The organism is Bradyrhizobium canariense (assembly GCF_900105125.1).
GTDB classification, from domain to species: Bacteria; Pseudomonadota; Alphaproteobacteria; order Rhizobiales; family Xanthobacteraceae; genus Bradyrhizobium; species Bradyrhizobium canariense_A.
Genome location: NZ_LT629750.1, coordinates 7,282,239 through 7,394,005, shown reverse-complemented (window position 1 = coordinate 7,394,005; position 111,767 = coordinate 7,282,239). Strand labels below are relative to the sequence as shown.

The 111,767-nt window shown below is 58.5% G+C and carries 117 protein-coding genes, 1 tRNA gene and 1 pseudogene (2 of these 119 cut by a window edge); 58 read left to right on the top strand and 61 right to left on the bottom strand.

Annotated elements, in window-relative coordinates:
• From BLV09_RS34900 to BLV09_RS34855, 10 genes are all read right to left on the bottom strand, one after another.
• Window positions 1–184, bottom strand: the 5' end (the start) of a protein-coding gene (locus BLV09_RS34900; protein WP_146690647.1) for a nitrous oxide reductase accessory protein NosL. 356 nt of this gene lie to the left of the window's left edge; only the first 184 of its 540 coding nucleotides appear in the window; the start codon lies at window positions 182–184; its stop codon lies off the left edge, out of view.
• Window positions 181–1,011: an ABC transporter permease gene (locus tag BLV09_RS34895; RefSeq protein ID WP_146691437.1), complete on the bottom strand. Its 831-nt coding sequence runs from the start codon at window positions 1,009–1,011 to the stop codon at window positions 181–183. Before BLV09_RS34895 ends, BLV09_RS34900 begins: the two co-directional genes overlap by 4 nt.
• On the bottom strand, window positions 1,011–1,931 hold the full coding sequence (locus tag BLV09_RS34890) for an ABC transporter ATP-binding protein (protein WP_146690646.1): 921 nt from the start codon (window positions 1,929–1,931) through the stop codon (window positions 1,011–1,013). Before BLV09_RS34890 ends, BLV09_RS34895 begins: the two co-directional genes overlap by 1 nt.
• A gap of 10 nt (window positions 1,932–1,941) precedes the next feature.
• The gene (locus BLV09_RS34885) at window positions 1,942–3,222 is read right to left on the bottom strand and encodes a nitrous oxide reductase family maturation protein NosD (protein ID WP_244548899.1); all 1,281 of its coding nucleotides are present in this window, start codon (window positions 3,220–3,222) and stop codon (window positions 1,942–1,944) included.
• The gene (nosZ, locus tag BLV09_RS34880) at window positions 3,219–5,063 is read right to left on the bottom strand and encodes a TAT-dependent nitrous-oxide reductase (RefSeq protein ID WP_244549235.1); all 1,845 of its coding nucleotides are present in this window, start codon (window positions 5,061–5,063) and stop codon (window positions 3,219–3,221) included. The genes BLV09_RS34885 and nosZ overlap by 4 nt, the downstream gene beginning before the upstream one ends.
• Window positions 5,064–5,289: 226 nt before the next feature.
• Window positions 5,290–7,545: a NosR/NirI family protein gene (locus BLV09_RS34875; RefSeq protein WP_146690645.1), complete on the bottom strand. Its 2,256-nt coding sequence runs from the start codon at window positions 7,543–7,545 to the stop codon at window positions 5,290–5,292.
• Window positions 7,546–7,707: 162 nt separating this feature from the next.
• Window positions 7,708–8,025: a metal-sulfur cluster assembly factor gene (locus BLV09_RS34870; RefSeq protein WP_146690644.1), complete on the bottom strand. Its 318-nt coding sequence runs from the start codon at window positions 8,023–8,025 to the stop codon at window positions 7,708–7,710.
• The gene (locus BLV09_RS34865; RefSeq protein WP_167558990.1) at window positions 8,022–8,552 is read right to left on the bottom strand and encodes a DUF2249 domain-containing protein; all 531 of its coding nucleotides are present in this window, start codon (window positions 8,550–8,552) and stop codon (window positions 8,022–8,024) included. Before BLV09_RS34865 ends, BLV09_RS34870 begins: the two co-directional genes overlap by 4 nt.
• Before the next feature lie 13 nt (window positions 8,553–8,565).
• Window positions 8,566–9,921, bottom strand: coding sequence for a hypothetical protein (locus BLV09_RS34860; RefSeq protein WP_146690642.1), 1,356 nt, complete (start codon window positions 9,919–9,921; stop codon window positions 8,566–8,568).
• Between the two features lie 75 nt (window positions 9,922–9,996).
• Window positions 9,997–10,263 (bottom strand): DUF2249 domain-containing protein, encoded by a 267-nt coding sequence (locus BLV09_RS34855; protein WP_146690641.1) that lies wholly within the window; start codon window positions 10,261–10,263, stop codon window positions 9,997–9,999.
• A gap of 188 nt (window positions 10,264–10,451) precedes the next feature.
• On the opposite strand from BLV09_RS34855, the gene BLV09_RS38360 reads away from it, so the two are divergent.
• Window positions 10,452–10,592 (top strand): helix-turn-helix domain-containing protein, encoded by a 141-nt coding sequence (locus tag BLV09_RS38360; protein WP_433994371.1) that lies wholly within the window; start codon window positions 10,452–10,454, stop codon window positions 10,590–10,592.
• On the opposite strand, the gene BLV09_RS38545 is transcribed toward BLV09_RS38360, so the two are convergent.
• The 4 genes from BLV09_RS38545 to ubiT form a co-directional block, all read right to left on the bottom strand.
• Entirely contained in the window at window positions 10,589–11,596 is a 1,008-nt protein-coding gene (locus tag BLV09_RS38545; RefSeq protein WP_146690639.1) for a putative zinc-binding protein, read from the bottom strand. The genes BLV09_RS38360 and BLV09_RS38545 overlap by 4 nt on opposite strands.
• Before the next feature lie 145 nt (window positions 11,597–11,741).
• Window positions 11,742–12,620 carry a ubiquinone anaerobic biosynthesis protein UbiV gene (ubiV, locus tag BLV09_RS34840; protein ID WP_146690638.1) on the bottom strand — a complete coding sequence of 293 codons (879 nt, stop codon included), beginning with the start codon at window positions 12,618–12,620 and terminating at the stop codon, window positions 11,742–11,744.
• Between the two features lie 86 nt (window positions 12,621–12,706).
• The gene (ubiU, locus tag BLV09_RS34835) at window positions 12,707–13,684 is read right to left on the bottom strand and encodes a ubiquinone anaerobic biosynthesis protein UbiU (protein WP_146690637.1); all 978 of its coding nucleotides are present in this window, start codon (window positions 13,682–13,684) and stop codon (window positions 12,707–12,709) included.
• Window positions 13,675–14,169: a ubiquinone anaerobic biosynthesis accessory factor UbiT gene (ubiT, locus tag BLV09_RS34830; protein WP_244548898.1), complete on the bottom strand. Its 495-nt coding sequence runs from the start codon at window positions 14,167–14,169 to the stop codon at window positions 13,675–13,677. The genes ubiU and ubiT overlap by 10 nt, the downstream gene beginning before the upstream one ends.
• A gap of 242 nt (window positions 14,170–14,411) precedes the next feature.
• Here ubiT and BLV09_RS34825 point away from each other — a divergent pair, with 242 nt between their 5' ends.
• Both BLV09_RS34825 and BLV09_RS34820 read left to right on the top strand, forming a co-directional pair.
• On the top strand, window positions 14,412–15,866 hold the full coding sequence (locus BLV09_RS34825; protein WP_146691436.1) for a UbiD family decarboxylase: 1,455 nt from the start codon (window positions 14,412–14,414) through the stop codon (window positions 15,864–15,866).
• Window positions 15,842–16,462 carry a UbiX family flavin prenyltransferase gene (locus tag BLV09_RS34820; RefSeq protein ID WP_244548897.1) on the top strand — a complete coding sequence of 207 codons (621 nt, stop codon included), beginning with the start codon at window positions 15,842–15,844 and terminating at the stop codon, window positions 16,460–16,462. The genes BLV09_RS34825 and BLV09_RS34820 overlap by 25 nt, the downstream gene beginning before the upstream one ends.
• A 129-nt stretch (window positions 16,463–16,591) precedes the next feature.
• On the opposite strand, the gene BLV09_RS34815 is transcribed toward BLV09_RS34820, so the two are convergent.
• Window positions 16,592–17,767, bottom strand: coding sequence for an NnrS family protein (locus BLV09_RS34815; RefSeq protein ID WP_146690635.1), 1,176 nt, complete (start codon window positions 17,765–17,767; stop codon window positions 16,592–16,594).
• Between the two features lie 179 nt (window positions 17,768–17,946).
• Between BLV09_RS34815 and BLV09_RS34810 the strand changes: the two genes are divergently transcribed.
• The 8 genes from BLV09_RS34810 to BLV09_RS34775 all read left to right on the top strand — a co-directional run bounded on the left by BLV09_RS34810 (window position 17,947) and on the right by BLV09_RS34775 (window position 26,806).
• The gene (locus BLV09_RS34810) at window positions 17,947–18,135 is read left to right on the top strand and encodes a hypothetical protein (RefSeq protein WP_146690634.1); all 189 of its coding nucleotides are present in this window, start codon (window positions 17,947–17,949) and stop codon (window positions 18,133–18,135) included.
• A 514-nt stretch (window positions 18,136–18,649) separates the two neighbouring features.
• Complete coding sequence (locus BLV09_RS34805) at window positions 18,650–19,357, top strand: Crp/Fnr family transcriptional regulator (protein ID WP_146690633.1); 708 nt, start codon at window positions 18,650–18,652, stop codon at window positions 19,355–19,357.
• A gap of 313 nt (window positions 19,358–19,670) precedes the next feature.
• Window positions 19,671–21,173: an ABC transporter substrate-binding protein gene (locus tag BLV09_RS34800; protein WP_146690632.1), complete on the top strand. Its 1,503-nt coding sequence runs from the start codon at window positions 19,671–19,673 to the stop codon at window positions 21,171–21,173.
• A complete protein-coding gene (locus tag BLV09_RS34795; protein ID WP_146690631.1) occupies window positions 21,158–22,147 on the top strand; it encodes an ABC transporter permease in 990 nt (329 codons plus the stop codon). Before BLV09_RS34800 ends, BLV09_RS34795 begins: the two co-directional genes overlap by 16 nt.
• 1 nt (window position 22,148) lies before the next feature.
• Window positions 22,149–22,976 carry an ABC transporter permease gene (locus BLV09_RS34790; RefSeq protein ID WP_146690630.1) on the top strand — a complete coding sequence of 276 codons (828 nt, stop codon included), beginning with the start codon at window positions 22,149–22,151 and terminating at the stop codon, window positions 22,974–22,976.
• Window positions 22,973–24,589, top strand: a complete 1,617-nt coding sequence (locus tag BLV09_RS34785) for an ABC transporter ATP-binding protein (RefSeq protein WP_146690629.1) — start codon at window positions 22,973–22,975, stop codon at window positions 24,587–24,589. Before BLV09_RS34790 ends, BLV09_RS34785 begins: the two co-directional genes overlap by 4 nt.
• Entirely contained in the window at window positions 24,586–25,770 is a 1,185-nt protein-coding gene (locus BLV09_RS34780; protein WP_146690628.1) for an amidase, read from the top strand. Before BLV09_RS34785 ends, BLV09_RS34780 begins: the two co-directional genes overlap by 4 nt.
• Before the next feature lie 22 nt (window positions 25,771–25,792).
• Complete coding sequence (locus BLV09_RS34775; RefSeq protein WP_146690627.1) at window positions 25,793–26,806, top strand: alpha/beta fold hydrolase; 1,014 nt, start codon at window positions 25,793–25,795, stop codon at window positions 26,804–26,806.
• 536 nt (window positions 26,807–27,342) lie between these two features.
• Here the strand turns inward: BLV09_RS34775 and BLV09_RS37630 are convergent.
• The gene (locus tag BLV09_RS37630; protein ID WP_167558989.1) at window positions 27,343–27,780 is read right to left on the bottom strand and encodes a hypothetical protein; all 438 of its coding nucleotides are present in this window, start codon (window positions 27,778–27,780) and stop codon (window positions 27,343–27,345) included.
• 837 nt (window positions 27,781–28,617) lie between these two features.
• Between BLV09_RS37630 and ftsZ the strand changes: the two genes are divergently transcribed.
• Window positions 28,618–29,712 (top strand): cell division protein FtsZ, encoded by a 1,095-nt coding sequence (gene ftsZ / locus BLV09_RS34770; protein ID WP_146690626.1) that lies wholly within the window; start codon window positions 28,618–28,620, stop codon window positions 29,710–29,712.
• A 229-nt stretch (window positions 29,713–29,941) separates the two neighbouring features.
• Here ftsZ and BLV09_RS38890 read toward each other — a convergent pair whose 3' ends face one another.
• Window positions 29,942–30,601, bottom strand: a complete 660-nt coding sequence (locus BLV09_RS38890) for a Crp/Fnr family transcriptional regulator (protein WP_433994458.1) — start codon at window positions 30,599–30,601, stop codon at window positions 29,942–29,944.
• A gap of 597 nt (window positions 30,602–31,198) precedes the next feature.
• Between BLV09_RS38890 and BLV09_RS34755 the strand changes: the two genes are divergently transcribed.
• Both BLV09_RS34755 and BLV09_RS34750 read left to right on the top strand, forming a co-directional pair.
• A complete protein-coding gene (locus BLV09_RS34755) occupies window positions 31,199–31,861 on the top strand; it encodes a hypothetical protein (protein WP_167558987.1) in 663 nt (220 codons plus the stop codon).
• Between the two features lie 281 nt (window positions 31,862–32,142).
• Window positions 32,143–33,507 (top strand): tyrosine-type recombinase/integrase, encoded by a 1,365-nt coding sequence (locus BLV09_RS34750; protein WP_146690623.1) that lies wholly within the window; start codon window positions 32,143–32,145, stop codon window positions 33,505–33,507.
• Between the two features lie 169 nt (window positions 33,508–33,676).
• On the opposite strand, the gene BLV09_RS34745 is transcribed toward BLV09_RS34750, so the two are convergent.
• Complete coding sequence (locus BLV09_RS34745; protein ID WP_146690622.1) at window positions 33,677–33,922, bottom strand: hypothetical protein; 246 nt, start codon at window positions 33,920–33,922, stop codon at window positions 33,677–33,679.
• A gap of 784 nt (window positions 33,923–34,706) precedes the next feature.
• Between BLV09_RS34745 and BLV09_RS34740 the strand changes: the two genes are divergently transcribed.
• From BLV09_RS34740 to BLV09_RS34730, 3 genes are all read left to right on the top strand, one after another.
• Complete coding sequence (locus BLV09_RS34740; RefSeq protein ID WP_146690621.1) at window positions 34,707–34,925, top strand: hypothetical protein; 219 nt, start codon at window positions 34,707–34,709, stop codon at window positions 34,923–34,925.
• Between the two features lie 186 nt (window positions 34,926–35,111).
• Complete coding sequence (locus BLV09_RS34735; protein WP_146690620.1) at window positions 35,112–35,297, top strand: hypothetical protein; 186 nt, start codon at window positions 35,112–35,114, stop codon at window positions 35,295–35,297.
• A gap of 47 nt (window positions 35,298–35,344) precedes the next feature.
• Window positions 35,345–35,557 (top strand): hypothetical protein, encoded by a 213-nt coding sequence (locus BLV09_RS34730; protein WP_146690619.1) that lies wholly within the window; start codon window positions 35,345–35,347, stop codon window positions 35,555–35,557.
• Between the two features lie 313 nt (window positions 35,558–35,870).
• Here the strand turns inward: BLV09_RS34730 and BLV09_RS34725 are convergent, their stop codons facing one another.
• Window positions 35,871–36,227 (bottom strand): hypothetical protein, encoded by a 357-nt coding sequence (locus BLV09_RS34725; RefSeq protein ID WP_146690618.1) that lies wholly within the window; start codon window positions 36,225–36,227, stop codon window positions 35,871–35,873.
• A gap of 599 nt (window positions 36,228–36,826) precedes the next feature.
• Between BLV09_RS34725 and BLV09_RS38540 the strand changes: the two genes are divergently transcribed.
• The 6 genes from BLV09_RS38540 (at window position 36,827) to BLV09_RS34670 (ending at window position 42,363) form a co-directional block, all read left to right on the top strand.
• The gene (locus BLV09_RS38540; RefSeq protein WP_146690617.1) at window positions 36,827–36,988 is read left to right on the top strand and encodes a DUF3096 domain-containing protein; all 162 of its coding nucleotides are present in this window, start codon (window positions 36,827–36,829) and stop codon (window positions 36,986–36,988) included.
• A gap of 766 nt (window positions 36,989–37,754) precedes the next feature.
• Entirely contained in the window at window positions 37,755–38,021 is a 267-nt protein-coding gene (locus tag BLV09_RS34710; protein ID WP_146690615.1) for a hypothetical protein, read from the top strand.
• A 286-nt stretch (window positions 38,022–38,307) separates the two neighbouring features.
• Entirely contained in the window at window positions 38,308–38,658 is a 351-nt protein-coding gene (locus tag BLV09_RS34700; protein ID WP_174556583.1) for a hypothetical protein, read from the top strand.
• Between the two features lie 1,090 nt (window positions 38,659–39,748).
• On the top strand, window positions 39,749–40,018 hold the full coding sequence (locus tag BLV09_RS34690; protein WP_146690613.1) for a hypothetical protein: 270 nt from the start codon (window positions 39,749–39,751) through the stop codon (window positions 40,016–40,018).
• 822 nt (window positions 40,019–40,840) lie between these two features.
• The gene (locus BLV09_RS37625) at window positions 40,841–41,212 is read left to right on the top strand and encodes a hypothetical protein (RefSeq protein ID WP_167558986.1); all 372 of its coding nucleotides are present in this window, start codon (window positions 40,841–40,843) and stop codon (window positions 41,210–41,212) included.
• A 926-nt stretch (window positions 41,213–42,138) separates the two neighbouring features.
• Complete coding sequence (locus BLV09_RS34670; protein WP_146690609.1) at window positions 42,139–42,363, top strand: hypothetical protein; 225 nt, start codon at window positions 42,139–42,141, stop codon at window positions 42,361–42,363.
• A gap of 26 nt (window positions 42,364–42,389) precedes the next feature.
• Here BLV09_RS34670 and BLV09_RS34665 read toward each other — a convergent pair whose 3' ends face one another.
• Window positions 42,390–42,680 (bottom strand): hypothetical protein, encoded by a 291-nt coding sequence (locus tag BLV09_RS34665; protein WP_146690608.1) that lies wholly within the window; start codon window positions 42,678–42,680, stop codon window positions 42,390–42,392.
• Between the two features lie 1,465 nt (window positions 42,681–44,145).
• Between BLV09_RS34665 and BLV09_RS37620 the strand changes: the two genes are divergently transcribed.
• Both BLV09_RS37620 and BLV09_RS34660 read left to right on the top strand, forming a co-directional pair.
• Window positions 44,146–44,667: a hypothetical protein gene (locus BLV09_RS37620; protein WP_167558567.1), complete on the top strand. Its 522-nt coding sequence runs from the start codon at window positions 44,146–44,148 to the stop codon at window positions 44,665–44,667.
• Window positions 44,668–44,861: 194 nt separating this feature from the next.
• Window positions 44,862–45,053 (top strand): hypothetical protein, encoded by a 192-nt coding sequence (locus BLV09_RS34660; protein WP_100386626.1) that lies wholly within the window; start codon window positions 44,862–44,864, stop codon window positions 45,051–45,053.
• 491 nt (window positions 45,054–45,544) lie between these two features.
• On the opposite strand, the gene BLV09_RS34655 is transcribed toward BLV09_RS34660, so the two are convergent.
• The 3 genes from BLV09_RS34655 to BLV09_RS34645 form a co-directional block, all read right to left on the bottom strand.
• On the bottom strand, window positions 45,545–45,964 hold the full coding sequence (locus BLV09_RS34655) for a hypothetical protein (protein ID WP_100386625.1): 420 nt from the start codon (window positions 45,962–45,964) through the stop codon (window positions 45,545–45,547).
• Window positions 45,965–45,980: 16 nt separating this feature from the next.
• Window positions 45,981–46,202, bottom strand: a complete 222-nt coding sequence (locus BLV09_RS34650; RefSeq protein WP_100386624.1) for a hypothetical protein — start codon at window positions 46,200–46,202, stop codon at window positions 45,981–45,983.
• 2,020 nt (window positions 46,203–48,222) lie between these two features.
• Complete coding sequence (locus BLV09_RS34645; RefSeq protein ID WP_157810274.1) at window positions 48,223–48,441, bottom strand: hypothetical protein; 219 nt, start codon at window positions 48,439–48,441, stop codon at window positions 48,223–48,225.
• 510 nt (window positions 48,442–48,951) lie between these two features.
• Here BLV09_RS34645 and BLV09_RS34640 point away from each other — a divergent pair.
• On the top strand, window positions 48,952–49,137 hold the full coding sequence (locus BLV09_RS34640; protein WP_146687892.1) for a hypothetical protein: 186 nt from the start codon (window positions 48,952–48,954) through the stop codon (window positions 49,135–49,137).
• A gap of 76 nt (window positions 49,138–49,213) precedes the next feature.
• Here the strand turns inward: BLV09_RS34640 and BLV09_RS34635 are convergent, their stop codons facing one another.
• Both BLV09_RS34635 and BLV09_RS34630 read right to left on the bottom strand, forming a co-directional pair.
• The gene (locus tag BLV09_RS34635) at window positions 49,214–49,441 is read right to left on the bottom strand and encodes a hypothetical protein (protein WP_146687893.1); all 228 of its coding nucleotides are present in this window, start codon (window positions 49,439–49,441) and stop codon (window positions 49,214–49,216) included.
• A gap of 466 nt (window positions 49,442–49,907) precedes the next feature.
• The gene (locus BLV09_RS34630; protein ID WP_100386620.1) at window positions 49,908–50,111 is read right to left on the bottom strand and encodes a hypothetical protein; all 204 of its coding nucleotides are present in this window, start codon (window positions 50,109–50,111) and stop codon (window positions 49,908–49,910) included.
• Between the two features lie 225 nt (window positions 50,112–50,336).
• Between BLV09_RS34630 and BLV09_RS34625 the strand changes: the two genes are divergently transcribed.
• Window positions 50,337–50,630, top strand: a complete 294-nt coding sequence (locus BLV09_RS34625) for a hypothetical protein (protein ID WP_100386619.1) — start codon at window positions 50,337–50,339, stop codon at window positions 50,628–50,630.
• Window positions 50,631–50,954: 324 nt separating this feature from the next.
• Window positions 50,955–51,155, top strand: coding sequence for a hypothetical protein (locus tag BLV09_RS37615; RefSeq protein ID WP_100386618.1), 201 nt, complete (start codon window positions 50,955–50,957; stop codon window positions 51,153–51,155).
• A 79-nt stretch (window positions 51,156–51,234) separates the two neighbouring features.
• Here BLV09_RS37615 and BLV09_RS34620 read toward each other — a convergent pair whose 3' ends face one another.
• On the bottom strand, window positions 51,235–51,660 hold the full coding sequence (locus BLV09_RS34620; protein ID WP_146687894.1) for a hypothetical protein: 426 nt from the start codon (window positions 51,658–51,660) through the stop codon (window positions 51,235–51,237).
• 119 nt (window positions 51,661–51,779) lie between these two features.
• On the opposite strand from BLV09_RS34620, the gene BLV09_RS34615 reads away from it, so the two are divergent.
• From BLV09_RS34615 to BLV09_RS34600, 4 genes are all read left to right on the top strand, one after another.
• Window positions 51,780–52,328: a hypothetical protein gene (locus BLV09_RS34615; RefSeq protein WP_146687895.1), complete on the top strand. Its 549-nt coding sequence runs from the start codon at window positions 51,780–51,782 to the stop codon at window positions 52,326–52,328.
• Between the two features lie 259 nt (window positions 52,329–52,587).
• Entirely contained in the window at window positions 52,588–52,854 is a 267-nt protein-coding gene (locus BLV09_RS34610) for a hypothetical protein (RefSeq protein ID WP_100386615.1), read from the top strand.
• Window positions 52,855–52,949: 95 nt separating this feature from the next.
• The gene (locus BLV09_RS34605) at window positions 52,950–53,369 is read left to right on the top strand and encodes a GFA family protein (protein ID WP_100387576.1); all 420 of its coding nucleotides are present in this window, start codon (window positions 52,950–52,952) and stop codon (window positions 53,367–53,369) included.
• A gap of 170 nt (window positions 53,370–53,539) precedes the next feature.
• Complete coding sequence (locus BLV09_RS34600) at window positions 53,540–53,722, top strand: hypothetical protein (protein WP_100386614.1); 183 nt, start codon at window positions 53,540–53,542, stop codon at window positions 53,720–53,722.
• Window positions 53,723–53,938: 216 nt separating this feature from the next.
• Here the strand turns inward: BLV09_RS34600 and BLV09_RS37610 are convergent, their stop codons facing one another.
• Window positions 53,939–54,214 (bottom strand): hypothetical protein, encoded by a 276-nt coding sequence (locus BLV09_RS37610; protein WP_167558733.1) that lies wholly within the window; start codon window positions 54,212–54,214, stop codon window positions 53,939–53,941.
• A gap of 240 nt (window positions 54,215–54,454) precedes the next feature.
• Between BLV09_RS37610 and BLV09_RS34590 the strand changes: the two genes are divergently transcribed.
• Both BLV09_RS34590 and BLV09_RS34575 read left to right on the top strand, forming a co-directional pair.
• Window positions 54,455–54,787 carry a hypothetical protein gene (locus BLV09_RS34590; RefSeq protein WP_146687897.1) on the top strand — a complete coding sequence of 111 codons (333 nt, stop codon included), beginning with the start codon at window positions 54,455–54,457 and terminating at the stop codon, window positions 54,785–54,787.
• A gap of 757 nt (window positions 54,788–55,544) precedes the next feature.
• Window positions 55,545–56,600 carry a molybdopterin-dependent oxidoreductase gene (locus tag BLV09_RS34575; protein WP_146690607.1) on the top strand — a complete coding sequence of 352 codons (1,056 nt, stop codon included), beginning with the start codon at window positions 55,545–55,547 and terminating at the stop codon, window positions 56,598–56,600.
• Between the two features lie 239 nt (window positions 56,601–56,839).
• On the opposite strand, the gene BLV09_RS34570 is transcribed toward BLV09_RS34575, so the two are convergent.
• From BLV09_RS34570 to BLV09_RS34465, 22 genes are all read right to left on the bottom strand, one after another.
• The gene (locus BLV09_RS34570) at window positions 56,840–57,025 is read right to left on the bottom strand and encodes a hypothetical protein (RefSeq protein WP_146690606.1); all 186 of its coding nucleotides are present in this window, start codon (window positions 57,023–57,025) and stop codon (window positions 56,840–56,842) included.
• Between the two features lie 59 nt (window positions 57,026–57,084).
• Window positions 57,085–57,867 (bottom strand): ABC transporter permease, encoded by a 783-nt coding sequence (locus BLV09_RS34565; protein WP_100386607.1) that lies wholly within the window; start codon window positions 57,865–57,867, stop codon window positions 57,085–57,087.
• Window positions 57,864–58,658 carry an ABC transporter ATP-binding protein gene (locus BLV09_RS34560; RefSeq protein WP_197685008.1) on the bottom strand — a complete coding sequence of 265 codons (795 nt, stop codon included), beginning with the start codon at window positions 58,656–58,658 and terminating at the stop codon, window positions 57,864–57,866. Before BLV09_RS34560 ends, BLV09_RS34565 begins: the two co-directional genes overlap by 4 nt.
• 68 nt (window positions 58,659–58,726) lie before the next feature.
• Window positions 58,727–59,650 (bottom strand): ABC transporter substrate-binding protein, encoded by a 924-nt coding sequence (locus BLV09_RS34555; RefSeq protein WP_244549231.1) that lies wholly within the window; start codon window positions 59,648–59,650, stop codon window positions 58,727–58,729.
• A 166-nt stretch (window positions 59,651–59,816) separates the two neighbouring features.
• Complete coding sequence (locus tag BLV09_RS34550) at window positions 59,817–61,265, bottom strand: UbiD family decarboxylase (RefSeq protein ID WP_146690605.1); 1,449 nt, start codon at window positions 61,263–61,265, stop codon at window positions 59,817–59,819.
• A 48-nt stretch (window positions 61,266–61,313) separates the two neighbouring features.
• Window positions 61,314–62,084 carry a class II aldolase/adducin family protein gene (locus BLV09_RS34545; protein ID WP_100386603.1) on the bottom strand — a complete coding sequence of 257 codons (771 nt, stop codon included), beginning with the start codon at window positions 62,082–62,084 and terminating at the stop codon, window positions 61,314–61,316.
• A 431-nt stretch (window positions 62,085–62,515) separates the two neighbouring features.
• Window positions 62,516–63,571, bottom strand: coding sequence for a hypothetical protein (locus BLV09_RS34540; RefSeq protein WP_146690604.1), 1,056 nt, complete (start codon window positions 63,569–63,571; stop codon window positions 62,516–62,518).
• Entirely contained in the window at window positions 63,571–63,852 is a 282-nt protein-coding gene (locus tag BLV09_RS34535) for a 4Fe-4S dicluster domain-containing protein (protein ID WP_100386601.1), read from the bottom strand. Before BLV09_RS34535 ends, BLV09_RS34540 begins: the two co-directional genes overlap by 1 nt.
• 12 nt (window positions 63,853–63,864) lie before the next feature.
• Entirely contained in the window at window positions 63,865–64,908 is a 1,044-nt protein-coding gene (locus BLV09_RS34530) for an aromatic ring-hydroxylating oxygenase subunit alpha (RefSeq protein ID WP_146690603.1), read from the bottom strand.
• A 146-nt stretch (window positions 64,909–65,054) separates the two neighbouring features.
• Window positions 65,055–66,695 carry a gamma-glutamyltransferase gene (gene ggt / locus BLV09_RS34525; protein ID WP_244548895.1) on the bottom strand — a complete coding sequence of 547 codons (1,641 nt, stop codon included), beginning with the start codon at window positions 66,693–66,695 and terminating at the stop codon, window positions 65,055–65,057.
• An 18-nt stretch (window positions 66,696–66,713) separates the two neighbouring features.
• Window positions 66,714–67,490 carry a class II aldolase/adducin family protein gene (locus BLV09_RS34520; protein WP_100386599.1) on the bottom strand — a complete coding sequence of 259 codons (777 nt, stop codon included), beginning with the start codon at window positions 67,488–67,490 and terminating at the stop codon, window positions 66,714–66,716.
• Between the two features lie 26 nt (window positions 67,491–67,516).
• Complete coding sequence (locus BLV09_RS34515) at window positions 67,517–68,977, bottom strand: NAD(P)-binding domain-containing protein (RefSeq protein WP_100386598.1); 1,461 nt, start codon at window positions 68,975–68,977, stop codon at window positions 67,517–67,519.
• 80 nt (window positions 68,978–69,057) lie between these two features.
• On the bottom strand, window positions 69,058–70,221 hold the full coding sequence (locus tag BLV09_RS34510; protein ID WP_100386597.1) for an ABC transporter substrate-binding protein: 1,164 nt from the start codon (window positions 70,219–70,221) through the stop codon (window positions 69,058–69,060).
• A 21-nt stretch (window positions 70,222–70,242) separates the two neighbouring features.
• A complete protein-coding gene (locus BLV09_RS34505; RefSeq protein WP_146690602.1) occupies window positions 70,243–70,974 on the bottom strand; it encodes an ABC transporter ATP-binding protein in 732 nt (243 codons plus the stop codon).
• Window positions 70,964–71,791: an ABC transporter ATP-binding protein gene (locus BLV09_RS34500; RefSeq protein WP_146690601.1), complete on the bottom strand. Its 828-nt coding sequence runs from the start codon at window positions 71,789–71,791 to the stop codon at window positions 70,964–70,966. Before BLV09_RS34500 ends, BLV09_RS34505 begins: the two co-directional genes overlap by 11 nt.
• On the bottom strand, window positions 71,788–72,621 hold the full coding sequence (locus BLV09_RS34495; protein WP_100386594.1) for a branched-chain amino acid ABC transporter permease: 834 nt from the start codon (window positions 72,619–72,621) through the stop codon (window positions 71,788–71,790). Before BLV09_RS34495 ends, BLV09_RS34500 begins: the two co-directional genes overlap by 4 nt.
• Window positions 72,621–73,496 carry a branched-chain amino acid ABC transporter permease gene (locus BLV09_RS34490; protein WP_146690600.1) on the bottom strand — a complete coding sequence of 292 codons (876 nt, stop codon included), beginning with the start codon at window positions 73,494–73,496 and terminating at the stop codon, window positions 72,621–72,623. The genes BLV09_RS34495 and BLV09_RS34490 overlap by 1 nt, the downstream gene beginning before the upstream one ends.
• 213 nt (window positions 73,497–73,709) lie before the next feature.
• Window positions 73,710–74,414, bottom strand: coding sequence for a GntR family transcriptional regulator (locus tag BLV09_RS34485; RefSeq protein ID WP_146690599.1), 705 nt, complete (start codon window positions 74,412–74,414; stop codon window positions 73,710–73,712).
• A 128-nt stretch (window positions 74,415–74,542) separates the two neighbouring features.
• Window positions 74,543–75,928 (bottom strand): FAD-dependent oxidoreductase, encoded by a 1,386-nt coding sequence (locus tag BLV09_RS34480; RefSeq protein WP_146690598.1) that lies wholly within the window; start codon window positions 75,926–75,928, stop codon window positions 74,543–74,545.
• 2 nt (window positions 75,929–75,930) lie between these two features.
• Complete coding sequence (locus tag BLV09_RS34475; protein ID WP_100386589.1) at window positions 75,931–76,236, bottom strand: ferredoxin family protein; 306 nt, start codon at window positions 76,234–76,236, stop codon at window positions 75,931–75,933.
• Window positions 76,237–76,277: 41 nt separating this feature from the next.
• Complete coding sequence (locus BLV09_RS34470) at window positions 76,278–76,985, bottom strand: glutamine amidotransferase (RefSeq protein WP_100386588.1); 708 nt, start codon at window positions 76,983–76,985, stop codon at window positions 76,278–76,280.
• On the bottom strand, window positions 76,982–79,024 hold the full coding sequence (locus BLV09_RS34465) for a molybdopterin-containing oxidoreductase family protein (RefSeq protein ID WP_244548894.1): 2,043 nt from the start codon (window positions 79,022–79,024) through the stop codon (window positions 76,982–76,984). Before BLV09_RS34465 ends, BLV09_RS34470 begins: the two co-directional genes overlap by 4 nt.
• Window positions 79,025–79,123: 99 nt before the next feature.
• Between BLV09_RS34465 and BLV09_RS34460 the strand changes: the two genes are divergently transcribed.
• Complete coding sequence (locus BLV09_RS34460) at window positions 79,124–79,594, top strand: tripartite tricarboxylate transporter TctB family protein (RefSeq protein WP_146690597.1); 471 nt, start codon at window positions 79,124–79,126, stop codon at window positions 79,592–79,594.
• 4 nt (window positions 79,595–79,598) lie between these two features.
• On the opposite strand, the gene BLV09_RS34455 is transcribed toward BLV09_RS34460, so the two are convergent.
• Entirely contained in the window at window positions 79,599–81,131 is a 1,533-nt protein-coding gene (locus tag BLV09_RS34455) for a tripartite tricarboxylate transporter permease (RefSeq protein WP_100387573.1), read from the bottom strand.
• Window positions 81,132–81,411: 280 nt separating this feature from the next.
• Here BLV09_RS34455 and BLV09_RS34450 point away from each other — a divergent pair, with 280 nt between their 5' ends.
• The 11 genes from BLV09_RS34450 (at window position 81,412) to BLV09_RS34395 (ending at window position 91,925) form a co-directional block, all read left to right on the top strand.
• The gene (locus tag BLV09_RS34450; RefSeq protein WP_100386586.1) at window positions 81,412–82,851 is read left to right on the top strand and encodes a UbiD family decarboxylase; all 1,440 of its coding nucleotides are present in this window, start codon (window positions 81,412–81,414) and stop codon (window positions 82,849–82,851) included.
• 36 nt (window positions 82,852–82,887) lie between these two features.
• Entirely contained in the window at window positions 82,888–84,060 is a 1,173-nt protein-coding gene (locus BLV09_RS34445) for an FAD-dependent oxidoreductase (RefSeq protein WP_167558984.1), read from the top strand.
• A 188-nt stretch (window positions 84,061–84,248) separates the two neighbouring features.
• Window positions 84,249–85,118, top strand: a complete 870-nt coding sequence (locus BLV09_RS34440; RefSeq protein ID WP_167558983.1) for a tripartite tricarboxylate transporter substrate binding protein — start codon at window positions 84,249–84,251, stop codon at window positions 85,116–85,118.
• A gap of 17 nt (window positions 85,119–85,135) precedes the next feature.
• Window positions 85,136–85,780, top strand: a complete 645-nt coding sequence (locus BLV09_RS34435; protein ID WP_100386583.1) for a UbiX family flavin prenyltransferase — start codon at window positions 85,136–85,138, stop codon at window positions 85,778–85,780.
• Window positions 85,781–85,887: 107 nt separating this feature from the next.
• Entirely contained in the window at window positions 85,888–86,403 is a 516-nt protein-coding gene (locus BLV09_RS34430) for a TIGR02444 family protein (RefSeq protein WP_146690594.1), read from the top strand.
• Window positions 86,404–86,531: 128 nt separating this feature from the next.
• A complete protein-coding gene (locus BLV09_RS34425) occupies window positions 86,532–87,212 on the top strand; it encodes a pyridoxamine 5'-phosphate oxidase family protein (protein ID WP_100386581.1) in 681 nt (226 codons plus the stop codon).
• Window positions 87,213–87,335: 123 nt separating this feature from the next.
• Window positions 87,336–87,818: a hypothetical protein gene (locus BLV09_RS34420; protein ID WP_146690593.1), complete on the top strand. Its 483-nt coding sequence runs from the start codon at window positions 87,336–87,338 to the stop codon at window positions 87,816–87,818.
• A 181-nt stretch (window positions 87,819–87,999) separates the two neighbouring features.
• Window positions 88,000–88,971: a hypothetical protein gene (locus BLV09_RS34415; RefSeq protein ID WP_244548893.1), complete on the top strand. Its 972-nt coding sequence runs from the start codon at window positions 88,000–88,002 to the stop codon at window positions 88,969–88,971.
• A 581-nt stretch (window positions 88,972–89,552) separates the two neighbouring features.
• Entirely contained in the window at window positions 89,553–89,912 is a 360-nt protein-coding gene (locus BLV09_RS34405; protein ID WP_146690592.1) for a DUF3489 domain-containing protein, read from the top strand.
• Complete coding sequence (locus BLV09_RS34400) at window positions 89,909–90,400, top strand: DUF2924 domain-containing protein (protein WP_146690591.1); 492 nt, start codon at window positions 89,909–89,911, stop codon at window positions 90,398–90,400. Before BLV09_RS34405 ends, BLV09_RS34400 begins: the two co-directional genes overlap by 4 nt.
• A complete protein-coding gene (locus BLV09_RS34395) occupies window positions 90,390–91,925 on the top strand; it encodes a recombinase family protein (protein ID WP_146691433.1) in 1,536 nt (511 codons plus the stop codon). The genes BLV09_RS34400 and BLV09_RS34395 overlap by 11 nt, the downstream gene beginning before the upstream one ends.
• Before the next feature lie 168 nt (window positions 91,926–92,093).
• Here BLV09_RS34395 and BLV09_RS34390 read toward each other — a convergent pair whose 3' ends face one another.
• From BLV09_RS34390 to BLV09_RS34375, 3 genes and pseudogenes are all read right to left on the bottom strand, one after another.
• Window positions 92,094–93,725 (bottom strand): GAF domain-containing sensor histidine kinase, encoded by a 1,632-nt coding sequence (locus tag BLV09_RS34390; protein ID WP_146690590.1) that lies wholly within the window; start codon window positions 93,723–93,725, stop codon window positions 92,094–92,096.
• Between the two features lie 250 nt (window positions 93,726–93,975).
• Window positions 93,976–94,831 (bottom strand): annotated as a pseudogene (locus BLV09_RS34385) (ABC transporter substrate-binding protein).
• 367 nt (window positions 94,832–95,198) lie between these two features.
• Window positions 95,199–95,723: an ester cyclase gene (locus tag BLV09_RS34375; protein WP_146690587.1), complete on the bottom strand. Its 525-nt coding sequence runs from the start codon at window positions 95,721–95,723 to the stop codon at window positions 95,199–95,201.
• A gap of 215 nt (window positions 95,724–95,938) precedes the next feature.
• On the opposite strand from BLV09_RS34375, the gene BLV09_RS34370 reads away from it, so the two are divergent.
• Window positions 95,939–96,136, top strand: coding sequence for a hypothetical protein (locus BLV09_RS34370; protein WP_146690586.1), 198 nt, complete (start codon window positions 95,939–95,941; stop codon window positions 96,134–96,136).
• 366 nt (window positions 96,137–96,502) lie between these two features.
• Complete coding sequence (locus BLV09_RS34365; RefSeq protein ID WP_244548892.1) at window positions 96,503–97,891, top strand: trypsin-like serine protease; 1,389 nt, start codon at window positions 96,503–96,505, stop codon at window positions 97,889–97,891.
• Between the two features lie 347 nt (window positions 97,892–98,238).
• Here the strand turns inward: BLV09_RS34365 and BLV09_RS34360 are convergent, their stop codons facing one another.
• Both BLV09_RS34360 and BLV09_RS34355 read right to left on the bottom strand, forming a co-directional pair.
• Window positions 98,239–98,565: a hypothetical protein gene (locus BLV09_RS34360; RefSeq protein ID WP_146690585.1), complete on the bottom strand. Its 327-nt coding sequence runs from the start codon at window positions 98,563–98,565 to the stop codon at window positions 98,239–98,241.
• Between the two features lie 242 nt (window positions 98,566–98,807).
• Window positions 98,808–99,242 (bottom strand): nuclear transport factor 2 family protein, encoded by a 435-nt coding sequence (locus BLV09_RS34355; protein ID WP_146690584.1) that lies wholly within the window; start codon window positions 99,240–99,242, stop codon window positions 98,808–98,810.
• 174 nt (window positions 99,243–99,416) lie between these two features.
• On the opposite strand from BLV09_RS34355, the gene BLV09_RS34350 reads away from it, so the two are divergent.
• Together BLV09_RS34350 and BLV09_RS34345 are read left to right on the top strand one after the other, a co-directional pair.
• Entirely contained in the window at window positions 99,417–99,614 is a 198-nt protein-coding gene (locus tag BLV09_RS34350; protein WP_244548891.1) for a hypothetical protein, read from the top strand.
• A gap of 454 nt (window positions 99,615–100,068) precedes the next feature.
• A complete protein-coding gene (locus BLV09_RS34345; RefSeq protein WP_146690583.1) occupies window positions 100,069–100,338 on the top strand; it encodes a hypothetical protein in 270 nt (89 codons plus the stop codon).
• A 589-nt stretch (window positions 100,339–100,927) separates the two neighbouring features.
• On the opposite strand, the gene BLV09_RS37775 is transcribed toward BLV09_RS34345, so the two are convergent.
• A complete protein-coding gene (locus BLV09_RS37775) occupies window positions 100,928–101,164 on the bottom strand; it encodes a LysR substrate-binding domain-containing protein (protein WP_197685006.1) in 237 nt (78 codons plus the stop codon).
• A gap of 100 nt (window positions 101,165–101,264) precedes the next feature.
• Window positions 101,265–101,687, bottom strand: coding sequence for a winged helix-turn-helix transcriptional regulator (locus BLV09_RS34335; protein ID WP_146690582.1), 423 nt, complete (start codon window positions 101,685–101,687; stop codon window positions 101,265–101,267).
• 116 nt (window positions 101,688–101,803) lie between these two features.
• Here BLV09_RS34335 and BLV09_RS34330 point away from each other — a divergent pair, with 116 nt between their 5' ends.
• The 3 genes from BLV09_RS34330 to BLV09_RS34320 all read left to right on the top strand — a co-directional run bounded on the left by BLV09_RS34330 (window position 101,804) and on the right by BLV09_RS34320 (window position 104,609).
• Window positions 101,804–102,676, top strand: coding sequence for an NmrA family NAD(P)-binding protein (locus BLV09_RS34330; protein WP_146690581.1), 873 nt, complete (start codon window positions 101,804–101,806; stop codon window positions 102,674–102,676).
• Between the two features lie 144 nt (window positions 102,677–102,820).
• The gene (locus tag BLV09_RS34325; protein ID WP_146690580.1) at window positions 102,821–103,180 is read left to right on the top strand and encodes a DoxX family protein; all 360 of its coding nucleotides are present in this window, start codon (window positions 102,821–102,823) and stop codon (window positions 103,178–103,180) included.
• 895 nt (window positions 103,181–104,075) lie between these two features.
• Window positions 104,076–104,609 carry a cupin domain-containing protein gene (locus tag BLV09_RS34320; protein WP_244548890.1) on the top strand — a complete coding sequence of 178 codons (534 nt, stop codon included), beginning with the start codon at window positions 104,076–104,078 and terminating at the stop codon, window positions 104,607–104,609.
• Window positions 104,610–104,745: 136 nt separating this feature from the next.
• On the opposite strand, the gene BLV09_RS34315 is transcribed toward BLV09_RS34320, so the two are convergent.
• The 3 genes from BLV09_RS34315 to BLV09_RS34305 are packed head-to-tail and all read right to left on the bottom strand — an operon-like array spanning window position 104,746 to window position 106,510.
• Window positions 104,746–105,177, bottom strand: coding sequence for a DUF488 domain-containing protein (locus BLV09_RS34315; protein ID WP_146690579.1), 432 nt, complete (start codon window positions 105,175–105,177; stop codon window positions 104,746–104,748).
• Window positions 105,174–105,803: a DUF488 domain-containing protein gene (locus tag BLV09_RS34310; protein WP_146690578.1), complete on the bottom strand. Its 630-nt coding sequence runs from the start codon at window positions 105,801–105,803 to the stop codon at window positions 105,174–105,176. The genes BLV09_RS34315 and BLV09_RS34310 overlap by 4 nt, the downstream gene beginning before the upstream one ends.
• The gene (locus BLV09_RS34305) at window positions 105,800–106,510 is read right to left on the bottom strand and encodes a dual OB domain-containing protein (RefSeq protein WP_146690577.1); all 711 of its coding nucleotides are present in this window, start codon (window positions 106,508–106,510) and stop codon (window positions 105,800–105,802) included. Before BLV09_RS34305 ends, BLV09_RS34310 begins: the two co-directional genes overlap by 4 nt.
• Before the next feature lie 237 nt (window positions 106,511–106,747).
• On the opposite strand from BLV09_RS34305, the gene BLV09_RS37605 reads away from it, so the two are divergent.
• The 4 genes from BLV09_RS37605 (at window position 106,748) to BLV09_RS34290 (ending at window position 110,653) form a co-directional block, all read left to right on the top strand.
• Window positions 106,748–106,930 (top strand): hypothetical protein, encoded by a 183-nt coding sequence (locus BLV09_RS37605; protein WP_167558980.1) that lies wholly within the window; start codon window positions 106,748–106,750, stop codon window positions 106,928–106,930.
• A 110-nt stretch (window positions 106,931–107,040) separates the two neighbouring features.
• Window positions 107,041–108,195 (top strand): dsDNA nuclease domain-containing protein, encoded by a 1,155-nt coding sequence (locus tag BLV09_RS34300; RefSeq protein ID WP_146690576.1) that lies wholly within the window; start codon window positions 107,041–107,043, stop codon window positions 108,193–108,195.
• Window positions 108,192–108,740, top strand: coding sequence for a hypothetical protein (locus BLV09_RS34295; RefSeq protein WP_146690575.1), 549 nt, complete (start codon window positions 108,192–108,194; stop codon window positions 108,738–108,740). Before BLV09_RS34300 ends, BLV09_RS34295 begins: the two co-directional genes overlap by 4 nt.
• A complete protein-coding gene (locus tag BLV09_RS34290) occupies window positions 108,737–110,653 on the top strand; it encodes a hypothetical protein (protein WP_146690574.1) in 1,917 nt (638 codons plus the stop codon). Before BLV09_RS34295 ends, BLV09_RS34290 begins: the two co-directional genes overlap by 4 nt.
• Before the next feature lie 369 nt (window positions 110,654–111,022).
• Here BLV09_RS34290 and BLV09_RS34285 read toward each other — a convergent pair.
• Window positions 111,023–111,097, bottom strand: a tRNA-Gln gene (locus tag BLV09_RS34285).
• A 331-nt stretch (window positions 111,098–111,428) separates the two neighbouring features.
• Between BLV09_RS34285 and BLV09_RS34280 the strand changes: the two genes are divergently transcribed.
• On the top strand, window positions 111,429–111,767 hold the start of the coding sequence (locus BLV09_RS34280) for an acyl-CoA dehydrogenase (RefSeq protein ID WP_146690573.1). 1,440 nt of this gene lie beyond the right edge of the window; 339 of the gene's 1,779 nt are visible here — the first part of the coding sequence; the start codon lies at window positions 111,429–111,431; its stop codon lies off the right edge, out of view.

The window sequence follows — 111,767 nt, the reverse complement described above, 5'->3', positions numbered from 1 at the left end:
AAGGCTCCGCACGGTCCCTGACGAACAACTGAGCTTTTGGCCCGGAATGCTCATGCAGCGACATACCGCAAAACTCGGCGACCGTATCCCGCGACGGCTCCTGCGCGGTCGGAACCGATGCCGATTCATTGCAAGCCGCGAGCATCAGGGTCGATATCAGCACAAGGAAGCGGAAGGTCTTCATACCTGCCTCCGCGAAAATGCCAGGCCGGCTGCGGCCAGCGGTATAACGATCCATACAAGCAAGGCGCCGAGCAACGTCAGGCTGCCGAGCGCCACATCCTTGCTCAACCCCGCCATCCCGCTCAAGCTACCGACATTCGAAAAGCCGGTCAGATTCAGCATTCGATAAATGTCCGCCGGATTTGCCAACAGGAAAACATTCAAAGCACCGACGGTGATCATCCTGCCTTGGTCAGCAACAAGGGCTCCCAGCAGAATCATGTCGTAGAGGAGGACGAAGAACAGCCACAGACCAAGCGCTGCACCGGCAGCCGTGCGTTGATCGCGTGTCAGAACGCTCACCAGATAGCCGAGCGCGATAAAGGCCGCTCCGAGCAACACGCTTGTGGCGAGCATCAAGGCAAAGGCCTCGACGGCCCCCGATTCGGATCCTGAGTCGACAAAACTTACGGCGAGCCCCGCGATACCGTAGCCAACCAATGTCGAGAAGCCGAGAATACCGACGTGACCGATGAATTTACCCGCGATGATCTGCCAGCGATGAACCGGATAAGACAACAGCAAGAGCATGGTACCGCGGTCGAATTCGCCTGCGATGGCGTCATGCGCAATCAGCAACGCGATCAACGGCACGAGAAAAATCGTCAGACTCGACAAGCTGACGACCGTAATCGACAGGGGGTCCACTCCAACCGATCCGATAGGCGTGCTGCCGAGCAGAACGAGAGTCAATGATAGCGTCGACAGCAGAAGGGTGGTCGCAAGGACGCGCCGATTCCGAAGCCCGTCACGCAATTCACGAATTGCTATAATATAAACCTGCCGGATCATGCCACGGCCTCGCGCTGCATCATGACGGCATAAATCTCGCTGAGCGTCGGCGACACCACCTCGAGATCGGTGAGCGGCAGAGAAGCGGCGAACAGGCGCCGCAAGACATCGACCTTGGTCGCTTCCTCACAACGGAATTCGACCGTTCCATCGGTCAGGAATTTGTATTCTCCTAGGGTAGATAGTGCCGTTGAACGACACGGGGGCCCTTCGGGCATCCGAATGCGGATGCAGGTCGGAATTTGCGAGATGCGGCGCAGATCGACCAGACTTCCATCAGCGATCTTGCGCCCCCGATTCAGTGCGACGATCCGGTCCGTTCGATTCTCGATCTCCGCCAATGCGTGTGAGGACAACAATATAGCGGCGCCGTTGCGCGCAAGCTCGCTCATGATGTTGTAGACTTCCTCGCGCAGCTGGGGATCAAGGCCGGACGTCGGCTCATCCAGCAACAGCAGTTTTGGTTGGCCTATCAAGGCCTGTGCGAGGCCAAGGCGTTGCCGCATTCCCTTGGAATAGGTTCCAATTCTTCGATGAGCCGCGCCTGCCAACCCGGTTCGTTCGAACAAGTCCGCATTGCGCCGTTCCGAGCCCCCCTTCAGACGCGCGTAGAACGACAACGCCTCCGCTCCCGTGATGGCCGCGGGAAACACCACGTTCTCCGGAAGAAAGCCAATGGCCTTGCGTACCGCGTCGAAATTGGAGCGCCGTACATCGGCACCCATCACCTCAATCCGTCCCGCGGTTGACCGGATAAGCCCGAGCGCCAGCTTGATCAAAGTGCTCTTGCCCGCGCCATTGTGACCAATCAGCGCCACGCGCTCTCCTTGCGAAAGCGCCATGTCGATGCGGTCGAGAGCAACCACCTCTCCATACCGCTTTGACACGCCATCGAAGCGAACAGATAACCCGCTCATAATGTCCGCCTCAATCACTACGTTCGAAGGCGCTCGAATGCGCCGTGGGAACGTCCGGCGGCTTCATCAGAGGAAAGCTGTCGACGACGCCACCGGGATGCAAGTTCGGAAATGCAGATTGAGCCAAACGCAGAACCTGAACTGCCGGACTGTTCAGGAGAAGCTTAGCCGCCGGATAACGCCAGACGACCTGATCCACCAGATCGTTCGGGCGATACGCTAGATCGGCCACACCGTGCCCACGCAAATCAAACGCCGGATTGTCGCTCCAGTAGTTACCGCGGCCACCCTCCGACCATTCGAGATTGCGAGTCCCGACGTACTTCACCTGCGTGCGATTGCTGATAAACGCGTTGTTCGTCATCACATTTCGCTCGGAACCCGCCGTGAAGTGAACGCCGATACTGCATCGCTCGAACCAATTATGCGCAAAGCGATTCTTGTTGGCGTTATAGATGAAGACGCATTGATCACCGCCGCGCACCGCATTCCCTTCAATCTGGGAATCGTTGGCGTAATTGAACAGCATCCCATGATCGCGATCGCCGAACGAAGCATTGTCCCGAACCGTCAAATGATCGGAAAACATAATGACGTAGCCGTCGTGATTACCGATGGAGACGTTGTTACTCACCTCGCTGTTGTTGGCATACATGTAGTGGATGGCGATGCGAACTCCACGCATCTGATTGCCGCTGAAGACGTTTTGCCGACTGACATTGACGAATATTCCGTCGCGCCCGCCCGTGATGTTGTTATCCAGGATCTTCGCGCCGGGAGCATTCCAGACATAGACGCCGTTTCCGCTATCGTTGAGATTCGGCGCGATCCAGCCGGATATGCGATTTCCCTGCACCAGCGCGCCCGGGGCGCCGTGCACATAGACGCCAACCAGATTGTCCTCCATGGTGTTATTGCGAACCACGGCATTAACGGCCGCCTGATCAAGAAAAATGCCGGCATCCATGCGGTCCAGCGAACGCCCTGAGTTGCGGACGACAAGATGATCAACAATGACACTCGGTGAGGTGACCTCGACGGTCCGACCTTGACCATGGCCATCGACGACAACACCCGGACCTCCCTTCAAGGTAAGGGGACGATCGACGTGCACCGGACCATCATAGACACCCGCCTGCAACTCCAGCACGTCACCGGCAGCAGCAGCAGAGATCACCGCCTGGAGATTATCTCCAGGCGATACCTCGACCTTGCTGGCTAAGGCCGGCCCGACCGGCAGAAGAAGCAATGCTCCAAGCAGCCCGGACCGATATCGCCAGGCCTGCATCATGCGCTGTGCGGAGCAACGATCAGCCGCCCGGACATTTCCATGTGCAAAGCATGACAGAACCATTGGCAATAATACCAATGCACGCCCGGCCGATCGGCAATGAAGGTGACTGACGAGGTTTGTTGCGGCGAGATCTCCATCATGACGCCATAGCGCACGATGGTGAATCCGTGAGTCAGATCCTCAACGTCGTCCATATTGGTGATCGTTATCGTGACTTCGTCGCCCTGCTTTACCTCTATTTTATCGAGGCTGTATGTCGGCGCGACCGACGTCATATAGACACGCACCTTGTTGCCGTCGCGAATAACGTTCGCGGCTTCCTCCAGCTTGACGCCGTCCTTTGCCGCTTGAACGCGCGCATCCTCCCACATCGGGTCGTCGCGCCTCCAGATCGTTATCGGCTTCACTTTCGATCGATGCACGATGCAGATATCGTGCGGCTCGGCGAAACTCGGGCCATCATGCACCAGCGACATCTTCCCCGATGAAATATCGATCAACTGGTCATTTTCCGGATGAAGCGGGCCGACCGGCAAGAATCTGTCTTTGGAAAATTTGTTGAGGGACATCAGCCATTTTCCATCGGCCTCCTTAGTCTCGCCCATCGAGGTGTGGTTGTGCCCCGGCTGATAGTGCACATCGAGTTTCTGGATGATCGGGTCAACCTTCTCACCCTTAAAGAGCCGTTTCGCTTTGTCGATATTCCACATCACGACTTGGCTGTCGAGAAAGGTGGTCGTAAAGGCGTTGCCCTTGCCATCGTAAGCTGTATGCAGAGGTCCGAGCCCAATTTCCGGCTCGGCGACCACCACATCGCGCGGCTTCAATTTGTCGTTGAACAGCTCGTCGAACAACCGAACGTCCAGCACCGTCGCGGTGGGTGAGAGCTTTCCATTGATGATGACGTGAATGCCGTCCGGTGCCGTATTGACGCCATGAGGATTGTTGGACACCGGTACATAGCGCGTATAGCGAGACCCATGCCGTCCATCGACAACCGGCACGCCGCCCATCAGCTTGTAGTCGCCTTTCTTCACCGCATCTTCGATACGCTTGATGTTGAAGATGACGACCCAATCCTGCTCGGCGGAAGTCATATCGGCCAGAACGAAACCCTTTTCAGAGTTGTAACATGTTGCGAAAGAATACTTTCCCTGATAGTCGGCGTCCGTGTTGTCGAGATTGCCGTCCACCAGCACCTGCCACGCCACCTTCATGGTGTCGCCATCTACAGCCGTATAGACTGACCAATATTTCGTCTTGTCATCATTGAGCACCGAACCATCGTTGGGTATCGGAATGATATGCTCGCTATTGGCGAAGACGTAACCCGTTCGCGGATACTTCTGCAGGCGCAAGCCATGAATGTCGGAGGCATTCGGGATTTCGATAATCTTGTCGCATTTCATGACGTCGGCGCGAATCCGCGCAATGCGACAGTTCGCCTTGTCATTGATGAAAATGTAGCGACCGTCATAGGTGCCATCGGTAAAAGACATATGCGGGTGGTGCGCATCGCCGTTGACAAACGAACCGCCCCGGGTCTCCAGGAATTTTCGTGTTTCCGGCAAAAGGCCTTCGGTCAGAATCTTCCGGCTTTCGTTGGTCAACCCCCAACCCGTTGCGCTGTCGCGGTTGAACACGGGGATCCGCATGATTTCCCGCATCGACGGAATCCCGATGATCCGAACCTCGCCTGTCTGACCGCTGCTGCCGAAGCCGTAATACTCGTCGAGATCTCCGGGCCTGACCTCCACGCTCTGCCCCCGAGATTGGGCAAGGGCTCCGTGAGAAAACGACGCCATGCTTCCGGCGCCGACGAGAGCCGCGCCGCCCATAAGCAGACTGCGGCGACGCACCGTCAAATGTGATTCATCTGCGGCTGCATCTGGCTGATCTATTTCGGTACGCGGCTCGTTGCTGTTATCACGCATCGTATTGATATCCCCGAGTTTCGCTATAGCGGCACTAGACAAGGACGGATAATCCATTTTTTCCGGAGCCCGTCTGTCGCTACTACGTAGCGGGTTTCTCGCGATTGTCCTTGCGCTGGATCAATACCCGCTATTGTTTGGACTGATCGCCCATCATTGAGGGCGCCGACGACAGACCGGTCATCACAGCGGCACGACGTTCTGATTTCAGCCTGAGCTGGATCATCACCGGACAGCGATGATCGTCATGATAGAGTTCCTGACAATGCAGACACTGGATACATTCGTTCGGATTGATGTTTCCTTCCGGATGAATCGCTTGAACCGGGCATTCGACAGCACAACGATGACAGGAGCTGCCGCACTCGCGATAGCGACGAAGCCAGTCGAACATCCGCATTCGTCCAGGAATTGCCAAAGCGGCTCCGAGCGGACAGAGATAACGACAAAAAAAACGCTCGATGAAAAGGCCGGCCGACAATAAAACAAGGACATAGAGAATAAACGGCCATTCCCGCATGAAGCGAAGCACGATTGCAGTCTTGAAGGGCTCGACTTCGGCTGCCTCTTCGGCAAACGAGAGGTCGTATAGCGAGAACGCGAACAAGGCGAGGAAGACGATATATTTGATCGGCCACAATCGCTGATGCAGCCCGAACGGCACAGAAATCTGAGGAACTTTCACAAGTTTGGCTATGGCATTCAGCAGTTCCTGCAAGGCACCGAACGGACAAAGCCAGCCGCAGAAAGCCCCACGCCCCCAAAACAATATGCCGGCCGCCACCGCGCACCATAGAATGAAGATCAGTGGGTCCATCAGGAAGTAATCCCACCGGAAGTCCGTGCGCAGGGCGTTGAAAAATGCCAGCACATTGACAATCGATAATTGTGCTTCGGCATACCAGCCGATCCAAAGCAAGGTAAACGCAAGAAAGCAGAACCGCAGCCGGTGATATAGCAACGGCCGCCTCACCAGAGCCGTTTGAAAGAAGAAGATTGCCGTGAGCGCCATGAGCGCCGCAAGCATGATGACGATCTCGCCCGCCTTCGCCCGCCAGGCGAATTGCCACAACGGCGCGACATCGCTCGCCGGGGCCTGGGTCGAAATCGGCGATGGCTGCGGCATCGCCTTCGCCAGCGAAGCCGGCGGTGAAGCGGCCTTCGTTACCGGCACAGGCCTGTCGTTCAGATATGGCGAAGGCACCTGGTAGCTCAGGTCGAAGGTCAGAAACGCCTTGTCGCGCGCGCCGATCTCCCGTTGAACGAGCAACACGAGCCGCCATGGCGCCGTCGGATCGAAATGCTGTTCAGCCGGAACCGTAAACAGGCCGATCTCGGGAAACGGCGGCGCACCCGCCGCACTCAAATCGCCGATACGCTCGTGATCGTGGTCGTGGAAACGAATGATATTGTCACCCTGAACCAACTCGATACGGTCGAAGATACCTCCACGCACGTAACCTGAGCCCTTGAAGGAATATCGCCCTGTCCCGGCAATGAGGATCGTCTGTTGATCGGGTTGGAGGCGCTGCTTCAGCGCTTGATAGCCAACATCGCCAAGTACGCTGCGGCCGATACTTGGTACGCTGACTTGCGCGACGTAAAGATCAATGAAAGCAACACTGCCAGGGCCTGGATCCGGATGGTCCGCAGCGAGCTTGTTGTCCGACTTTGCAAAAGCATCGTTTATCTCATCGACGCTCAACGACAGGCGACGTATCGAACCATCGCCAAGCAAACTTTGCCAATCTTCAACCGTCAGCTTGTTGGGATCAATCTGCTTGTCGGCAACGACAACCGGCGCTGAACCAACCCGGGCCACACCGAGTCCGCGCGACTCCGCTATCCGTATCGCCGAACGCGTGATGCTGTCACCGATCACCATCGTTGTGACCGTCGCGCCACTAATGATATCGATGGACGAATTTCCGACCGGACGTTTCAGCCCGTCGCTCGCGTTGTGCCCGACATAGCTTTGGATAAAGGCCACAAGCTTCTCTGCGGGGATTCCGACCAGCACGATAGGTTCGTGATGCTCAACCAGCTTGGCGCCGACAATACGACCACTGAGATCGATTCCGATCAGGATGCGGATGGGCTTGCCAGAATAGCCCGTTGAGTTGACAACGTCCGAGGTCAGATAGACGTAACCTAATCGCTGATCGCCCTTATATGCCGGGGCCGCTGGTGGGTCACCTTCCTGCTGACCAACCCGATCAGCCCCGGGAAAGACGTCTACCAGCGTTGCCGGTTGGAGAAATTGGCCAAGCAGACTGCCCGTTTGGGCCCGCGCCGCGGAATCGGCAAGCAGGATCAGGAAGCACACCAGGACGATCCGCGCGAGGCGCAAACACTTGACGGCTGTATGACGAGCGGCATGATTCATGTTTGTGAGACTTATTTCTGCTGCCGATGTCGGACGACCTGCTCAAGTGATGCGTATGGCAGGTGGTGTCGTTGCGCTGGATCAAACGTCTGGGGAGCCAGCCCTTCGTCGCGAAGGAGACGACGGTCCATCCGGCTTGCCGGCCGAACGGCATCGCTTTATTTAATTTGGCGTCGCAAATCCCAGTTCGGTCCGCGCCTCCAGGCTCATCATGTCGGGGCTCCATTTGGGGACAAACGTCAGCTCGACGTCGACGAATTCGACGTCGGGCAGGCTCCAGGCGCCGTTGGCGACCGCCTCCTTTAGATAGCTGGTGGCGGGGCATCCCGGCGTCGTCGTGGTCATCCTGATGCGAACAATGCCGCCATCTTCAACCACGATGTCGTAGATGAAACCGAGATCGACCACGTTGTAGCCGAGCTCGGGATCGATCACGACGCGCAGCGCATCCCGTATCCGTTCGGCGAGTTGCGTATTCATTCCTGTGCTGCCTTGGTCGCGTCGACCCGTATCAGGATCGTGTAGGCCGCCCGCTGCAAATCGAAACCGCCGCGCCACTCGTGGCCGCGCTTGGCGAGTTCCGGGTATAGAAAAAGCGGCTCGCGAAGCAGCATCGCGGACAGCACTTCACCGGGCTGCAGTCGCTCGGTCGCCTCCAGGATCCGCACCATGGGTTCGGGCGGATCGAGGCCGCGGTTGTCGAGCTCGATGACTGGTTCCGGCCACACCGCGGCTTCCGAACCCCTCGGCCCCAACGGCATCGCGGCTCCGGCAGCCGCCAGCGGACGAAACAGCACTTCCCATTCGCCGCCTTCGAGTTCGTACGCTTCATGGCTGAACCCTCTCGATTGCATGACACCGAACAGCGGCATCGGCTTGAAGGTCGCGAACAGTCGCATGCCTTGGTCCGGTTCGAGCGTTTCCAACGCCTGCATGATCGCACTGAACGGCTCGCCGCCGGCGCGCAGGATCGGTCTCACATCGACGTCTACAAATTCCCTTGTCACGGTCATCTCCCCGCTAGGTTGGCTTGGTTGAAGAGAACAAGAGCCTCGGCGGGACCGCATTGCCGGGTAGCCGTCGAGGCTCCGGCACATTGGCGAGCCGCCGGGTTTTCACCATCTGAACAACGATGCCGCAAGTCACGGCCGTCATCGCCAAGGCAGCGATCCGAAATATCTGGCCGGCATCCGCCAGCAGTGCCACGGTCGCGATCCATACCCCGAAAAAGAAAAGCAGGAACCAGCGCGCCGCAGGCCGCTCCGCGACGAGATCCTGAACCCGCGGCGTTGGTGTCTTTCCGAGCACCGGGCCGTACACCTCGAGCCAGGTCAGGAATGCGACGATCTTGTACATCTGCGACAGCATGAGGCCCGAAAGCCAGCCGAAGCCGAACAGGAACACCAGGGCGCCGATATAATCCGAAAATCGTCCGACCAACGTCAACACGACGCAGAGAATCGCGGCAAGCATGAGATTCACCAGCGCCACGCCGGCCGTGACGCCGTTCAGTTCGAGGGGCCGGCGCTTTCGCGAGCGGTAGAGCCGCAAGACGTCACGGCCATAGAGCGCAAGAGCCGCGATGGCCACCAGCAATGTGCTCACCAGCACGGGTGCCAGCGATCGTTGCGCGAGAACCGTGGCCATGCCGCCCGTAACCAAGAGCGTCAGTGCGAGCGCGGCAAGCCACAGCGTCGCCCTGGGGCTGGCACCGTCGACATCCGGCGCAAGCATGAACATCGCCAGCAATCGATAGGTGACGCCCATCGCCGTGACCGTCAGCCATCCGCCCAGCCCGGCGACGATGTGAAGGGGCAAGGCACGGCCAAGAATATTGACGAAAGCGGCGCTGCTGGTTGTCCCGTCAAGGGTGAGTGCGAAGATGATCCCCAGCGCCGCCGCGGCACCTGCCGCGGCAAGTCCAATCCCAATGAAGCCGGCCGGCAACGCAAGCGGACGAGCATCCCGGAGCGTGAGCGCTATATTCCAGATGACGAGAGCAAACCCGGCCCCCAACAGCGCGGCGGCAACAGACAAGAAGGGAAATTCGAAGCGCGCCCGTCCATCCAGGCGAAGAAAACCAAGCACGAGGGCGGTCAGGCCCGCAACCAGCAGCGCCAGAGCGGGCAGCTGCAGCCGGTCGCTATGGAGCGGCGTCGCGGTCAACACCGGAACGAACTGAAACAGCGCGCCGCACATCACGAGGCTAAGCCATCCAATCGTGACCAGATGGACCAGAACAAGGGTGTCCGGAGCGCTCACAGACTCCGCAGGAAAGCCGAAGCCCACCGTCATCATGATCTCCGCTGCGAGGAGCGAGAGCAGAGCGGCAGCGAAGTATGCCATCGTCCAGCGAGAAAGCGCTGCTCCGATCATGTTGCATCCTCCCCTTCATCCGTGCGGTTCAAATTGGCTTCGGATCCGCAAATTTGCCGGTCGGTATCCGGCGGGCTAATCCGGACCGGCAGGGGCTCGAAGGTACTCGAGCCGGACTCTCCAGACATCCGGTCCTTCCTCAAGATAGATCCAGCTGCATCGCTCGCCGTAGCGCAACTCGAATTGATGGCGCAGCGGCTTCGGGGGATGGTCGGCGATCAGTTGCAGCGTCGCCTCGGGCGCCAGGTTTTCAAACAGGCGCGCAATTATTTGATGGCGGAATCTCGGTTCGATGTCCCGCACGTCGATGACGCATTCGGATGGACGGGCGGTCTGCGGCATTGAAGAACTCCTGGCCGATTGTTGTGTGGGAAGCAGAGCCTCCACGGACCGCGCCGTCGGCTCACCATGGCCTCTCCGAACGTGTCGTTCTTTTTCCGAGCTTAAGCTCCGTGCCGTGGCTTTCTTTGTTGGAGCGCAAACAACACAGACATGCATCCTCGGAACCGGCGGTCAGTTGCCCGCTTGCGATGACCGGAACCACGCTGCACACGGTGAGCCGCATCCTGAGCAGGTGGGGACAGCAGGGTCTCGTCGAGGGCGTTCGACAGCGCATCGCGATCCGGGATCCGCGCCGGCTGTTCGATCGGGCCGAAGGTCACGCGCTTTAACGAGCGGCGTCGCGCGATGCCGTTCCCGGCGGCTCATGCCGGAAGGCAACCTGCCAGTGCTCGGACGAGAGCCGCGCGGCGCGGCTTTCAAAGCCTCTGCCGCCGAGCAAACGGCGCAACGGCAGCGGATGGAACGGAGCCTCGACGATCAGTGCGGCATCGCCTTCAAGCGCCGAAGCCGCTTCCAGGATCGTCATGAGCGGTTCGATTCCGCGTTCAAATAAAGGCCTGACGTCGAGGATCCTGGCTGTTGCGGAGGCATCGATCGAGCCGGAAACAGGCAGCTCGGACGGCTTGCCGGGCATTTCCATTGGCGCTTGGCCGTTCGCAAAGGCCAGCAGCGCACGGACCTCCACGTCCAGCATATGGGCGACGTCCTTCAGGTTGACGTTGGCAGCGACGCGTTCATCGTTCAGCACCTTGCGGAACTTTCCAAAGCGCCCGTCGAGCGCGATGATGCGGTCGAGCAGGCTTTCGTCCCGCATTATTCCGTCGATCAGCGATGTATCGGCCGTCAGCACCGGAACTCCCTCCGAATTTTCGTCGCGCCGCCCGATGTCGTTCCGGCCGGTCTGCACAGCAGGTACTGAAGACACATGCTCCGCAGGCGGCGGCGTCTCGATCGATCGGAGGGCGGCAACCGCCCTGCGATAGACCACAACGGCTTCATTCTCGTCGAACCGTTGGTGGAATCGCTTCTTTATTCCGAGGTTGGTCAGAATCAGATGCGCCGCCGGGATTACCCCGTGCCGAGCCAGGCTCCGCTCGACGCAACGCAGCGGGCAGCCGTCAATCGCCAGAATCGGCCGGCCGGATTTGGCGATCTTCACCAGAGAGGGAACGTCGCCGCCAACTCCGGCAATGCAGGACATTTCCGCTTGCGCGGTCCGATCCAGACGAACCGCCGTGTGATTTGCCATTTGGGCGGCGCTCGAACAGCCGGAGCAGGAGTAGACGACCGGCAGGCTGCGCTTGCTGTCAGTTACCGCTTCCGCCTTCGACATGAATTCTTGTCCGTCACTCAGTCAGATCAAGGTGACAATTTAACCGCGACCGCGAGAGGGATCGTTGTTCCAACGCAAAGAAATGAAAGCCCGGCCGCCCGTCATCGATCTCCTCAACGCTTCGATCGGCGAGCCCGTGCACGGATCATGGCGCGGCCGGCCGTCCGCGGAGAAAACCGTTGGTCGACGAAACATTGGGATAGATCGCATTCAATCGACGCATGCCTTCCTCGGGCACGACCCTTCCATCCAGCACATCACGGAACGTGCGCGCCACCGCAACCATGTCGCAGTGCTGCGGGGACAACCTCAGCGAAGCGACACCGGCCTTTACGAGATCATCGGTGTCCGCGATCAGATTGGTACAAGCATAAGCGAGGGTCTGAACACCGTTTATCACCAGGAAGCGCTCGTCGTCGAGCGTGTCCACGGGCAGCCCGTCCGCGTCGCCTGCGCACACAAAGCGGCAATTGTCCTTGGAGAGCTTGTGCAGACGCGCGTGATAGCAGCGCGCCGAGATGGCGAGCGGAGCGCGGCCGAACGCGAAAACCTCGATCTCGACCTGCGGCGTCGCGGCCGCAACGGCCGCGATAGACTCCAGCGGCAGTTCGGGCGGCAGGCAGATGCGCCGCGCACCCTGTGCCGCAAACCACCGCGCCGTGCCTTCGTTGTAGACGTTTACAAACGGACCGGTCACGTGCGGCCGTCCGGCGAGGTGGGCGATGCAGGAGATATCGTTGGCTTCCACGAGGAAGCTGTGGTCGCGCGCGAGCTCCTCGGTATGCCGCCGCTCCCGCTCCAGCGTGATCAATGCCAGCGAGCTCATCAGCACCTGCTTTCCTGCCGCGGTCAGACGCTCGACCACGGCCGGCAAATGGACATCGAAGAACGGCATCCGCTTGGAGCACACCACCTCGCCCACTGCCACCGCGTCCACCGCCGCCTCGTCGGCGATCCGAAAATAGAAATCCCGCCAGACATCTGGCTCCCAGTTGAACAGGATCGGGCCAAGCGTGAGCTTCATCGGTGTTCTATCCCGGTTCCAGATGTTCGTTCCGCGCCATTTCAGTCAGCGCCAGATTGGTCGGCGCCAAGTCTTAGCGCTAAGTCTTAGCGCCAGGTCTTGCGATACGCCCCCAGCGTCGAACGCTGTCCCTCGGTCAGGGCGGCAAGCCGCCCCGCCGGCAACGGCTCTCCCGCGTCGAGCGCGTCGAGTTGCTCCCGGAAGCCGCGCACCACGCCTTCGATGTAAGCCCGGCTACGCTGCCGCCCTTCGATCTTCAGTGCGGTGACGCCAGCGGCGCGCAGGCCCGGCAGGATTTCCGCCGCATCGAGGCTTACGGGATCCTCGAACAGGTAGCCGGAGCCGAGCTCGGTCTTGAAGCGGCCTTTGCACAAGGTCGGATAAGCGGCCGGCTCGCCCTTGGCAACGCGGTTGATGGTGAAATCGCCAAGCCGCGAGACCAGCGCGCCGTTCTCTTCGCGATAAACGACGTGGCTCGCGGGAGAGCAGACGCCATTCATATTGGGCGATTGTCCGGTGACGTGAGAGGACAGCGAGCAGCGGCCTTCCGCCATTACACACAGACCACCAAAGATGAAGACTTCGGTTTCGCAATCGACGGCACCGGCGATCGCGGCGATCTCCGGCACGGTGAGCACGCGCGGCAGGACGACGCGACGAACGCCGAAATGGCGTACGTAGAATCCGATTGCGTCGGAATTGGCGGCGGCGGCCTGCACCGACAGATGCAGACGCTGGTCCGGGTGAGCGCGCGCGGCGTAGTCGAGCAGCCCGATATCGGCAACGATCAGCGCGTCCGCATCAGCGGCAACCGCATCATCGACGGCACGATGCCATGGCGCCTCGCCGCCCGCGCTCGGAAAGGTGTTGATGGCGACCAGCACCTTGGCACCGCGCCGATGCGCATAACCGATCCCCGCCTGCATTTCCGGCCGGCTGAAGTTCAACCCCGGGAAATTGCGTGCATTGGTGGCGTCTGCAAACCCGCAATAGACTGCATCGGCGCCAGCGTCCACGGCCGCGCGCAACGCGGCGGGCGTTCCCGCCGGACAAATCAGTTCCATGATTCGGACCCTTCCTGCGCGCCTGCCGCGGCTTTCAGCCGGGATAGCGCACCGCCGAGCAGCCGCTGTCCCAGCGGGGCAAGCGGCCCGAACAGAGCCGCGGCGTCCGCGACCAGATCGACATCTGCATCATCCAACGCGTTGCGCAACGCCAGAACCGCCTCGACATCGCCCTCGATGACAAGATCACGCGAGAAAAACAGCGCGTCGCCGTCATAGGCTCCGTCGACCAGCCCCAGAAGGCCGATCATCGGACCGGCGATCCGAATTGGAATATCATCAGGCAGACTGCGTACCGCGGTCATGGTTGGCCTTCTCGGATGCGGCTCGAGCACGAATGCGAAGGGCAAATCGGTTGGCTCGATGCCGAAGCGTTTGCACGCGTGAGGGCCGAGGCGTTCGAAAATATTTGAGTGGCGCGCCACCACCGAGCGCAGAATCAGGGCCAGCGGCAATTGCAGCGGCGCGAGCGGCAGCGGCTGCATGCTGCGCCCAATCAACCACGGAAGTCTCGGAACGGACGGCATCCTCACACTATCGGCTCTCCGCAGGGCACGTGGCAGGCCATGGTGCCGTCGATGTCGAGCGCTTGCTTAGCCGCACTTGCGCCGGCCGATCTTTGTCCTGGAACAAAGACGTGTCTGTAAATCCAGTAGAGAATTTCTGTCTCAATGAGGTGTCCGTGCCCTGCCGCGATCTGCCGCCATTCCGTGACCTGCGCGGCTTCATGTCCCATCTGGAAAGCCAAGGCCGCCTAATCCGCATCCGGGAACCGGTGTCGGTCGTGCATGAGATGACCGAAATTCACCGGCGCGTGTTGCAGGCCAATGGTCCAGCATTGCTGTTTGAAGCCCCGCTGATGCCGGACGGAGCCGCGGCCAGGATGCCGGCGCTCGTCAACTTGTTTGGCACGACGGAGCGGGTGGCTTGGGGCTTCGGCGTCGATCCCGCACGCCTCGGCGCGCTTGCAGAGGCGCTGGCGGAGTTGCGCGAGCCGCGCCCGCCGCGCGATTTCGCCGACGCGATGTCGAAACTGCCGCTTGCCCGGGCAGCGATGACGGTGCGGCCGAAGCTTGTCACCACGCCGGCTGTGCAGGAGATTGTGTGGCGCGCGGACCAAATCGATCTCACCCGGTTGCCGGCGCAAATCTGCTGGCCGGGCGAGCCTGCGCCCCTCATCACCTGGCCGCTGGTCATCACGCGGCCGCCGGATGATGAGACAGGCGACGCCGTCAATGTCGGCGTCTACCGGATGCAAATCATCGGCCGCGACCGCGCCATCCTGCGCTGGCTTGCCCATCGCGGCGGAGCACGCTACCATCATCAGTGGAAAGCGCGCGGCGCTGACATGCCGGTCGCGGTGGCGATCGGAGCAGAACCGGCTACCTGTCTCTCCGCGGTACTGCCTTTGCCTGAAACAATGTCGGAGTTCAGCTTCGCCGGCCTTATCCGGGGCGAGCGCCTGCGGCTTTCACGGTGCGTCACGGTGCCGCTCATGGTGCCGTCCGAAGCCGAGATCGTCATCGAGGGGCTGGTGTCGCCGGACGATACCGCGCCGGAGGGGCCATTCGGCGATCACACCGGCTACTACAATGCGGTGGAAGATTTCCCGGTGATGCACGTCACCGCAATCACCATGCGCAAGAATCCGATCTACCTGTCCACGTTTACCGGCCGCGCGCCCGACGAACCCTCGCGCATCGGCGAGGTGCTCAATGAGCTGTTCGTACCCCTGGTCCGAAAGCAGTTGCCTGAGATCGTCGACCTTTGGCTGCCGCCGGAAGCCTGCTCCTACCGGATCGCGATTGCGTCGATCGACAAGCGCTATCCCGGTCAGGCGCGGCGCGTCATGCTCGCACTCTGGTCGCTGTTGCCGCAACTCACTTATACCAAGCTCCTGTTCGTCGTTGACGCTGATATCAACGTGCGGAGCTGGCCCGACGTGATGTGGGCTGTTTCGACCCGCTCGGACCCCTCGCGCGATCTGGTCTCGCTGACCGAGACGCCAATCGACTATCTCGATTTTGCCTCACCGAGGCCCGGCCTCGGCGGCAAGCTTGGAATCGACGCAACCACCAAGATCGGGGCCGAGACCACGCGGGAATGGGGCCGCGTTCTGAATATGGACAGCGCCACAATCGCGCGGGCGGATGAGCTGTGGCAACGTCTCGGTCTCGCATAGCACTCTCGAAGACGCGCGCAACGAGGGCGCGTCCGCGGATCATCGTCGGCATCAGCGGCGCTTCAGGCGCAGCGCTCGGGGTACGCGTGATCGAATTGCTGGCAGCTACCGGGCAGTGTGAATTGCATCTGGTGGTCACGCCGAGCGGCGAGCGCACATTGGCTCACGAGGTCGGTGAAGATGCCCTGCCCCGCATCGGCGCGATGGTCGCGCAGCATCATTTGATCAGCAACATCGGTGCAAGCATCGCCAGCGGCTCATGTCGCACCGCAGGCATGATCGTCGCGCCATGTTCGATCCGAACTCTGTCCGCGATTGCCGTCAGCGCTCCCGACAATCTCCTGGTCCGCGCCGCAGATGTGCAGTTGAAGGAGCGGCGCAGGCTGGTTTTGATGGTACGGGAAAGTCCGCTGCATCTCGGACATTTGCGGACAATGGTTGCGGTGACCGAAATTGGAGCGATCGTCGTACCGCCAGTTCCAGCGTTCTATGCTCGGCCCGGCACGCTTGCCGAGGCGATCGATCACATGGCTCGCCGGGCAATCGGCCTGCTCGATGTGGATCTGAGCGTTTCCGTGGGTGAGTGGGAAGGTTGAACGACCGTGATGACCGTGATGTCAGCTTCAAAGCCTGTAGGTCCCTCCCCGAGGTAATGCGGCGACCGTCACAAAGCTGGCGCCTTAAAGGCCACTCCACCCGAGCGACGGACTGTTCGCTTGTGCCGATTAGCTCTGGCGCGCTTTGCACAGCGCCGCTGAATACACCGCCGCGAAACCAAGGAACGCTGTCGCCCATGCGCTGGCGGCGACTGTAAGCAGAGGTGCGGCATGATCAGGCTCCAGCACCGTGCCGACCCTGGCCAAAGCGGCAACGACGACCGAGACGTAAACGATATGCGTCGCGACCGACGCGCGAAGTTGCCGCCCGGTATGGCCGAGCGTCGCACGGCTCATCACCGCAAGCGTCATGGTGCCGATCGCGCCGCTGGTCCACGCATGGATCCCTGCGCTTGGCAGGACAAGGTCGAAGGCGCTGAGCGCCGAGAGAATGAAGCCTGCGGGAACGAAGGCATAGGCGACGTGCAGGATCAGGACCAGGCGATCCGGAAATGTGCGGTAACCGGTCCAGCGCGCCAGACGGACGATGTGGAGGCAGCCGCAGGCCAGCAGCAGGGCGCCGGTCGTTCGGTTCAGCGGACGCGCGACCCATAGCGCCAGCACGATCGCACTCAGCCCGATCGTGGCGGCGTCGAAGCGGCCGAATGGAACCGGCAGCCGCCCGGGCGCCCGCTTGGCAAGCCAGTTGCGCGTAAAGCTCGGAATGATCCTGCCGCCGATCAGCGCGATCAGGACAATCACCACCGCGATGCCGGCCCGGGTCGAATATTCGGCCAGACCGGTAAAGTGATCTTCGAGGTGAAACGCCAGGTTGGCCAGGGCGAGCAGGCTGATGATCGCGACAACCTTGAGACTGTCCCACTTCCTGCCGGCGACGATCTCGCGCGCCGCGGCCGCTGCCAGCAGCACGAGAAAGGCGCCGTCGATCACCGCGGCGGGCGCCCATCCCAGCCAGGCCGACGCGCTGACGGCGATCCGGCCCGCGACCCAGACCGAAAACAGCATGATCAGCGGCCTGCCTTGCAGCGGCAGCCGCCCGGTCCAGTTCGGTACCGCGGTCAGCAGAAAGCCTGCAACGACGGCCGCGATATATCCGAACAGCATCTCGTGCACGTGCCAGTCGCGCGGCGCAAAGGCCGTGCCGAGCCCGAGCTGTCCGTAGAACACCGGCAGCCACACCAGAATGATCGCGCCCGCGTAGATCGATCCGAACAGGAAAAACGGCCGGAAGCCGTATGAAAACAGCGCAGGCCCCTGATAGTCCCTCAGACGTGGTATCGACATGGCTTGCCCCGCATTCGATGCTTGGTTCGATGCACCGTAGCGAGCGATCAAGCGGCCACTTTGTCGGAACGCAAATTCAGCCACGATCGCCCATGCAGGGTTTGTGTTTGCTAGACGACAAAGATGCCCGCGCGTCCAAGGTGTATCGGCGTCACACGTCAGACAAACGGAGACGAACGATGCGAATCTATGAGCGGCTGCGGGAGAAACTCGGCATTCTCTCAACTCACCTTCAAGCCGAGCCAAAAATTGCCCTCGATGGAGGCAAGATCGTTGCCGCCGCCTCTGTTGAAATTCAGACTGCTGAAGCCACGTGCTGCGGCGGGTGCGCGGGCAGCGAACTCGCTCCCGAGTCGCGTAACGCCTAGAATTGGGAAGGACGGAAAAAGGCGCGCGTCCCCATGCCATAGTGTGGCGTGCATTTTGACGCCGCAGAGCCCTCCTGCTCGAACTCGACGGTGCTGTCCTCGCTGTTGTTGCCTGCAAGGGCACAGCGCCATCCGGCAGCGTCCCCTTAATGGTCTCGGCATGGTGGCCCTTGTCCGCAGCGACGAACTTCACGCTGTCGCCCGCGCGATTCTCCGAACGAAGGCTCGAACACCATCACGCTTCGACTTCGGCAGCGCCCGCGCCATCGGTCATGGCCAATATCGCAGCGGCCGCGGCCATCACCAGATATTTACGCGCCTTCATCTCTTGTTGATTGGTTGGCTTCCGTCTGGATGTCACGTGCCTAACACGTGACGGCACAACGGACTTTGCTGTGCAGCCGAATGATCGGCATCGTGCTGCCCGATCCGGGTTGCCGATCGCCGCGCCCGGCTCTATGGTCCAACCGTCATTGCAACATTTGGAAGCCTTGCATCCGGAAGCCTCGCGTAAATGGCCGCCATCGACCGATCAATTGTTGCAGATCTCCCGATATTCGCCGAACTTGGCGCCGATGACCTCGATGAGATCCTGCGCGAGGCGCGGTCAGTGCGGTATCCCAAGGATACCAGCGTGTTCGACCAGGGCGACGACGCCCATTCATTCTTCTTGCTCCTGCACGGTCATCTGCGAGTCGAGCGGGTCGCGTCGCAGGGACAGCAAATCGTGGTCCGCTACGTCTCGGCCGGCGAGTTGTTCGGCGTTGCCCAGGCGATGGCGCTGAAGAAATATCCAGCGACCGCGGTAGCGGCGGTCGACAGCATCGCCTTGTCATGGCCGTCTTCGGCGTGGTCGAGGTTGACCACCAAATTCCCGAGCCTTGCCGCAGGCGCGCTGCAGACCGTCGGAAGCCGATTGCAGGATACACAGGCGCGCGTGATCGAGATGTCGAGCGAGCAGGTCGAACCGCGCGTCGCCCATGCGCTGTTGCGGCTTGCCAAACAGGCGGGCCGAAAGGTCGAACACGGCATCGAGATCGATTTTCCGATCAGCCGGCAGGACGTCGCCGAGATGACCGGGACTACGCTGCATACGGTGAGCCGTATTCTCAGCGCGTGGGAACAACAGGGTCTGGTTGAGGGCGGAAGGCAGCGCATCGTGCTGCGGGATCCGCACAGGCTGTTCGGCCTGGCCGAGGGGCACGGCAAGCACGGCGACTGAACGCCGCGCGGCGTGCGGACCCACAAGGTCGCGGATGCGTGCGTTTTGCGGAACCAGTCGGCGCCGGCTTAGCCACGGACGTCCTTGATGCGCTGCATACTGCCTTTACACCGGCGAATGCCTTAGCGGCAAAGGTGGCACGCCAATTGCTTGATACCGAACTCCATGAGGAGTTCACATTTTGGTTCACGATCCGCACCTGAATAAAATCTCACGCCGTACCGCTTTGGCCTTACCCCTCGGGTTGGCCGCATCATCCAGCCCCATCTTTAACAGTCTCGCCAAGGCCGATCAGCCGGTGCGAGGTGGCACGATGGTGATGATCGTGCAGCCCGAGCCTTCGACGCTCGCCCATTATGCCGTAACCGCCGGCAACATCCCGCCGATCGCCACACAGATTTATGAAGGTCTTGTGACCTACGACTGGGATCAGAATCCTCAACCCAATCTCGCGACTTCCTGGGAGACCGCGCCTGACGGCAAGTCTATTACCTTCAAGCTGCGCGAAGGCGTCGTCTTTCACAACGGCAAGCCTTTCACCAGCGCCGACGTCCAATTCTCCTTCATGGAGATTTTGAAGAAATACCACCCCTTCGCCCCGCTCCTTCTCGCCGAGCTGACGGGCGTCGACACGCCGGATGAAAAGACTGCGGTTCTGCTTCTCGCCAATCCCGCGCCCTATCTCATGAAGGCCCTTGCGGGACGCGATCTGCCGATCATGTGCAAATCGGTTTTCGAGGGAACGCAAATCCTGCAGAATCCGTCGGCGAACAAACCTATCGGCACCGGACCGTTCAAATTCGGGCAATGGGACCGCGGACAGTTCGTGCGGCTCGACCGCAACGAGAAATACTGGAAGCCGGGGCTGCCCTATCTCGACCATGTCATCGCGCGTTTCATCCCCGATGCCGCGACGCGCTCGGCCGCGCTTGAAACCGGCGAGGCGCATTTCGCCGGCTACAGCGCCGTCAATTACGCCGACCTCGCACGGATGAAGACCAACCCGATCCTCGATACGACGATGAAAGGCTATGAGATGACGCCCGCCTTGAGCGTGCTTGAACTCAATGCCAAACACCCGCCGCTCGACAAGAAAGAAGTGCGCCAGGCGATCGCCTATGCGATTGATCGCAAGGTGATCCTGCGCGATGTCATGTATGGCTACGGCAAGCCGGCCACCGGCCCGCTCAGCAGTCTGTTCGAGACCGTTGGGTTCTATACCGACGACGTGCGCAAATACGACGTGCCCGACCGTCTCGAGATTGCCAACAAGCTGCTCGACGGTGCCGGCCTGCCGCGCGGCGCCAATGGCATGCGCTTCGGCATGCATCTCGAAGTCAATTCATTCGGCGAGCAATGGCTGCGCCAGGCCGAATATTTGAAACAGGCGCTCGCGATCGTCGGAATCGATCTGACGCTACGCTCGGAAGACACCGCCACCTGGTTGCGGCGCGTCTATACCGATTACGATTACGACATCAACGAGCCCTTCCTGAGCCAGGGCGTCGATCCGGTCTATGGTCTCAACAAGCAATATCTCACGTCGCAGATCCGCAAGGGCGTGACCTTCGTCAACGACAGCTTTTATGCCAATCCGGAATTCGACAGTATTCTCAACGAGGCCATGCGCGAGCTGAACCACGACAAGCGCGCTGTGCTTTACAAGAAAGCGCAGCAGATTCTTGCCGAAGACTGCCCGCTGGTCTGGCTCATCGACGTGCAATATGTCTCGGTCTTCAATCGAAAGCTTCACGATCACACGACCGGGCCGCTCGGCACGCAGCAGGCCTTCGAACGGGCATGGCTGGAAACGTAAACCGTGCGCTTCGCCCGTTATATGGGATACCGGCTCTCACCGCGCTGCCGGTGATCTTCGGCATCATTGTGCTCAACTTCCTGTTGATCCATCTCGCGCCGGGCGACGCGGCCTCCGTGCTCGCCGGCGAGAGCGGTGCGGCGACGCCCGAATATATGGACGCGCTGCGCCATAAATTCGGCCTCGACCAATCGCTCGGCATGCAGTTCCTGACCTATGTCTCGAACATGGCGCATTTCAACCTCGGCTACTCCTACCGCAATGATGCCGATGTCAGCAGCCTGATCCTCGAGCGGCTCGGGCCAACGAGCCTGCTGATGTTGACGGCGTTCGGCACCGCTCTGGCGCTCGGCATCATCCTCGGTCTCGTCGCCGCGACGGGGCGCAATTCCTGGCGCGACAATGTCATTTCGCTGATCAGCCTTGTCGCCTATGCGACGCCCGGATTCTGGCTCGGGCTCATGATGATCGTGATTTTTTCGATCGGCCTCGGCTGGCTGCCGACAAGCGGGTTCGACACGGTCGGCGCCGGTCACGAGGGCTGGGCCGAGGTCTGGGACGTCGGTCGCCATCTCGTGATGCCCGCCGTCTCGCTCGCGCTGTTCTACCTCGCGCTTTATGCGCGCCTCATGCGCGCGTCCGTTTTGGAGCAGACCGGCATGGACTACGTGACGACAGCGCGCGCCAAGGGCCAGACGGAGCGCCGCATCATGACAGGTCACGTCCTGCGCAATGCGCTGTTGCCTATCGTGACGATTGCCGGCGTTCAGGCCGGCAATCTGATCGGCGGCTCCATCGTCGTGGAAACCGTGTTCGGCTGGCCCGGCATCGGCACGCTTGCCTTCAACGCGCTGCAATCGCGCGACCTCAACCTGCTTCTCGCAATCTTCTTCATGTCGGCCTGTCTGATCGTGATCATCAACCTCGTCGTCGACGTGATCTATGTCATGCTCGACCCGCGCATGGAGATTTGACATGCGGGAGGGCTTCGCGCGGTTCGCGCGCAACCGGATGGCTCTGTTCGGCGCGGCCGTGCTGCTGTGCCTGCTCCTGCTCGTCGTGCTCACGCCGGTGATCTACCCCGACGATCCATTCAAGCTCGCCGGACCCGCCTTGCAGCCGCCGGGCGGGCGCTTTCTGCTCGGCACCGACACGCTGGGCCGCGACGTCGCGGCGGAAATCGCCTACGGCGCGCGCACCTCGCTCATCATCGGTGTCGGTGCGACCCTCGCCGCAATTATCTTCGGCGCGGTGGCCGGAGGGGTGGCCGGCTACTATCGCGGGCGGACCGAGACCGTGCTGATGCGCATCACGGAATTCTTCCAAACCATCCCGGCCTTCATTTTCGCCTTGTTGATCGTCGCTATCCTCTCACCCTCGGTCTCCAGCGAGATCATCGCCATCGCGGCCGTCTCCTGGCCAAGCATCGCGCGGCTCGTGCGCGGGGAATTCGTTTCGCTCGGCGGCCGCGAATTCGTGCAGGCCTGCGCGGGCCTCGGCGCAAGCGATGCGCGCATCATCCTCAATCATATGCTGCCAAACTGCGCCTCCTCCATCATCGCGGTCGGTTCGCTGCTGATCGGCACTGCGATCCTGCTCGAAGCCGGACTGGCGTTTCTCGGCCTCGGCGACCCCAATGTCATGAGCTGGGGGTTGATCATCAGCGCGGGACGCGCGGTGCTGCGCTCGGCCTGGTGGATCTGCACCTTTCCGGGCATCGCGATCCTGCTCACGGTGCTCGGCATCAATCTCACTGGCGACGGGCTCAACGAAGCCCTCAATCCGAGGCTGCGTGAGCGATGAGCCAGACCGTTCTCGAACTTGAAAAGCTCACGATCGCTTTGCCGCCCGGCGCCGACCGCGCCAATGCGGTCAGCGATGTCGATCTGGTGTTGCGCGCAGGCAAGGTGACGTGCCTGATCGGCGAGAGCGGATCGGGCAAATCGCTGGTCGCGCGTTCGATCCTTGGCCTGCTGCCGCGCCCGCATGTACGCGTCGGGAGCGGCCGCATCCTGTTCGAAGGCCAGGATCTCGCCGTCGCGCCGCAGGACAAGATGCGCGCCATTCGTGGCGCAAAAATCGGCATGATCTTCCAGGAGCCGATGACGGCGCTGAATCCGCTGCACACGATCGGCCGCCAGCTTGACGAAGTGCTGCGCATCCACACATCCCTCGGGAAAGCCGCACGCCGCGCCCGCGTGCTCGAACTGATCGACGGCGTTCATCTGCCGGAACCCGCTCGCATCATCGGTTCGTTTCCACATCAACTGAGCGGCGGCCAGCGCCAGCGCGCGATGATCGCCATGGCCTTGCTGCTCAATCCGCGGCTGTTGATCGCCGACGAGCCGACAACCGCGCTAGACGTCACGACCCAGGCGCAAATCCTTCATCTGATCCGCGAGCTGCAGCGCGAACACGGTACATCCGTTCTCTTCATCACCCATGATTTCGGCGTCGTCGCCGATATCGCCGATGAGGTAGCGGTGCTGCAGCGTGGCACCCTGGTCGAACGCGGCGCGGCCGGGGCGGTGCTCGGCGCGCCGACCCATCCCTATACCAAGGCCCTGATAGCAGCGGTACCCAAGCTCGTACCGCCGGCAACGCTGCCGGTGAATACGCAACCGATCATCATTGAGGCGCGCGATATCACCAAGACCTATGGCACGCGAGGCCTGTTTGGCGGGCGCGTCACGATGGCTCTGGCCGGCGTGAATATGGAACTACGCCGCGGCGAAACACTCGGCCTCGTCGGAGAAAGCGGCTCCGGGAAAAGCACCTTGGCGCGCGCCATCACCCGGCTGCTACCAATCGATGGCGGCGAAATTCTGCTTAACGGCACCAACATCGCCCGGCTCCCCCGCCACCGGCTCCGCCCAATCCGCAAACGCGTGCAGATGGTGTTTCAGGATCCCTACGCGTCGCTTGATCCGCGGCAGCGCATCATCGACATCATTGCCGAAGGTCCCATCATCCACGGCACCCCGACCTTCAGAGCCCGCGAGGAAGCGCAAGCGTTGCTCGGCCTCGTCGGCCTAGACGCCTCGGCCGCAAAGCGTTTTCCGCATGAGTTCAGTGGTGGCCAGCGTCAGCGGATCGGCATTGCCCGCGCGCTTGCGCTGCGCCCTGAAGTGCTGGTCGCGGACGAGCCCGTCTCCGCGCTTGACGTATCGGTGCAGGCGCAGGTGCTGGCGCTTCTCGCCGACATCAAGGCGCGGCTGCAGCTCAGCATGCTGTTCGTGACCCATGATTTGCGCGTTGCGCTACAAGTCTGCGACCGGATCGCTGTGATGAAACAAGGCGAGGTGGTCGAAGTGGCGCCGACCGCCGAGATCTTTTTTAATCCGCAGCATCCCTATACCAAGGCCTTGTTCGCCGCCGTGCCTGGGGGCACCTGGCAAGACCGGAAAGCATCATGAGTTCGACCGAAGCTTTTGTGCCTGGCCCGCGCGCGCAAGTGCCGGGTGCGGCGGCGGGGCCGCTCGCCGGTCTCAGCTTCGCGGTCAAGGATCTGATCGATGTCGCCGGCGTGCCGACCGGCGGCGGCAATCCCGACTGGCCGCGCTTCGCCGCAACGCCGTCCCGTCACGCATGGGTCGTGCAGACCCTGCTCGATGCCGGCGCCTCGGTCACGGGCAAGACGATCACCGACGAAGTGTCGCTCGGCATTCTCGGCGAGAACGCGCATGACGGCACGCCGTTGAACCCGGCGGCGCCCGGCCGCGTACCGGGCGGCTCGTCGAGCGGATCGGCCTCGGCGGTGGCCGCCAAGGCCTGCGATTTTGCGCTTGGCACCGATACGGGCGGCTCGGTGCGCGTGCCGTCGAGCTTTTGCGGCCTTTACGGCATCCGGCCGACGCATGGGCGGATCGATTTCACCGGCATTGCCGTGCAGGCCCCAGGCAGCGATACCTGCGGCTGGTTCGCGCGCGATGCGGCGACGTTCGCGCGTGTTGGCGAGGTTTTGTTCGGAAGCGCCCTGCCCGTCACGCTGCCGACGACGCTCCTGGTGGCCGAGGATGCCTTCGGCTTCGCGGATGAAAATGTGCAGCAGGCGCTCGCCCCGGCCGTCGGCCGTCTCGCGGCGCTGACTGGCCAACGGCGCGACATCACATTGGCGCCGCAGGGCCTTTCGATCTGGCAGCGCGCGCAACGCATTTTGCAAGCGAGCGAAGCCTGGCGCACCTTCCAGCCCTGGCTCGACGGCCATAATCCGCGTCTCGCCTTCAGCGTGGCGCGGAGCTTGGTACAGGGTTCGATGATGACCGATGCGGAGCGCAATGCCGCAAGCCTGATGCGGATGGAAGCCTGCGCCCGGCTCCGCCTGCTGCTGCCAGCAGGCACGATCCTCTGCCTGCCGACGACGCCGTTTCCGGCGCCGCAAAAAGGTCTTCCGCTTCACCAATTGGACCCGTTGCGCGAACGCATCAGCTGCCTGACCAGCCAGGGCGGCCTCACCGGCGTGCCGCAGGTCAATCTTCCGGGCGCAACGGTCGATGGCGCGCCGGTCGGGCTTTCGATCATCGGCGCGCGCGGTTCGGACCTCGACCTTCTGCGTGTCGCTGTTGCTTTCGAAGAGCAGGCCGCCGAGAAGGCGTAGACAGATCCCCCGGAGAATAGCGATGAATTTGGAGAATGAGACGGGCAGCTTTGCACTCGGCGATTTTGCCGTGGAAAAAGGCGGCGTGATCCGCGAGGCCCGACTCGCCTGGCAGCGCTTTGGCACGCTCAACGACAAGCGCGACAATCTCATTCTCTACCCCAGCAGCTATTCTGCGCGTCTCGCGGATATGTCATGGCTGATCGGGCCGGAGGGCATTCTCGATCCCACGCGCTGGTGCATCGTCGCCGTGGGGATGTTCTCGAACGGGGAATCGTCCGGCGCGGCGGAGACGCCGGATTATCCCGGGCTCGTCACCGTCGCCGACAATGTGCGGGCGCAACACCGTCTCGTCACGGAAATGTACGGCGTGGACAAACTCGCCGCCGTTTATGGATTTTCGATGGGCGGCATGCAGGCCTATCATTGGGCGGCGCTCTACCCCGAGATGGTGGCACGCGCCTTCGTCGTCTGCGGAAGCGCCCGCACAGCCGATCACAACAAGGTTTTTCTGTCCGGCCTGTTGCGTACGCTAGAAGCCGCGCCCGAGCATACCGGCAATGGCCGCTTTTCGAGCGAGCCGTTGCTGGCGCTCAAGGCCTTTGGCCACATTTATGCCGGCTGGGGCCTGAGCCAGGATTTCTACCGTGCCGGCCTTTACAAAAGCGCGCTTGGCGCACCCGATCTCGAAACCTTCGTCCGCATTAATTGGGCCGAGCGGTTTTCGCAATGCCGCGCGGCGAACCTCTATGCGCAGGCACTCGCTTGGTTTCACGGCGATATCAGCGACAACACTCTTTACAACGGCGATCTCACGCAAGCGCTCCAGTCCATAAAGGCGCAAATGCTTCTGATGCCGAGCGAGACGGATCTCTATTTCCGCGTTGCGGATAATGCGGCCGAACTTCTCCATCTCGCAACCGGGACCCTGCGGCCGATCCCGGGCGTGTGGGGTCATCGCGCGGGCAATCCGAGCGCCAATCCGGCAGATGCCGCCTTTCTCAAGGCGGGGGTCGCGAATTTGCTGCCGGGGTAAAGCCCGGCTCTTGGCAAGCAGCGAAATACGCGAGCCGCCGTGCTTGTCGGCGGGGCTTTTTTTGTCGCCGATGACGAGCATTACTGAGCAAGAAGACGCCGCCGAACTGGCCCGGCGGCTTCGTGAAACAGTGGCGGCTTTCTCGACGCGACTGACGGAGACGGCAACTACGGCAGCAGCGCTGTCTTGAAGTCGCCTCGCAATCGGCCATGTTAGGTTGGTCGATTAGACGCGTAGGACTTATCGACATCACGGTAGGCAACGCGGCGCGCCTCGGCGCATCGCAACGTTCCACCACGCGACGCTGTGCGTCGCACCACATCGCTACGCAACGCGCGAGCCGCCGGGATGTCCCCGGCGCCGCTCGCGCGTCTAGCGCGGACGCCGCGCGACCCGACTAATCCCCCTCGCAATGGCTCACGTCAAAACTTCACGACACTCATCGCTTCCCCATAACGTTGCCGTAACACCCATCTCAAAAACATCCGGGCAACGAGGCAGTCGGCGGGCGCTCCCCTCCGGGATCACGGGCACCACTATCTCCTATTAAGGTCAAGGTAAGCGGTCCACACGGCACTGGCCAACACCTGCGATGGACGCTGGGCGCATGTTTTTTCGACTTCGACCACTGCCGCTGCCGTCTCGACTTTCGTCTCTGTTTGTCCGCTCGCAGCAGCGACGTAATTGAGTCCCGTCCAGAAGCCATAAATCCAGATTGTTCCCTCCAATCGAAGCGCTCGAGTGGACTGCCAGTGAGCGCAGCTCATGTCCCCTATTCCCATCATGTCGACGGAAACCTTGGCATCCTGTGCTGAGGAACGAGAGACCGGAGCGGCGCAGACCAGCGCCGCCAACAAAACTGGTTTGATCATTGGCCATGATTGATGCTTAGCGAACGCGGTTTTCCTCGACTCGGATACCGTGAGAGATGCAGCTTCGGTATCCGTGGTTGGTATCTTGGACCGTTTTCCCATGATGCTCTCTTTCGAGGCCGCCTCAGTGGATCGCCCCACGGCCTTGGGGCAGCTTCACGCGAGCTCTCTCGGAATATGTCCCTTCGCCGAGTCGGTTCAAGCCGGATTGCTCGACGGAATCAAAAGTGACCTCCCCGACTGGCGCGCTCAACATCACCCGAACGGCACGGTGCAGGCGCCGTTTGGAATGCATATTGGTCGCCTAATGAGGCCAACTTGTGCCTGTGCCATCGACACATCTGAACCGATTCAAAAGAAGTGTCAGCGAAGCCGCCTGAAAACTCTGAAGTTGAATTTACGCGTGGAAGTTCTTTCGCGATTTGGTCGATGCGAAAATCAATTGTACCGACAGCCTCTGTTCGGAAGCAGGCAATAGAGAAAACAGTTCTGCGCATCCCTGGCTCATCAACGTTTTCATACAACCTCGACCCGGACCGGACATTCCTTTGCCGACCCGTTCGCGCGGAGCGGACTGCACAGATTGGCTCGGCGAGCCCGCCACGCCGGCGCGCCTTCGAGGCAAAGTCGGATGGTCTGACGCATCCCGGCCGGGCACGCTCAAGTGGCAGATCGCCGCTTGCACGTTAACAATCTATTAACCAACGCGGCCTAGCCTGCTGCCATCGCCCGGTCATCATCAGCCGATTACCGCTCGGTTCGTTCCAGGAGAACAGCCGATGTCTGTTGACACGCTCTAAGTGTGCGCCTGAAAACTCTCGCCGCTGGCCGCTCGTTTGATTGCCAAGCGACTCCGGTTGCCGCGCTCAGATTCAGAGCAAAGCGTGGCAATCCGTGTCCTCTCATTCCCCAGCTCGCCGGAGCAATCGTGAGGCAAAAATGAGCAATATTCCCGATATTCGCGAGATGAAGGCGCGCATTATCGTGTTTGGGGTCGGCGGCGCCGGTGGCAATGCCGTCAACAACATGATCGCGTCCGGGCTGCAAGGTGTCGACTTCATCGTCGCCAATACCGACGCACAGGCGCTCACCATGTCGAAGGCCAAGCGTATCATCCAGATGGGTACCCAGGTGACCGCAGGGCTTGGCGCCGGGTCGCAGCCCGAAGTGGGGCGCGCCGCAGCCGAAGAGGTAATCAATGCGATCCGCGATCATTTGACCGGCGCGCACATGGTGTTCGTTACTGCCGGCATGGGCGGCGGTACGGGCACCGGGGCAGCCCCCATCATCGCCAAGACCGCGCGTGAGCTTGGCATTCTCACCATCGGTGTCGTCACTAAGCCATTCCACTTCGAGGGCCAGCGCCGCATGCGCCTTGCCGAGGCCGGCATCGTGGAACTGCTGAAGGTGGTGGACACCTTGCTGATCATCCCAAACCAGAACCTGTTCAGGGTGGCCAACGAGAGGACCACATTCGCTAATGCCTTCGCCTTGGCCGATCAGGTGCTTTATTCGGGTGTGGCCTGCATTAGCGACCTTATAGTCAAGGAAGGTCTGATCAATCTCGATTTTGCCGATGTTCTCGCCGTAATGCGCGAGAAGGGCAAGGCCATGATGGGCAGGGGCGAGGCTTCTGGCGAGAACCGCGTGCTGACCGCCGCTTTGGCCGCGATTTCCAATCCATTAATCGAGGACCCTTCAATCAAGCGCGCCAGTGGCCTCATAATCTCCATCACTGGCGGCAAGGACCTGATGTTATTCGAGGTCGACGAAGCTGCTACCCGCATTCGCGAAGAGGCCGACCAGGACGCCAACATCATCATCGGCGCATCCTTCGATGAAAGCCTGGAGGGCATTGTCCGCGTCTCGGTGGTGGCGACCGGCATCGATAATCTCGGCCCCGCGCTCCAGACGCAACCAGCGGAAAGCTCACTCACAGAACTCGCCGGCAGGCTGGGCAGCGACGGCCGCCACATCGCCGACCGGATCGAGCGTAGTGCACCGCTGACCGACTCGCACCGCATCCGCGCTTAGGTCGGTTCACGCAATAAGGGAGGCGATTACCGGTATCGACTTCGGCTGATCCGCGACCATGGACAGCCAAAACGCTCTGACCAACCGGCGTGCAAACGCTCGCCGCCGAAATCTTGACCCCCGATGTCGATGCCAGGAACCAGCGATCACGGTTGGTATGCCGGACGCGATCAGCAGCCTACGCTTCAAGACAACGAGCAGCGAGTCGGTTGCTTACCGCGTGATCAATCTAGGATGCGTTCGTCGTATCGCCCACGATCCTGTCGAAGGTACTGCGGTCCGTGATTTTCAGATGTCGCCGGTCGCGGTTCCTGATGATGCCGCGCGTCGTCAAGCTCCGGAACGCTCTGCTCACGGCCTCAAGCGACATTCCAAGATATTCACCGATATCCGACCGTTTCATCGGGAGATATATCTCGGCCGTGCGTTCGCCTCTGGCAGCCCGAAGGTTTTCCAACAGCTGAAGGAACATCGCGACCCTGGAAATGGCTCGTTTCCGGGCAAGGAGAAACGCATGACGCTGTGTCTCACGCAGCTCGTGAATGAGCTTGCAGATGACATGGAACTCAAGGTCGGCGTCCTTCGCAAGCCGGCGCCGTAAGGTGGATACCGGGAATCGATACGCCGCCACCGGCGTTATCGCTTTGATGGAATTTGCGTACCGTCCTTCTTCGGATAACCCGAACATATCATCTGGAAACAAGAACGCAGTGATATGTTCACTCCGATCGGGAGCCGTCTTATATGCCTTCACGACTCCGCTAATGATATTGAATACAGCATCAGCGCGCTGGCCCTCACGATAGATTTCCTCGCCTTTGTCGAATCGGACAATCGACGCGAGAACAGCCAGTCGAGCGCGTTCTTCCTCGCTAAGCAACTGATGCATTTTCCCTGCCGAGGGAGCCCACGGGTCGCTGCCGCGAATGGCCGGACCGTGATTATTCGTTGAGATTTTCGCCCTAGCCATTTTCGCCTCAGATCGCCCCGGACGATCAATTATACCGTCACGCTCAACAACATTTTTGCGCAATAAAATCACCCGGAAGTTTGATCCTGATCAAACTTTCAATGCAGCCTTCTCTGGCCCACTCAAGTGAGCGACGCTAAATTTTCCGGGTTCGACTTACAACCTCTGGACTGCTTCCATGAGCGCTTCCGCACGAATGATTATGGAGCTCAACATCAGGCACTACCGGGGGTTATTGAGGACCGAAACAGATACGTCAAAGCGGCAGATTATTTCGAAGTTGCTCGCCGAAGAGGAGGCTCAGCTGGCGGAGCTGCAGACACGAACGGACAAGCATCGATAATTTGGGCGATCACGGCTCGAATTCCAGCCACTCACGCCAATGCGTAGGATCGACAAAAACCGGTTTTCCCGTTGTGGCGTTCACCCATCCGCTTTCTGTTCGCCGGCAGGGGAAAACGAGGGTATGCACCTCATCGTTCTCGTGCACACTGAGTTGCAGATTGCGCTCTGGCGGTGCGGTCGATATCGGATGCCAATCGCGCATTTTTGCGCTCTTTCGCTACTGCTATTGCGCCCAAAGCTTGTGAGACAATACAGGAAGAATCCATCGTCGATTTGCGCTTGATCAAAAACTCCCTGATTTCGTTACCGGCCCATCGGAAACTGCGGCCTGATGATGAGGGAACCTCGACGCGCGACGCCGCACTGGATAATAGCGTCTGTGTCGTTCACCCCAAAACTGGCGAGGAAGCTTGGTGGCCGCTTTTCGATGAAACGGGTCAGGAGCTATTTCCGGAATTGATGCCAGAATTGGACGCCATCAAAGAGCGCACTGTAAGCGGGCTCATCTTCCGACGCGATCATGGCCATCGTCGCGGTCGTGCCCCCATGCCCTGGATGACGCCACGCCGCGGGCTCGACTATCTACGGGCCACTGTGAAGCGCATCATTCGCGCGGCCGGGCTGCGCGACGAACTGTCGTTTACGTCCTTTCGCCACGGTGGTTTTACGGAAGGCGCGGACTCAGATCTTTCTGATGCTGAGTTCCGCGCTGCGGGGCGACACCGGCCGGCGCGGCACCTACCCACCTATGCTAAGCGAACCCTTAAGCAGCTAGTCTCGGGCGTGCAAAAGCGTCGCGCGGAGCCAACAAAACCAGCCGGTTTGTCGGAATAGCGGACCGTAATTTGTCGGAATAGAAGCCGCGAACCCGGCTAAGTACTTGAAAGCTTGGTGGGCGCACCAGGGCTCGAACCTGGGACCCGATGATTAAGAGTTTAAAACTAGCGCTTCGCCGCACTTTCCAAATGCACGATGCGCTACGACAGCTTTCAACAAGTCCTTTGTTTTATCGGTGTTTCTCGCATAGCTTCGCGCTTCCTCGAACACAAACCTTCGAACTGCTCGATCAGCCAAGACCGTTTAAAAACCGTTTTAGCGACCGCGGGACTCTGCTCATGACTGACATTCGGATTTCTCTGACTGACAAGACGATTGCTCAGTTGCCCGCCCCAAAGGACGGCTGGTACCTCGCGCGTGACACCGAACTGAAGGGCTTCTTCGTCGTCATCGGAAAACGAAAAAGGACGTTCGCCGTCCAAGGCGACCTCAGGCGAGGAGGCAAGCGCGCCTCATCCATCAGGGTCTCCGTTGGCGGTGTCACCGAGATATCAACACGAGCTGCGCGCGCAATCGCCAAGGAATATTTAGCTCTAATCAGCCAGGGACGACATCCGAAGGACGAGAAACAAACCGATGCACCTAGCGGCAACCCAAACAACGGAAGTGATGGCCTTAAGGCAAGTATCACCCTCAGGCAGGCTTGGCAGCGATATCTGGAGGCGCATCTTATCCGGAAGGGCCGGAGCGAACACACGATCAGCGGCTATCGGGACCACGTCGAACGGATCTTTGCCGAATGGCTCGACACGTCCCTCCATGAGCTCGGAATGGACCCCGCTCGGGTGGCAAGGAAGCACGACGACATCACAAAAGGAAACGGCCCATATATGGCAAATGGCAGCATGCGAACTTTGCGCGCTGTCTACAATCATGCCCGGAAAACCAACAAGTCGTTGCCACGCGACAATCCCGCCGATGCAGTCGACTGGAATGAGGAAGAGCGCCGAGACACCGGAATGGGATCGGCCGATTTAAAGCGCTGGTTCCTGGAGCTGGCTGCCCTCGACAATCCGGTTCGTCGAGAATTCCACCTCTTAACACTGCTATGTGGCTCTCGGCCCACTGCGCTGCAGCAGATACAGCCTGATCATATCGATTTTCGGCGACGCACGCTACACATCCCCAAACCGAAGGGCGGCAAGAAGAAAGCTTTCGACATTCCCCTCTCTCGCGAGATGATTTTGTGCCTCATCCGAGCAATTCGGTTCGGCAAGCAATTCTATCCACTGCAGGGCCTCGAATGGGTCTTCCCGGCGGACAGTGACTCCGGGCACTTGTCGGAAACAAAGGAAGACCGTGAAATATTGTCGAAATGGGGCAATGACCTTCGTCAAACCTTTCGCACGATTGCAACAGCAGCCGGCGTTTCGGAAATTGATGCGAAGCTTCTGATGAACCACGCGATCCCTGGGGTGAACGCGGGCTACATCACACGACACAAGCTTCTCGAAGATCATCTGCGCAGCCAGCAGCAATCAATCAGCAGCGCTGTCTTTGTGGCCTTGGGTCCTTCGATTGCAGAAATTCAAGCTTTGCATGATTGGCTCGGCCGTGGCGCAACCCGACGAGCTATTCTGAATGTACAGGTCAAGCCAGCCAATTGCGATCCGGAGCACGTAACGATACGACAAGCTGCCTGAACCAGCAGCGTTCGAGCTGATGTCCTGCGTCCCGAACGCAGTGAACATCTCGAGCGGGAAGTTTGGCACTGGTTGTCACATCGTTTCGCCCGCGATCTCCTAGGCGCTTATTCTTTGCTTTGGAAGCGGTGTAGATGTCCATGCTGGCTCTCGGTCGCAAGCGCCCTTATTACGCCAGCTCGGCAAGCAAGGCATTGGCCTGCTTCAACTCCAACGTATCAAAGCCCTCGGTGAACCACCCGTAGACCGGAGCGAGAAGTCCTCGGGCCTGATCCAACTTCCCTTGATCACGCCACGGCCGTGCGATGCTCATTGCCGCGTGCAGCTCCCAGGACTTTGCCTGCTGCGCCCGCGCCACCGCCAAAGCTCGGTCAAAACAGACTTGTGCTTCAGCGGCATCCCGATCCGGCGACATCAGCGCTATTTCCCCGGCAGTCCTGTGGATCCCGGCCGCGAGGTGAGCACATCGTGTTATCGGCAACGCCTAGCGAGAACCGGCGAGCCCGCTGAGCCTCATTCATCGCAGATATACTTTTCAGACCGCCCGCAGCGTTTGCATCGGAACGTGATGAAGTCTGGCTTAGTTTCCCTGACCTCGTGCCCAGCTACCATCATGAGCGTGCCGCAGTCCAGGCACGCCGGATCCTCTCCGGTGTCCAAAGGATAAAGCAGGAATTCCTGGTCGCTGGGCATAGCGTCCTCTCGCCGAGGCCTAACTTCCAACCCGAGCGTTGGTTGTCGATGGCCTAGAATATCATTTGAATTACGGAATGGTTTCAAAGCCGAGGTCGACAGGCGCCCGGCAAACCGGATGCGCCAAAGTGAGCCGCCGCCGATGCGCTGCTCACGACGAGATAGGCGAAGCCGAAAGGCTGATTTGCACAAAATCCACCCCCCTCCCCGGGGACGCGCTTGCACGCGGCTGCCGTTTCCCTAAGTTCGGAACCGGCAATCCTGGAAGAAAGTGAGATGATCGGTCCCCGCCCCGCAGTTCCACCCGTGGACGCCCGACGACGATCGCAAGCTGACGGCGATGATCGAGGCGGGCGTGGATAAGCCGCAGATCGCCCGGAAACTAAAGCGCACCGTCGCTGCAATAATTTCTCGACGGGGTAAATTGCGCCAGCTGGGGCGGCGACAGCCGAGACGTAAGACCTAAGACCTAAGACGCCATGCCTGTGCCGAAAGAGGTAAGTGAGATGAACCGCCTGCAGAAGTTCGTCGAACAGGGCGCCGGGCAAAAGCCCGGCCGCACCGCTTACGCCCTAAGCGCGTCGGCACTGCCGGAACCCGGACGCGGGCTCGATTGGCGGCCAGTGAGCGGCTTCAGCGCAGCGGACGCAGCATTGAAAGAGCCAGGCCTGAAATCGGTTTTTGAAGAGGCTATCAAGCGTGGCTATGCCGTTGAGCCGAGATGACCCCGCGCCAACACAGCGATAGCATTTAGTGCGGCACGACCTAGTCGCGGCGATCGCTCGCGGAGCCTCGATGAGTCTAAGAGAGATAGAGCGCAATAAGCCGCTGACATCAACAACCAGAAAATCCGAAAAAACAAAATGCCAGCTCGCGCTAACCATCTTCCAACTCATGTCGAGCGCACCGCCTTGCAGAAGCTGCGAACGGGCGGCGAGTTGTCGGGAAAAAATCTCGAGCCGACGAGCCACCGGATGATCCTCAAAATGACGGCGAAGGGCTGGGTTGAACGTGGTAGCGCGAGCGGCCGCTATCGCATCACCCCGGCTGGCGAAGCGGCCCTTCGCGCGCAGCTTCCCGTCGGTGGAAGGATGTAATGGGATGGAAGTCGCGCTAACCTGTTCTTCCGGCATGGAGGATCTGCGTGCACAAGCAAAAGAAACCGGCGGCTGAGCTGGAAGAAATCGTGAAGCAAAGGATCGGCGCCGGCGATTTTAAGGTGACCGTTCATCGCAATCCGGAGACGGGATGGCACGCCACGATTTACGGGCGGCAGCCAGCCGAGGTTCACCGGTGCCAGATCATGGCGGAGACCGTCGTCGCGGAGTTGTGCCAGCATTACGACTTGGCCGATTAGATCAGGGTGCCGATGGGCAGAAGCCCCGGTTGAGTGTCGGCTTGCCCATCTCCGAGGCAAGTAGGAGCTGAGATGGCGCGGCGCGCCGGGTTAACCCTAAGAATGTCTTTCGATTGTCGATAAAATTTTATCGGCTATCGGCGTAACGAACCGCTCAATCAGAGGCCAGGAAAGACGGCGCGCAACTTCACGGCCTCGCCGAAATCACAGCGATGGAACCGGTCACGAGCCGGCAGTTGCGGAAATGAGCCGCCCGGTGACCGCCCGGACGGCTCTTTCTACATGAGCACCGTGGCCGCCGGTATCGCGCTTATCACTTCGAATGCGGATTGGTGCGGGCTGACGGCCCAATTGAATCGGATGCTGACAGGGTGCTTTGAATCGGCTGGAGACCGAAGCTGCTCCGATAAGCGAAAGTAAGAACGTGTGGCGCAAGTGGCACATACCCGACAGTGCTCGTTCCATCGTTCGTCACAAAATACTGGACGGCCGCATAGACTGCGAACAGAACGCCCGCAACGATGACCGTGCCCCAAATCAGGGCTTTGCCCCAGTCCATCATGTCGCCATCGCATGCAGATCGCCGCGTGACCTTGCCCATGCAGCAGCTAGAAGCTTTCGATTGTGTGGTCAGCATCAACGCCGAAACAACAATTATCGCGACAAACATGGGGTCGCTCCCTAATCAATACAAAAAGAAAAAATAACTCCAAGTAAACGAGCTAATTAGTTACAAGAATTATGGCCGAAAAACGCCGCTCCACGAACGTCGCGTGCTCCGTGCTAATGTTCCAGGAACAGGGAACCAAAGCGGGGTACATTTGATGACCCGCGTACGGGCGGCCTCACAACCAATCCGGGCGGTCAATTCAAGGGCAGCTTCCTGACTCCAGGAAGGCCGCTGGTGAGGGTCTGGCCCCAGGGTTTCTGGCGTGACCGAACCAAGCCTAGCGCATAGGGCGATTCCTGACAGCGCTCTGTGACGTAATTGGCGCCGATCCAAGATCCGATATTAGGAATCCGTTAAATCACGCCTGCAACAATCCAAACTATGAGAGTAGTTCTGACCATTGCGGTTGCTCTCCTCATACTCAATTTTGCGGATGAGCATTTCTTCGACGCCCAATATACCCGGGCGGCTGTAGCCATGGTCGCTCAAATTGCTGGATCGTTCGGCTAGGCGCCGCCCTCGGGAATAAGCCGCCGCTGGGTTGAGATAGCGATGGGTGACCACGAGGTGAAACATCCGAATCGGCTATAATCTCCGGGATGCAACTCCCTCCCGCGACCCACTACCTACTTCCGATCGCTTCCTTTGCCGCGGGAGTATTTCTGCTGGTTGCGCCTCGGGCCATGAGCTTCGCGGTCGCCGTCTATCTGATCTTCGTCGGCATCTTAGGACTGAACGGGATATTTCACCTGGTTAAATAGGATGACGCGGCACCCAAGCCCCACCTCAGTCAGCTGAGCCTTCGAATAACGCCGGCTCGCATCATTGCACGAAAAAGCTCAGCATCACCCGCGCTGATTATCTCCTCGCCGAGTGGGTAGTGATCGCAGCCAACCGCTATGAAGGACAAAAGTGCTGCGACCGGGCCATTCGGACCCGCGCCTGCTTCCCATTCGGCGATCGTGTCCGGACCGGTTTCCGGAGGGAGGCCGCAAAGCTTGGCCATATCGGCAACGCTCAGGGGGCGGCCGATCGCTTCGCCAAGATCCTCACGCAGCTGCTTGAGCTCAGGGCCCGTCACGGCCGCCTCCGCCTACGAAAAAGCCGCCGCCATGTCCGCAGCGGCGGCTTTTCCGACTCATACCATGACCGCCAGAAGGTCACGACGACGATGCGTTCGGGTAGTTAATGTCGCGAGGGGTCCGTTAACTGTCTTGAGCCGCCAGAGCCCAAAGGCGGCGTGGCTGGCGCCAGTTGAAAGGCGGGCTGCGCTCGTTCTGACGCCGACCGTAGTCCAGCGCGGCCTCGCGAACGCCCAGAACTCACAGGCGAGGCCGCGTTTTAGCGCCTTGAAAACCTCGGCGCCGTTGCCAGCTAATCCATGGGTCGCGCATTGCGCCCCCTCATGCGGCGCGGCCTGGCCCCGCCGGTGCACCCCACGAGCCACGAAGCCGGCCGGGCTCATAGGCCTACGTTTGCTGCCCGCGGTGCAGAAGAGTGTCGGGCAAAGGCGAAAGGTCGGGACGAATGAGCAGCCCCCGTAGTCAACTGGCGACAGCCGCCCTTGATACATTACACGGCGCGCGCGGCCTTCCTCCCACGGAGGCAGCCGTCAAGCTCCACGAATTCTTGGAGTCGATAAGCACATCCCTACCCGAAGGCGACCGCCTTGCTGATGCGTCGGCCGCGCTGAAAACACTGGTGGGCAAGCTGGAAACAGAGGGTTCGGCAACCGACGACGATTGGGAACATGCAATTGAGACGATGCTCAGCTTTGCAAACGAGGCAAGTTAAGCTCAAGGGGCGAGTGAGCCGTCCGATCGAACAGGGGCTGAAGGCGAAGGGTAAATGAGCAGATCCGGGGGCCCGGAGAGGCCATTGAACGACGACCAAAGCCCGCTGATAGATCTCTTGAGCTGCATTGTGTGCAAACATACAATGAGGATCGAGAAAAGCGTTCCCGACGCTGACGGTAATGACATCGTTCAGTATCGTTGCGGACAGTGCGAAAGAATTGAGCGGGTGAGACTCTTCCGCCGAAGTCGAGATGCGGCGGGCTGAAGGCGAAAGGGACGTGACAATGAGGGCTCTGGTCGTTCTCGTCGCTATCTTCTTTTCTACAAATGCCTTCGCGAAGGGAGCGCCCAGGGCCCAAACAGAAATGGATAAGTTGCGAGATTGCCTCACGATAGAAGACGGATCGAAGGAACGTCTCGATTGCTATAATGGCATCGTGCCGCCAGACCCGAAACCAAAACCGCCAGTTGCAAAGGTCGTCGCGGACTGCAAGTTCCTGAAAGAGGAGGACGAGCGTTTTCAATCGCTTTTTGGTGCAGCCAGCGCGGTCAGCGCCTCCGAAAGCTGCTCGAAAGGCCGCTCCGAAAGCTCAACCGTCAAAGTCACCCGCCGGAGAAGCGCCCGGGGGATCTGAACAGAACGAAGCCACTCCCCTGGCCAGAAACAGTAGAACTGGGCAACGCGAAGAAGTGGCCGGAGCGCGACCTGCAGGAAGGCCGTGGACGCCCGACGAAGATCGGCGATTGCAGGACATGTTGAAGTCGGGGATGAAGGCCGCTGAGATCGCCTGGAAATTGAAGCGCACTGTCGCCGCCGTTCACTCGCGGAAAACCGTTCTGAAGGCGAAGTCAAAGGCCTGATTTGCGAAATTTTCAACGGAGCATCCGGCAAAAAGCTCCGTGGTCAACCAAAGGCATCAAGGCTAATTGCGATTGGCGACTGCAAGGTGAAGAAATGACCGAGCAGGAACAAGGAACGGCTGAGCAATACCCCAGAGGCTGGGATGATCGATGCATTGGCGTATGCGACGCGCCTCAGCCAAAGCTAACAGCGTGGCAGCCGTCTGCAAGATCAACAGCGAGCTTGGCGCAGCGAACGATGCATAGACCTTCATCCCGGAGAGGATCGCATTAGCCGGTCACGCGAATTCGAAGATCCCATCCCGCTTCCCCGCGGTCGCCAGCTCGTCACCCTCAAGGACGCCGCCCGATATATCCAAAAGCTAAAGAAAGCCGAGCGGGACACCGAAGAGTGGCAGACGGCAGGTCACGTCTTGATCGAAGCGGCCGAAGGGCGGGACTCCCTGATGCACGCGCGGATAGGCGTCATGCGGGCGCTGAACCGGCACATCGAGCGGGTATCTACGGGCGGCGACTCGCGGAGCCGCAGGACGAGGCACAACGCAAGCTGCTCTTGAAGCTCATCGCGGAGGAGGAGGCGAACGGTCCTATTCTCCGGTCCCTGGGTCCCGGAAACGGCCCCAGCAAAGGGACGCTTGGCTGAGGCCGTCATTCCGTCGGATGAGAGAGCCGTGGAGACGAGCGTAGTTAGTGCGAAGGGCGTGCATCATTCATCGCTTATGACACAGCCGATCCAAACATTAGGTCAATGCAGGCTGATTTTCGTCGATACGTCGTGCGGTTGGTGGGCGCCGGTGAGGAACTGACTCCCCCGAAGGTGGTTTCTCGCCGGAGCGCCCTTGGGTTTTCTGGTAGGAGGCTGTTTTGGATCCCGAGCTTGCCGTGGCGCGATTGATCCTTGAGCTGCTCGCCAGATCGCGTCTCAGCAAAGACGACCCCCTGCTCAGGCAGGCTATCGAGCTGGCTCGTGAGCCGCTGTCCGTCTTACCGCGCGACTCCATCCGCGCCGAGCTCTCCTCTGCGATCGAAACCTTGCAGAACGTCATTCAGGACGGTGCCGATGTCGACCTCATCGAGCAATGGCACGCATACGCCATGTCGTTGGCCGAAAGGTTCATCGCTTCCCGAAGTTAGAGCGGCCCCGGCGCTGCCGATGGGATCGTTGACGCCAGGACCGCCGACGGCGGCAGGGCTTGGAGGTTCGACGCCGCCGTCAGCAAAGGCTACGGCGGTGCGCCGCGTATCGTTCCCAGACGGGCGCGTCACGCCGACTTTTTGAGCAGCATAGCGGCGGAACAGAACACGCTGTGCGGAGTCGATTTAGCGCCTCCGGCGTTTTGGATGCCCCGTCTATTGGCCGGACGGTACCCGCGTGCGACGATCCCGGTGTGAGTGCTCCGCCGGGATCGTTGTCGCATCGGTGCCGGCGACACCGCCGAAGCGTTGCGAGGCCAAACGAAACGGCCCCAGCTTTGGGCTGAGGCCGTCTGGAAGGCGTCTTGTGCTGCCTTCGGCAGTTCTGACGATACATTAAATTACAAACCTGGGGCCGGTTCCAGGCGAATCTGGTGGTAGCGTTGCGGCAAGACGCTCGCCTTCACCCAAGGGGAGCATCGACTCCTGATTTAACCTGCCCCGCCCCCTTCATCCCATCGGGCGGGGCATTTTTGTGCAGGCCGAAATCGAGCACCGCATCGCCGCCGGCGAGGTTGTCAGCGCCGCCGAGAGATGACCGCCAAGTAGGAACGCAACTGCCAACGAATGCAGCGGCGCCTCTCGCACATATCTGCTGAGGATGTCCAGCGGCATGCCAGGGTGCCGGCCGGCTCGATCGCCTCGCTCCGTCGACCCCGCCCGAACACGCTTGAAACTATCTCGCACGACGAGAGTCATAATGCTGGGAGCGACCTATTGTGCGGAGTTACGACGATGTTGCGAAAAACGCTGATAGCTCTGTTGGCAGTTGTCTTAATTGGCCTTTCGCCGACCGGCGCCTCGGCACGTGGTGGCTTCGGCGGCTTTGGCGGCCACGGTTTTGGCGGCGGTGGTTGGCACGGAGGCGGCTGGGGCCATAGAGGCTTCGGAGGCTGGGGCGTGGGACCGGGCGTGTTGGCTGGTGCCATCATCGGTGGCGCGATCGCGAGCAGCGCTTACGGCTATTATGGCGCCCCGGACGACGGCGGCTATTACTCCGGCTACAGCTACGATCCGGCATACGTCGGCTACAGTCCCTATTACGATTACGGTCCCAGGCAAGTAATCCAGGAACCCGGGGAAGCTCGGTTCTACAGACCTTACGGATACGGCTGGCGGCCTTGGGGCTATTAGACGCTGTGTGGCGATGGGTGGCGGCTAAGCCGGGCCGACGCACGGGCGACTCCGCGTGACTCGGCATCGCCGTATGCGCCGGGAACGATCCGGCCGCGTTCCCTGGCGCAAAAATCCCGTCGGATTGCTAGCTTACGCGCCGCGACTTTGCTTCGGGCTGAGCCCCCCGCTTCCAGGGCCGCGGTCTTGAATTCTTTCGGCGTGAGCCCCGCTAGAGCGGCAAGCCGCGGCTTTGTCATCCGGGCGCGGAGGTCTGGTGACTGGTGCGGGTGTTTGGATAAGAACTCGACGGTCGTCCAAACGAAAACGTCCCTAACTTCAGTTGCTACGGCGTCCATTTGAGACCCCCTCGCGTCTGTGATTCGTTCGAATTATACCACTGTCCCTACCCTCGCCATGCCAGCAGTCCGGCCTTCGCGCCTCGAAGCGCTCGGCATCGTCGCCAATTGTTCGGTGGGCCGCGCATTGGGCCTCCGCGCGGTCTGGCCCGGCCGGTCACCCCAGCAATCTCCAGCCGGCCGGGCTCATAGACCTATGTCCGGCGTACGCGGTGAGACGGCACGCCCGATATTGGCGGAGAGCCCCCCTGCACGACCGCGATGGTGTGACCAGATTTCCACACCGGCGGAAAATCAGCTCTATCCTTATTCGGAACACAGTGGTGCCCACCGCCGTTCGCACGACTTTGGGAAACTGTTCAGCGCTTGAGGGCGTCAAATCATCGAAAACCCGGAGTTGTTATGAGTAAAAAGATACCCCTGGACGTTCAAAGACGGTGCGAGCTGCGATGGGCCGCTCGATTTTCCCGGCCGACGAAATTGGTCGCACCTCGAAACCAGCGGTCGGAGAGGGAGAGCCAGCAGATCCCCGGGCCTGACAAGAGCAAAAGAAAAAACCCGCCGGGTTGAGGCGGCGGAGGGGATGGGATGAAATACGAGAATTTCACGGGCACAGGCCTTCGGATGATGCATGACGCAGTTCACAAGGCGATCGCTGCAGATTCAGTAGCGATGAAGCGCGGCGAGCCGCTGCCTTGCAGAACCAGCGATACGAAGGATTGGCGTGATCACGCCGAGGGACTGGAAGACGAGATGGCCCGTCGCAACGTGCCGTTTATTCCGGTTCGCTTTCTCGATATGTCGGGGCGATGAAGCGCGGGACCGAAGCCCCGCGCCGATCAGCCGAGCCTTCGAATAATGCCGGCCCGCATCATTGCACGAAAAAGCTCAGCATCACCCGCGCTGATTATCTCCTCGCCGAGTGGGTAGTGATCGCAGCCAACCGCTATGAAGGACAAAAGTGCCGCGACCGGGCCATTCGGACCCGCGCCGGCTTCCCATTCGGCGATCGTGTCCGGACCGGTTTCCGGAGGGAGGCCGCAAAGCTTGGCCATATCGGCAACGCTCAGGGGGCGGCCGATCGCTTCGCCAAGATCCTCACGCAGCTGCTTGAGCTCAGGGCCCGTCACGGCCGCCTCCGCCTACGAAAAAGCCGCCGCCATGTCCGCAGCGGCGGCTTTTCCGACTCATACCATGACCGCCAGAAGGTCACGACGACGATGCGTTCGGGTAGTTAATGTCTCGAGGGGTGCATCAACTGTCTTGAGCCGCCAGAGCCCAAATGGGATTCGAACGCTGTTCGAGTCGAAGCGAGCTCCGAGCTAGTTGGCTACGCCCTTCGTCTGCAGGCAGCATTGCGGACTATATTTTAGAGGTCATCAAAAGAAGAACCCGCCGGCTGGGGCGGGTTCTATTTTCGCTCGGTTGATGAGCCGGTGTGGCTTGTTGGCGGCGATCGGCTTCGGCAGAAATTGCAGAGCTTCACTGTCTCGCCCCGGAAGTAGTGAATGGCTCGATTGGGGAGCTATTCCTCACGAAATGCCGCCATCCTGGCGGTGGCCACGGAGGTCACCGCTGGGCAAGTCGGCGCCTTCAAGCCCGATCGTAGTTCGAAGCCCGCCGGTTACCCGGCGGGTTTTTCTTTACCCAAAACAAACGGCCCCAGCATAGGGACACGCTGAGGCCGTCCTGGGGGTAATCTGTGCCGGGATTTGAAGTCGGCACCTGTATAAACTCCCCGTGATAGCGTGGTTCCTATTTGATGGGCGCCCTATGGGGGTATTTGCTCCCAGTCGGACTCTCGCCCGTTGCGCGTGGCGTTGTAGTCCCTTCAAGTTGCTTCTTGCCCTGCCCGTGGCCTCGGGTGGGGCTTTTTCTTTGAACCTTTGCCGCTCGCTCAGACAGATAGCTACCGGTGGATTGCACTGTCCGGACCCAACAAATGCCACTGAGCATTATTCGGCTTGATGGCTTCTGAAATCATACTTGCGATCAGCCCGGCCAGCATGCCGGGCTTTCGCGTTAGTGGCCTACTTTTGAATCTGCGCGGGCTCGTGCTGCGGGTGGCTACAGCATGTTCCAGAATTAACTCGCCGTTGCGGCATTCAGCTTAACGAGCGAGGTTTATTGCCGGCCAACGCAGAAATTATACGCTGTACGCGGATGTCTATCTAACCTCTGCAGAGTACAATGCTTCCTCGCCTGCAAAAGTACGTTTGGCGGATACGGGATCACGCGATGCCCGACGGTCCAGCATTCTTCCTAGTCGCGGTGGTCACGGTTTTGCTTATCGTGAATGGACTTATTTTCCTGCTGCGATGACTAGGAGCTTGTCAGCCCATATCGCCGGGAGAGAGCGCTCGAAATGACAGTAGTCGGCGCCATCCTCATTATTGCAGCCTCTTTTGCTTGTGGTTTTGCGTCAGGCTTTGCAGTAAGGGCCCGGCAATCGCGCTTGCGCCGCATAAGGACGCACTCGGAACAATCTATCGGCGAAAGTAACGAGGGCGACGGCAGCCGCAGCCTCTTTCCTGAAATTTACCGGCATCAATTCGTTCGACCGCCCGAGATGAGCGCTCTAACTAGGACTTTGGCTTGATCCCGCGCAGCCTTCTGATCCGCCGCGGACACGTCGGGTATTGCGGCTGTGTCGAGCATGTTTTCGGCTGCGCCGGTGCTCTCCCGCTTAGCTTCATCGCGATCGTCGCATCCTCCGATATACAGATTGATCAGAAGCGAAAGCAGCGTCTGGGTAGCGATCTGTCCTGCGGCCATCGATGCGAACGGACTGGCCGACGAATAAAATCCATCGCCTTTGGGTGCTCTTTCGCGCGCGCCGTATCATTTTCGGCGTCCGGCGGATGCCATCATGTTGAAGTCCCAGTATCCGGTGCCGGCCTCACTATAGAGGCGGTCGAGGAGCGCAGCGTTGCCGTCATTATAAAGGCGGGCGTCCAGGCAAACAGTGTCGAATTTGCTGAACTGCCGAAATTGCACAGTGACATATTCGCGAATGCGCCGTCGGATGTCGGTCGGCCGGGCGGAGGAGAAGCAGCGGACAATTGCGCGCGTTTATCATCTCCTGGCCAAGGAAGCGGCGTACGCGCCGAATCTTGATGGGCGATTTCCGTGCAGCTTAGAAACTTGAGCGCCAACTACGTTAACGCCTTGTATGTCCCGACTGCTATGCTGGGCCTCCCAGCATGTTCGGTTCCCAGCTCCCTCATAAAGCTTAACGCACGAGTTCGATTGCAGCACGCCGCGATGGCGCTATCGTTTGCTCAGCGGTCACTGATATTTGGAGGTGATCTATGGCTGACAAAACGTCAAAAGATCTCGCGCTCACGCCAGCGCAGCGAGAGGCTGGTAAGGCTTTTCACGGAGCCAGTACCAAGAAGCCAAAAACGGAATACGACAAAGCCCAGGAAGCCTTCCGAAAAAACTACGAACGATTAAGGGCTGAGCGTTTGGAAAGGGACGCCGCGAAATCAAAAGAAAAGTAGTGGGTTGGATAGATCGGACTTTCGCATCTTTTGTTCTCGTAAATCCTTTCGTTGGCGGAGGGTATTTCTGAAGTGCATTCGCCGTGCGCGAAAACGCCGCCCGGTGCCGCGGTAGTGTGATCGGCTTCACACGCGCCGGACGTGGGCTGAGTTAGTAAGACGAGGACCGGAACAACGCCCTCTTTGGTGCGCTGCTCGCCATTCATAAAAGGGTGCGAAGCATGGCAATGTCAGACCATCCTCAATGCCCTGAATGCGACAGTGTAATGATTCTTGCTCCTAGGCCGCTGATGCGGATTTTTGGCGACGTCCGCGCATTGGAGTGTCCTACGTGCCATTACATGTTGCTCTCGGTATATTCGTTCCAGTCGACGGCACTAGAGCCAGCGATCGTCTTGAGGCTTGACGCTGCGGAGTAGGCTATTCTGCCAACAAGTCATAGGAGCCAAACAGGATCATCGGCACCTGCGAAAAAGGTCACGCCCCTGGTATCAGCGAGTATGTACATGGGGCTGGGTTTCCCTTGGCGCGAACTTGTTCGCCACGGTCAGTGCGGCGCGCTCGTTGGTCTCCAGCGCGATCTTCTGTGCCAGCATCACATCGCCTGGGACGATATAATATGCATCGGGAACCAGACACCAGCAAACCAAGGGCCGGCCGCGATCGTCGAGTTGCTGTATGTTCATCGCGGAGCCGTAGAGGATACGATAACGCTTTCCGCTATCGCAGCCGATGACGTCGAAATATTTTTCTGCCTCGAATTGCGCTCGTTGCTCAGGCGATAGCCATTCGCTCAAAAGCTTTAGGCCCCGAGCTTCGCTAAGGTCTTCACCCAGAAATCCTTGGAACCACTCGCGCAATTTTTGGACGCGCGAGCGACCGTCGGCTTGGGATCGTAGAAAGCCGAACATGACAAGCGGACGGCGATTAGCCGCCGACCAAACGAGGAAAGAATAATGTTTCCTCAGCGGTCGGATCGAACGTCCGCTTTATGGCGACTTCGCCGGAAGTGGAGCGAACTGCTGCCGTAAAGCCGACACGCGTCAGTTCCTTGAAGCGCTCCTCGGCCCTGAACAGCGCCTCGGCATCCGCCGTATCGAAACTGTGCCGTGTATCTCCGGTGTGATCCATGACGATCTGGGTTGCCATGCCAAGCTCCTAGGTTGCCAAGCCCCAAGCTGACAAAGCAATGTTCATGCCGTGCAAGCGTTCCATTTCACCCATTTAGGTTCGCTATCGCTTACCGTGGACACCGTTAAGGTGGCGCGATCTCTTGCATCCGCTTGGCGATGCGCACGGGAATACCGTGGCCGATCATACTGGCCATGGAACGAGTTTGTTCCCGAAGCCGTTGATTTGGTGGGAACTTCATTCCTTGACTAGTGAAGGGGGAGAAAGCATGCCGAAGAAGCGTATCACGGCACCGATGGAAGTTCAGCCGTGTAGAGAAATGCGCCAACCCCGATGGCCACGTTATCCGCCAATAAATCGAAAACCTCCGCTCGCCACGATCCACCGTCGCCCAAAGCAAGGCTGAAATCACAAGACGAAGCGCACGGGCGAAACAGCGTGGCGACAAATCGACTCTATTGGCGAGCGCAATGAACCCCGCTCAGCCCAGTATGGTTTGTGGTGACATCCGGGCAAGGGCGCCATAAGCTCAGATCGCCCCCAAAGTTGATAACGACCACCATTGCCGGAGTTTGTCGATGAAACATCGTGGCATCTCATACTCGGTAATTGAAATGATTTTCCCGCGCAGCTGGAAATGGACCGTAGGCAAAAACAAGACAATCACGGTCGGTGTTTGCACCTCGAGAGTAGATGCGATCCGGCAGGCTCGAACGTTCATCGACGCGGTAGTAGACTGGACTTAAGTCCGCTGTTGAAACGTCGACGCGATTTCACATGCACGCTTGCAGGGACCCGACAAACAAACATTTGGAGTGCGTCGTTGACGACAGTGGTCGCGGGTACGAAATATGCCGCGGTGCTCATTATGCTCGGATTCCATGATCGCTCCTGAAGCGTCCGTCCTGAAATCCGACGGCGAGATCGATTACCTCTGGAGTTGCGACTCTTGCGGCCAAGGCTTCGTGACGCGGGCGCGGACTTTTGCACTGGCCTGATTGCCGGCATACTGCGGGCGATCTTTTTGTTATTGCGCCGCCACGCGGTAGCGGCGCCCATGCGCGTTCGCGTGTTGGGCTAGCGAATGCCGGGGCGCCATTGGAACGCATCCAAGGACGCGACGTGAGCCTGGATGCGATCTGCCAAGCCCGATGCTGCGATGCCGTGATGGGTGAAAGCCACTGGCCTAAAATTAATTGTCGTTCCAGTTGACTCCATTTCGATGCGGCATAGCCTCGCCAACGGATCGCGAGCCAGGGCTTCCCACGCCAGCAGAGCCAGAGCGGGTCGCTCCCGTCAGCGCCAGTCGAAGTGGGCCGGTTCCACGCGATAGGTGCACCAGAACGGCGCTGGTAACAGCGCCGTTTCTGTTTGGCACGGCTGAGGGCGCTCAGCGCTGGCGCTTCCCTCGGAAGAAGATTATCACCAGCGCGACAGCTGGAATGGCCATTAGCGCACCCACGCGAATCTCTTCGCGGGGGATCCCGCCATACATGTGAACGGCGTGGCGCAGTGCAGCCGCGGTGATCGCAGCTCCGATTAGAAACGCGAGAACGTATCTGAATCGCAGATTAAGCGAGTCCATTTTGCTGGCCGCTCCCCGCCAAAAGCCCCGAGTAATGCTCGATTTCTTTCTGGCACTATCAAGAGTTTTCGATTCTGCGGCCCGCCATTCTTCAGCGCACGCGATCGCGCAATTCGGACAACGCGCGACCATGGCAGTGCCACTAAATCTAAATTTTACAACGACGATTTCGAACGGATACCGGCAATGCGAACAACCAGGGTCTTCACTGAGGCTCATCGACACCGTCCAAGCTGGCTACCAAAACCAGAAAGCCTGATCTCTTTTCTTCCCAATTATGTCCTTTTTCCTGTTCCGTCGCTAACCTGTGATAGCGAGAGGGATTATAGCGGCTATGCCGCCATCCGCTGGGCTGGCTGATCGGCCTGGCGCTGGGGCCAACAAGTACATGATCTATTGCGGCGGCATGTTCGCCGGAGCCGCTGCTGAAGTGACGGCATGTCCCCCGCCCTCCTATGGATCCGGCGGGAGCGCGATACCCTCAATGAGCCGTCGTGTTCCTTCAACTTTTTTGCGCTCTGCGAAGATGATCTCATCGTTTTCAATCTCGTCGGCCATCATTTGAAACTCGTCGCCCATCCGAAACAGAGTCACCCGTAAATCTGGGTCGGTGCTATCGCGAGCGCGGCGGCGGCATCGGTCGGCTTGCCGTCTGAAATAGCGTTGGTCCATCATCACCTCCCGCATTGACCGCGGTAGTTTGCCGCCATTACGTTGGCGCTCGCAATTCGCTCCAGAGCCAGCCTCTTGTCTCAATGGATTTCATGGGGTCAATAAGATCAACGACGCCATGATAAACCAGATCGCAAGCGGGGCATTCGAATGTTCGAATGCCAAAGCCGGAGGGGCCGGGGGCGACGCGTGCCAGTTCGGTTGCTGCTTGGCATTGGGGGCAACGCGGGCGTCGATATAGGATCATGGTACGCGCCTTTAAAATCAGGCGGGAGCATACAGGACTCTCAGTCACCGGTATTTCTGCCGAGAGGGAGCGGTGATGGAGGCAGTGTTTCACGTCCCTTCCCCAACATAGTGTTCAAAACAGCTCACCTCTCGAAATCGTTAACAGGAAAACTGGAGGCAATGCGGTCGAGCCGCATTGCTGGCTGAGATCGAATACAGGGCGAAGTCGGCGGAGGGAAAGGTGCGGGTTCTCTTTTGAGGGAATTGCCTGCATAATGCGGCATGGCAAAAGCAAAAGTGACCTTCAAGGTTATCCGCGACGCTGACGATGACTGGAAAATCCAAGCAGATTATCCCGGCGCCGATTCCCGCGAAATTGCCGGATTAACGAGCAAGGCGGACGCCGACGACTGGATGAACGGAGACCGCAAAATCGCCTGGCTCCGCTCTCAGGGTTACGCTAAGTGACCCGGTAGCTTTCCAACGTATCGCGCTTCCGTTTCGCCCGGGCAGGCATCTCGCCGGCGCTGGGATCAAACCCGGTTCAAGTTTCGGCGGCGTCGGGTGAGTTCCGCTTCTGTCGTGCCTCTTCGTGGACTTTCTTCATTAACGTCTGAAGCGGGCTCCAGCAGATCTCGCATAAGTCCCGTTTGTCATCCGGCATGAGCTGCCTGCCATCGCTGGCGCCGCTGACGCTGACATGCGCCCACCCCAAATTGTCGTCCGCTTCGCGAAAGCAGCAATCACAGATGAACGTGGTTTTCGCACCCATGGAGCTCTCCAGCTATCGGTTAGGGTACCGGTCGAATGAAAGGATCATCATTGGGGACACCATAAGCTGGCAAGCGACCATTTAAAGTGAAAAGCCGCGGGCATTTTCGCGCACGGCGCGTCGCCCTGCCTGCGATACGCTTGAACCAGACCGGACAGCTATGCGCTGTTTCAATGTCGGACATCGCGTACGCAAGACGTTCGGTCCTTACGGCCTGCTTTCGGAAGAAACTTAGTTTCCTTGATCATCGTTTGTCCTCGGAGCCGCTACCAAGGCGTCAACGCAAACGCGCTTTGATCCTCCTAGGCCCCCTGCTCTTTCCGTTCTTTCCTATTCAGTGGATTGTCTTGGGGCTCTTGCCAAGAAAGTAAGGCCGCCTCGGTGGCAATCAAGGCACATTCATGGCCGGCAGCGGAGCGCGGGAGGCCGCCTGTTGCCGCCTGCATTGGCGGATGAATCACGACGTCTAGTTGAACATCGTCTTGACCGCCTGCCAGAACGATAGGCCTTCCTGGTGTTGATGCTCAGCGGTTGGCGCCGGCTGAATGGCGCTCACGGGATCGATCAAACCTGCTTCCAATCGCGCATGCTTCTCCAGGTCCAGCCTTTCGGCCTCGCGGCGATCCGACTTACGCTTGTCGACCGGAGTGAGATTGGGTCTCTGAGCCATTGCTTACCCTGCCCCTTTTTCCGTGACCGAAGCCAACGGGTCCCAGGTTGAGTTAGTTCCGTGGCGCTCCAAAAAAGAAAAGCTCTTGAGCTCACCTTTCCTCGTCCGGATGTATCCTAGGCCACGAAACCATTTTCCGTGGCCGACGAAGCTGCCCTGAAACAAAGGCGCCCTACCAACTGGTCCGGGCCCGCTTGAATCTCTGTTCTGTTGAGGAGTTGCGTTGTGTCATGGGATAGCCGTTTTGCCGAACCCATCGAGCTGCCCAGCGGCGTTAGCCTGGCGTCGTTGCGCGACGCTATTGTGCACCTCGTTAACACTGTCCCTTCATCCGAACGCGGCACGCCGGTCGTCCTCACGGCCGCGGAGCTGATAACAAGCGCGGCCGAACGTGGCGACCCGATCGAGTTCGCGCGCATCGCAACCCTCCGGGCAGTCAATCGCCACGCCGTGCGCGAGTTCAATCCCGATTCGCAAAGACCCGCACTGGGACAGCGTAAGTTGGCGCGGGAGCGGTAGCCGGTGGCTCCGGCCGACCAGCTCGCAGCTGCGCGCAAGGTTTTCGTCGTTATGAAGAAGGACGGCTCAGAAGCCGCCGCGGTCGTGATTGGCGCTGAGGGTGTGAAGCCGCCGATGTAACGACGCGACGGGGAAGGGCGTCGGTCATGCAGCGAAGAACCACCGCACCCAGCGCAATCAAGAGCGTGAGAAGTTTACGCATAGCATCTTTCCTGTTCGGTTTGAAAACGCAGACGCAACCAACACGCGGGTAATTTTAATTAATCTTTAACCTTCGGGGATTCTCATGGTCTGGGGGTGATCCGTGACGAACCGAGGTGTGCAATGGACGGCATTTCCTGGAGAGATCTGGACACGAACGAGCAGCGCGCCATTGCAACGCTGGCGCTTGGAATTTCGTCGGACTTCTGCGACCCCGTTGCTCTCCTAACTTTGAGGAGGATAGGCCTCATCAGGGGATCTCGACTGACGCTGGAAGCAGAGCAATTGCTGTCAGTGGCAGTCCGGCGTGAGTTCGCTGCGTAAGCGGTCATGGGCACGCACTCGCATCGTGCGGTCGCAACCGCGCACGGGCGGCGCTGAGATCGGCGACCATCCCCGGCCTTCAGCTATGTTTGCGGCCCTGTTTTTGTCCGCCGCTGACGATCGTTAGCGAGGGCTGATCAACGGGCTGAGGAGGTGGCGCCACCAGCCTTGGCGTGAGCCGTGAGACGTTGCCGAAACGCTGATTGGCGCGGTCAACCGGCGTGCGGAGTGCAAGCGTGCGGGCGGCCGCGACGTCATCCTCGATCAGCAGAATGTTCAGGCCGAGCACGCCGAGCATCGATTCCAAGGCGTATGGCCACATCTTCTTGTTTTTGCGGTCAGGCTCACCACCGTCCTTGCCTAGCAATTTTCCAGCGTACCCCACCGGCAATCCCCCGAGCCGATCTATCTCCAATCGAGAGACGCCGAGCTCGTCCGCGCGCGCCCGGTACGTTTCCACCAACGTTCGATAATCGGTGATCAGCCGGCCAAGGTTGGAGCCCATTTAAATCAACGCTCCGGCGACGCTGTTGCGGGCCGAAGCTTTGCGCGCAAGTCGGCGAAGCTCACGACCTTGGAGGTGGCTTCCTCCGCGGCCTGCCGGCGACAGGCATCGGCCAGGGATTGAAACGGCTCGCCGATCAGCATCGCGTCGGTGGCTTCGTCTCTCCGCTGGAGGCATCTCAGAGGCGGCGGCTCCGGCGGTTGCCGCGGCCGTCGTTTGGCACCAGGCCGTTCGCGGGGCAGCACGTTGTGCCGCCTGCGGCCAGTTCTGACGACACAGGAAAGCCGTGGACGCCCGATGAAGATCGTCGACTGCAGGACATGTTGAAGTCTGGGATGAAGGCCGCTGAGATTGCTCGGAAAGCCACGCGCTTCTCGCCGATCCTCAACGCGCAGACGATGGGCGCGACCGGCGGCGAGCTGACGGATATCAACACCGTGGCGGAAACCGCCTCGCACGCGCACACCAACAGCCAGATTCAGAGACAGAGTTCGACAATTGGAGGCTTCTTGTATCGCGGTACGGTCAATGGCGGCAACTTTGCTCTTGAGATCGATAGCGCCACAACCGGCATCACCATCAACAACGTGAACGCGAACGCCGGTGGAGGACGGCCACACAACAACCAGCCACCTACGATCGTTATGAATTTCATCCTCAAACGGTGACGGAACCGTAGTCTAGCGCGGCCTCGCGAACGCCCGCAACTCACAAGCGAGGCCGCGTTTTCGGGCCTCCCGCCGTTGCGCCTTGACGGGCCCGGCCATCGTCGCCAACTCATCCAAAGGGCCGCGCACGCGCCCCTAATGCCGCGCGGCCCGGCCGGTGCACCCCACAAGCACGAAGCCGACGGGGCTCGTGGCCTATGTTTGCTGCCCGCGGCGCCCACGAATTTCGAGGGTGTTAGGCGAGGAAAGGTCGGGACCAATGAACAGCCCCCGTAGCCAACTGGCGACAGCCGCCCTTGATACGTTACACGGCGCGCGCGGCCTTCCTCCCGCGGAGGCAGCTATCAAGCTTCACGAATTCTTGGAGTCGATAAGCACGTCCCTGCCCGAAGGCGACCGCCTCGCTGATGCGTCGGCGGCGTTGAAAACACTGGTGGGCAAGCTGGAAACAGAGGGTTCCGCAACCGACGACGATTGGGAACATGCAATTGAGACGATGCTCAGCTGTGCAAATGAGGCAAGTTAATCTCAAAGGGCCGTAGTGCCTCATTTTGAAATTTTGGTAAGTCGAATACTTCGCGGTAAGCTTTGCTTGCTCAGAAGCAATTGGAGAATTTTTCGATGGCTGACGCTCGATGCAGCTGCGGTGCAGTCACGCTCTCGCTTCCAAAAGAACCATCCAAGCTAGTCGTTGCTTGTCACTGCATCGACTGCCAACGCCGAACCGGCGCGCCGTTCGGTGTAGGCGCTTATTACCCCGCTAATGTTGTCACCATCTCAGGAACATCAAAAGAGTTCACGCATGCCGCCGCAAGCGGCGGGAAAATCCATAACTATTTTTGTCCACAGTGCGGCTCAACGGTCTGCTGGAAACTCAGCAATCTGCCCGCGCTGATCGCCGTTGCAGTCGGCGCGATGGCAGAACCAAAATACCCAGCCCCCGTCATATCGGTTTTCGAACAGTCGAAACATGATTGGGTTCAAATTGATGGTGCCGTGGAGCACTTCCGGCAAAGCAGCCTCCCAAAAAATTCAACCTGAGACACCACCCCAAGGGCGTGTGCCCACCCGGTCGCGCTGGGGCTGAAAGCGAAAAGTGAGAGATTGCGCGAAAGAGTCCTTGCGATGAGACACCGGCGCCATCGCTTATCCATGCGGGACCGACTGCGTCACCGTCGCCGCCTAGTCGAGCTCGGGCTCAAGGTGAAGAAATGACCGAGCAGGAACAGTTGATCCGGGAGATCAGGGAACGGCTTAGCAATACCCCAAAGGCTGGCATGATCGATTCATTGGCGTATGCGACGCGCCTTAGCCAAAGCTACTCGATCTCAGTCGAGGAAATCCGCGAGATCGTTGTCCGAGAAGCCGATGCCGCCGGGATCACCCACGTGTGAATCCAAGACTGAGCTCGAGTTAGGCCGTTCTTGAAATCCATCCCTTTTCGGGCCGCTTTGGCGCGCGCCCAGGAAGATGCACGGCCGGGGATTTGCCCAGGGAGTTTATTAAATGGACAACGAACAGCTTCGAAGCACGGCCTATCACGAGGCCGGCCACGCAATCGTCGGATGGGCCCTTAAATTGCAAATGCGGTGGAGCGGGATTATCGCGGCTCACATGCCGCCGCCACCGCCGCCACCGCCGCCACTTCTGGAATTTTCGTATGTATAATCTTTGGATCCACTGGGCGCATAGCCGAACGCTCCCGGATAGCCCATCAAGCCCTTCGCGTGCATTGCATGCCTCGGAGCGTAGCCGGAGACGACCCGAGGGTGCTTCTTGGAGGTGTGATGCTGCTGGTCCGGTTTGCCTGATACATTCTTGGCAAGCACGGCCGGAGCGGCGGCGATAAGAACGGCGGCAGAAAGTGCGATGATCACTGTCTTCATTTTTCGTCCTCCGTCGTTTGAATAATAAACCCCAACGCCCTTCGGTTAACTGGCCACATCACGCGATGGTGAAGCTGAAGTGCTTGTGGCGGTCCGCTAGCGCCGGACGCTGCCCTTGCTTCCTACGAGCAGCAGCTCGATCTGCTGCCTAGCCACACAATCGACAGCGGGCCGAGCACGTTCCGAGCCCAACCCATGGGGGCATTTGCGCGCCGGTTCGGCCTGCGCTTTGATCCCAGAATGACCGTCCTTACTCGCCGCCGCGAACCTGATCGACCCGATTGCTGGTTCGTCTGTTATGACGACGTCCGCCTCGGCACGATTGCACGGCGCGCGGGCGTCCCGGTTGACGTCGATCAGTGGAGTTGGGACTGCGGCTTTTATCCCCGATCGCATGCCGGCCACCGAAGCGACGGCACCGCGGCGACGTTCGAAGTAGCCCGGGCAGAGTTCGAACAGGCCTGGCGCGAATACCTTCCACAATGCACCGAGGCCGATTTCGAAGAGTACCGCCGGGAGCGCGACTGGACTGCCAAGAAATACGCCATGTGGCATTGTATCGACACGCGATGAGCCGGGTGGCGGATTCATTCGCGCGAATCGGCGGCCGCCGTTGCAAACAAGCCCCACCAAGTGGAACATCCGCCCGGGGGCAATACCGGGAGAAAAGCAATGAGGGTCCTTGCCGCGACACTTATCTTGCTTGTTTCAAGTGCTGCCGCCGCTCAAGAGTGTCAGACGTGCTCAACGGCCGACGCCTGTATAAAGGAGTACCTTAAGGCTACATCGGAGGCCCAAAGCGCCACTAAGCAGGCAATCCGAGATTGGAAGCAGAATCTGGACAGAAAGGCCTCCGCAGAATTGTCCAGCAGGGGCACGCTCGCATTGCAAAACACCATGGAAGCGCAAGTCCGTTCGGAGCTTGAGCGCCTGAAGGAGTGCTTGGCTAAGATTAAGTAGCTGAGCCCGGCGGCCAGCAGCTTACTGCGGACGGCCATCGGACCCCACCACGCGGGATTTCACCGCTCGCCGCGGCCGCCACGTCGAGCGGGTGTTCGATCCCGACTGCAAGGTCCGTCATTGGGGATGGCGCAAACTCGCGCGCAATCGATGAAAGCGGGTCGAGCGTAACCGCGGTGAACGTCGAAAGTCTCCGACAGATACTCGTCAAACAGAGCGCGGTAGTAACCAGAGAACCTGCCGAGGTCCGAAAAGGCTTGCTGTACAGCAACTTTGGCTATCATCATCGTCGCTGGATCACTGCGGCGAAGAAAAGAGTGAACGTCACAAAGCCGCTTTCGTTGAGGAAAGCTCACCGGAACCAAGCCGAGTGCTTCGCAACCCTCTGGCCACGAACCTGCATCTCGTGCCGGTGCTGAAAAAGGTTAGCGAGCAAGGCGGCAGGGTGATCCTTATCGATCCCGTTCAAAGCGAATCAGCGACGATCTGCGATCGGCACGTCCAGCCACGCGTCGCAACGGATGCTTCATTTGCGCTTGCTTTAGCGAAAATCGTCCTGGAGGAGGGCCTGGAGGACAAAGATTTCATCGAACATCATACCTATCGGTTCGCTAGCTTCCGTGCTCTCCTAGATTCCCATTCGCTCGAATCGCTCAGCGATCGTTGCGGATTGTCGATCGACGAACTGCGGGAGTTGGCGCGCGAACACGCAACAACGAAGCCGGCGTCTATTCAGCTCGGATGGGGATTGCACAAGTACAAAAGCAGCGCGGAGATATTCCGCTGCGTCGATGCCCTCGCGGCGCTGTGCGGTCAGATCGGCATTCCCGGCGGCGGCGTGGCACACGGTTACGATACCCAACGTCTTTTCGATAAAACCATCGAAGCGTCCGACAAGGCGGAATTTCACCGTGCGATTCCTGAACCGCTTTTGGGCCGGGGATTGTTGGAAGCATCCGATCCTCCCGTCCGCATGATGTTCGTGAATGGCGGAAATCCGGTAAACCAATCGCCTAACTCAAATTTGGTCGCTAAGGCGCTTACGCAATTGGATTTCGTTGTCGTCGTCGACAGTTTTCTCACCCGACTCCCGGGAAATCCGGTTGCGGCTATCGTCACTGCGGTGCTCTTTGCCCGGCCGCTGATTGATGCATTTTCGGGATCTTCCATCGCACCGCTTGAGGGCGAATGGTCCGTCGCCGCGGAGCGGATGCCTCATCGGATCGGAAGAAGGGAGTTGGCGCCGGGCCGCGTCGTTGGACTGGACGTCGAAGGTCGAAGGCAGATCGTCAAGCTGGGACGAGGCGGATCGGCGAGTCTGTTGCCGCTCGTCCTGGCGGACGGACTCATTGATCTGATGGCGCACGGCGCGGGCGTCGATGCGGGTTCTCTCATTCGTTTTCACCCGTTCAGAACACTGATGTGATGGGCACCTCCGACTATACACCGCACGCGCCAATCGACCGTGCGAGGCCACTAACCGTCGAAGCCGAGAAACACATATTCAAATGGACCGGCTGCTCAATACAGACTGCTATTTTCTAAGTCGGTCAGAATACCCGATGATCCGCGAATAGTCGCTCTTGGTACCGTTGCTCGAAGTGAAGGCGCTAAAGCGCGACGCTTTGTGGGCGCAGTTCTCGAACCTTTCTCGCTCTCTCTGAATTATTCCCTGGTTTCACAACGATCGCTGTGAACCGATGTTCGCTGCGTGCGAAGATTCAGCTCTGCTTTGAGCAGCCGGAACGAAGAAAACACATCGGTCAAGCGTTTCAAGCGCCGACACCATTTCAGCTCGGCTATATCCCGCACTTCAAAAAACAAATCGGGCGGAAGGTGAAACTCGTCCATGTTCTTGCATCCCTTTTGCTTTGGTTCGCCAAAGCCGGAATTCAAACTGATCACGGCCCTCAGGTTATGGTTGAATGCGCGCCTGTACCCATCCGCGAGGCCCAGCCTGTGCAGCGCTGCTCTACCAGCGCCGCGAGTGCGTACATGGCCACACCGAGAACGGCCACCAGCAGCAACGATGCAAAGACGAGCGGAATCTGAAATGACGAGCTCGCGGCAAGCATCAAATATCCAACCCCTTCGTTACTCGCGACCGTTTCCGACATGATCGCCCCCACGAACGCCAGTGTGATGGCGACTTTGAGTGACGCAAAGAAATAGGGCAGCGATCGCGGCAGACCGACCTTGATCAGGATGTCGAACCTTGTTGCGCCAATCGAGCGCAACACATCAACGAGTTCCGGTTCGGTTGTTGCGATTCCGGCGGCGACATTCACGACGATCGGAAAAAACGAAAGCAGGAATGCAGTCAGGATCGCCGGCACGGTCCCAATGCCGAACCACAAAACCAGCACGGGGACGATTGCCACCTTCGGAATGGAATTGAAGGCAATCAGCAAAGGATTGACGCACCGATACACACTATCGGACACACCGAACAGCATGCCGAGGGTGAGACCGAAGACCACCGAGATCGCAAAACCCGCGCACGTCGTCAACAACGTATGGTACGCATTTGGCCAGATGGTATTCCACTGAGAAAACAGAGCCGTCACCGACTCCGATGGCGTTGGAAGGATAAATGACGGCACCTTCAGCGCTCGGCATAGCACCTCCCAGAGCACTACGAACATCAGGACGGTCAGCCCTGGTCCCAGCCATTGTCCTGGTCGGCCGTTCATTGGCGTGCCTCGGCAATCTTCTGGCGCAATCGCAGCACCGTGTCCGCAAATCCGGGGTCAAAACGCTGTCTGGGATCGCGCGGCCGGGGCAGATCTATCACTTCGCTGTGGATGATATGTCCGGGTCTGCTCGACACGACATGGACGGTGTCCGCGAGATAGACGGCTTCGGTCAAATCGTGGGTAACGAGGACGGCCGTGAACTGTCGTTCAAGCCAGAGCGCCTGTACTACGCCCCAAAGCTCCTCGCGCGTAAATGCATCGAGAGCGGAAAACGTCTCGTCGAGCAAAAGCAGACGCGGGTCGTGAACAATCGCGCGACACAGCGCAACCCGCTGCTGCATTCCGCCCGACAGTTGCCACGGATAGCGATCAGCAGCGTCCGGCAGACCGACCGCCTTCAGCAGATCTCGGGCGCGCGCACGATGCAACTCCCGGTCACGCCGCTTGCGGCTCCGAAACGGCTCAACGATCTCCAAGGGCAGCATCACGTTCTCGAGGCACTTTCGCCAGGGCAACAGCGCCGGGTTCTGAAAGGCCATGCCGACGAATTTCAGCGGTCCGGCGACCTCTTTGTCGCCGACAATCACGCCACCGGCTGTAGGAGGGCGCAGCCCCGAAGCCAGCTTCAGGAATGTTGATTTCCCGCAACCGGACGGGCCGACGATCGCGGCAAACTCGCCAGTTGCGATCCGCACGGAAAACGCCTGCAGCGCCAGTTCGCTACCTACCGCGCCGTAGGTCACGCTCACGTCGTCCATCTCGACAAATGTGGGCCGCGTCAGCGGCATGAGCGGTTTCGGCGCCGGGTTGTCGAAAGGAGGTTTTGAAACGTAAAGCATTCGGCCAACCGAGCTATCTAAGGTAATTTGCGTTGGTCCGCCGGCGGCAGAAACTGACTGGTGAAGACTTCATCGATCTTTGGCTTTCGCGGCAGGTCCAACGCTTCCGTGACTTGAGCGATGCCCGCTTCCATGCGAGCGGGATCGATATCTCCGAAGCCGTGTTCTTTAACATACGGCGTCATGATGAAGTCGCGGTTGACGATCTCAAAGCGCTCAGTTTCGGCGGATTCAAAGATTGTCGGATCGCGCTTTTTGAGGAGTGGTGCCACCACCTCTGGCTGCTTCATCGTATCGCGAAGCGAGCTGATCAAAGCGAGATTAAACCGCCTGATGACATCAGGTTTCGAATCTACCAATGATTTCGAAACGATGACGGCGTTACCGTATACCTTCAGCCCATAATCGGCATACATCAGCGTCGTCAGCTTGGGCATGTCGGCGCCAAGCGCTTTGAAGCTCTCATAGCTTGCGTAGTAAAACCCGGTGACCGCGTTCCCTTCGCCGCGCATCATGAGGGACTCACGCAACTGCGGTTGAACGTTGACGAACGTCACCTTCGACCGATCGATGCCGTTGAGCTTTGCGAACAGCGGAAACAGCCGAAGATTCGACTCGCCCTGGCTGGTGACGACCTTCTTTCCCTCGAGATCCCTAGGTGTCTTGATCGACGTATCGAATGTCATGATTGAGAGCGGCGGCCGGTCGAACACCATCATCACCGCAATCAACTGAGGCTTGTCTGGATTTTTGGTGTTGAACTCCATCATCGAGTTGATGTCGCCGAACGCCACGTCATAGGCGCCACTGGCAAGCTTGGTGATGGCGTCTGCGGAGCCGTAACCGCGATCGATCGACACATCGAGGCCTTGCTTGGTAAAGTAGCCGTTATCGACCGCATTGACGAAAGCGCCGGCTTGACCCTGGAAGGCCCAATCCATCAGGAGTTTCAGCTTATCGGCGGCCTGTGCTGCTTGCGGTTGGCCAAATGAAAGCAATGCGACAAAACCGAGAGCCAATAAAAGGAGATGGCGTTGTATCTGTTTCAAGTTGACTCCTCACATATTTCGGTTTGCCCGGGCCAGGTCGTGTTTGTTGCCCGCCAGCTCAGATGAATTTTGGCAAGCGCACCTGTTCGAGCGGCGGCAACCCATAAGAAGCCCAGTCGTGCACGACGGCGTCGAGTCGCTTTCGGGGCGGCAAGGAGATCGGTGGATAGGTCCAACGGCGGGTTGCGTCGATAATGATCTTCGACCCAAGATTTTCGGCCGGAATTTCATTAGGCGGGTAACCTGACGGATCGAGTTCGATGGCGCCGGTGTTGGGGATCACACGCATGTCGCGCGTCGGATTGATGCGCCAGGACAGAATCCACTCGCGCATAAAGGGATCTCGGATGTCGTCGTCCTCATCGGCAATCACGATCCATTTGAAGTAGCTCATGCCGAAATAACCCAACACGGCCATTGCGACCTGGTCGGCATGACCGGTGTAGGTTTTCCTCAAGCTGACCCAGAGCATGGCAGTACAGCCGCCCGACTCGGGTGTATGAATATCGACGATTCCCGGAATGCGAAGATTCTGCACCAGATGTTTGAGCAGGTTCGCTTCCAGCAGGTTTCGCTTGATCATGCTGCTCTCACTCGGCGGAAATTGACTGATAATGCCGAGCAGAATCGGGTTCTTCCGATGGGTGATGCAGCTGACCTTGAAGACCGGGCACATGCGGCCGCCCGCCATGAAGCCAGTGAACTCGCCGAACGGCCCCTCCGGCTCGGCATAGTCGGTCAGGATCTCACCTTCGACAACGATCTCCGCTGTGGCAGGCACCTCGATGTCGACGGTTTCGCACTTCACCATCTCGACAGCTTCACCGCGGATACCACCGGCGATCGCGAGTTCGTCGGTGCCGTAGCGTCCCGGCGCGACCAGATAGTGCACCGGGTCGGCGCCGAGGTAAAATGCAGCTGGCATCGGCTTTCCGAGGCGCTGCCATTTGGAATGATGGATCGCGCCGCCGCGATCGGGTGCACCGTACAAAATCCCGGTCGTATCAGGGCCTTTGAGCTGGGCGCGGCGAATACCGATGTTGCGGACGCCATTGTCTGGATCCTTGGTGACCCACAGCGGCGTGAAATACGGCCCGGCATCCTTCTCAGGCGTCCAAGTCGGAACGGGCAATCGTCTTAGGTCGAGGTCGTCACCGCGATGAATGACTTCCTTGCACGGTCCGCTCGACACGACGATCGGTTCAATCGGATTGGAAATGCCGCGGATGGTTCGCTCGTGAATAGCAGAGGGCGTCGGTTCGCACTCCAGCGCGATCGACATCATCTCCGTCGAGGCCGCGACCACGCCCGATACCACGCGCGTGTCGGAATAGCCGCGGATGTTTCGAAAACCCACGCCATACCGTTTCTCCTCGGCCATTCCCCGAAACATCATCCGGCCGACGGCAGAAATTTCCCAATCCTTGTCGACTTCCTTGTCGACCCATTTCATCAAGCCTCGTTGCTCGAGGATATCCAGATACGGTCGGAGGCTTTCATAGGGCATGGAAACTGGCCTGGCTTATTTGTCGTTTTTTTACCGACCGGTGGGGGGTCAAACGGGACGGTTCATGCCATCCCAGGGGTCGAGCTTTGCGTAGTGGCCCCAGGCATGCGCGAAGAATTCGGCTTTGCGCGCCCCCGTGAGCACACTCTGGACTTCGCCGGTGGAGATACGCTGAACCGGTCCGAGTTGGGCGGCGATCCAGTGCAGATGCGCGGTCTCTTCCAGGGCGAACGCGGTGATGCAGGCATTCTCGATCGAATCTGATGCGACGGCGACGCCATGATTCTTCAAAACGACCGCGCACCCCTTGCCCATGAGATCGCTGACCATCCGGCCGCGCTCGGGCGTGTCGATCTGCCGATCAAACTGTAGAATGGGCACCGACGGGCCAAAGATCGCGCCGCGATTGCCAACGGGAAGAATATTGACGTCGGCAACGCCGAATGCCGTTGCGTATGTCGAATGCGCGTGCACGACTGACATCACGTCAGGGCGGGCCTTCATGATTTCAAGATGGAGATATCGCTCATCGACCGGCTCTATCTCGCCTTCGAGCCATTCACCTTCGAGATTGACGACCACGATATCATCGACGTCGACCTGATCGAGAGATCGGCCAGTTGCGTGGATGTGCCCGAGGATCAGCACCTTATCGGTGCCGGGGATACGCGCGCTGGCGTGCCCTTTGGTCAGGGGCCACATGCCACCCGCTGTCAGGATCCGGTGAACTTTCGCGAGACGGCGTCGCAACTGAAGCACTTCTGTTTCATAGGTCTGCTTCCGGATAAAATCGGTCATCCTGCCGGTAGGAGCATTCATATTCTACATTCCTGTTGATTCATGCTGAGACGCGCATCGCCGCGCTGCAAACGCAGCCCGAGGCGGGGTAGCTTGCTCGAATTCAAATAATACGAAGCCGCTCGAACGTGAACGGCTGCGAGACGGCGACGTGTGTTTGGAAACTTTCAGATGCCCTCTCTCATTATCGGCCTTCGACCATCCGCTCGATCCCGTGCAAGCCAGACAATCGCGACGGCTGGTCCCTCGATTTAACAGCAAAGAACGTGCCATATAGTGAAATGAAAGATGATACATGAAAATCGATGAAATTGATGCTTTCGTCTCTGCCGATGTGTCAATCGTGCATATTTTATCGCCTCAACTCGCCCATCATTCGAGCAAGATAGTTTCGTGACACGAGCCTTATTTTTATGAAATGAAGACATTTTGTGGGCCCGCAGGCCCTGCCGTCAGTTTGCGGGCTTGCGATCACAAACCGCGTAGTCGGGAGACATAACCCTGATTTCAGCGAGCCGTTCTGCAGTCCCGGCTACACGGATTCCCCGAATTTCGTCCTCGTGAAAGAGCAGCGTGACCTGAAGCATGCCGCCCGGCATGACGACCGTTGCGTCTTCGTCGATCAGGCCACGCGCATACGCTGCAATCACAGCAGCCGATGCGCTTGAGCCGGATGCCAATGTCGGGCCTTCACCGCGCTCGACGATACGAAGATGGATACTTTCTCTGTTCTCGACGAAGCACCATTGCAAATTACAGCCATGCTGAAAGACTGGACCGCTGGAATGAGGCGGCGCGTCGGCGATCATGGAAAATTCCGAGCGTAGCTGAGTGAGAAAATCGACAGAGGGAAGAGTCTCCGGTCTCTCGACAAAAGTCACGCAATGCGGGTTACCGATCGATATCAGGCTGCTATCAATCCACTTGTCACCCATACGATGCCGACGCCCGATGTCGGCCAGTGCGGCTACGGTAAAATGCAGCCCGCTACCTTGTATCGCCCCAGGTTGCGCCTCAACCGCATTAGCGCCAAACGACGGGACGACGTTGATGTCGGTAAGAATGCGCGGATCGTCCGGTTCCGGTGGAGGCACGTCCACCACGACCCGCGACATCGGCGAGATCGCGGCGATCGAGAACGGCAATTTCAGCGTGGGATCGGTGTAACCTGCATCCAGCAAGTATCGGGCAAAGATGCGAGATCCATTGCCGCTGAGTTGGGCTTGGCTGCCGTCAGAATTGAATATCCTGAATTCGAATGCGCCGTTCACGGTTGCGTCAGGTCCAACAAGAAGGCCGTTGGACCCAATGCCATAGTCGTGGCTGCATACCATCCTGACCCAATCGGTCGCACGTTCGATCGAACCGATCGCATGCAGGTTTCTCTGAGGATCATAGATCAGATAGCTGTTGCCCAAGGCCTGATATTTGAACAACGTGACGTCGGTAGATCGCTGCGACAAATCTGCAGATAACGTCGATACGTCGATCTGCGAAGAAATGCGCATCAAACGCTCGCTTTCAGAGGCATTTGCTTCTCTTCAACCACTGGCAAAGTGGTGGCACGCTCCGCATTTAACGCGACCAGATGCGTCCATTCCGGAGGCAGGTCCACTTCGTCATAGATAGCCTGAACTGGACAGACCGGCACGCAAGCCTGGCACAAGATGCAGGCTTCAGGATCAATGTACAGCATTCGGTCATCGCCGTGAAAGCATGCGACCGGACAGACCGTCACACATTCGGTAAAACGGCAATCTTTGCACTTTTCGGTGACGACAATGGCCATGGCGGCAACCGGTTAAGCTATACCGTAAGTGAGACCAAGCGCGCCAAGCCAGCGGCGATAGGCCAGACCAAATTTATCGGTGCGGTGATGAATCTCCGCGCGCAGATCGACCGGAATGCGCTCGGGCCGCTGGGTCTCGACGATGTCTTTGTCCTGGGAGAACACCTTGTCCTGCCGGCGCAGGATATCTTCCTCGGTAAGGTCCGAGCCGAAATTAATCGCGACGCAGAGCCGAATGATGCAATTCACCTCGTCGACCGGTTGGGCGGTCAGAAACGTGCAGAACCGATCCTCCGGGCTGCCGAGATGACGCTTCCCGGCGTCGGCAATTTCAACTGCCTTGGAAAAGTAGGCAACCAACGGACGAAAGACCCGGTAAATATAGGTTGCGTTTACCGGAACCTGACGATGGTCGCCATAGGGCTGGTACACGCGAATTCCGCTGGTGCTGATGCCATTGTCGTCCTCGAAGACTTTGTAATCTTCAACCTTATCCGGCGCATCCTCGACACCGTTCAACCCGCCATGGACGAACGGAAAGTGCGTTGCGTCGATAAAGTTCTCGACCGAACGGAATCCGTTTGCCTTGAATAAATAGGGGCCGGTGTTGAACTTGCGGAAGCTCGAATCCGTCCACTCCGGAAATACGGGAACGCCGTGTTTTGGTTCACCGAGCGAGGCCCATACCATCCCGTAACGTTCCTCGATGCGATGAGGAAATGCACGTGCTTTCAGCGGCGGCGGCTGATCTGGCGCGGCCGGAACAAGGACGCATTTCGCCGAGCCATCGTAACGCCAGCCGTGATATGGGCACACCACCGTGTCGTTGGCGATCCATCCCTTGGAAAGCCGTGCCCCGCGATGAATGCAAAGATCCTTCCAGACGTGAACTTGTCCAGCGGCGTCGCGCCACATGATCAAATCTTCGCCGAGTAACGTCGCCGGAACAACCTTTCCGCTTGGAACATCTTTGCTGAAGCCGATGACATGCCAGTCATCGATCAAGGCAGTGTCCGGGTTAGCGGTTTCCGAGACCATCCGCACTGGAGCGTTCATGTGGCCGTCCCTTCATTTCTTACCATCACAGGATCACGCAATAGTCGAACGCAGCACCTGTCCATTCTCGATCAAGCAATTTGCTTGCCACTAGGCCGCTGTGGTCCGGTCGGCATATCTGCCCCGACCACGCGGCCGTTATGCCGTCAAAATCCAACCGCAGCACCATCGCCACGCGGATCTGCACCGCCCTTCATCACACCGGTTTTTCGATCAATGACGATCGCTCCGGCATGGCCCATGATGTCGGAGTAATCCGGCGTCAAATTAATCCGGTGGCCAAGTCGCATAAGTTCGAGGACCACGTCATCGCGCACGCGTCCCTCGAGATTGAGCTGCGTACCCGGCTGCGACAAATCGAGCATGCGCCCTTGAAGCCAGCGTGGCGCCTCGATCGCTTGTTGAGGCGACATCTTGTAATCGATGATCCGTGCGACGATCGCCGCCTGCGTCTGTGGCTGTCCCTCTCCCCCCATCGTCCCATAGACCAGCTCCGGAGCGCCATCCTTGAACAGCATTCCGGCAATCAGCGTATGGAAGCACCGCTTGCGCGGCTGAAGCCGATTGGCTGAAGTCTCATCGAGTACGAAATATTTTCCGCGGTTCTGTAGGTGCACGCCGGTTCCGGCCGGCATGATCCCAGAGCCAAATCCGTCACAGATGCTCTGAATCAGCGAAACTGAATTACCTTGCTTATCGACGACCCCGATCCAGACGGTGTCTCCACCCCTGATGACCGACGCGCTTGATTCGGCGCTGGTCGATTGCTTGATCTTGTCGGCCTGCGCCTTCCCATGGGCTTTCGAAAGCAGCCGGTCGAGCGGGATATCGACAAATGTAGGATCAGTCAGCCATTCATCGCGGTCGGCGAACGCGGCCTTAACTGCCTCGGCCATCAGATGATAGAAGCCGGCCGAACCGTCTTCGATCCGCGTAAGGTCGAAGTTGTTGAGGATGTTCAAAATGCCGAGGGCCGCCATTCCCTGCGTATTCGGCGGCAGATTGAAAGCCGTATAATCGCGGTAAGGCACGGAAATCGGATCGACCCAATCGGCTCTATGAGCGGCGAAGTCTTCTCGCGTCAGCACTCCGCCATTGTCGAGTAGTTCCGCCGTAATCGTCTTTGCTATGTCACCTTTGTAGAAGGCCTTGGCGCCTTCCCTGCTGATCGCTTCAAGGGTCGCACTGAGGTCGGACAGACGCATGACGTCGCCTGCACGCAGCGGACTTCCGTCAGGCTTGCAGAAATGCCGCTTCATTTCCGGAAAACGTTGCAGATTTCCAAAGCTCTTGTCCGCGGTGTTGAAATCCACCAGCCCGCGCAAATCCTGATGTGACGAAACCGGAACGCCGTTGCGAGCGTAACCAACCGCGTCTTCAAGAAGCTCGCTCCAGGCAATCCTGCCGTCAAGTTTTTCGATGCTGTGCTGATAGGCGGCCTCCCACCCCGACACCGCGCCCGGCACAGTATTGGCGGCCAGATATCCCCTGGCGGGAATCGATGAAACGCCTTGCTCGCGGTAATGAGCAAGCGTTGCCTTGCTTCCCGAACGTCCCGAAGCATTTAACGCAAGCGGCGCAGGTTGGCCATCTCGCGAGATCAGCCAGAAATTATCGCCTCCGATGCTGTTGGCTTGCGGATACACGACCGCGACCGTCGCGGCAGCGGCAATCGCCGCTTCGACGGCATTGCCGCCCTGCCGAAGGATACGCAGTCCGGATTGCGAAGCGAGATAGTGAGGCGACGTCACCATCCCGTTCATCGCCAATGTCGTCGGTCGTGTCATTTCAAAAAGCCTTCACAGTTAGTTGCGGTAAGACGGATCTTCGCTGTCGAGTTTTCGTACCAGCGCCTGCCATTCCAGCGCGCCTGGATTTGCGGTCAGCTGCTCCTCCGAATAGCGAAGGCGAGCCGAATATTCCGAGATCTCTTCAGACGGAATGATCAACTTCTGGCCCGACGACTGCGCCTTGAGCTGCACTTCGCAGGACTTTTCGAGGTAATACATCAGGATAAATGCCTCGGCGACCGTACGCCCCGTCGTCAACACGCCGTGATTCTGCATCAGCATGGCTTGAGTATTTCCCATGTTTGCAAGCACGCGATCACGTTCATCGAGACGCACCGGCGGACCTTCATAGGGATGATACGAAACACGTTTGTAGAATTGCTGCGCCCACACCGTGAGCGGAAGCAGACCACATTCCAGACTTGATACTGCCATCGCGTTAATTGGATGCCCGTGAAACACACAGACTCTGTCATCGCCTGAACGATGAATTGCACTGTGAAGTACAAAACCCGTGGGATTGTGCACCCAGCGGTCGTCGGGCTCGACCATCTCTCCGTTTTGATCGACCTTGATCAACGACGAAGCAGTAACTTCGCTGAACAGCATTCCGTATGGGTTCAGGAGAAAATGTAATTCCGGGCCAGGAACACGCGCAGAGAGATGGGTGTAAATCAGATCATCCATGCCGAGTTTCGCCGTCAGCCGATAGGCTGCGGCTAGTTCAACCCGGAGCTTGGTCTCTTCGGCGCTCCATTTTGCTTTCTTTGCAATCGATGTGGCTACGTTCATGGTCTTATCCTTCTATTTCCTCAAACTTATTCCCAGCCGGAATGCCGATCGAATGCTGCTTTGATCTCTTCCTCGTTCTCGATGAACAACGTCCGGGAGATATCGTGACACACGCGCTCGGCCGCATATTGCAGGCCCGACAAATTGCAACGGAATCCGCTTAAATGCGCGACACCCGAGCAAAGGTAATAGATGCGGCTCACGAAATGATCGCGATCGTGAAGAGGTGTGAATTGCAGTGCAGAACCGAGATACGGGCTGTTCTCAAGCTCATGATGCGTGGCATGGCCGTTAGGAATATAGCCGTCTTTCCACAGCCGGACCGACGGCAACACCGATTGCAGCTCTCGCTGATCCGCCAATGAATTTCGGCTGCCGGTGCCGCAGATCATGAAATCATGGCGCATCTCCGCTCCCCCATAGCGGCCGATAATTTTGCCATTCTCATATCGAATCGATTCGATACCGGCGCTTCCGTAGATATCGAACCGGTTGTCCCGAATGGCTTCGTAATAGGTATCGCGCGGCGGCGGCACCCCGAGATCGAGGTCGGCTAATGAATACGCCCACTTCATCTCGTCGGAGAGTTCGATGTAGTGGCGATGATATCCGTGCCACCGGCTGGCGAGGCAGACACGATGAACTGGCGGCAGGCTTTCCCTGCGTATCAAAAGGTCGACGGACCGAGCGCCGGCCTCCAGCGCGGCATTGGCGGTGTCAAAGGCGCTGGCGCCTCCACCGATGACCACAACATCGCGATCCGCCAATCGATCGATGGGAATATCCCCCATCGTGTGGGAGTATGCTTGCGACGGCAGATTTTCCCTGACCAGTTGCGGAAAACGCTGCAAACCCGCGCTCTCAATTCCCGTGCACAGCACGACAAACTGCGCGCGCGTTATCCCTTTCGAAGTCTCGAGTTCAAAACATTCGAGATCGGGGCGCCAGACAATGTCGGAAACGTTGACGTTGTATTCGATAGGAAGCTTCAGAACGTCGCCAAACCAATCGAGATACTCCGCCCACACCAGCCGCGGAATTTTCTTGATGCTCCGAAAGTAGTCCTCGCCAAACTTCAGATCACACCAGCGTTGAAAATGAAGATTGGGAAAGCCCCAGTGCAACCCTCCGGTCTCGCTTTTTCGAGTCCGCAACAGATGGTTGCGCGCGTAGTTTCGCCACGGCCCCTGCAGTCCGGCTGGATTGCGGTCAAACACCTTCACGCTGTGCAGACCGAACCGTTCGAGACCGAAAGCGACGGCCTTGCCCGTCTGCCCCGCTCCAATCACGGCGACTTCGAGCATTCCCTCCCGCGGGTTGTACGGGAGCGGATCTACCGGATAGCGGAGCATCTCCACGTCGACGCGAATTTGAGCCTCGAGGTCACGAAGCCGCCCCTCCCATCCCCGGCGCGGAGATGGTCGATACAGACGCTCCGCCATCGAGAAATCACCGGGAATGTCGAGCTTTTGCGCTAAAGTTGCCATATGAATATTTCGTGTTTCATTTCACAATAAAAGCGATTGAGCCGATGTCAAGCGCGATCAGCTAATCGCGAGGCCTTTGGCTAATCGAGATGCTTGTCGACCAGCACCCACTTTCCGCCCTTTGCCTCGAGCACGTAGATGACCTTGATGGCGTCGCCATCGGCGTTGATCGAAAGCGGACCGACCAGCGCGGGAAATTTGCTGAGCTTCCGAATCTGGTCCCGGATGGCTGTCCGTTCTGCGGCGCGTTTGTCCTTGTCGCCGGTCACTCCGGCTTGCTGCATCGCGTACGCATACATCGAGACGATGTCGTAGCTGGCTGCGTCGAACTGGTTGGGTTCAACGGCGGGTTCGCCTTTCTCCTTGAGCTTGGCCTGGAACTTCATGACGAAATCCCGTGTCCGTTCGTCATCCATCCCGCTGAAAAAGGTCGCGGTGATCAACGTCCCCTCTCCGTTCGGACCCATGCGCGCCGGCAGTTCGGCATCGGCGACCGAGGAGCCGCCGAGCATCCGTCCCTTATGGCCCTGGCGGCGAAGCTCCGCCGCGAGTTTCAGCATCGGTTCGGGCGGCGTCCCGACGGCAATGAGGTCGGTCGGCTTCTGCATCAGTTGCGAGACCTGCGGAGCCAGATCGAATGCCGCTACACGAAGCGAGACGGTCTGCTCGAGCGGAAGGCCGGCTTGCTTGATCGCATCCGGGAGCACCTTGGTTCCCAGTGCTTCGGAAACGGCATCGTCGGTTGCGTAGGCAATCGAAACGGACTTTGCCGCATAGCCTTTTGCTTTGATTGTCTTGAACAGCCGCTCATAGGTGTAGGCCTCGTCTGTGGTATTGCGGAACGCATAGGTAAACGGCGCGGCGACCTTCGGCGCTGACGAAGCCATCGACATCTGCGGAATTCCGAGGCGCTCGCCGACCGGGAACGAAACGCGGCATTCGCTGGTGCTGAACGGGCCGACGACAGCGAGAGCCGGTTCATCCTCTGCAAAATGCGCCACTCCCGCAGCCGCCTGGTCGGGCTTGCCGCCGGTATCGAACGACGCAAGTGCAAGCTTCTTACCGTTCACACCGCCTTTCGCATTGATGTCCTCGATCGCGACTTGCACCGCTATCGCATTGCGCTTTGCCAGCGCTGAAAAAGGCCCAGTGTTGGCCGCCAGATATCCGATCGTCAGATCATCCGCGTGCGCGGAACCAATGCCAAGTGCAACAAGCACCATAATAAGACCGGTACGTTTCATCCTCTTTCCTTTTCGCAATCGTTAGGCATGCAGACGGTGCTTCACGGTGACGTCGTCACCGAGATAGGCTTTAGTCAGATCATCAGATTTCATGAGTTCTTCGGTGTCGGATTCAAGCGCAAGACGACCGAGCTTCAATACATATCCCCTTCGTGCCGCCTGGAGGGCCATTCTGGTGTTCTGTTCGACAAGCAGGATCGCAAGGCCGGCGCTGTTCAAACTACGGACCAGGTTGAAGACTTCTCGAACAAAAAGCGGACTAAGACCGAGAGAGGGCTCATCCATTAGGAGCAGACGAGGCCTCGCCATGAGCGCCCGCCCAATCGCAAGCATCTGCTGCTCGCCGCCCGACAAGACCGAACCGAGGTAGTTTCGCCGTCGCGCAAGGTTTGGAAAGAGATCGTACATTTTGGTCAGATCGCCTGTGATTTCGCGATCCCGCCTTTGATAGGCACCCATCAGGAGATTTTCCTCGATGGTCAGCGACAACAATATCCGGCGACCTTCAGGCACGAGTGCGATACCAGCCGACACACGGCGCGCCGACGACCATCCAGAAATGACCTGACCCGCAAAGCGAACCACGCCTTGCGCACGTGTCACGCCCATGATCGCGTTAAGCAGCGATGTCTTCCCGGCGCCGTTCGCACCGAGCACAGCGGCGATGCTGCCTTCCTCGACATGAACACTCACGTCACTTACCGCCGACACGTTACCGTAGGAGACGCTGAGGTTGCGGACTTCAAGCAGCATTTTCGTTCCTTTGAATCGCTGCTTCACCGGACGAAGTCGATTTCGAATGGTTGCGATACGTCGGCTCGTCCTTTCCAAGATATGCTTCGACCACTAGCGGGTGACTACAAACCGACGCGGGATCACCCTCGGCAATTTTTCGACCGAAGTTGAGAGCGACCGCCTGGTCGCAGAGCGTTCTGACGAAATCGGTGTCATGTTCAACGATGAGCACGGTCGTGTCACTCGGAACCGAGGATGCAAGTACCGTCACAAGCTCATTGCGTTCGGTCGAATTGAGTCCCGCAGCTGGTTCGTCGAGCAGCAGAAGTTTGGGCCGGCCCACGAGCGCACGGGCGACTTCGATACGCTTTTGTACGCCGTAAGAAAGCCCTTGGGCGAGTTTATGAATGTCTTCACGGAGCCCTAAGGTCTCGGCCACCTCCTCGGCTTCGTCGCGCCAGGCGCAATTCCACCGACTCCCAAGCGGTGCAAGAATTCTCGTCCATGGACCGACCAAATGGTGCTGCCCCAGCATGATGTTTTCCAACACCGTCAGGTGTTTCATCAAACGAAGGTTCTGGAAGGTTCTGCCGATGCCGAGACGAATGCGCTGGTCAAGCGGGACGTCGTCAATTGGCTCATCATCGAGGCGGATTTCGCCCGCAGTGGCGCGGTAAACACCGCTCAGAAGGTTGAAGATAGTGGTTTTGCCGGCGCCGTTCGGGCCAATCAACCCACAACGAGATCCTTTGCGAACCTGAATATCGAGATTGTCGATAACCGACAGTCCGCCAAAGGTGAGCGTAATTGCGTGCAGGAATAGCACAGGCTTCATGCGAGACGCCTCCTGAACGGCAGTTCATGGATCAAGCGCCTCGTTAACAAGCCCTCAGGGCGCAGCAGCATCAGAAGGACTATGCAGACGCCAAACCCCACGTATCGCCACTGATCCGTGCTTCGGAGAAATTCCGGCACGAGCGTGAAGATGATGGCTCCGATCAACGGTCCGAATGGAGTCTGGAGTCCGCCCAGCAGCGCGTAGAGCACCGCATATGTGCTGAGCAAGACATTGAAGTGCTGGGCTTCGAGATAGTTAAAGTGATGCGCATAAAGGGCGCCAGCGACTCCAGCAAATCCAGCACCGATCGTCAGCGCGGCAACCTCGACGCGTCGAACCCTGACGCCGAACACCGCGGTGCCCCTGCCGTCATTCCGAATGGCCGTCATACATAGACCGAACCGTGTGCTGCTCAGCCAGGCGACGGCTGCGAGAACGATCACCATCGCCGCAAACATCGGAGCGACACTCATATGGTCGGCCACTACCAGGCCGCTGGCTCCCCCCAACGCATTCACATTGAGCAGGACCGCGGCGACGACTTCGGAAAATGCCAGGGTGGCAATTGTGAGATAAATGCCACGAGCTCTAAGAACAGGAATTGAAACGGCCAGTCCCGCAATTGTCGACGCACCCCCGCCGCCGATGATCGAAATGCCAAGCGCAAATCCGTGACCGCTCAGGATGGCCGACGTGTAAGCACCGATTGCCATGAAGCCGGCGATACCGAGATTGAGCTGACCGCAAGCCAGCGGCATGTAGGCCGAATAGGCTGCGACGATATTGATGATCAGGATCGCCGCGATCTGGGTTGCGTATCCGCTCATCACATGCGCTCGACAAGGATGGCGCGATCGCCGAGCAGGCCATTCGGCATCACCAGAATGAGCAGGAGCAAAACGCTGTAGACGACGACGTTTACGGCCTCCGAACTGACGTAGGATATCGTCAGTACCTCCACTATCGCGATGATCAAGGCGCCCAGCAAGGCGCCCCAGATGTTGCCCATCCCACCCAGCACCATGGCGGAGATGCCTTTGAGCGCGACTTCCGATCCCATATCCCAGGAGACCTGAAGGTAACTGATACCGAACAACGCGCCGCCCATCCCGGCAAGCAGACCGGAAATGAGGTACATGCCGGACACCGTCCGGCCGACATCGACGCCCAGCATTGCGGAAACTGTGGAGCTCTCCGCGATCGAGCGAAGACCACGCCCGAGTTTCGTGCGCGTGACGACAAAGTAGCAGGTCGCAATTAACAACAGGGAGATGGCGAAGCTTGCAAGTTGAGGCAAGCTTATGAGTACACTTGCGATGCGAATACTCGCGCCGCCAAACGGACTCGGATAACCGACGGCATCCGATCCAAAATAGATCAAAACGAGATTCTCAAAAAGGATAAGGAATCCGAGAGAGCTGACAAGCGGAATGTGGCTGTCGGAATTGTTGAGCCACCGAAAAGTGAAGCGCTCAATGACGAGCGAAACGCCCCCCGTGACCGCAAGGGCCATCACGATCGAGACCGCGATCCCGTATCCCTTCGACAGGGCCGCACAGGAGACGACGCCTCCGAGCATGAACAACGCAGGAATGCTGAAATTCAGAAAATTCAGGATACCGATCGTAAGCGAAAACGCGAGCGCCACCAGTGCGTAAATACCGCCGAGAAGGAGTCCATTGGCAAGTTGCTGCGCCAGCATCGGGTCTCGCTTAGCATTCGTGTTTCATTTCACGAAGCAAGCGACGTGCCAGAAGCGGTATTGACCGGATTTGGAGGGAAAGTCCTAGAAATCCAAGTATTACTCGACCTGGTTCAGGAAAATCAACTCACTGTCGCACGATCAATCAGGCGAGCCGATCGTCGCGGGCACAGCTTGTGCAATCTGCCGAGAAATTAATCGAAAGGTCGTGCCTCAACGCGCCAATGCGGAGAGCCGGCTTTTGGCTGCCGCCGGCGTCTGCGCCGGCACCCGCTCACGGCGAATGGCGGTCGCGAGATCCTGGATGTGGCTTCGCGCCTCTCGCTCGGCGAGATCCGGATCGCGCTTGCGGATGGCTGACAATATTTTCTCGTGGTCCATGCAAGACTGTGGGAGGTGCGTCGGGATCGAATTGCGCTGAATGCGCATGGCCCTCATCTGCGCGAACACCGATTTCAGCAACCGTTCCAGCGTGACGTTATTGGCCGCACGCAGAATCTCCTCGTGAAACTCGAGGGTGCGCGTGTAGTAACCATCGGAATCGCCACTGCTGAGGCAGGCGCGCTGATCATCGATGCTCCGCTGCAGGATCGCCAGTTGACGGTCCGTGACATTCGAAGCCGCAAGCCGCGCAGCCATCCCTTCGAGCGCTTCGCGCGCGATATACATTTCGAGCGCACGCCCGGGATCGTAGTCGACAAGGTACACCCCTTGCCGTGGCACCACCTCGACGACGCGCTCCGCCTCCAGCCGATTGATGGCTGCCCACAATGGTGTACGGCTGACGCCAAGTTCCCGGCTCAATTCCTCGACGCTGACCTTATCGCCCGGGTTAAACCGATCCCCATTAAGCAACATGTCCCGGACGACCGTGTAGGCGTCCTCGCTTAAATTCGATCGCTTGAGCTTCCTCGCCATCCCAGGGGACTCACACGTTTCATGATTGATTTCTAGTCTTACCTGCGAATCCGCCGCGCCTCAAGCCGCATCTGAACCGAACTTCTGGAAAAACCGATCTATTTTCAATGGCATGGAGGCCGGTCTACTCACGCCGCGGGTTGCGAAGGCGTAGCCGGTGCCTCGCCGCTTCGAGCGATATCCAGCATGGCATCGATACTCACGATTTTGCGGCGCGGCCTGCCCACTTCCTGTCCAGAACGACACTCCGCTTCGTCGATCCGCTTCCAGTCCGCAAAATTAATCCGGGGATTCCCCGGCGGAGCCAGCGCTTGCGGCCGGTCAGTTTTCACCGACCAGCGCTTGTCGCGAAAATCGGCCAGCAACGTGCGAACCGTTTCCGCGGCGTCGGCACGATTTGTGCCGATGATGCCCGTGGCGCCCCGCTTGATCCAACCCGCAACATATAGCGACGCACCTCCGATGGAGTCGCCAGTCACCCGTCCTTCGACGTTTGGAATAATTCCGCGTCGGTCGTCGAATGGCACATCGCCGAGCGGTCTGCCTTGAAACCCGATGCTTGCGATCGTCAGTCCGGCCGAAATGGAAAAACGCTCGCCGGAAGGCACGGCCCTTCTGCAAGCGATTGGCCCTTCCAGCCGGTTGCGGACAAAATGAACGGCCTCAACCCGATCGGTGCCCTCGATGGTCACCGGACTCGCAAGAAATTTGAGATGAAGCTCCCTGGTGGCTTCTCCGTCCGAGCCACGTGAAGCTGCGTCGCTGATGATGCCGAAATTGCGCTTGATAGCTGCGTTGACCGGTAGTTCAAGGAATCCACGCTCTTCTTCGTCAAGCTGCAAGACATCTGGCTCGATCACGACTCGAACATCCGATAACCCAAGCAATTCGCGCAGTTCTGCCGTCGTGAACGACGCCTGGATCGTTCCTCGTCGTCCAACGAGATGGACGCGTCGCACACGGCTATGACGAAGCGCCTCGATCGCGTGATCGGCCATGTCGGTTTTTGCAAGCCTTGCATGGTCGCTGAGCAGGATGCGCGCAACGTCGATGGCGACATTGCCATGTCCAACGACGACCGCACATTCATGATCAAAGCGCGGATCAAAGTTGGCAAAATCGGGGTGGCCGTTGTACCAGCCAACGAAATCCGACGCAGTAATACTCTGCGCAAGCCGACTGCCTGGAATCGACAGCGACGTTCCGGCAGAAGCGCCATATGCCAGAATGACCGCGTCGTACCGGCTACGCAGCGAGCCGAGCGAGATATCGCTGCCGACATCTATATTGCCGAAGAATGAGAATTGCGGGTTGCTGGCCAGGTTGTCGAACACCTTGACGACCTGCTTGATTTGTTGGTGATCCGGTGCGACGCCGGAGCGCACCAGGCCGTAAGGCGTCGGCAGCCGGTCGAACATACCGACACGCGCCCCAATGCCGGCTTTCAGAAGGGCTTCGGCTGCGAAAAAGCCGCTTGGGCCGCTGCCAACAATTGCGATTTCGGGCTCAAACATTGCTAGAATCCGTAGCTCGCCTTCCTCGTGTCGGCGTTTGGAAGGGCCGCTTGCTTTTCGGCGATCACCGGCAGTTGAGCGGCGCGTTGCGCATTGATCTCGATCCACTGAATTTTCTCAGCCGGAAGATCCTCTACGTCAAAGATCGCGTTCACAGGGCATGCCGTCAGACAGGCACGACACGCAATACATTCGATCGGATCGACATAAACCATCCGCTCGTCCTGATGAAAACAGGACACTGGGCATACCGCGACACACTCGGTGAAGCGGCAATCCGCGCAATTATCCGTAACGACGACAGCCATCGATTAATTCCACCCTTTGGTCGCCGGCAGTGCCGCCGCATTCATAATTGGGATACCCAATGCGAGACGAAACGCGCGTTTCTCTCAGCGAGAGTTGAAGCATGTTTCGCGGTATCCGCGCGAAGCCTGGACAACGTTTCCGGACCCGCTTTGCGTATGTCTCCGGCGAATGCGACGAACCATTGTTCGAGTTCAGCCGCGTCGGTCTCGACGTGGAATTGCAAGGCAAGCCCGTAACTCCCGACCGAAAAAGCCTGGTGAGCGTAGCGCGATGTCGAAGCCAGCAGCGTCGCCCCTTCCGGCAATTCGAATGTATCGCCGTGCCAGTGCAAAACCGGCGAACCGTTGCCGGCGACCTCCGCCAGCGCATGCTGTTGTCCTTGTGCCGTCAATTGAACAGGCGCCCACCCCAGTTCGACGCCATTGGTCCCGGGAAAGACCTTGGCGCCCAGCGCCGCAGCCATGAGCTGAGACCCAAGGCAAATACCGAGAACGGGCCGCTTTGCCTTGAGACGAGTGCGTATGATATCGATTTCTTCCGACAAAAACGGATATTCCGGCGCATCGTAGACGCCGATCGGTCCTCCCATCACGATAAGCAAACCGACTTCCTCGGCCCGTTCGCGATAACGCCTGATCGCCGCGGCCGGAATCGACACAACCTCATATCCCCCCGCCTCCAGCGCCGGCTTGAGCGTACCCGGATGCTCGACAGCCAAATGTTCGATGACGAAACAGATCTTGCTCATTCGGCAGCCTCGCTCATCGCGCGCCGGATGCGCACTTCAATGCCGTGCACGCTCGAACTTTCCGCGAGATCGGTTTTTTGACCGGGATTTAGAACGTTCACGTTGGCTCGGGCCATCTCGTATTTCGGCCAGCGGCCCTTGTGAAGGAGAATTGTTGCAGGAGGAACACCGGGGTCAAAGCCGACCCGCATCGGTAGTTCACCGGTTACGTTGAAAAGAACAACAGTCTCTCCTTCTGTGAGTCCCGCTGCCTTCGCTGCATCCGGATTAACGAATCCGGTCTGCGGGCCGATCTGGCGCCGGATACGCTGTTCGCTGCCGTAGCTGCTGTTCATCAGCCAGCTACTGGCCGGCGACAGAACGCGCCAGAAGTCCGACGCAGGTACGGCGTCAGCATGGGGCTGCGGCGCTTCGGGTAATCCGGCATTGACGAAGGCAGGCCCCGCCAGTTCGATTCTTCCGGAATTCGTTGGAAACTTGCCATCGATGAAGGGAGTGCCGATGTCCTGAGACCAGAAAACCGTTCCGCGCTGGGACAATTCCGAGAAGCCCATCCCGATTCCGCTCTGACGGAGCAATTTCTCGATCATGTCGCCGTCTTGTTCGAACAACGCCTCTTCGTTGAGCTCGCAGGCCTCTGCGATTTGGCGGAAGATGGTCATGTTGCTACGTGATGAACCGAGCGGTTCGCTTGCCTTGGTCTGAGCCGACACCGTCCAGTCGAAATACGACATCACCACATCGTCGAATTCGAGAAAACTTGCAGCCGGCAGCACGATGTCGGCGTAGTCGACCGTGTCGGTCGGGAAAATATCGATGGCGACGTGAAAGAGGTCTTCCCGCTTCAAGGCATCGACCAGCTTGTTCTGATTTGGACTCGACGCCGCAGGATTGCAATTCCAGGTGAAGAAAACCGACGAACGCTCGGGATCAGCCAACGCTTCGTGGAGATCCATGTGACTGATCGCGGGGGAACCACCCGGCGCGATCTCGCCACCCGTCATCCATCCCATATCCACACCGCGAAATCCGAAGCCGTTCATGTAAAGCAGTCCCGTACCCGGCTTCATCATGTTGCCGGTGGCGACGGGAAGAAGCACGCAGGCACGAAAAACATTGCCGCCAAACGGCTGACGCTGAAGGCCTTGCCCAAGCCAAAGCAGCGAGGGCCCTTTTCCATAGATCTCGGCAGCCTGACGGATCAGATCAGCCGGCACACCTGTCTCGGCCTCTCCCCATTCCGGCGTGCAGGCGTCAAGTTGTGCTTCGATCGAGGGCCAGCCGACCGCATGCGATTCAATGAATGACCTGTCCAGAAGATTGAGTTTGCGGATAACATGCAGCATGGCGAATGCCAGCGAGGCATCGCTGCCGGGTCGTGGCTGCAGAAAGAGATCGGCCTCGTGCGCCGTCTTGTGCCGGATCGGATCGATGACGATCCGCGTCGCCTTGTTGGTCTTCAGCCAGTGACGGTCAACGTGCGGCGCGGAACTCGAAGGATTCGCGCCCCAGACCAGGATGCACTTCGTATCTGCTGCCGTTCGTGGATCGAAGCCGCTTAGACTGTCGCCAAAGATGAGTTGAAGGGCGGCGTGACCTGCTTTGTTGCACACCGTGTCGGGGTCGATTTCGGTCGCACCTATCGCGTTGAAAAAACGTAGCGGGAAATTTCCAGCAAGCAACGCCACAGTCCCAGTATAGTGCGCGTGGAGTACCTTGTTGGCGCGGCCGCCTGCGATTTGCGGCTTTAGCTTCGCCGCGATGGTCGCAATCGCCTCATCCCAGCCGATCTGTTCCCACTTTCCGGCGCCTTTCGGTCCTGTCCGTTTCAGCGGGTGCAACAAGCGCGCTGAAGCGTTGATGAAGCCACCATTGTAAGCGACGGCACATTTTCCGCACAACGACCCCTTGCTGACAAAATGATTTGGGTCGCCAATCACCCGTGTGATTTTTCCATCGCGACGCTCGACCAGAATGCCGCACGCGTCGTAACAGTCCCGCGGGCATGTCGTCAGAACCTTGTCGGATATCATGCTCATCTTGCTGTGCGTCCTCTCTGAATTGCGTATTCCGCGCTATGGCCCGCATCTTGCAGGTTTTGAAGCATCTTCTTCAGCGCGACTCCATCGGAGGATCCCATGCGTGCAGACTCTCTTCGCTTTTTCTCTGATAACTCCGATCGCATATGTGGAATCATCGCGACGACGGTTGCCATCTTTCTATATCTTAATGCGGCTGGCCTGCCGTTCGGAACGATGAGCGCACCCGACGCCGGTTTTTTCCCGAAATCGCTGTCCGCGATCATGGCTGTCCTCGGCGTGGGGATGATGTTTCGATCACGTTCAGGGAAGCAAGAACATGCCAACTTCACCTTGCGCAGCTGGGCCGTGCCTCTGGCGGCCGTGGTGCTGCTCGCATATGCTTTGCTTCTCAATAAAGTGGGCTTTGTTCTCAGCACGATCGCGGTTCTCTTTCTTCTGATGACGGCCTATGGCAGGCTTTGCTGGATTGTCGCACTTAGCGTTTCCGTCTCGGCTGTGGCTATCTGCTATTTTGGTTTCACCGAATTGGGCGTGCCGCTTCCACAAGGCGTTCTGTCTATCTTCTAGGCTCTCACTCCGCTGGTTGTGGGACAGGCGCATCTGGGCTGATACCGCGCCGCATGCCGATCAGCGCACTTAATGCGGGCCACAGTCCGACAAGTATCGCAACGGCCACAAGCGAGCCCGCTACGGGACGGTTGACGAAAATCGTGAAATGGCCACCGGACATGATCAGGGATTGGCGAAGAGCCGTCTCCATGATGGGACCGATGACGAAAGCCAGCACCAACGGCGGCAGCGGGAAATCGAATTTCCTCATCAGATAGCCGAGCAGGCCGAATACCGTCATGGATGCGATGTCAGCCGGATTGTTGTTGACGCCGTAGGCGCCGGCCAGGCAGGCCAATACGATAATAGGAACCAGGATGCTGTTGGGGACCAGTGTAATCTTCGAGAGGTAGCCGATCAGCGGCAGCATCACGCAAAGCAGGATGCAGTTGCCGACGAACATGCTGGTGACAATGGCCCAGAACATCTCGGGGTGCTGAATCATCAACGTCGGTCCCGGCGTGATTCCATGCAGCATGAAGGCCCCTAACATCAGGGCCATCACCGCATTTTCCGGAATTCCCAGGGTCAACAACGGTATGAAACCAGCGCAGGTCGCCGCATTGGCGGCGGCTTCCGGCGCGGCGACGCCACCCACGGCACCGCCTCCGAAATTCTGCGAAGCGTGTCGCCAACGCTTCGCCGTCGCATAAGCTAAATACGATGAGACCGTCGCTCCGCCGCCAGGAAGCAGGCCAACAAAGAAGCCAACCAGCGTTCCCTGTAACAGAGGTCGCGCGGCATTCCGCCAGTCCTCCCGCGTCGGCAGGACTTCGCGCAGTCGCGTCGGCGCACTGATCGGCACTGCAGCCACGATCTTCTCCTCCAGTAGAGAGAAGACCTCGGAAATCCCGAACAATCCCATCACCATCGGCACAAGGTCGATGCCTGACTGCAGGCTGAGCGAGCCGAAAGTAAATCGTGCGGTACTTCGAACCGGGTCAAGGCCGACGGTTCCAAGGAGAAGGCCGAACACGGTCACGATGAGAGCTTTCGTGACCGAGTTGGTCGCCAGATAGCTCACCAATGTCAGCCCCAGCAAGGTAAGCGCAAAATATTCCGGAGGGCCAAAGTTCAGTGCGAAGTCGGCCAGCGTCGGTGCGAGCAGGCTGAGGCCAACCAGCCCGAACATCCCCGCGATAAAGGCGCTGAACATGGATATGCCGAGAGCGACGCCCGCCCGTCCCTGCTTGGTCAGCTCATAGCCGTCGATGGCGACCATGACGGACGCGGATTCGCCGGGCACGCGCAGCAGGATCGATGTGATGGAGCCGCCATACATCGAGCCATACCAGATCCCTGACAGCATGATGATCGCGGTCGCCGTGTCGAGGAAATAGGTGATCGGCAGAAGCAATGCGATGGTCGCCGCAGACCCGAGGCCGGGCAGAATCCCCACGATGACGCCGAGTGACACGCCGATGAAACAGAACAGCAGGCTCATCGGCTGCAGCGAGATCGAAAACCCATGGGCAATGTTGACGAATGTGTCCACGCCGCTCTCCGTTGACGGAACGCGATTCCGCCGCATCAACGAGTAGCGGTTAGCAAGCACCGTGCCAATGCGAAAAATGTTTCATTTTACGAGATAAATACCCTCCACCTGCCGTGGCGCCTGTGGTCTGGTTGCTTAATATCTCTGCTGCTTTGAGCAAATTTTATGCACTGGCTCATCTTCGAGCTGCCAAAATACGTGAAATGAAACATTTTTTATTTGGCACGCCTATTGCTGGTCTGACGCGACACGTCGAGCTAGTCAAGAAAGCAACAGCCCCATGTTACACGTACCCAATAATTCCTACTTCGAGTCGTTACGGGATCTCCTTTCGCATCTTGAGAAGATCGGAAAACTGCGAAAGATCACCAAGCAGGTCGATAAGGATTGGGAAATCGCCTGCATCACTCGCCAAGTGATGTATCAGCGGCCCGACGACCGCTATGCGCTCCTTTTCGAAAATATCGCGGGATTCAAAACGCCGGTGGCGACCAACACTCTCGGCGCATCTCGCGATATTTACGCGACGGCGCTTGGGGTTCCTTTCGTTGACGGTCGCATCGACAAGGAGGCGGTCCGTACTAAATGGACGAAAGCGCTAAGCGCGCCGATCCCGCCGGTCGTGGTCAAGACCGGCCCCTGCAAGGAAAACATCATGCGGGGCAACGACATCAATTTGCTGAAGTTTCCAATCCCGACCTGGACGCCTGGGCTTGACGCCGGCGCCTATCTGTCGGCCGGCGCCGTCATCCAGAAGGATCCGGAGACGGGTATTCAGAACGCCGGCGTTTATCGCGGAATGATCAAAGGACCGAACCGGATCGGAATTCTGGTGCAGCCCGCAAAACATTCCGGCGTCATCATGCAAAAATACGAGGCTGCGAACAAGCCAATGCCGATTGCGATCGCGATCGGTTCGCCGCCCTATCTCGGCATGACGTCGGTAGGACGGGTGCCGTACGGTGTCGACGAAATGGCCGTCGCCGGCGGCCTTGGCGGCCAGCCGATGGAGGTCGTGAAGTGCGAGACCGTTGATTTGATGGTTCCGGCGCACGCCGAAATGATCATCGAGGGAATCGTCCAGCCGCATTTCCGTGAGCAGGAGGGACCGTTCGGCGAATTTTACGGTCACATGGGCCCGATCGCTCAATCGCCTGTCATCGAGGTCACCGCCATTACCTACCGGAACGGCACGATCCATCAGGGATTCCAGGAGCAAATGCCGCCGAGCGAAGGCAGCTGCATCAAGGATATCGCGATGGAGTCAATTCTGCTCACCGGACTGCGTCAGTGCGGAATTCCCGGCGTGCTTGACGTCTATGTTCACCCGATGTCGTGCCAGTCGCACGTCGTCGTGAAGATAAAACCGCAATTTCCTTCACATGCCAAGGCGGTCTATTCCGGATGCTGGGCGGTTTACCCGAACCGCGCCAAGCAGGTCACCGTGGTCGAAGACGATTGCGACATCTACAACGATGACGACGTGACCTGGCACGTCTCGACCCGTGTGCAGCCCGACCGCGATTACACCGTTTGGGAAAAAGGCACCGGCCTTCCGCTCGATCCTTCAATGCCGAAAGAAATGGCGATTTACAGCGGCAAAGTCGGCATCGACGCAACGCGCAAACATGCTTATCCGCCGCGCTCGATGCCGCCACGCGAACTGATGCAGACCGTGCAGGATCAGTGGAGTGATTATGGCCTCCCTGCCCTTACGTAACGGTCCGTCAAAAATCATTGGTAGGAAGAAATGACCATGAAGGCTCACGAGAAGGTCATCATTGTTGGCGGCGGACCCGTGGGTCTTCTATGTGCACTTAACCTGGCAGCGCACGACGTGCCGGTGCTCGTGCTGGAAGCCTATTCGGAACTGTTCATGGATCTGCGGGCGGGATCGTTTCATCCGCCTACCCTGGAGGTGATGGAGCCGCTTGGCCTGACCCAGAAGCTGCTTGAAATCGGCATCCCCGTGCGCAAATGGCAGCTTCGGGATCGGAAAAAAGGCGTCATCGGCACGTTTGAACTTTCTTTGTTGAACGACGAGACGCCATTTCCGTACCGTCTTCATCTCGAGCAACATCGCTTTACGCCGATCGTGCTGGAGCAGTTGTGCAAGATGCCCCACGCGGAGGTGCGATTTTCCTGCTGTGTCGAAAATATCACCCAAAACAGCGCCGGCGTTCGTGTGGTTGCGCGAACGCCGGACGGCCTGGAAGACTTCGAAGCAGGCTGGGTCATTGGCGCTGACGGCGGTGGCAGCGTCGTCCGCAAATGTGCCGGCATCGAGTTCGACGGCTTCACGTTCCCAGAACGATTTGCACTTATCAGCACCGCCTACGATCTCGGTCAACACGGCTTCGCCGATACCGCCTACATTTCGCATCCCGTCGAATGGTGCGCGGTTTTTCGCTTGCCGGATCAGGGACCGCCGGGATTGTGGCGCTTTCTCTATGGATGCGACCCCGATGAGAGCGAGCAGGTCGCCCTGTCCGACTCTACGATCGAAGAGCGGCTCCAATCGGTTCAACCGAAGCCGACATCTTATGAGATCGTCCACCGCACGATCTATCGCGTCCATCAGCGCGTTGCCGCCACTTTCCGCAACAGCCGGATTCTAATCGCCGGAGATGCCGCTCATCTCAACAATCCGATTGGCGGGTTCGGTTTGAACTGCGGATTGCAGGACGCCATGAACCTGACCGACAAACTCGTTCGTGTCGTTCATAACGAGGCTTCCGACGACTTGCTCGATCTCTATGTTCGACAGCGGCGAACGGCCAACATTGAATATGTTCAGGAAGCGTCAATTCGCAACAAACGCCTGCTGGAAGAGACCGACGAAAGCGTGAGGTCATCGCGGCTCGATGACATGCGGCGCGCGTCTCTTGATCCGTCACTTGAAAGGCCGTTCTCATGCGCTCTTCGATGATCGACAGCATGCGACGCGCGAATGCGATTACCTGATGAAACAAAACGGGAGCGGCGTCTTGAGGGTTGATAGTTCCTCATAATCAGGGAGTCATTTGGATGAAGACGATCGGGTCACTGCTTCTCGTTTCGGCCGTCACTGTCGCGGCACCCGGCCACGCACAAACCTTTCCAAGCAAACCCATAACCATGATCATTCCGTTCCCGGCCGGTGGACGCACCGACGTTATCGGCAGAATTTTTGCGCAGAGCCTGCAGGAGGCGTTGGGCAAACCAGTCGCCGTAATCAACAAGCCGGGGGCAAGCAGCGTCCTGGGATCGAACGAAGTCTCGGAGGCCACTCCCGACGGCTACACCGTGGGCTTTTTCTCGACAGCGGTCGTGACAGCGCAATATACCGTTCCCACTCCCCTATCGCTCAAAAGCTTTGATCTGGTAGCGATCGTCAACGCCGATCCGGCAGCACTCGCCGTCGCCGAGAACGCACCGTGGAAATCGCTGAAAGATCTCGTCGCTGACGCAAAAAACAAGCCTGGGGTGTTTCGTCTCGGCATGATTCCGGGGGCCTCATCGCAAATTTTCGCATCAGGATTTACCCGCGCGGCCGGCCTCGACATAGTCAGTGTTCCCTTTAAAGGCGATACTGACGGGGCGATCGCGCTCGCGGGCCACAATATCGACGTGCATTTCGCGGTTCCGGTTTCATACAAGAGCCTGGTGGAAAGCAAGAAGGTTCGCATCCTCGCGGTCGCTTCCGATGCACCTTCGCCGGTCTATGGAAATCTCCCCACGTTCAAAGGCAATGGTGTCGATCTGACGGTCGGTGCATTCCACGGCATCTTTGTACCCACGGGAACGCCTCCGGCCGTAAAGCAAAAGCTGGCGGATGGTCTCAAAACCGCGGTCGAGAGCCCCGAACTGAAAAAACGCATGGAAGACGCAGGAGCAGCGATCGTCTTCCTGCAAGGTGACGAAGCGACATCCTATCTGGCCAAACAGGACGAAACCTACCGAAGCATCATCGAGGCGCTCGGCCTGCGCGTCGCTGCCACCCATTAAAGCGAGGCTGAAAAAACATGAGCGTTAGCGATCGGCGCCGAATGATCGTCGGCATCAGTGGAGCATCCGGCGTCATCTATGGCATTCGTACCCTCGAGGTACTTCAACAGCTCGGTTATGAAACCCATCTGGTGATGACGAAATCGGCGCAGATTACGATGGCGCACGAGACCAACATTAAGGTCGCGGCCCTGGTGAAGATCGCCAGCGTCGTGCATCGGATCGACGATATCGGCGCTTCAATCTCCAGCGGTTCTTTCAAGACCATGGGGATGATTGTCGCGCCATGCTCGATTAGAACATTGTCGGAGATTGCAACCGGCGTCACTTCCACGCTGCTGACCCGCGCGGCTGACGTCGTTCTCAAGGAGCGGCGGCGACTTGTCTTGTTGACCCGTGAAACTCCGCTGCATCTTGGCCATCTGCGCAGCATGACGCAGCTTGCTGAAATGGGCGCCGTTGTCATGCCTCCGGTGCCGGCGTTTTACGCAAAACTGGAGACGATCGACGACATGGTCAATCATACGGTCGGGCGCGCGCTCGACCTGTTCGATATCGATTGCAAACTGATCAAACGCTGGGGCGAGCCGGACCATGACGACAGCCGGGATGATGCCGGAACGCGACAAGGCGTGATTACTCCCATCAGCGCTCGCTCGTAAATCGTTCGACAAAAGCCGTACGAACCGTAGGCGCGTTTTGGCATTTTTGGCCCCCGAGATAAGCGAACCGGATGGATCCAACGATCCGTGATCATCGGCTGGTATGAATGAACAGACTTGCAGAAGATCAAGCGTGTTGGGACTTTGTGGTCGATCTCTATGCCAAACCGGGTGTGGCGCAGGCTTGCCTGGAGCTTCAGGAGCGGCTGGGCGTCGATGTCAGTTTACTTCTCACCGCTTTGTTCTATGCAGTGCGCGGCGGCCTGGATCTGTCTGCCGAACAGATCGAAAAACTCGATCGCCGCATTTCAGGCTGGCGTGCTGAGGCCATTTTCCCACTTCGCAGGTTGCGCCGTCGGCTCAAGAGCGGGGATTTATCAAGCCAGCCCACCGACGAGTTCTACCGGCGGATCAAGGCAGATGAACTGCTGGCGGAGCAGATCGAAATCAGCGCACTCGTGCAGCAGCTTGAGCAAATGCCGGGTAATCCAGCGGCACCATCAAGCCGGGTCGTGATCGAACGCGTCATAAGACACTTTGCCGAAGCCTCAGGGCAAGATGCCTCCCTCGTTGATGATCAGACGCAACGCGCCATTTCGATTCTTCATAGCTCGACAACCTAACGACCAACTTCCGATCAGAGTGCCTCGCATTTCAACAGGAGGGGGAGCTGGCCGTCGCTATTTCATTTTACATTTTACGCTTCTCGTTATATTCACCGCTCTATAACGACGAACAGACGGGACTTTCCATGGACCAGACGACCGAATCTCCAGCTGCCCAACCTCCAAGCGAACGGACGCGCCTAAAGCGGTATCATTGGTTGGGTGATTACGAGAAAAACACCATAAACTCCATCATAGACTCGGCTTTGGTTTGCCAGGTCGGCTACGTGATCGACGGAGCACCTTACGTAACGCCAACCAATCATTGGCGCATCGATGACTATGTCTATTGGCACGGTTCGTCTGCCAGCCGGATGCTCAAGGCCCAATCAAAGGGCATTCCAGTTTGCTTCACCGTAACTCATCTGGACGGCATCGTGTTCGCTCGCGCGGCCTTCAATCACAACGTCAACTTCCGGTCGGTCATGGCGTTCGGCAACGCCGAATTCGTGGAAGAGGAAGATAAAAGGCGATCGCTTGAAGCTTTCACTGATCGTGTTGCACAAGGCTTGTGGCAACATGCACGGCAGCCGACCGAAAAGGAATGGAAGGCGACACGGATCATTCGGATGCGCCTCGACGAGGCCTCGGCAAAGCTTCGCTCCGGGCCTCCCATCGACGACGAGGACGACTACAAACTCGATTGTTGGGCCGGAGTCATTCCGTTGAAGGTTGTCGCGCTGCCCCCAGAATCTGATCCGAATTTACGCGAAGGCATCGAAGCGCCAAAATTCATCAGAGATTTCTTTCTCTGGGGCGAAGGTTGAGACGTCGATATCGGGCGGCGGAGGTTGGCACGGCTGAACGCTGAGCTCGTGCTCGCAGCCGATCGGAGCGCAGAAAAAAGGGGGGCTCGGCGCCGCTGGCGTTCGCGTGACACAGACCCGCATATGAGCCGATTTTCCTGCGTCGCGGGCTCCGTCGTCAGCTGCAGAGCCGGAGATTTGTCGAGCCAATCTACCGACAAGCTCTACCGACGGATCAAGGCAGATGAACTGCCGGCGGAGCAGATCGAAACCAGCGCACTCGTGCAGCAGCCTGAGCAAATGCCGGGCAATCCAGCCGCACCTTCAAGCCGGGTCGTGATCGAACGCGTCATAAGACACCTTGCCGAAGCCTCCGGGCAAGATGCCAACCTCGTCGAAGATGATACGCAACGCACCATCTCGATTCTTCATAGCTCGACAACCTGGCGACCAACTTCCAATCAAAGCGCCCGGCATTTCGGCGGTATGGACGCATCTCGCCCCTACTCTTGCAGTTCGCACGATATGGGTGGCGACTTTGCACGCATCTGCGATCTAAGGGGGCAGAAACAAGTGGCATGGCAGACTACTTCACCAGCACTTTTACCGCCTCTGATGCGAACCTGATCGGGGGACGGGTTCCGGCCTTAATAGATTAATTTTGCAGAGGGATTCTTCCGGCTGTAGCCGCCCAGATGGCACACCCCTTGCTATAAATTAAAAACGAAACATGAAACATGTGGGCTCGTGTTTCGCTTACTTCAACCGCGGGGGCACGACTATGCGTTTGACTATGTGTTTAAAGAAAATGACGGCGACATCCTTGCTCGCGCTTGCATCACTCGTCGCGGCCAATGCGGCGGATTTTCCGGTCAAGGCTGTGAGTCCAATTCCCGATCTTCCGTTCTTTCAGGTGAACGATAACCGGCTGTCCTACTCCTACATTTTCAACGGCACCGATCCAGGCGTCACCGGGAACACTGCGAAACAGGCGTACTCGTTTACCCATTTCGACACCTGGGCATACGGCACTAATTTCTTCAATCTTTCGATGTTCAAGTCCGACCACGCCGATCCGGCGAATGGTTGCAAAGGACCCAACGAAGGATGCGCCGGCGCCACAGAGATTTATGGCGTATTGCGCAGCACTTTCGGGTTCAACCAGATATTCGACACCCACATGTTTACTGTAGGGCCGCTGCAAAATGTCTCGCTGGAACTCGGCACTGACTTCAATACCGAAAACAACCCGTTCGCCCCCAACAAGCGCGCTCTATTTGCAGGCCTGCAATTTGCGTTCGATCTTCCTTATAAGGGCTACATCAATTTTGCTCCGATGTTCTACAAGGAGCTCAACCATAACTCGTTCGTCGAAGGACCGGCGCTGCCGACCGGCGCGATCGACTACGATCCCACCTGGGCATTCGAATCCAACTATTACATGGACCTCGGCTTCCTGCCCGACTACCTGCCCCTCTCCGTCAGCGGTCGCCTTACCTTGATCGGACCGAAGGGACCGCAGGCAGACCCGATACCCGCCTCTCCGTCTAACGTCCAAACCAAGATGGAGATCAACAGCGAGCCGATCCGACTCACTTACGATGCCAGCAGGGCTATTTGGGGCAAAAAATATTCGCACTTTCTCGATGTATGGGTGGCATACCGCTATTGGCAGAACAAGTTTGGCCTGGACCACGCCAACTCCCCTTCATGCTTGGGCGCAGCCGCCGGAAGTTGCACGGAGGAATCTCTTTATACGGGGGTAACGGTAAAATTCTGAGCCGGATATCGGCGAGGATCGCGGAGCTAGGTCTCAGCGAGACTTAGCATCCGCTCGCGGCTGCCCGTTAGCGCGATGGGGGCACCGTGCGACTCGTGCGCGGAACTCCAGCTAAACGGCCCTAACGACGACGTGTGGCAGCGCGCAAGAAAACGCACATTCCATAACCGCTCATAGCCCGATAAGAGCCATAAGATTGCGCGGTTTTTGCTCGACTGCACGCGCTTTCGGAGCAGTACTGTGTTCGTCAACAGGGAGGGCAACATGGACCGCGCCGCGATCGAGCCTGCGATGAGGATCATCCTCTGTGAGATTCACACAAAGCTCGATGAGGCTGGCGCATCGCCAGGGCCGCCGAAGCCTGTGCTTTGACTGGCGCTATTACTGAGGCCGGAGCGGTCTCGATGGTATCGAGCAACTGGTCTATGAGACCCGCCGGCTTCAAGACGCGGCCTCGCTGCTGAATCGTCTGTCTGGCAAATAGCAACGGTTTCCCGACTCCTCTCGCCCCGTTCCGGATTGGCGGGGCTCGCGTCAGTGGCAGCACGTGATGCTGTCGTTGATCCCTAGAGGAGAGCCAGATGCCCGCCAGCAAACCGAAATCGAAACCCGCAAAGACCGCGCGTAAATCATCTCGCTGGCCAAGACGCTCGGCCAGGAGCAGCGTGCCCGCTCGTAAGCCTTCCGTTACAGCTAAAGCCGCTTCAAAGACGGCATCGAAATCACCGTCATCGTCCAAACAGTCGGCCGTACTCAAGATGCTGCAAGAGCCAAAGGGCGCGACGATCGCCGCAATCATGAAGGCAACCGACTGGCAGCAGCACTCGGTACGGGGCTTCTTCGCCGGCGTGGTCAAAAAGAAGCTCAAGCTGAACCTCCTCTCGGACAAGGTCGGCGACGAGCGCATCTACCGGATCGCAAAACCGAGCGCTTCTTCATGACCTCGGGGCAACAATCGTGCAAATCAGCAGACGATCCAGCGGTCAAGGCCGAGCTGGATCGGCTGCCCACGACGCCGATCGCGGATTTGCGAAAGCGATATCGCGACCTGTTCCGGGCCGAACCGCCAAAGGCATTCGGTCCGGATCTGCTTCGGCGGAGCATTGCGCAACGGATCCAGGAAAAGGCCTACGGCGGTCTTTCCCGTACGACGCAAAGGCTCCTCGATCAGCTGGTGAAGGCCGCCGTGGCAAAGCCCAACGGCCGGCTCGAACTGCCTCGTCGGATCAAGCCAGGCTCGGAACTGGTGCGCACATGGAAAGGCAAGAGCTACCGCGTCATGGTGACAACCTATGGGTTTGCCTATGGCGGCAAAACGTTCACCAGCCTGTCGGAAATCGCCTCCGAGATTACCGGCACCAGATGGAATGGGCCACGATTCTTCGGACTACGACCGACACCGTCAAAGGCAGGCGCCGATGGCAGGTGAACCGAAGGTTCGGCGCTGCGCAATCTACACCCGGAAATCTACCGAGCATGGTCTGGAGCTGGAGTTCAATTCGCTGGACGCCCAACGGGAGGCCTGTGAGGCCTATATCAAGAGCCAGGCCTCACAGGGATGGAGGGCCCTTCCCCAGCATTATGACGACCCGGCCTATTCCGGTGGCAATCTCGATCGCCCAGCCCTGAAGATGCTGCTGGCCGATATCGAGGCCGGCAGGATCGACGTGGTGATCGTCTACAAGATCGACCGCCTCACCCGCTCGCTGGCTGACTTCGCCAAGCTGGTCGAGGCTTTTGACGCCAGATCAATCTCGTTCGTCGCCGTCACCCAGCAGTTCAATACGACCTCCTCGATGGGTCGGCTGACGCTCAACGTGCTGCTGTCCTTTGCCCAATTCGAACGGGAGCTATCCTCCGAACGGGTGCGGGACAAGATCGCGGCCAGCCGACGCAAGGGCAAATGGACCGGCGGCACGGTTCCGCTTGGCTACGAGGCTAAGGACAAGAAGCTGGTCATCAACAAGACCGAAGCCGAAACCGTCCGCACCATCTTTCGCCTTTACCTCGACCTGAAATCCTTCAGCAGGCTTGTCGCCGAGTTGGATCGGCACGGCATTGTCACCAAGCGAAGAGACACCAAGGTCGCCAAGTACAACGGTGCCATCCCCTTCACTTACGGCCCCCTCGCCTATCTCCTGAAGAACCGCGTCTACATTGGGGAGGTTCACCACGGCGGCAAATGGTTCAAAGGCGAACACAAGGCAATCCTCGAGCCACAGATCTTCGAACGGGTTCAGGCCCTGCTCAAGACCAACGCAAACGGAAGCAAGGTCAAACACTTCCAAAGCGGCGCGCTGCTCCAGGGCAAGCTCTATGATGACAAGGGCAACCTCATGGGACCGAGCTTTTCGACCAAGAATGGTGTGCGTTACCGGTTCTACGTTAGCGCGGCATTACTGCGGGGACGGAAGGCAGGCGCGGGATCAGTCGGACGTGTATCTGCGACGCAGGTTGAGAATGCCGTCCTTTCGGCTCTTGTATCGCACCAACAAGCGGGAGGCTTCGATGATGCGCCTCTCAATATCGAACGGGTTCAACGCGTCGTCATAGCACGCGATCGACTAATAATCGGACTTTCGGGCTCGGAGAAATATGATTCCAAGCCGGAGATCAAGATTCCATGGTCCCACGAAACGAGCAATAGTGCCGTCGTGATCGATCGCGATAATGAGCTCCTTGGAGTTCGCAACCAAGGTTTGATCCAGGCAATCGTTCGCGCCCATGCATGGGTCCAGCAATTGGCTGATGGAACACACGACTCTGTTGAGGAGCTGGCCGAAACCAATAGCATTCATCCAAAAGTCGTCCGCCAGGCTCTCCGGCTCGCGTACCTATCGCCAGAGATCACCTCGGCGGTCCTGGAAGGCAAACAGCCCTCGACGCTTACGCTGGCGCGGATCCCAAAGCTGCTGCCGCTGTCATGGGCCATGCAACGGCGCCCGCTCGGTTGACGTTAAATGCCCGTTTAAGGTTAAAGCGTTGAATATCTGCACCCCAGACATTTGCTTTGTCGAAATCGCGACGTGATGTCTGCTATTTCGTTCAAAAGCAGACCTAGATCAGAACGCGATGGACGTCGGTTAAGTGCCCAACAGACGATATCGATCTCGGATGGCGGCTCAGTCAGCGGGGATCGTAAACTGAAAGAGCGCACCCCGCGGCTCGCACGTGGCCGCCCAGAGCCGGCCCCCGTGGGCATCGATGATCGACCGGCAGATCGAGAGACCCATACCCATGCCGCTGGATTTGGTGGTGAAGAAGGCGGTGAACAGTCGGTCCGCATTCTCGGCGGAGATCCCGACGCCGCAATCCGCCACACTTACCAGCACTTGTTGTGTCTCGTCCTGACGCGATCGGACCGCCAGTTCGCGGGGCTGATCCGTGACCGATTGCATCGATTCAATGCCATTCATCACCAGGTTGATAATCACCTGCTGCAGTTGGACCCGATCACCAAGGATCATGGGTAGAGTCGGTGCTAACTCCATTCGCAACAATACCTGATGACTGATCAACTCACGCTGTACCAACGGGATGGTCTCCCTCACGACGTCATTGACGTCGAGCGGTACCTTCTCAAGGCTGGTCTTGTTCGCGAGCGCCCGGACCCGCCGGATCACCTCGCTTGCCCGATTGCCGTCGGCGATAATCCATTCCACCGAGCGGCACGCTGCGTCCACGTCGGGAGTTCTGCGGCGGAGCCAGCCCAGACAGGCCTCGGCGTTGGCGACGACGGCGGAGAGCGGCTGGTTCACTTCATGGGCGATCGAGGCCGTCAACTGGCCCATCGTCGCGACGCGGTTGGCGTGCGCGAGTTCCAGTTGCGCCTCACGGTATCGCTGCTCGTTTTCGCGAGCTTCTGCCTCAACCCGCTTGCGCTCAGTCAAATCAAGGACGTAAGCGACACCTTGGTTCCCGCCCTCTTCAAATGTTGCCCCACCAATCAGTACGGGCACACGGCTACCGTCTTTTCTGATGTATTCCTTTTCGAACGACTCGAACCGGCCGCTACTTTTTTGCTGTTCGATCCTTGCGTTGTTCCTGTCGCGCCAGTCGGGCGGCGTCAGGTCCGCCCACCTTATGCGGCCCGAAACCAGGTCTTCGCGGTCGTAGCTCACCATGCGAAGAAATTCGTCATTGGCCTCAAGAATGCGACCGTCGAAATCCCAGATGAAAACTCCCATGATGTTGGAATCGACCAGGCGCCGGATTTTCGTCTCGCGTTCTTCGATCTCTCCGTGCAATCTTGCCAATGACTTCAAGTCAGCCTGCAACATGTCGCGGAAGTGCAGCAGTAGCTTGAGATAAGCCTCGCTATATTCGTTCCTCTTATTGTCGCGAACGCAAATCGTCCCGAATATGCGGCCATTGGGCCAACCGATCGGGACGCCAAGGTAAGAGATCATCCCCAGCCTGACATGCGGGTTCGCTTTCCATGCTTCGTTTTCGAGAGCGTCAGGGATGAGCAGCGGCTGACCGGTCTTCATGACGGTCTCGCAATAAGGTCCCGTATCGAGAGCGCCCGGCTCGCAAGGATTTCCTTCGGACCTGCTGGAGACGAAAACTTTGATGTGGGGAGGATCAACCCGCATTATGCAGGCAGAGGGCACGTGCATGATCTCGGCAAGGAGATTCACAATCTCTTGCCATTTTCGGATGATTTCAGAGGGCACTTCGATCGAATGTGCCACGCTCGAGCTGCGATCTTGCGGCTCAGAAGCGGTCCTTTCTCCGTGGATACTCTCGTTCATGCGGAGCAGTTCCTCGGCTTAGACGGTGAGGTCAGCATAACGGCTCCAGCCACAGCTTGCGATAGCCCTCACGGCCGTCCAGACCGAAGATGCGGCCAAACATCCAACGTCTGCTCTGGGGCCAATCCCGACGTTCTGACCGTCCGTCCGTCGCTTCCGGTCTACCTCGATCAAAGGACATCGTTTGACAAGCTCCAATGGTCCGGTTGGTGCCAACAACGGACTCACGCAGCGCCGCAAAAAAGTCGCTTCATTCGATCACCTCGTCGGCGCGGGCGAGCAGAGAGGGTGGGATTGTCAGGCCTAGCTTCTTTGCGGTCCTGAGGTTGATCACCAGCTCGAACTTCGTGGGTTGTTCGACCGGAAGATCGGCGGGCTTGGCGCCTTTCAGAATCTTGTCCACGTAGATGGCTGCGCGCCGTTGCATCGCAGAGAGGTCGATTCCGTAGGAAATCAGGCCGCCGGCATCAACGAACTCCCGCGATTCGTAAATTGCCGGCAGATGCCGATCGGTCGCGAAGTCGACGATGCGCTGGCGGTGCAGCCTTGTGAACGGATCGACGAGCGTTAGCACAGCGGCGCCCCCGGCGCTCACGATGGCTTCAAAGGCCGGATCGAAGGTGACCAGATCGTGTACCCCGTATGATTGGATCGTCAGCCCCAGCGAAGCTGCGGCCCGTTCCGATTCATGTGCCCGAAGCACCATGCCCGGGTTAGTGTCGTTCCACAGCATTGCCACGGGAGACGTGTTAGGTGCGATCTCCCGGAGTATTTCAAGCCGCTTCGCACTGAGTTCGGTAGCGAGCATCGAGAAGCCCGTGATGTTTCCTTCCGGGCGGGCGAGGCTCGGCACCAGCTCCAACCGGATCACCGACAGCCGTGAAGACGATCGGGATGGTAGCCGTTGGGGTGCTAACGGTCACAAGCACATCGACCTTCAGAGCGACAAGTTCGACAGCTAGCCCGAAGAGCGGTTCGTTGCTTCCTCCGGCCCAGCGAATTTCGAGAAACACATCCCGCCCCTCCTTGTAGCCGAGCCCGCGCAGGCCGTGCCGAAAGGCATCGACGAACGGATCGGAGGGCGATGACGGGTTCGGTTCCAACATGCCTATGCGCCAGTCTGACCGCAGTCGCTCCCGTGCCAAAAGCGGCCACGTGGCGGCAGTGCATGCAAGAAAGGCAATGAAATCTCGGCGTCGCATGGCGCCTCCGAAGGAAACGCGTCAGCCAACCACCAACCTAGCACTTTGCGAATAACCGGCCAGCAAGAATTGCCTGCCAATCTACCTCAGACATCAATCGGTCTGAGGTCCGCTCTGCGTCAAATTCAGCAGAACTCAGCAGGAGCACATATCTTCCGCCTTGCTCCCAAAGCCGGACATTGCTCGATGCTGCCAGCATGTCGCAAAAGTGCCAACAGGCGACGTGCGGTCGCTATTGAACCCGGCCCGGTCCATAATTGGTGGCCAAGTCTCAGCGGCCGGTTTCTGAAGGCCCGGACATATTATTCCATCCGCGCGGCAACGGTCCACCGGGCCTCTCCTGAATCATCTCAAGCTCGGGCAGACGAATTAAGCCGAGTTGAAGCATGGCGCTCAACGCATCTTCTTGTCCCAACTCCTCAGCTATTCGTCCGTTCTCCAAACGCAATATGGTTGTTCCCGCGAACTTCACCTTACGACCCGAAGCAGCAGGAATAGAACCCATACGGAAATCACTAAAGGCTTGACCTGTATGAGTACCGCCACCCTTCCATTGCCCCACGACGAAGTCGCCTTCTGCGATGAGTTTGCCAACTCCCCGGAAGTTGAGATCGGGAAAGGCTTCGCGAAACTCCGTCATAAACTTCAGGACAGCGGCGCGTCCTGTCTTCGGCTCATGCATCGGGTAATGGACGAATATGTCGGACGTTGCCAGTTCGTTTACGATTCTTGGGTTCCAAGGATTTCCCCAAAACTCCCTGAACCAACGCGCTGCAGCATTCTTGTTCTCTTGCATCGGATCGCCTCCGTGCATTGTCGATTTCGAGAACAGCACAGTCAGCCGTGCTCGTATGCTCGTGGTACCTTTGCGAACATAAGCGGGCCACCCGATTTCCGAGTTGGGCTGGAGCATCTCACGAGGCGACTTGCTGAACGTCGTCAGTTGTTCGGTAATCGGGTGGCTCGCTGATCAAAGTCTCCTACTGTGACTCAAACACACAGGAGCGCATCATGCGTAAGTTTCGCTCGATTGCCGCGCTTTGCGGCGACGGACTCCGGCCCGAGTTGCAAGCGCTTTTCGACCGCCTTGCTATCGACCCGCGATCCGAGCTTTTCTTAAGAGACGACGGAATGGTCCAAGCCGGTCCAGACCCCGCTTCAGAGATAGCATTCACAAAAATAGTGCCTCTAATGAAAAAGAATGCCTGAATCGAATTGGCAAGCAGTTCTGCAGACGTCCGCCTTGGGTCAAACTGAGACTCGGTAGGAGCCCAGATCTTCCGCTTTGCTCCTAAACCCGGACATTGCTCGATGCAGCCGGCATGTCGCAAAAGTGCCAAACCCAGACATGCGCCGGTTACTCGATCACCTCGTCGGCGCGGCCGAGCAGTGCCAGCGGGGGAAAGCGAGGCCCAGCGCCTTGGCCGCTTTGAGGTTGAATATCAACTGAACTTTGGTGGACTGCTACACCGGAAGATCGGACGGCTTTTCGCCCTAGTCGCATTGGCCAATGCACATCCCATCAGTGTTTCGTGGAACAAGTAACTTAATCAAACTTGCGAGCGCGCCGGGCAAATGAACTCCCCGCCTGCCGGTCATACGGTCGCCATCTTGATCGTGTCGCTTGGCGGCGGTCGCAGTGGACGCATGATCAACGCAGCTCTCGTGCTCCTCATCCTGGTTCTCGGCCTCGTTGCTCCGGCGACGGCAGCGGAACTCGACGATGCCGTCGCCGCGGCGCACAGTGGCGATTACGCCCCTGCGCTTCGAAGGCTGTCTCTGGTTGCCGCGAAGGGCGATGCGCGCGCCCAATTCGACATCGGATTCATGCACGCCTACGGATGGGGTGTGCAGCGAAATCCTGCAGAGGCGATCACATGGTATCGCAAGGCCGCAGACCAGGGACTTCAGATCGCGCAGCACTTTCTCGGCCTCGCCTACGTGAACGGTGAAGGCGTGCGGCCCGATGATGCGGAAGCCGCGCGATGGTTCGCCCGGGCAACAGCGCAGGGATTTGCCCAGGCTCAATTCATGCTCGGTCTGATGACTCTAGACGGCAGGGGCGTCCCAAAAGACCTGGTGCAGGGCTACGCGTTCCTGGTGATGGCTGGGCAGGGAGGCGTCCGATCGGCGGTACGCGTCGTGCACAAGCTGGCGCTGACCGAAGCGCAGCACGGGCAGGCCCAGCAGATCATCGACGATTGGAAGCCAAAGCCTGAATCACTTCTGGCCGGCATCGCTAGCCCGCGAGAGGAGGAACTGCTCGGCCTCGATCGGCATATCGGAGAGGTCGTGGATCCCTCGACCTGGCCGGCCTCGGCGATCGGCGTCGTCGCCGTTGCGTATTTCAACAAGGGCGGCTGGTGCACGGGCACGCTCGTTGCACCCCGGATCGTGCTAACCGCCGCGCACTGCCTGTTGAACGGAACCGAGCTGATCAGGCCTGGGAACGTCCACTTCCTGGCTGGCATGAACAAGGGAAGGACTGAATCGTCTTCGGCTGCAGAGCGGTTCATCGTGGCGAAGGATTTCGTTCCGACCCTGAGGGACAAGTGGACGCTGGATCGATCGCCGGCAGACTGGGCGCTAATTGTCCTGAAGGACGCCGTGCCGGCACGGCCAGTCGCCGTGAAGGCGCTGACAGGCGAGGAACTGAGGGCGGCCACGCTCGCCGGGACGATCTCCGAGATCGGCTATGGCGAAGAACGGCGCTATTCCCCGACCGCGCTGCGAAACTGCCGGGCCGATTTGGGCAAAGACAATCGGCTGCTGATAGTCCAGTGCCTGGCGAATTTCGGCTACTCGGGCTCGCCGATTCTGGTCGACATCAACGGCGTTGCTGCCGTGGTCGGCATCTTCTCGGCCTTTCAAGAGGAACAGAGATTGACGATTGCCGCCTCCGCCAGCCAGTTTGAAGCGGCCATCACGGACCTGAACGGAGCCAAGGCGGGGCCAACGCGCTGATCGTCCCTCTACCGAAGTCCACTTCGTTGCGCCATCGCTCCCAGAGCATCTGTCTCTCAGCATCGATCGGCCTGGAAATATTGACCACGCTTTCACGGGAGCGGTCTTGAGCCACGAAACGTCATTCTTGATAAGAAACGCATGGGTAGGCTGAACGCACACGCACCATGGAAAAGCTGTGGCACCGGAAATCGCCCCCGACGTTCGCTATAGGTCAATCGCGTCATTGCTAGAGCCTGAAAGTTATTTCCGGTGTACCGCCGCGAACGGACATATTCTGAGCCCGTTGGCGCGACTCAAATGTGCCAATAAACGACGTCATTCGACTTTCGCAACATGGCAGCGCATCAAAACTGAAACGGACTGACCGAAATAGACATCTTCCCATCCGCAGCTTGTTCTACTTGAAAGTCTACCTCTTTTTGCGCTGTCGCATCCTCAACGGTCGCATACAACAGTCCTGTGCAAGTAACTACTCGCTTGGCTTTGTTTCTCGAATTCGTGCGTATTGTATCATCCAATCTGTATGCCGCGCCCTGTCTCGCCCTTTCCCAGATGGCTGATTTTTCAACTTCAGTGTTCGCATTACTTATCCTCGCCGCAACAGCGCTCGAATTCTTCACAGCGTAGTTGACAAGCGCATTGTTGCTGTCGTTCGAAAAGATCTTAACCACCGCACTGCGCGTCTCCAAAGAATCGCACTCAGGAGCTGCCCCGTTACAACCGCTCAGCAGAAGTAAGACAGGGAGACACCCTAAAGCTGTGTGTTCTTGCCGAAAATGCTTCATCGGAAATTCTATTATCTTGCGTCGTCAGAAGCCCGGGCGACGGTTGGTACCGCAAGCGCGTCTAGCCCTGGGGCCCACCTCAATCATGAGGGATTTGCTTCATAGAAAGATCTCCCGGGATTTATGTTTTAGCGAGCGCCCGCCGTCAGCGCGTTCCATGCCCCAAGAGAGTCCATGTAGTCTCTCCAGTGCACGATTTTCCGACTTTCAATCCTTATGATTGAGGCGAAGCGATTGTTATACTTCACACCTGTCGCGAGGATGGTCCCATGGACTTCATACTCGATTACGACGACACGGCCGTCGTCCGTCTTGTGGGTGATCAGCTTGTCTGCAGCCTGGAGCTTGATGTTGTCGACGTAGCCTGCGAACTGAGCCATCAGATCGGCACGGCCCCGGACAATGCGAGGCCAGTCGGGGAAGTCGTAGAGCACCTCGTAGACGACGTCATCAGAGACGATATCGAAAAAATGCTCGCCATCGACCAAGTCGCCTAGCGCCTCTCGGACCAGCTCGAAGTAAGGCCTGACGGCCTCGTAGGCAGCGTATTTCGAACTCGGCATCCTGGGCTCTCCACGCGTTTAGCGATGTTACTTACGAAAGGAGAGCTACATATATGCTGGAAGCTGATATCAAAGAAGGCACTTCCAGTAGTAGCTAACACCGAGGTGAGCTGTGAAAGCCCGAGTAGAACCGGCCACCTAGATCCTGCAGCGGTTTGCAGGAGCTCAGACCCGATGGCAGTGCAGGAACTGCTGACGAAGATCGGTGACAAGTGGACCATTTTCCTCGTCCCTCGCTCGACCTTCTCGGCGGACGCGCTCGATTTTCCGAGCTTGAACGCGCGTCCCGGGTATTTCACAGAGGATGCTGTCTTCGACCCTGAAGAATCTCGAAAAGACAAGTCTTTGTGGAGGACTCTTGGGTCCGGGTGAAGGCTGCTTGGTCTCGCAGTTACTCACGACAAACGACAGAGCCCGGCGCGGGGCCATTTAATCACGGTCTCCGGCTTCACGATCGCCAAGGCGCCCAGCACCTTCGAAGCCAAACGATACAAGCCAGCGAATATCAGATGGTCCAGCACCCCGAACGTCGGCCGTTTCGGCGATTACGCCGGAGCTCGACGCACGCCGTACCGCTGGACGATCCTAGCCGGCGCCGCGAGTATCGCGAGCATGGCCCCGAAGAATGTTCTTTGCCGGACACACGCTTATAAATCATGGCTTTATGCTGTGCGTATTATATGTGCGAAATGGAGGGCGGTATGGCGGTTTACGGATACTTGCGGGTAACGCTCACGGTGGAGTGATCGCGCTGAGCGGATGGGTCCAGCGTCTTGGGTGTTATTCTCTGCGCGTCCGGCACATCTTCCGCAGTGGGAGAAGCACAATGTCCATCCCCAAGCAACTCGGCGCGGCGGCAGTGCTGACCGCGTTAAGCTTCACACCGGCCCCGGCGCAGCAGGTGATGTCCGAGCCCGCTTATTGCGCGTTCTTTTATCCATATGCCAATTGCCAGAACAAGGGTCCAGGCAATCCCTATACCGACCCGAATTACCGGCGCAATGGAGGGCTGAGCTCGGGCCCGTGGCCGAGCGGTGGGACCGTCGGCGTCGCGCCCAAGCGGCCGCGGTCCGCCACAACAAAGTACCTGCGCTGACTGGCGAAGAACGAGCGCGATCGCATCCGTGAGCGCGTGCGCGACGCCAAGCGCCATCGCGCCTCACAGCACCTGTTCGACGTCTGTGCGTAGTCGCGTCCACCTAAGTTAATTAATACGCATGCCAGAACAACTTTTGCTTGGCAACCAAGGATGCCTCCTGGGAACCGGGCCTGCGCCGCGTGCCGCTGGCCTGCACGCCGATAGAGGCAGGCCCCGACAAGGTTCGATGTCCCAGTTGGCTCAAACTGAGAAGAACTCACTGCGAGTTTTCCGCTTTGCCCACGAACTCGGACATTGCTTGACGCCGTCCGCACTTCGCATTTGTGCCAACATGCGACATCCGCTACGCTTGCTTTCGTTTCGGTGCAGATCCAATTCTTGAACGCCGCAATTCCGGGATCGCCGTCAGCTCTGGATAAGATAGTAGGCAAGCTCGCAGTCCGCTGCGTCGCCGAAAGGACGAACGAGGCGGCCCGTCGCCAAATCTAAGGCGACTAACGTCGTCTTACCCAAGGCAATGCCACTTCCGTTGATCGCCGTTTGGTACGCTGCTGCTGAGTCGTTGATTTGCAGCCCACGCTCACAGTTAGATCTCCGGAAAGCTTGCTGCTTGCAGCCACGTGCGCCGCGTCGGGAATGCGCTTTCAGACGCCATCGAGCGATCATGGATGAGAGTGTGGTGCTTTAGGTCCTCCGGACCGCGCAACGGGTGCATCCCTTCGAGCAAGGCCGGACTGCAGACCGGAAAAAACGCGTCGCGCAGCAGGAAGGTAGATTTGAGGTCCGGCCAGCGGCCATCACCGTAAAGAATGCCGACATCCATTCTCTCGGCAGCGAGTCAACGAGCCGGCCGCTGGTATCTCCATCTGAAGCACGCCGCCAGACCTCACACATGCGATGATGCGAACTTCTGTTTCAGATCACTAGCGCGGGACATCACAGGGTGCTCCGTCAAAGCGGACGCGCGCGGCATGGATATCGGAATAACGACGGTCGGCCCAATCGATGAGGCTCGCCATCGGGTCCAGCAGGGATTGGCCTAGCGGGGAAAGGCAATATTCAACGCTCGGCGGCTTGGTCGGAAAGACATGGCGGGTGATAAGTCCGTCGCGCTCCAAGTCGCGCAGCGTCTGGGTGAGCATGCGCTTCGAGATGTCGCGGATGGCTCGGTGAAGCTCGCTGAAGCGCTGCGGTCGCGTCGCGAGGGTCATGATCATGAGTATGCTCCATTTGTCGCCGATGCGGTCGAGCACGTCGCGCACCGGGCAATGCACGGATTCTACTGACTGGGCGTCGTCCGATTGATATCGGCTGAATCGCTCGATCGCGCTCAATGCGTCGCTCATACGGGTTCCCTTTTTCTCTCCTGGTTACAAAAAACTGCCTCCTTACGGTGCAGGTCTAAGGTCTTTATATGAGACCTACCCTAGAATATAGACCATTTAGCACCGGGAGAATACGCATGTTTCTAGTTATGGGAGTTACAGGAAAAGTCGGCGGCGCGACGGCCAGGCATCTGTTGGCCCACGGCAAGAGGGTACGCGCGCTGGTCCGCAGTCGCGAGAAGGCGGCGGACTGGATGGACCAGGGCGTGGAACTGGTGGACGGCGACTGGAACGACACGGCAGCGATCGAGCGGGCGCTCGACGGCGTCGACGGCGCGTTCGTCATGCTGCCGGCAGTCTGGGCTCCCTCGCCGGATTTCAAGGAAACCAAGGGCGTCATCGCGAACTATGTCGAGGTGCTGACCAAGGCCGCGCCGCCGCGTGTGGTCGCGCTCTCGTCGATGGGGGCGAACCGGACCAGCGGGCTGGGAATGATCACCGCCCTGTCGCTGCTGGAGCAAGGCTTTCGCGACTTGGCGTCGCCGGTCGCTGTCGTGCGCGCCGGCGGGTTCTTCGAGAACTTCCTTTACGGCCTGCACGTCGCCCAGGGCGGCACGCTCCCAGTTTACTACAATCCGACCAGCCGGAAATCGACGATGGTTGCGACGAACGACATCGGTGCCGAGGTGGCGACGCTGCTGACCGGGCCGGCGTGGTCGGGGCATCGCGTCATCGAACTTGGTTCGATGGTCAGCGCGGATGAAGTCGCAGCGCAACTGGGCGATGTCATGCAGCGCGAAGTCAAGGCCTTCGCTATCCCGCGGGCCGAGTGGCCGGCAGCGTTCGAGCAGTTCGGCATCCCGAAGGGCCAAACCGGACCGGCTGAAGCGATGTTCGAGGCCGTCAACGCGGGCTGGATGGACCTCGGCGTCGCTGGCACGGAGCACGTCGCCAGCACAACGCTTCCCCGCGATGTCTTCGCGGCGGCCCAGAAGGCCGCCACAGCGTAGGTCCGCGGATCAGCGATGAGATGCGACTTTCGGACCTGCTCCGGAAATTCGCATCTCCTTCGGAACGAATGCATCGCGGCCGGCCGTCTCTTGGCGCGACCACACAGGTCCTCCGCGGCGCCCTATCAGAAAAGGGTTGGACAAATGTCAAAGATTTCCTGGCGCCAAGTCTCGGCCTTGGCACTTGCAGCTTTCTTCGTCGTGGGATCGCTCAGCAACATCTTCGCCCCTGGGTCTATCTACGAGGAATATCTGCGGTGGGGATACCCGCACTGGTTCCATTTCGTGACCGGATCGCTGGAACTCACGACCGCCATTCTGCTGGCGCTGGCACGGACGCGGCTGTGGGGCTCGGCGCTCGGCTGCACCGTGATGTTGGCGGCGCTCGCGACCGTCACCCTCCACGGCGAATACGGGCACGGGGTGCCGCCGCTTATCGCGGCGACACTATCAATAGTCGTCGGCTGGATTGCCTGGCGGAAGCGGCTCCCCAGCCCGGCATGACTGTCGCCACTAGAGGCCGAGGGAATGTCCGCGTGCGAGCGTTCACGGGTGAAAATCTCAACATCCGGGTCTTCAGGCGCCGCCGCTTCCGGAGCGGACCATCCAACCAGGGCGGTTTCGGGATCTACCCGCTGCGCGGCTCCTTGCACGTCCGGACGGAGGGTCCCAGCCGGCAGACATCGCCGGCCGCCGGCATGGACCGAACCGGACCGGCTCTCAGACGCCGCCGCGTCGCCCCCGGAGCGGCACGCTCCAGAACCTGCAGTGATTACCGCCATAGGGCAAAATCTCAACATCCGGGTCTTCACGGGTGTCGCACCCAGCATAGAGCTGTTGGTTCAGCTCCTCTCCACGAGCAAATGAGTTCGTGACAGTCCGGTGCATAATTCTTGATTTCTGTACCTCAGCCACGGCAGCGCGAGGTCCGTTCCGGGTCAAACTGAGAAGAACTCAGTGCGAGCAAATGTTTTCCGCTTTGCCCCCCGAACTCGGACATCGCGTGATGATGTCGGCGGTTCGCATTTGTGCGAAGAACCGAAGTGTCAAGATCAATTCGATCACCTCGTCGGCGCGGCATTGTTATTTTTCGAGCCCGGTACAGTAATGTATGGGCGCTTGTGTAACTCTCCAAGCCGCTTAACGTTTACGCTACATTGGTCGGTAACCGACGCCGCCGGCGACGATACGGCAGCGTCCCTCACTTGATTTCTGAGTACACGTGTCATTGTGATTGGCATCGCAGGGCGACGAGATATCCCATGATTTCTCATAAAATGGTCGCTGCACAATTTTCATCAAGTCGAGACGTCGGCGCCCTATGTCTCAGCAAAATGCATATGGCTTCCGAGTTGCATCCATCAGAAATTAGTCCAGTTGGTTGGCTGTCGTAATCTCAATGGGCAAAACCAAAAGCCCCGGGTTGCCTTCTCTTTGGAACGAGAGTGACGGCTTCAATATTAGGGAGGAGATGATGCTACGCCGATTGATTCCTTTGACTTTCGTGTTGGCGGGTGCGAGCGCGGCTTTGGCCGATGATATGAAGATGCCGACTAACTCTGGCGATCTCAAATGGGGTCCTGCACCGCCGACACTACCGAAAGGAGCAGAAATCACCGTTCTGTCGGGCGATCCGTCCAAAGACGGACTTTACGTTGTCCGCTTGAAAGTGCCGGATGGCTACAAAATCCCCGCGCACAATCATCCGACAACCGAATACGTAACCGTTATATCCGGTAATTTTCATCTCGGAATGGGCGACAAGCTTGATGAGAAAAACGGTATCGAACTAACGGCAGGTGGTTACGGCGAAGCACCCGCGAAAATGAATCACTATGCTTGGGCAAGCAGTCCATCTGTTGTCCAAGTACACGGTCAAGGGCCGTTCGCGATTACATATGTCAATCCCGCTGATGATCCGAGTAAGCAGTAACATTCGGACTCAACCCCTGCCGAACCGAGGACCCCGGCCGTAAGCGCTCTCAATCGCTATTCAACCGGGCCGGATGGCGCCTATCGAACGTTATGGAATTTTTTTCAACTGATAAACCGGCGAGGCACGCTCACCACTACAGGTGGACCACCTCGACGTCGCTCCACTTCCCCTTCAAATATTCAGCGACTAAGCGGCGATGGCAATGGTGAGGCTTGTCTTCGCTGCAAAGGAGGCAACCACCATCCAATTTTTCTCTGTCGAGATTTTCGATCTTGCGCTGAGCCATCAAATCTAAGAATTTCTCGGCATAAGCATGCCACGACCCTTTCGATTTCTTGTACTCATCTAATATGTCTTGAGTCGGCGCCAACGTGAGTAGATGTTCGTAGTCAATATGACAGATCGATTTTGTGAAATAGCGGAGATCGTCCTTTTTGGCGAACCCAGCCAGCTGCGATACGTTATTCAACCGAACGTCGACAAGCCTACGAACGTTTGCACGCGACAACCGGGTAAAAAAAACCTCTGCGGTCGTCTTGGTGAAGCCAATCGTGAACAATTTCATTCTGCATGCCTTATCGAAGCGTCCTGCTCGTCGTTCCCTGTTGGGCTTTCTTCACGATACGCTATTTCTTTGGATCGCTTCTCGTAAGCATCTTTTATGACAGCCGATTGCTCTCGAAACATATCTGCATTTGGGATTTGAAGCATTCCAACGAGCCGATTAATTGTGTCATCGTGTCGCTCTGTTTGTCCGTCGTAGAGAATATGAATCACCGGAATGCCAGCGTCTGTTAGCTCTCGCGCGACTAAAATAGTCCGATGGCAGTCAAGCGGCTCTTTCTCGGCGCACATAAGCGCAATACAGAATTCCTGGCGTCCGTCTTTCAAGCGCTTAATACCCTCCTGGAACAGATCACTACGCGCTAACAGATCGTATTGAACCTGACCGTTGCAGTAACAACTTCGATCTTGCGAACGCGCACCCAATTCTCGACCAAGAAAAACATACTTGATATGGGCCTCGCGAAGCTTTTCCTTCAGTTCGGGCCGGTTAAACTGAGGATTCATTCGACTGAACGGTCGTGAGCGCACGTCGGCAACGGCGGTTATGCCGTGTTTTTTTAAAAGGCCAACGAACCGATCAATGGTCTGCGTGGAGTGCCCGATCGTATATACAGCATCAGTCATTGCCGCCCCGTCACGTTTTCAGGCGTTATCACGGCAGCAACGAGCTTGGTCGCGTTACCATTAAGAATTTCCGGAAGGCTCAAGCAGAGGCGAGACGTCGGAACGTTGTACTTCCCATCAGGAAGGGCGAAGTATTTGGTCTCAATCCACGGGTCGGTCACAACGAAGTTGTACTGCGTATTGTTGTACGAAAATTCCGCGCGGACACGCCGTTCGTATCCGCCTATGTATTTCGATTCCTGAGCCACTACTAGCGTGAGGGTCTGAGGATTCACTAGCATAAGAGAGTTGGTCAAGATTTGCGCGATCGCTTCGGGAACCTTGTCATTCATCCCGTGATAGCTGCTCAATCCATCGTGCCAAAGAGCGCCGTTAGTGGTCTCCGTAGCGGCAGTGACATGGTTCCATGTTGTGCTCTGAAGCTTTTCCCAGCATACAGGCGCGATAACATGGTTCTCGGTCTGATAGTAGAGTGGCTGCGATTGTGAGCATGTAACCTTGATTACGTCGAGAAGTTTCGCACCCGTGCCATCGGCATAAGTGAGTTCAGCGTCGGAAATCTCATGCGTATTTCGCGTGCTCACCGGTCGGAGCCACTCAGTGTAGCTCTGCTGATTGAATGTTCGTCCCGCCACGCAATGTCCACCTGGCTTGCGCGAATTGGCAAGGCAGAGAAATGACTTCGTGTAAGGCGGCAGATAGGCCATTGCGCAAAGATAGTATGTTTTCGGCCAAAGTGGGAGTAGTCACCTAAAGTTCAGGCGATGGCTCCGTTTCTTCATCACGTCGCGGAATCCTTTCGGGCCACCGCCTGAAATCCAGCCATGGAGCCCACGCCTTTCTTCACGGAACGGCACTTTGCGGCTCATCCTAGCGGCTAAGGCGATGGGATACCGGGAAACGGGCGCAATGCGCCGGTGGCGTGATCAACCCAATCGCAGACAGTGGCAGATCCGCCAGCCAAGCTGAAGCCGATCTCCCGACCCGATGCGGCATTCCCGCTGATAGCAGAAGCGGGCGACGACGGCCAGGCGAGAGCGGCGCCGACAGCCGAAGCCGTCGATTACGAAGCCTTGCGACTTTTTCGTGCCGGTCTCGGTACACCACTTGCCGGGAAGAGCTATTAAACGTGCAACCGAAGCTGTATTATCGAAATTAAGCAATTCAGCGTTGCGGTTACCAGAAAAATTTGAAAGGGTTGGAGCTAACTGAAAAGCTACCGATTGAAACGCCCAGCATGTCCGACGAAGCAAGCACTGGTGAGATCGAGTGGCCATCCATTGACGACCATCATCCGCATGAGGAAGGCGGGCCGGCTGCGCGGGCAGGCCTTTCGTATCAAGACGAGATCGTCGTCGATATTTTCCTGGATATGATCGAAGATGCGACCATTCAAAAGGTGCATTGCGAGACGCACGACGACATCTTAATCAAGCGCGTGCAGGACGGCGAAGAGTTCGTCGAATACGTCCAAGTCAAATCGAATGAACCAGATACACTTTGGTCGGTCGCGAGCCTTTGCGCGAAAGGGGCGGATTCCGTTTGCGCAAAGTCGCTGACTCGCGATCAGCATAAAGAGACCGCACGCTTTCGGATTGTCACGCTGCGAGATGTAAATTCAGAACTCAGGCTGTTGACATATCCCTGCTACGGGACCGGACGTGAAACCACCTGTGCGGACTTCGGCGCGCTTTCGGTATCCGTAAAGGAAAGGCTTCCCGATTTCACGTCGGCGAAGGGAAGCGGCATCGAATATTGGCTTGAGCACTGTCTTTGGGACGTGCGACATGACCAAGATACGATCCGCAGCAAAAACGTGTTGCGCATCCTGAAGATCGCCATCAGTCAGAAATTTTTCATTCTGCCCGAGCAGGCAGAAGTCGTGGAAAGCGAACTGCGCTCGTGGGCTTATGACGCAGGGCGGGCATTCTGGATTCCCGACAGGGCTAAAAAGATCATAAGCCGCGCGGCACTTTTGGCGTGGTGGAATGATCGGCTTCAAGAACTTGTCGATGGAAGCTCCGACGTGTCCGGCGCCAAACTTCGGGAGAAGATGGACGACGCGAGTCTTTCTGACGACCAGATCAGAATGGCATTAGAGTTGCGGCGTGATTATGCGCAAATGATGCGTACGCCACGTTATATGAGCGAGAACGATGTCCAAGCGATGCAACGGCGGGTCAAGTCGGAGCTTGCCACGTTGCGTGCCGGACAGATGGCAGGCGAGCTGTCTGTTGACGGAGCGACCTTCCATTCTTTGTGCCTGCAGAAAATGGATGCCATTAGTCAGAACTCGTCCAACTCTGTTGATGACCGGTCAGCCTTTCTGAAAGGCTGCATGTACGACATCGCGGACAGGTGCCTTCATCGTTTCACGAGGCAAGAGCGATGAAGTCGATAAAACAAATAGGCTTCGCCCCGGTCAGCTTGCCTTTGTCTGCGGACAACATTGTTGAATTTCACGCAGCTAGGATACTCCTACTTATCAGCCTGTGCGGAACCGGCAACCGGATCGACGGATTGACAAAAATGGCGAAGCTGGATTTCTTCGTGAGATATCCAGATTTCTTCGCAGTCGCAAAGAACGCATCGCCGCCTGTTGCAGAAAGCAATAATACAGTCGAGTCCGCTATGGTCCGGCATCACTACGGCCCATGGGACAAACGATACTACCATGTTCTGGCCTATCTCGAAGCGCGGCAATTGATCGAGGTCGTGAAGAAGAAGAACGGCTATTTGATAACGCTGACGCCTGATGGGCGAAAAAGAGCGACTGCGCTCGCGGGAAAGCCGTCCTTTGCCTTGCTTGTTGAAAGAATGCGTGCCGTCAAAAAGGAATTTGGCTCCAAGAGCGGCAGCACGCTCAAGAAACTGATTTACAATTTGTTTGACGAGGAAGTCGGCAAGAAGCCCCTCGGAGAGGTGATACGCCGATGAGCACGCCAACGCTTCGCATTATGAGAGTGGAACGCCGAAAGACAGTCGGAGCACCGGAAGAGCTAATCTTCGAGGACGGTGTCAATGTCCTTGTCGGCCGCCCAAACACTGGAAAGACGCGCTGGCTTCAGACGCTCGACTTCCTGCTTGGCGACAGCGGAGCCAATCCGTTCGAGTCCGACATCGATGAGCATCTTGCCATCAAATACGGTGGCGCTTCCGCCATAATGCGCGTCGCTGATGACACCCTACACGTCGAGCGGAAATGGGACGAACTGGGCGCAAAATCAAAGGTCTTCGTCAACGGCGTTCCGATGGGTTCGCAAGATTTTCAGCGCCTGTTACTAGAGAAGCTGAACATACCTTTGCTTCACTTCCCGAAAGGCAGCCCGTACTCCGGTCAAACGTGGCCGGAACTAAGCTTTCGGATGCTATTACGACATATATTCCGCCAGCAGCGGTTCTGGACCGATATTGCTGACAAGCAGCCAGAAGGTGAACAACACGCCTGTCTGCTTCAGTTCTTAGGCTTGGCCGAGAGCGTCTTTAGTGACGAATACGGAGAACTAATCCGATTGAAGACTGAAGCCGCCAAACTTCAGGCGCGACGGGAGCAATATGAAGCGACCTTGCAAGAGCTGGCGGGTGATGTACTGGCGGATGCCGACTTCAAGGGAGCTATAACCATTGCCCGCGTTGTGGAAGCGCAAAAGCGGCTTGAAGACAGCGCTAACGAGCTTCGCATTAGACGAACCGAAATTCTCGAATCGATCCGGACGAACTCATTGCCGGCAAGTGGACGCGTTCGCAGTCAGGAACTCGGAGAAAAGCGAGCCAGTCTCGTGATCGGAATGGAGGAATTAAGCAAGCGAGCGGCGGGTGTCACCGAACGTATCGCCGAAATGAAGGCTTATCAGGAGACCCTTAACGGGGAACTGGAGCGCTTGAGCCGTGTCAGCGACGCAGGAGAATTGCTGGCCGACTTGCGTGTAACTCATTGCCCGGCTTGTGATCAATCGGTAACGAATAAAGCATCGAGGCCCCATAGCTGCTTTTTATGCAGTCAGGAGTTACCCGACGGACCCGCGATTCAGGAGCTTGGTGCGGCCAGGCTAAAATTCGAGAGCGAGCGTTTGAACGGGGAACTAGCCGAGGCGCAACAACTGCTAAGTCTTCTTCACCGCGACAGCAAGCGCATCGAGGTACAACTCGTAGATTCTAAAGAGACCCTGAAGATGGTAGACAACGAACTCGCACCCTTGCGTGCGGCTGTTTCTGCTTTGGTCAGCGAACAGATCAGCGCCACAGACATGGAACTCGGCGAACTGAACGAGCGGCAACGGCAGCTCGGTCGGTTAAAGGGTGCTGTAGAACTTGGCCTGAAGCTGGGATCTGAAATCACCGAGATTGAAAAACGCATCAGACCCCTGGACGAAACTGTGAGCGCGATGATCCGCGCAACCGACTTCGACGACGCCAGTAAGGTACTGGCAGATGGAATGAACGAGTACCTGCATGCGATCGATCGGCTAAAGCCGGGCACCTGGCCGCACAACGACGTGTCATTGGACATTTCGGCCAATTCGTTCAGATTCAAAGTTGGATCGAAGAAATGGCAAGCCGCGCTGGGAGGAACGGACTCCCTGTACTTCCTCATGGCTTACCACTACGGACTGTTGACGCTGAGTGCCCAGGCCCAGTGCCATTATCCAGGTCTGGTAATTCTGGATATGCCCGCCGAATTTGCTGGTGAGCTGATCGAAGATAAAGAGAACTTCATCGTCCAGCCGTTCATCGAACTGTTGGAACGAGAGGAGTTCGCCCAAGCACAGATGATTATAACCGGCGCATCGTTCGCGGGGCTTGAGGGCGCTGCACGTAGACACCTTACTGAGCTTCACATTTCGAACTAAGGGTGCCGGTTCTAAGGGCGGCGGCAGGCCATTGGTCGACTCGCGTTACCTCGTGTGGCAGGCCGGCTCGCACGGTGCCCGAGCGATCCCTCACGCACAACCGCTCTCGCGGGCGGTACGGAACACTTGGCTCCCAATATGGCCGTCCTGATCAAGGGATAACGCGGGCGGCAGTCGCGATCGCACCAAGTCTCCGCCGATAGTCTCCGCAAAATGGGAATATTCCGGGCTGTGGTCGGAGACTTTCGGCAATTAGCGCCCGAGGTCCGGCGCGTTGGGAGTCCAGAGACAAAACCGAATGCGCGAAAAGCCGGGATTTCCGGCCCATTCTCGCGTCTCTTGGGAAGTCTCGCCGAACGGCGGAATGGCTGGCTGGGGCGGGAGGGATCGAACCTCCGAATGGCGGAATCAAAATCCGCTGCCTTACCGCTTGGCTACGCCCCAACAGGCTGTCGGAAACACACCGGGGGCGGTGACGTCCCCTGCGGATTCCCTCCGGCAACGCCGGTCTATAGAGGGAGTTGAACCATTTCAACAGCCTGGAGCCTGATTTTCAGGCGAAATCAGGCTACCCGGTTTGTCCCTTATAATCCTCCATAATAATGTCTTTATGGCTCGAAATGACGTCGGTTGCGGCGGACCGCCGCCCCGCCAACCCTCTCCGGAACGTACTCCTCCGGCCCTTCCGAAGAGTTGAGAGAACGGCAATTTCGTGGGAAGACGGCAGTCCGCCGTTCCGATCCCTTGGCGAGACACCCTTAGCGAGACCACGGTCATGACCTACCGCGCGCCGATCAACGACATGCTGCTCGCCCTCAACCATGGCGCCGGCCTGCAAGCCGCCATGGAAGCCGGTCATTACGGCGACTTCGACGGCGACATCACCGCGGCCGTGCTGGAGGAAGCCGGAAAATTCGCCGGCGACGTGCTGGCGCCGCTCAATCGCGTCGGTGACGAGAACGGCATCAAGCTCAACGATGGCAAGGTGACCACCGCGCCTGGCTGGCCCGACGCTTATCAGCGCTGGACGGCCGCCGGCTGGAACGCCGTATCGGGGCCGGAAGCATTCGGCGGCCAGGGCCTTCCGCTCGCGATTAATGCCGCCTGCACCGAA

Bases quoted from the DNA above. Each gene is read 5' to 3' on its own strand.
- BLV09_RS34890 (WP_146690646.1), bottom strand. From the start codon at position 1,931: ATGAGCGGGTTATCTGTTCGCTTCGATGGCGTGTCAAAGCGGTATGGA.
- BLV09_RS34885 (WP_244548899.1), bottom strand. From the start codon at position 3,222: ATGATGCAGGCCTGGCGATATCGGTCCGGGCTGCTTGGAGCATTGCTT.
- nosZ (WP_244549235.1), bottom strand. From the start codon at position 5,063: ATGGGCGGCGCGGCTCTCGTCGGCGCCGGAAGCATGGCGTCGTTTTCT.
- BLV09_RS34875 (WP_146690645.1), bottom strand. From the start codon at position 7,545: ATGAATCATGCCGCTCGTCATACAGCCGTCAAGTGTTTGCGCCTCGCG.
- BLV09_RS34870 (WP_146690644.1), bottom strand. From the start codon at position 8,025: ATGAATACGCAACTCGCCGAACGGATACGGGATGCGCTGCGCGTCGTG.
- BLV09_RS34860 (WP_146690642.1), bottom strand. From the start codon at position 9,921: ATGATCGGAGCAGCGCTTTCTCGCTGGACGATGGCATACTTCGCTGCC.
- BLV09_RS34855 (WP_146690641.1), bottom strand. From the start codon at position 10,263: ATGCCGCAGACCGCCCGTCCATCCGAATGCGTCATCGACGTGCGGGAC.
- BLV09_RS38360 (WP_433994371.1), top strand. From the start codon at position 10,452: ATGACCGGAACCACGCTGCACACGGTGAGCCGCATCCTGAGCAGGTGG.
- BLV09_RS38545 (WP_146690639.1), bottom strand. From the start codon at position 11,596: ATGTCGAAGGCGGAAGCGGTAACTGACAGCAAGCGCAGCCTGCCGGTC.
- ubiV (WP_146690638.1), bottom strand. From the start codon at position 12,620: ATGAAGCTCACGCTTGGCCCGATCCTGTTCAACTGGGAGCCAGATGTC.
- ubiU (WP_146690637.1), bottom strand. From the start codon at position 13,684: ATGGAACTGATTTGTCCGGCGGGAACGCCCGCCGCGTTGCGCGCGGCC.
- ubiT (WP_244548898.1), bottom strand. From the start codon at position 14,169: ATGCAGCCGCTGCCGCTCGCGCCGCTGCAATTGCCGCTGGCCCTGATT.
- BLV09_RS34825 (WP_146691436.1), top strand. From the start codon at position 14,412: ATGTCCCATCTGGAAAGCCAAGGCCGCCTAATCCGCATCCGGGAACCG.
- BLV09_RS34815 (WP_146690635.1), bottom strand. From the start codon at position 17,767: ATGTCGATACCACGTCTGAGGGACTATCAGGGGCCTGCGCTGTTTTCA.
- BLV09_RS34810 (WP_146690634.1), top strand. From the start codon at position 17,947: ATGCGAATCTATGAGCGGCTGCGGGAGAAACTCGGCATTCTCTCAACT.
- BLV09_RS34805 (WP_146690633.1), top strand. From the start codon at position 18,650: ATGGCCGCCATCGACCGATCAATTGTTGCAGATCTCCCGATATTCGCC.
- BLV09_RS34800 (WP_146690632.1), top strand. From the start codon at position 19,671: ATGGTGATGATCGTGCAGCCCGAGCCTTCGACGCTCGCCCATTATGCC.
- BLV09_RS34795 (WP_146690631.1), top strand. From the start codon at position 21,158: ATGGCTGGAAACGTAAACCGTGCGCTTCGCCCGTTATATGGGATACCG.
- BLV09_RS34790 (WP_146690630.1), top strand. From the start codon at position 22,149: ATGCGGGAGGGCTTCGCGCGGTTCGCGCGCAACCGGATGGCTCTGTTC.
- BLV09_RS34785 (WP_146690629.1), top strand. From the start codon at position 22,973: ATGAGCCAGACCGTTCTCGAACTTGAAAAGCTCACGATCGCTTTGCCG.
- BLV09_RS34780 (WP_146690628.1), top strand. From the start codon at position 24,586: ATGAGTTCGACCGAAGCTTTTGTGCCTGGCCCGCGCGCGCAAGTGCCG.
- BLV09_RS34775 (WP_146690627.1), top strand. From the start codon at position 25,793: ATGAATTTGGAGAATGAGACGGGCAGCTTTGCACTCGGCGATTTTGCC.
- BLV09_RS37630 (WP_167558989.1), bottom strand. From the start codon at position 27,780: ATGGGAAAACGGTCCAAGATACCAACCACGGATACCGAAGCTGCATCT.
- ftsZ (WP_146690626.1), top strand. From the start codon at position 28,618: ATGAGCAATATTCCCGATATTCGCGAGATGAAGGCGCGCATTATCGTG.
- BLV09_RS38890 (WP_433994458.1), bottom strand. From the start codon at position 30,601: ATGCATCAGTTGCTTAGCGAGGAAGAACGCGCTCGACTGGCTGTTCTC.
- BLV09_RS34750 (WP_146690623.1), top strand. From the start codon at position 32,143: ATGACTGACATTCGGATTTCTCTGACTGACAAGACGATTGCTCAGTTG.
- BLV09_RS34745 (WP_146690622.1), bottom strand. From the start codon at position 33,922: ATGTCGCCGGATCGGGATGCCGCTGAAGCACAAGTCTGTTTTGACCGA.
- BLV09_RS34740 (WP_146690621.1), top strand. From the start codon at position 34,707: ATGAACCGCCTGCAGAAGTTCGTCGAACAGGGCGCCGGGCAAAAGCCC.
- BLV09_RS34725 (WP_146690618.1), bottom strand. From the start codon at position 36,227: ATGTTTGTCGCGATAATTGTTGTTTCGGCGTTGATGCTGACCACACAA.
- BLV09_RS38540 (WP_146690617.1), top strand. From the start codon at position 36,827: ATGCAACTCCCTCCCGCGACCCACTACCTACTTCCGATCGCTTCCTTT.
- BLV09_RS34710 (WP_146690615.1), top strand. From the start codon at position 37,755: ATGAGCAGCCCCCGTAGTCAACTGGCGACAGCCGCCCTTGATACATTA.
- BLV09_RS34700 (WP_174556583.1), top strand. From the start codon at position 38,308: ATGAGGGCTCTGGTCGTTCTCGTCGCTATCTTCTTTTCTACAAATGCC.
- BLV09_RS34670 (WP_146690609.1), top strand. From the start codon at position 42,139: ATGAAATACGAGAATTTCACGGGCACAGGCCTTCGGATGATGCATGAC.
- BLV09_RS34660 (WP_100386626.1), top strand. From the start codon at position 44,862: ATGGCTGACAAAACGTCAAAAGATCTCGCGCTCACGCCAGCGCAGCGA.
- BLV09_RS34655 (WP_100386625.1), bottom strand. From the start codon at position 45,964: ATGTTCGGCTTTCTACGATCCCAAGCCGACGGTCGCTCGCGCGTCCAA.
- BLV09_RS34650 (WP_100386624.1), bottom strand. From the start codon at position 46,202: ATGGCAACCCAGATCGTCATGGATCACACCGGAGATACACGGCACAGT.
- BLV09_RS34645 (WP_157810274.1), bottom strand. From the start codon at position 48,441: ATGGACCAACGCTATTTCAGACGGCAAGCCGACCGATGCCGCCGCCGC.
- BLV09_RS34640 (WP_146687892.1), top strand. From the start codon at position 48,952: ATGGCAAAAGCAAAAGTGACCTTCAAGGTTATCCGCGACGCTGACGAT.
- BLV09_RS34635 (WP_146687893.1), bottom strand. From the start codon at position 49,441: ATGGGTGCGAAAACCACGTTCATCTGTGATTGCTGCTTTCGCGAAGCG.
- BLV09_RS34630 (WP_100386620.1), bottom strand. From the start codon at position 50,111: ATGGCTCAGAGACCCAATCTCACTCCGGTCGACAAGCGTAAGTCGGAT.
- BLV09_RS37615 (WP_100386618.1), top strand. From the start codon at position 50,955: ATGGACGGCATTTCCTGGAGAGATCTGGACACGAACGAGCAGCGCGCC.
- BLV09_RS34620 (WP_146687894.1), bottom strand. From the start codon at position 51,660: ATGGGCTCCAACCTTGGCCGGCTGATCACCGATTATCGAACGTTGGTG.
- BLV09_RS34610 (WP_100386615.1), top strand. From the start codon at position 52,588: ATGAACAGCCCCCGTAGCCAACTGGCGACAGCCGCCCTTGATACGTTA.
- BLV09_RS34605 (WP_100387576.1), top strand. From the start codon at position 52,950: ATGGCTGACGCTCGATGCAGCTGCGGTGCAGTCACGCTCTCGCTTCCA.
- BLV09_RS34600 (WP_100386614.1), top strand. From the start codon at position 53,540: ATGACCGAGCAGGAACAGTTGATCCGGGAGATCAGGGAACGGCTTAGC.
- BLV09_RS37610 (WP_167558733.1), bottom strand. From the start codon at position 54,214: ATGAAGACAGTGATCATCGCACTTTCTGCCGCCGTTCTTATCGCCGCC.
- BLV09_RS34590 (WP_146687897.1), top strand. From the start codon at position 54,455: ATGACCGTCCTTACTCGCCGCCGCGAACCTGATCGACCCGATTGCTGG.
- BLV09_RS34570 (WP_146690606.1), bottom strand. From the start codon at position 57,025: ATGGACGAGTTTCACCTTCCGCCCGATTTGTTTTTTGAAGTGCGGGAT.
- BLV09_RS34565 (WP_100386607.1), bottom strand. From the start codon at position 57,867: ATGAACGGCCGACCAGGACAATGGCTGGGACCAGGGCTGACCGTCCTG.
- BLV09_RS34560 (WP_197685008.1), bottom strand. From the start codon at position 58,658: ATGCCGCTGACGCGGCCCACATTTGTCGAGATGGACGACGTGAGCGTG.
- BLV09_RS34555 (WP_244549231.1), bottom strand. From the start codon at position 59,650: ATGGATTGGGCCTTCCAGGGTCAAGCCGGCGCTTTCGTCAATGCGGTC.
- BLV09_RS34550 (WP_146690605.1), bottom strand. From the start codon at position 61,265: ATGCCCTATGAAAGCCTCCGACCGTATCTGGATATCCTCGAGCAACGA.
- BLV09_RS34545 (WP_100386603.1), bottom strand. From the start codon at position 62,084: ATGAATGCTCCTACCGGCAGGATGACCGATTTTATCCGGAAGCAGACC.
- BLV09_RS34540 (WP_146690604.1), bottom strand. From the start codon at position 63,571: ATGCGCATTTCTTCGCAGATCGACGTATCGACGTTATCTGCAGATTTG.
- BLV09_RS34535 (WP_100386601.1), bottom strand. From the start codon at position 63,852: ATGGCCATTGTCGTCACCGAAAAGTGCAAAGATTGCCGTTTTACCGAA.
- BLV09_RS34530 (WP_146690603.1), bottom strand. From the start codon at position 64,908: ATGAACGCTCCAGTGCGGATGGTCTCGGAAACCGCTAACCCGGACACT.
- ggt (WP_244548895.1), bottom strand. From the start codon at position 66,695: ATGACACGACCGACGACATTGGCGATGAACGGGATGGTGACGTCGCCT.
- BLV09_RS34520 (WP_100386599.1), bottom strand. From the start codon at position 67,490: ATGAACGTAGCCACATCGATTGCAAAGAAAGCAAAATGGAGCGCCGAA.
- BLV09_RS34515 (WP_100386598.1), bottom strand. From the start codon at position 68,977: ATGGCAACTTTAGCGCAAAAGCTCGACATTCCCGGTGATTTCTCGATG.
- BLV09_RS34510 (WP_100386597.1), bottom strand. From the start codon at position 70,221: ATGAAACGTACCGGTCTTATTATGGTGCTTGTTGCACTTGGCATTGGT.
- BLV09_RS34505 (WP_146690602.1), bottom strand. From the start codon at position 70,974: ATGCTGCTTGAAGTCCGCAACCTCAGCGTCTCCTACGGTAACGTGTCG.
- BLV09_RS34500 (WP_146690601.1), bottom strand. From the start codon at position 71,791: ATGAAGCCTGTGCTATTCCTGCACGCAATTACGCTCACCTTTGGCGGA.
- BLV09_RS34495 (WP_100386594.1), bottom strand. From the start codon at position 72,621: ATGAGCGGATACGCAACCCAGATCGCGGCGATCCTGATCATCAATATC.
- BLV09_RS34490 (WP_146690600.1), bottom strand. From the start codon at position 73,496: ATGCTGGCGCAGCAACTTGCCAATGGACTCCTTCTCGGCGGTATTTAC.
- BLV09_RS34485 (WP_146690599.1), bottom strand. From the start codon at position 74,414: ATGGCGAGGAAGCTCAAGCGATCGAATTTAAGCGAGGACGCCTACACG.
- BLV09_RS34480 (WP_146690598.1), bottom strand. From the start codon at position 75,928: ATGTTTGAGCCCGAAATCGCAATTGTTGGCAGCGGCCCAAGCGGCTTT.
- BLV09_RS34475 (WP_100386589.1), bottom strand. From the start codon at position 76,236: ATGGCTGTCGTCGTTACGGATAATTGCGCGGATTGCCGCTTCACCGAG.
- BLV09_RS34470 (WP_100386588.1), bottom strand. From the start codon at position 76,985: ATGAGCAAGATCTGTTTCGTCATCGAACATTTGGCTGTCGAGCATCCG.
- BLV09_RS34465 (WP_244548894.1), bottom strand. From the start codon at position 79,024: ATGAGCATGATATCCGACAAGGTTCTGACGACATGCCCGCGGGACTGT.
- BLV09_RS34460 (WP_146690597.1), top strand. From the start codon at position 79,124: ATGCGTGCAGACTCTCTTCGCTTTTTCTCTGATAACTCCGATCGCATA.
- BLV09_RS34450 (WP_100386586.1), top strand. From the start codon at position 81,412: ATGTTACACGTACCCAATAATTCCTACTTCGAGTCGTTACGGGATCTC.
- BLV09_RS34445 (WP_167558984.1), top strand. From the start codon at position 82,888: ATGAAGGCTCACGAGAAGGTCATCATTGTTGGCGGCGGACCCGTGGGT.
- BLV09_RS34440 (WP_167558983.1), top strand. From the start codon at position 84,249: ATGATCATTCCGTTCCCGGCCGGTGGACGCACCGACGTTATCGGCAGA.
- BLV09_RS34435 (WP_100386583.1), top strand. From the start codon at position 85,136: ATGAGCGTTAGCGATCGGCGCCGAATGATCGTCGGCATCAGTGGAGCA.
- BLV09_RS34430 (WP_146690594.1), top strand. From the start codon at position 85,888: ATGAACAGACTTGCAGAAGATCAAGCGTGTTGGGACTTTGTGGTCGAT.
- BLV09_RS34425 (WP_100386581.1), top strand. From the start codon at position 86,532: ATGGACCAGACGACCGAATCTCCAGCTGCCCAACCTCCAAGCGAACGG.
- BLV09_RS34420 (WP_146690593.1), top strand. From the start codon at position 87,336: ATGAGCCGATTTTCCTGCGTCGCGGGCTCCGTCGTCAGCTGCAGAGCC.
- BLV09_RS34415 (WP_244548893.1), top strand. From the start codon at position 88,000: ATGACGGCGACATCCTTGCTCGCGCTTGCATCACTCGTCGCGGCCAAT.
- BLV09_RS34405 (WP_146690592.1), top strand. From the start codon at position 89,553: ATGCCCGCCAGCAAACCGAAATCGAAACCCGCAAAGACCGCGCGTAAA.
- BLV09_RS34400 (WP_146690591.1), top strand. From the start codon at position 89,909: ATGACCTCGGGGCAACAATCGTGCAAATCAGCAGACGATCCAGCGGTC.
- BLV09_RS34395 (WP_146691433.1), top strand. From the start codon at position 90,390: ATGGCAGGTGAACCGAAGGTTCGGCGCTGCGCAATCTACACCCGGAAA.
- BLV09_RS34390 (WP_146690590.1), bottom strand. From the start codon at position 93,725: ATGAACGAGAGTATCCACGGAGAAAGGACCGCTTCTGAGCCGCAAGAT.
- BLV09_RS34375 (WP_146690587.1), bottom strand. From the start codon at position 95,723: ATGCAAGAGAACAAGAATGCTGCAGCGCGTTGGTTCAGGGAGTTTTGG.
- BLV09_RS34370 (WP_146690586.1), top strand. From the start codon at position 95,939: ATGCGTAAGTTTCGCTCGATTGCCGCGCTTTGCGGCGACGGACTCCGG.
- BLV09_RS34365 (WP_244548892.1), top strand. From the start codon at position 96,503: ATGAACTCCCCGCCTGCCGGTCATACGGTCGCCATCTTGATCGTGTCG.
- BLV09_RS34355 (WP_146690584.1), bottom strand. From the start codon at position 99,242: ATGCCGAGTTCGAAATACGCTGCCTACGAGGCCGTCAGGCCTTACTTC.
- BLV09_RS34350 (WP_244548891.1), top strand. From the start codon at position 99,417: ATGGCAGTGCAGGAACTGCTGACGAAGATCGGTGACAAGTGGACCATT.
- BLV09_RS34345 (WP_146690583.1), top strand. From the start codon at position 100,069: ATGTCCATCCCCAAGCAACTCGGCGCGGCGGCAGTGCTGACCGCGTTA.
- BLV09_RS37775 (WP_197685006.1), bottom strand. From the start codon at position 101,164: ATGGATGTCGGCATTCTTTACGGTGATGGCCGCTGGCCGGACCTCAAA.
- BLV09_RS34335 (WP_146690582.1), bottom strand. From the start codon at position 101,687: ATGAGCGACGCATTGAGCGCGATCGAGCGATTCAGCCGATATCAATCG.
- BLV09_RS34330 (WP_146690581.1), top strand. From the start codon at position 101,804: ATGTTTCTAGTTATGGGAGTTACAGGAAAAGTCGGCGGCGCGACGGCC.
- BLV09_RS34325 (WP_146690580.1), top strand. From the start codon at position 102,821: ATGTCAAAGATTTCCTGGCGCCAAGTCTCGGCCTTGGCACTTGCAGCT.
- BLV09_RS34320 (WP_244548890.1), top strand. From the start codon at position 104,076: ATGGGCAAAACCAAAAGCCCCGGGTTGCCTTCTCTTTGGAACGAGAGT.
- BLV09_RS34315 (WP_146690579.1), bottom strand. From the start codon at position 105,177: ATGAAATTGTTCACGATTGGCTTCACCAAGACGACCGCAGAGGTTTTT.
- BLV09_RS34310 (WP_146690578.1), bottom strand. From the start codon at position 105,803: ATGACTGATGCTGTATATACGATCGGGCACTCCACGCAGACCATTGAT.
- BLV09_RS34305 (WP_146690577.1), bottom strand. From the start codon at position 106,510: ATGGCCTATCTGCCGCCTTACACGAAGTCATTTCTCTGCCTTGCCAAT.
- BLV09_RS34300 (WP_146690576.1), top strand. From the start codon at position 107,041: ATGTCCGACGAAGCAAGCACTGGTGAGATCGAGTGGCCATCCATTGAC.
- BLV09_RS34295 (WP_146690575.1), top strand. From the start codon at position 108,192: ATGAAGTCGATAAAACAAATAGGCTTCGCCCCGGTCAGCTTGCCTTTG.
- BLV09_RS34290 (WP_146690574.1), top strand. From the start codon at position 108,737: ATGAGCACGCCAACGCTTCGCATTATGAGAGTGGAACGCCGAAAGACA.